This window comes from Microbacterium sp. W4I4 (genome assembly GCF_030816235.1).
Classification (GTDB): Bacteria; Actinomycetota; Actinomycetes; order Actinomycetales; family Microbacteriaceae; genus Microbacterium.
Window position 1 is genome coordinate 2,503,048 of the sequence record NZ_JAUSXT010000001.1, and the last position, 110,961, is coordinate 2,614,008.

The 110,961-nt window shown below is 69.2% G+C and carries 120 protein-coding genes, 1 tRNA gene and 1 pseudogene (2 of these 122 cut by a window edge); 63 read left to right on the forward strand and 59 right to left on the reverse strand.

Features of this window, described 5'->3' with window-relative positions:
• The 8 genes and pseudogenes from QF046_RS11790 to QF046_RS11825 all read left to right on the forward strand — a co-directional run.
• A protein-coding gene (locus QF046_RS11790) for a glycoside hydrolase family 13 protein (protein ID WP_307369966.1) crosses the window boundary here: on the forward strand, nt 1-229 show its 3' end. 1,490 nt of this gene lie to the left of the window's left edge; 229 of the gene's 1,719 nt are visible here — the last part of the coding sequence; the start codon falls outside the window, past its left edge; it ends in the stop codon at nt 227-229.
• 67 nt (nt 230-296) lie between these two features.
• Nucleotides 297-1,559, forward strand: a complete 1,263-nt coding sequence (locus QF046_RS11795) for an ABC transporter substrate-binding protein (RefSeq protein WP_307369973.1) — start codon at nt 297-299, stop codon at nt 1,557-1,559.
• A gap of 8 nt (nt 1,560-1,567) precedes the next feature.
• Nucleotides 1,568-2,479: a carbohydrate ABC transporter permease gene (locus QF046_RS11800; protein WP_307369976.1), complete on the forward strand. Its 912-nt coding sequence runs from the start codon at nt 1,568-1,570 to the stop codon at nt 2,477-2,479.
• Nucleotides 2,476-3,297: a carbohydrate ABC transporter permease gene (locus tag QF046_RS11805; protein WP_307369981.1), complete on the forward strand. Its 822-nt coding sequence runs from the start codon at nt 2,476-2,478 to the stop codon at nt 3,295-3,297. Before QF046_RS11800 ends, QF046_RS11805 begins: the two co-directional genes overlap by 4 nt.
• Before the next feature lie 3 nt (nt 3,298-3,300).
• Nucleotides 3,301-4,620 carry a glycoside hydrolase family 13 protein gene (locus QF046_RS11810; protein WP_307369983.1) on the forward strand — a complete coding sequence of 440 codons (1,320 nt, stop codon included), beginning with the start codon at nt 3,301-3,303 and terminating at the stop codon, nt 4,618-4,620.
• Nucleotides 4,620-5,684 carry a LacI family DNA-binding transcriptional regulator gene (locus tag QF046_RS11815; protein ID WP_307369990.1) on the forward strand — a complete coding sequence of 355 codons (1,065 nt, stop codon included), beginning with the start codon at nt 4,620-4,622 and terminating at the stop codon, nt 5,682-5,684. The genes QF046_RS11810 and QF046_RS11815 overlap by 1 nt, the downstream gene beginning before the upstream one ends.
• Nucleotides 5,685-6,090: 406 nt before the next feature.
• Nucleotides 6,091-6,678 (forward strand): dihydrofolate reductase family protein, encoded by a 588-nt coding sequence (locus QF046_RS11820; protein ID WP_307369993.1) that lies wholly within the window; start codon nt 6,091-6,093, stop codon nt 6,676-6,678.
• Nucleotides 6,679-6,731: 53 nt separating this feature from the next.
• A pseudogene (locus QF046_RS11825) lies at nt 6,732-8,433 on the forward strand (long-chain-fatty-acid--CoA ligase).
• Between the two features lie 149 nt (nt 8,434-8,582).
• Here QF046_RS11825 and QF046_RS11830 read toward each other — a convergent pair.
• Nucleotides 8,583-9,338, reverse strand: a complete 756-nt coding sequence (locus QF046_RS11830; protein WP_307369995.1) for an SDR family oxidoreductase — start codon at nt 9,336-9,338, stop codon at nt 8,583-8,585.
• A gap of 38 nt (nt 9,339-9,376) precedes the next feature.
• Entirely contained in the window at nt 9,377-10,177 is an 801-nt protein-coding gene (locus tag QF046_RS11835; protein WP_307369999.1) for an SDR family oxidoreductase, read from the reverse strand.
• Nucleotides 10,178-10,377: 200 nt separating this feature from the next.
• Between QF046_RS11835 and QF046_RS11840 the strand changes: the two genes are divergently transcribed.
• From QF046_RS11840 to QF046_RS11850, 3 genes are read left to right on the forward strand one after another with little or no spacing between them, the layout of a single operon-like run.
• Nucleotides 10,378-11,067, forward strand: coding sequence for a sigma-70 family RNA polymerase sigma factor (locus QF046_RS11840; protein ID WP_307370002.1), 690 nt, complete (start codon nt 10,378-10,380; stop codon nt 11,065-11,067).
• Entirely contained in the window at nt 11,030-11,284 is a 255-nt protein-coding gene (locus QF046_RS11845; protein ID WP_307370005.1) for a hypothetical protein, read from the forward strand. The genes QF046_RS11840 and QF046_RS11845 overlap by 38 nt, the downstream gene beginning before the upstream one ends.
• Nucleotides 11,281-11,685 (forward strand): hypothetical protein, encoded by a 405-nt coding sequence (locus tag QF046_RS11850; RefSeq protein WP_307370007.1) that lies wholly within the window; start codon nt 11,281-11,283, stop codon nt 11,683-11,685. Before QF046_RS11845 ends, QF046_RS11850 begins: the two co-directional genes overlap by 4 nt.
• 21 nt (nt 11,686-11,706) lie before the next feature.
• On the opposite strand, the gene QF046_RS11855 is transcribed toward QF046_RS11850, so the two are convergent.
• From QF046_RS11855 to QF046_RS11875, 5 genes are read right to left on the reverse strand one after another with little or no spacing between them, the layout of a single operon-like run.
• Nucleotides 11,707-11,934 (reverse strand): RNA-binding S4 domain-containing protein, encoded by a 228-nt coding sequence (locus QF046_RS11855; protein WP_307370010.1) that lies wholly within the window; start codon nt 11,932-11,934, stop codon nt 11,707-11,709.
• Nucleotides 11,935-11,975: 41 nt separating this feature from the next.
• Nucleotides 11,976-12,758, reverse strand: coding sequence for an alpha/beta fold hydrolase (locus tag QF046_RS11860; protein ID WP_307370012.1), 783 nt, complete (start codon nt 12,756-12,758; stop codon nt 11,976-11,978).
• Between the two features lie 44 nt (nt 12,759-12,802).
• On the reverse strand, nt 12,803-13,186 hold the full coding sequence (locus QF046_RS11865) for a cupredoxin domain-containing protein (RefSeq protein WP_307370014.1): 384 nt from the start codon (nt 13,184-13,186) through the stop codon (nt 12,803-12,805).
• A 23-nt stretch (nt 13,187-13,209) separates the two neighbouring features.
• On the reverse strand, nt 13,210-13,440 hold the full coding sequence (locus QF046_RS11870) for a histidine phosphatase family protein (RefSeq protein ID WP_307370015.1): 231 nt from the start codon (nt 13,438-13,440) through the stop codon (nt 13,210-13,212).
• A complete protein-coding gene (locus QF046_RS11875; protein WP_307370016.1) occupies nt 13,434-13,868 on the reverse strand; it encodes a histidine phosphatase family protein in 435 nt (144 codons plus the stop codon). Before QF046_RS11875 ends, QF046_RS11870 begins: the two co-directional genes overlap by 7 nt.
• A 473-nt stretch (nt 13,869-14,341) precedes the next feature.
• On the opposite strand from QF046_RS11875, the gene QF046_RS11880 reads away from it, so the two are divergent.
• A complete protein-coding gene (locus QF046_RS11880; RefSeq protein ID WP_307372827.1) occupies nt 14,342-15,211 on the forward strand; it encodes a VOC family protein in 870 nt (289 codons plus the stop codon).
• Nucleotides 15,208-15,858: an alpha/beta hydrolase gene (locus QF046_RS11885; RefSeq protein WP_307370019.1), complete on the forward strand. Its 651-nt coding sequence runs from the start codon at nt 15,208-15,210 to the stop codon at nt 15,856-15,858. Before QF046_RS11880 ends, QF046_RS11885 begins: the two co-directional genes overlap by 4 nt.
• Before the next feature lie 12 nt (nt 15,859-15,870).
• Here the strand turns inward: QF046_RS11885 and QF046_RS11890 are convergent, their stop codons facing one another.
• Nucleotides 15,871-16,779 carry a DnaJ domain-containing protein gene (locus QF046_RS11890; RefSeq protein WP_307370021.1) on the reverse strand — a complete coding sequence of 303 codons (909 nt, stop codon included), beginning with the start codon at nt 16,777-16,779 and terminating at the stop codon, nt 15,871-15,873.
• Between the two features lie 43 nt (nt 16,780-16,822).
• Between QF046_RS11890 and QF046_RS11895 the strand changes: the two genes are divergently transcribed.
• Nucleotides 16,823-17,002 carry a hypothetical protein gene (locus tag QF046_RS11895; RefSeq protein ID WP_307370023.1) on the forward strand — a complete coding sequence of 60 codons (180 nt, stop codon included), beginning with the start codon at nt 16,823-16,825 and terminating at the stop codon, nt 17,000-17,002.
• A gap of 6 nt (nt 17,003-17,008) precedes the next feature.
• Here the strand turns inward: QF046_RS11895 and QF046_RS11900 are convergent, their stop codons facing one another.
• The 10 genes from QF046_RS11900 to QF046_RS11945 all read right to left on the reverse strand — a co-directional run bounded on the left by QF046_RS11900 (nt 17,009) and on the right by QF046_RS11945 (nt 27,660).
• Nucleotides 17,009-17,809: an alpha/beta fold hydrolase gene (locus QF046_RS11900; protein WP_307370025.1), complete on the reverse strand. Its 801-nt coding sequence runs from the start codon at nt 17,807-17,809 to the stop codon at nt 17,009-17,011.
• A 24-nt stretch (nt 17,810-17,833) separates the two neighbouring features.
• Nucleotides 17,834-19,849 carry a hypothetical protein gene (locus QF046_RS11905; RefSeq protein ID WP_307370028.1) on the reverse strand — a complete coding sequence of 672 codons (2,016 nt, stop codon included), beginning with the start codon at nt 19,847-19,849 and terminating at the stop codon, nt 17,834-17,836.
• 13 nt (nt 19,850-19,862) lie between these two features.
• Nucleotides 19,863-20,837, reverse strand: coding sequence for a glycoside hydrolase family 130 protein (locus tag QF046_RS11910; RefSeq protein WP_307370030.1), 975 nt, complete (start codon nt 20,835-20,837; stop codon nt 19,863-19,865).
• A 33-nt stretch (nt 20,838-20,870) separates the two neighbouring features.
• Entirely contained in the window at nt 20,871-21,713 is an 843-nt protein-coding gene (locus QF046_RS11915; protein ID WP_307370033.1) for a carbohydrate ABC transporter permease, read from the reverse strand.
• The gene (locus QF046_RS11920) at nt 21,710-22,609 is read right to left on the reverse strand and encodes a carbohydrate ABC transporter permease (protein ID WP_307370035.1); all 900 of its coding nucleotides are present in this window, start codon (nt 22,607-22,609) and stop codon (nt 21,710-21,712) included. Before QF046_RS11920 ends, QF046_RS11915 begins: the two co-directional genes overlap by 4 nt.
• Before the next feature lie 4 nt (nt 22,610-22,613).
• Nucleotides 22,614-23,885 carry a sugar ABC transporter substrate-binding protein gene (locus QF046_RS11925; RefSeq protein ID WP_307370037.1) on the reverse strand — a complete coding sequence of 424 codons (1,272 nt, stop codon included), beginning with the start codon at nt 23,883-23,885 and terminating at the stop codon, nt 22,614-22,616.
• An 18-nt stretch (nt 23,886-23,903) separates the two neighbouring features.
• A complete protein-coding gene (locus QF046_RS11930) occupies nt 23,904-24,914 on the reverse strand; it encodes a LacI family DNA-binding transcriptional regulator (RefSeq protein ID WP_307370040.1) in 1,011 nt (336 codons plus the stop codon).
• 133 nt (nt 24,915-25,047) lie between these two features.
• Nucleotides 25,048-26,349: a Vms1/Ankzf1 family peptidyl-tRNA hydrolase gene (locus tag QF046_RS11935; RefSeq protein WP_307370042.1), complete on the reverse strand. Its 1,302-nt coding sequence runs from the start codon at nt 26,347-26,349 to the stop codon at nt 25,048-25,050.
• Entirely contained in the window at nt 26,336-26,569 is a 234-nt protein-coding gene (locus QF046_RS11940; protein WP_307370044.1) for a hypothetical protein, read from the reverse strand. Before QF046_RS11940 ends, QF046_RS11935 begins: the two co-directional genes overlap by 14 nt.
• Before the next feature lie 113 nt (nt 26,570-26,682).
• Complete coding sequence (locus QF046_RS11945) at nt 26,683-27,660, reverse strand: DNA topoisomerase IB (protein ID WP_307370046.1); 978 nt, start codon at nt 27,658-27,660, stop codon at nt 26,683-26,685.
• Nucleotides 27,661-27,782: 122 nt separating this feature from the next.
• Between QF046_RS11945 and QF046_RS11950 the strand changes: the two genes are divergently transcribed.
• From QF046_RS11950 to QF046_RS11965, 4 genes are all read left to right on the forward strand, one after another.
• Nucleotides 27,783-28,070 carry a DUF2188 domain-containing protein gene (locus tag QF046_RS11950; RefSeq protein WP_307370048.1) on the forward strand — a complete coding sequence of 96 codons (288 nt, stop codon included), beginning with the start codon at nt 27,783-27,785 and terminating at the stop codon, nt 28,068-28,070.
• Nucleotides 28,071-28,214: 144 nt separating this feature from the next.
• Nucleotides 28,215-29,705 carry an MATE family efflux transporter gene (locus tag QF046_RS11955; RefSeq protein ID WP_307370050.1) on the forward strand — a complete coding sequence of 497 codons (1,491 nt, stop codon included), beginning with the start codon at nt 28,215-28,217 and terminating at the stop codon, nt 29,703-29,705.
• Nucleotides 29,706-29,994: 289 nt separating this feature from the next.
• Nucleotides 29,995-30,411 carry a hypothetical protein gene (locus QF046_RS11960; RefSeq protein ID WP_307370052.1) on the forward strand — a complete coding sequence of 139 codons (417 nt, stop codon included), beginning with the start codon at nt 29,995-29,997 and terminating at the stop codon, nt 30,409-30,411.
• A 35-nt stretch (nt 30,412-30,446) separates the two neighbouring features.
• Nucleotides 30,447-30,986 (forward strand): GNAT family N-acetyltransferase, encoded by a 540-nt coding sequence (locus QF046_RS11965; protein ID WP_307370054.1) that lies wholly within the window; start codon nt 30,447-30,449, stop codon nt 30,984-30,986.
• Between the two features lie 70 nt (nt 30,987-31,056).
• On the opposite strand, the gene QF046_RS11970 is transcribed toward QF046_RS11965, so the two are convergent.
• The 8 genes from QF046_RS11970 to QF046_RS12005 form a co-directional block, all read right to left on the reverse strand.
• Nucleotides 31,057-31,422, reverse strand: a complete 366-nt coding sequence (locus QF046_RS11970; protein ID WP_307370056.1) for a DoxX family protein — start codon at nt 31,420-31,422, stop codon at nt 31,057-31,059.
• A 67-nt stretch (nt 31,423-31,489) separates the two neighbouring features.
• The gene (locus QF046_RS11975) at nt 31,490-32,539 is read right to left on the reverse strand and encodes an NAD(P)-dependent alcohol dehydrogenase (RefSeq protein WP_307370058.1); all 1,050 of its coding nucleotides are present in this window, start codon (nt 32,537-32,539) and stop codon (nt 31,490-31,492) included.
• 146 nt (nt 32,540-32,685) lie between these two features.
• Nucleotides 32,686-34,413 (reverse strand): AMP-binding protein, encoded by a 1,728-nt coding sequence (locus QF046_RS11980; protein ID WP_307370061.1) that lies wholly within the window; start codon nt 34,411-34,413, stop codon nt 32,686-32,688.
• Between the two features lie 24 nt (nt 34,414-34,437).
• Nucleotides 34,438-35,148 (reverse strand): DMT family transporter, encoded by a 711-nt coding sequence (locus QF046_RS11985; RefSeq protein ID WP_307370062.1) that lies wholly within the window; start codon nt 35,146-35,148, stop codon nt 34,438-34,440.
• A complete protein-coding gene (locus QF046_RS11990) occupies nt 35,109-35,348 on the reverse strand; it encodes an EamA family transporter (protein ID WP_307370065.1) in 240 nt (79 codons plus the stop codon). The genes QF046_RS11985 and QF046_RS11990 overlap by 40 nt, the downstream gene beginning before the upstream one ends.
• A 143-nt stretch (nt 35,349-35,491) precedes the next feature.
• Complete coding sequence (locus QF046_RS11995) at nt 35,492-36,406, reverse strand: hypothetical protein (RefSeq protein ID WP_307370067.1); 915 nt, start codon at nt 36,404-36,406, stop codon at nt 35,492-35,494.
• Between the two features lie 214 nt (nt 36,407-36,620).
• The gene (locus QF046_RS12000) at nt 36,621-37,583 is read right to left on the reverse strand and encodes an HAAS domain-containing protein (RefSeq protein ID WP_307370068.1); all 963 of its coding nucleotides are present in this window, start codon (nt 37,581-37,583) and stop codon (nt 36,621-36,623) included.
• A complete protein-coding gene (locus QF046_RS12005) occupies nt 37,580-37,918 on the reverse strand; it encodes a PadR family transcriptional regulator (protein ID WP_307370070.1) in 339 nt (112 codons plus the stop codon). Before QF046_RS12005 ends, QF046_RS12000 begins: the two co-directional genes overlap by 4 nt.
• Before the next feature lie 148 nt (nt 37,919-38,066).
• On the opposite strand from QF046_RS12005, the gene QF046_RS12010 reads away from it, so the two are divergent.
• Nucleotides 38,067-38,711 (forward strand): DUF308 domain-containing protein, encoded by a 645-nt coding sequence (locus QF046_RS12010; RefSeq protein WP_307370072.1) that lies wholly within the window; start codon nt 38,067-38,069, stop codon nt 38,709-38,711.
• Nucleotides 38,708-39,112: a hypothetical protein gene (locus QF046_RS12015; protein WP_307370074.1), complete on the forward strand. Its 405-nt coding sequence runs from the start codon at nt 38,708-38,710 to the stop codon at nt 39,110-39,112. The genes QF046_RS12010 and QF046_RS12015 overlap by 4 nt, the downstream gene beginning before the upstream one ends.
• Nucleotides 39,113-39,263: 151 nt before the next feature.
• On the opposite strand, the gene QF046_RS12020 is transcribed toward QF046_RS12015, so the two are convergent.
• Complete coding sequence (locus QF046_RS12020) at nt 39,264-40,319, reverse strand: sorbosone dehydrogenase family protein (protein ID WP_307370076.1); 1,056 nt, start codon at nt 40,317-40,319, stop codon at nt 39,264-39,266.
• A gap of 161 nt (nt 40,320-40,480) precedes the next feature.
• Here QF046_RS12020 and QF046_RS12025 point away from each other — a divergent pair, with 161 nt between their 5' ends.
• Complete coding sequence (locus QF046_RS12025) at nt 40,481-41,899, forward strand: MFS transporter (RefSeq protein ID WP_307370078.1); 1,419 nt, start codon at nt 40,481-40,483, stop codon at nt 41,897-41,899.
• Nucleotides 41,900-42,087: 188 nt separating this feature from the next.
• On the opposite strand, the gene purB is transcribed toward QF046_RS12025, so the two are convergent.
• Both purB and QF046_RS12035 read right to left on the reverse strand, forming a co-directional pair.
• Nucleotides 42,088-43,461 (reverse strand): adenylosuccinate lyase, encoded by a 1,374-nt coding sequence (gene purB, locus QF046_RS12030; RefSeq protein ID WP_307372828.1) that lies wholly within the window; start codon nt 43,459-43,461, stop codon nt 42,088-42,090.
• A 5-nt stretch (nt 43,462-43,466) separates the two neighbouring features.
• Nucleotides 43,467-44,021: a low molecular weight protein-tyrosine-phosphatase gene (locus QF046_RS12035; protein WP_307370080.1), complete on the reverse strand. Its 555-nt coding sequence runs from the start codon at nt 44,019-44,021 to the stop codon at nt 43,467-43,469.
• 105 nt (nt 44,022-44,126) lie between these two features.
• On the opposite strand from QF046_RS12035, the gene QF046_RS12040 reads away from it, so the two are divergent.
• Nucleotides 44,127-44,396, forward strand: coding sequence for a hypothetical protein (locus QF046_RS12040; RefSeq protein ID WP_307370083.1), 270 nt, complete (start codon nt 44,127-44,129; stop codon nt 44,394-44,396).
• Nucleotides 44,393-45,757, forward strand: a complete 1,365-nt coding sequence (locus QF046_RS12045) for a hypothetical protein (protein ID WP_307370084.1) — start codon at nt 44,393-44,395, stop codon at nt 45,755-45,757. Before QF046_RS12040 ends, QF046_RS12045 begins: the two co-directional genes overlap by 4 nt.
• A 12-nt stretch (nt 45,758-45,769) precedes the next feature.
• Here QF046_RS12045 and QF046_RS12050 read toward each other — a convergent pair whose 3' ends face one another.
• From QF046_RS12050 to QF046_RS12060, 3 genes are all read right to left on the reverse strand, one after another.
• On the reverse strand, nt 45,770-46,171 hold the full coding sequence (locus QF046_RS12050; protein ID WP_307370085.1) for a phage holin family protein: 402 nt from the start codon (nt 46,169-46,171) through the stop codon (nt 45,770-45,772).
• A gap of 61 nt (nt 46,172-46,232) precedes the next feature.
• A complete protein-coding gene (locus QF046_RS12055; RefSeq protein ID WP_307370088.1) occupies nt 46,233-46,604 on the reverse strand; it encodes a type II toxin-antitoxin system death-on-curing family toxin in 372 nt (123 codons plus the stop codon).
• Nucleotides 46,604-46,810 carry a ribbon-helix-helix protein, CopG family gene (locus QF046_RS12060; protein WP_307370090.1) on the reverse strand — a complete coding sequence of 69 codons (207 nt, stop codon included), beginning with the start codon at nt 46,808-46,810 and terminating at the stop codon, nt 46,604-46,606. Before QF046_RS12060 ends, QF046_RS12055 begins: the two co-directional genes overlap by 1 nt.
• A gap of 49 nt (nt 46,811-46,859) precedes the next feature.
• Between QF046_RS12060 and QF046_RS12065 the strand changes: the two genes are divergently transcribed.
• From QF046_RS12065 to QF046_RS12085, 5 genes are all read left to right on the forward strand, one after another.
• Nucleotides 46,860-47,930, forward strand: coding sequence for a histidinol-phosphate transaminase (locus QF046_RS12065; protein WP_307370092.1), 1,071 nt, complete (start codon nt 46,860-46,862; stop codon nt 47,928-47,930).
• Nucleotides 47,927-49,108, forward strand: coding sequence for a MalY/PatB family protein (locus tag QF046_RS12070; protein ID WP_307370094.1), 1,182 nt, complete (start codon nt 47,927-47,929; stop codon nt 49,106-49,108). The genes QF046_RS12065 and QF046_RS12070 overlap by 4 nt, the downstream gene beginning before the upstream one ends.
• Before the next feature lie 88 nt (nt 49,109-49,196).
• On the forward strand, nt 49,197-50,324 hold the full coding sequence (locus tag QF046_RS12075; protein WP_307370096.1) for a thiamine pyrophosphate-dependent dehydrogenase E1 component subunit alpha: 1,128 nt from the start codon (nt 49,197-49,199) through the stop codon (nt 50,322-50,324).
• Nucleotides 50,321-51,301, forward strand: coding sequence for an alpha-ketoacid dehydrogenase subunit beta (locus QF046_RS12080; protein ID WP_307370098.1), 981 nt, complete (start codon nt 50,321-50,323; stop codon nt 51,299-51,301). The genes QF046_RS12075 and QF046_RS12080 overlap by 4 nt, the downstream gene beginning before the upstream one ends.
• A gap of 13 nt (nt 51,302-51,314) precedes the next feature.
• Nucleotides 51,315-52,670 carry a dihydrolipoamide acetyltransferase family protein gene (locus tag QF046_RS12085; protein WP_307370100.1) on the forward strand — a complete coding sequence of 452 codons (1,356 nt, stop codon included), beginning with the start codon at nt 51,315-51,317 and terminating at the stop codon, nt 52,668-52,670.
• A 173-nt stretch (nt 52,671-52,843) separates the two neighbouring features.
• On the opposite strand, the gene QF046_RS12090 is transcribed toward QF046_RS12085, so the two are convergent.
• The 8 genes from QF046_RS12090 to mshB all read right to left on the reverse strand — a co-directional run bounded on the left by QF046_RS12090 (nt 52,844) and on the right by mshB (nt 64,321).
• Entirely contained in the window at nt 52,844-55,636 is a 2,793-nt protein-coding gene (locus QF046_RS12090) for a PIG-L family deacetylase (protein ID WP_307370102.1), read from the reverse strand.
• A 176-nt stretch (nt 55,637-55,812) separates the two neighbouring features.
• Nucleotides 55,813-56,688, reverse strand: coding sequence for an ROK family protein (locus QF046_RS12095; RefSeq protein ID WP_307370104.1), 876 nt, complete (start codon nt 56,686-56,688; stop codon nt 55,813-55,815).
• A 20-nt stretch (nt 56,689-56,708) separates the two neighbouring features.
• Nucleotides 56,709-58,211: an argininosuccinate lyase gene (argH, locus tag QF046_RS12100; protein ID WP_307370105.1), complete on the reverse strand. Its 1,503-nt coding sequence runs from the start codon at nt 58,209-58,211 to the stop codon at nt 56,709-56,711.
• A gap of 73 nt (nt 58,212-58,284) precedes the next feature.
• A complete protein-coding gene (locus QF046_RS12105; RefSeq protein ID WP_307370107.1) occupies nt 58,285-60,027 on the reverse strand; it encodes an iron ABC transporter permease in 1,743 nt (580 codons plus the stop codon).
• Nucleotides 60,027-61,112 carry an ABC transporter ATP-binding protein gene (locus QF046_RS12110; protein ID WP_307370108.1) on the reverse strand — a complete coding sequence of 362 codons (1,086 nt, stop codon included), beginning with the start codon at nt 61,110-61,112 and terminating at the stop codon, nt 60,027-60,029. The genes QF046_RS12105 and QF046_RS12110 overlap by 1 nt, the downstream gene beginning before the upstream one ends.
• Before the next feature lie 8 nt (nt 61,113-61,120).
• On the reverse strand, nt 61,121-62,221 hold the full coding sequence (locus QF046_RS12115; RefSeq protein WP_307370110.1) for an extracellular solute-binding protein: 1,101 nt from the start codon (nt 62,219-62,221) through the stop codon (nt 61,121-61,123).
• A 79-nt stretch (nt 62,222-62,300) separates the two neighbouring features.
• Nucleotides 62,301-63,419: an ROK family transcriptional regulator gene (locus tag QF046_RS12120; protein ID WP_307370113.1), complete on the reverse strand. Its 1,119-nt coding sequence runs from the start codon at nt 63,417-63,419 to the stop codon at nt 62,301-62,303.
• Complete coding sequence (gene mshB / locus QF046_RS12125) at nt 63,419-64,321, reverse strand: N-acetyl-1-D-myo-inositol-2-amino-2-deoxy-alpha-D-glucopyranoside deacetylase (protein ID WP_307370114.1); 903 nt, start codon at nt 64,319-64,321, stop codon at nt 63,419-63,421. The genes QF046_RS12120 and mshB overlap by 1 nt, the downstream gene beginning before the upstream one ends.
• A 178-nt stretch (nt 64,322-64,499) precedes the next feature.
• Between mshB and QF046_RS12130 the strand changes: the two genes are divergently transcribed.
• From QF046_RS12130 to QF046_RS12170, 9 genes are all read left to right on the forward strand, one after another.
• Complete coding sequence (locus tag QF046_RS12130) at nt 64,500-65,498, forward strand: metal ABC transporter solute-binding protein, Zn/Mn family (protein ID WP_307370115.1); 999 nt, start codon at nt 64,500-64,502, stop codon at nt 65,496-65,498.
• Between the two features lie 11 nt (nt 65,499-65,509).
• Nucleotides 65,510-66,379, forward strand: a complete 870-nt coding sequence (locus QF046_RS12135) for a metal ABC transporter ATP-binding protein (RefSeq protein WP_307370116.1) — start codon at nt 65,510-65,512, stop codon at nt 66,377-66,379.
• Entirely contained in the window at nt 66,376-67,230 is an 855-nt protein-coding gene (locus tag QF046_RS12140; RefSeq protein ID WP_307370118.1) for a metal ABC transporter permease, read from the forward strand. Before QF046_RS12135 ends, QF046_RS12140 begins: the two co-directional genes overlap by 4 nt.
• 97 nt (nt 67,231-67,327) lie before the next feature.
• Nucleotides 67,328-68,713, forward strand: a complete 1,386-nt coding sequence (locus tag QF046_RS12145) for a DivIVA domain-containing protein (protein WP_307370119.1) — start codon at nt 67,328-67,330, stop codon at nt 68,711-68,713.
• A gap of 111 nt (nt 68,714-68,824) precedes the next feature.
• Nucleotides 68,825-69,238 (forward strand): Fur family transcriptional regulator, encoded by a 414-nt coding sequence (locus QF046_RS12150; protein WP_307370120.1) that lies wholly within the window; start codon nt 68,825-68,827, stop codon nt 69,236-69,238.
• A 68-nt stretch (nt 69,239-69,306) separates the two neighbouring features.
• A complete protein-coding gene (locus QF046_RS12155; RefSeq protein ID WP_307372830.1) occupies nt 69,307-70,284 on the forward strand; it encodes a permease in 978 nt (325 codons plus the stop codon).
• Nucleotides 70,277-71,053 (forward strand): TIGR03943 family protein, encoded by a 777-nt coding sequence (locus QF046_RS12160; RefSeq protein ID WP_307370122.1) that lies wholly within the window; start codon nt 70,277-70,279, stop codon nt 71,051-71,053. Before QF046_RS12155 ends, QF046_RS12160 begins: the two co-directional genes overlap by 8 nt.
• The gene (locus QF046_RS12165) at nt 71,043-72,701 is read left to right on the forward strand and encodes a hypothetical protein (protein ID WP_307370123.1); all 1,659 of its coding nucleotides are present in this window, start codon (nt 71,043-71,045) and stop codon (nt 72,699-72,701) included. The genes QF046_RS12160 and QF046_RS12165 overlap by 11 nt, the downstream gene beginning before the upstream one ends.
• Complete coding sequence (locus QF046_RS12170; protein WP_307370124.1) at nt 72,698-73,381, forward strand: DNA-3-methyladenine glycosylase; 684 nt, start codon at nt 72,698-72,700, stop codon at nt 73,379-73,381. Before QF046_RS12165 ends, QF046_RS12170 begins: the two co-directional genes overlap by 4 nt.
• Before the next feature lie 6 nt (nt 73,382-73,387).
• Here QF046_RS12170 and QF046_RS12175 read toward each other — a convergent pair whose 3' ends face one another.
• Both QF046_RS12175 and QF046_RS12180 read right to left on the reverse strand, forming a co-directional pair.
• The gene (locus QF046_RS12175; RefSeq protein WP_307370125.1) at nt 73,388-74,389 is read right to left on the reverse strand and encodes a LacI family DNA-binding transcriptional regulator; all 1,002 of its coding nucleotides are present in this window, start codon (nt 74,387-74,389) and stop codon (nt 73,388-73,390) included.
• On the reverse strand, nt 74,379-75,587 hold the full coding sequence (locus QF046_RS12180) for a Gfo/Idh/MocA family protein (protein WP_307370127.1): 1,209 nt from the start codon (nt 75,585-75,587) through the stop codon (nt 74,379-74,381). Before QF046_RS12180 ends, QF046_RS12175 begins: the two co-directional genes overlap by 11 nt.
• A gap of 189 nt (nt 75,588-75,776) precedes the next feature.
• Here QF046_RS12180 and QF046_RS12185 point away from each other — a divergent pair, with 189 nt between their 5' ends.
• The 10 genes from QF046_RS12185 (at nt 75,777) to QF046_RS12230 (ending at nt 83,514) form a co-directional block, all read left to right on the forward strand.
• Nucleotides 75,777-77,036 (forward strand): ABC transporter substrate-binding protein, encoded by a 1,260-nt coding sequence (locus tag QF046_RS12185; RefSeq protein ID WP_307370130.1) that lies wholly within the window; start codon nt 75,777-75,779, stop codon nt 77,034-77,036.
• Nucleotides 77,033-77,929, forward strand: coding sequence for a carbohydrate ABC transporter permease (locus QF046_RS12190; RefSeq protein WP_307370132.1), 897 nt, complete (start codon nt 77,033-77,035; stop codon nt 77,927-77,929). Before QF046_RS12185 ends, QF046_RS12190 begins: the two co-directional genes overlap by 4 nt.
• A complete protein-coding gene (locus QF046_RS12195) occupies nt 77,926-78,777 on the forward strand; it encodes a carbohydrate ABC transporter permease (RefSeq protein ID WP_307370134.1) in 852 nt (283 codons plus the stop codon). The genes QF046_RS12190 and QF046_RS12195 overlap by 4 nt, the downstream gene beginning before the upstream one ends.
• A 158-nt stretch (nt 78,778-78,935) precedes the next feature.
• Nucleotides 78,936-79,172: a 50S ribosomal protein L28 gene (rpmB, locus tag QF046_RS12200; RefSeq protein ID WP_307370136.1), complete on the forward strand. Its 237-nt coding sequence runs from the start codon at nt 78,936-78,938 to the stop codon at nt 79,170-79,172.
• The gene (rpmG, locus tag QF046_RS12205) at nt 79,172-79,342 is read left to right on the forward strand and encodes a 50S ribosomal protein L33 (protein ID WP_307370139.1); all 171 of its coding nucleotides are present in this window, start codon (nt 79,172-79,174) and stop codon (nt 79,340-79,342) included. The genes rpmB and rpmG overlap by 1 nt, the downstream gene beginning before the upstream one ends.
• Nucleotides 79,343-79,345: 3 nt before the next feature.
• Nucleotides 79,346-79,651 (forward strand): 30S ribosomal protein S14, encoded by a 306-nt coding sequence (gene rpsN / locus QF046_RS12210; RefSeq protein WP_307370142.1) that lies wholly within the window; start codon nt 79,346-79,348, stop codon nt 79,649-79,651.
• Nucleotides 79,652-79,916: 265 nt separating this feature from the next.
• Nucleotides 79,917-80,741: a DUF559 domain-containing protein gene (locus QF046_RS12215; RefSeq protein ID WP_307370146.1), complete on the forward strand. Its 825-nt coding sequence runs from the start codon at nt 79,917-79,919 to the stop codon at nt 80,739-80,741.
• Nucleotides 80,742-81,043: 302 nt separating this feature from the next.
• Complete coding sequence (locus QF046_RS12220) at nt 81,044-81,331, forward strand: HU family DNA-binding protein (RefSeq protein ID WP_087129650.1); 288 nt, start codon at nt 81,044-81,046, stop codon at nt 81,329-81,331.
• A 105-nt stretch (nt 81,332-81,436) separates the two neighbouring features.
• A complete protein-coding gene (locus tag QF046_RS12225) occupies nt 81,437-82,537 on the forward strand; it encodes a copper resistance D family protein (protein WP_307370152.1) in 1,101 nt (366 codons plus the stop codon).
• Nucleotides 82,513-83,514, forward strand: coding sequence for a cytochrome c oxidase assembly protein (locus QF046_RS12230; protein WP_307370154.1), 1,002 nt, complete (start codon nt 82,513-82,515; stop codon nt 83,512-83,514). Before QF046_RS12225 ends, QF046_RS12230 begins: the two co-directional genes overlap by 25 nt.
• 10 nt (nt 83,515-83,524) lie before the next feature.
• Here the strand turns inward: QF046_RS12230 and QF046_RS12235 are convergent, their stop codons facing one another.
• Nucleotides 83,525-84,628: a hypothetical protein gene (locus QF046_RS12235; protein ID WP_307370156.1), complete on the reverse strand. Its 1,104-nt coding sequence runs from the start codon at nt 84,626-84,628 to the stop codon at nt 83,525-83,527.
• Nucleotides 84,629-84,730: 102 nt separating this feature from the next.
• Between QF046_RS12235 and QF046_RS12240 the strand changes: the two genes are divergently transcribed.
• From QF046_RS12240 to QF046_RS12260, 5 genes are all read left to right on the forward strand, one after another.
• On the forward strand, nt 84,731-86,122 hold the full coding sequence (locus tag QF046_RS12240; RefSeq protein ID WP_373425730.1) for an ATP-dependent RecD-like DNA helicase: 1,392 nt from the start codon (nt 84,731-84,733) through the stop codon (nt 86,120-86,122).
• A gap of 78 nt (nt 86,123-86,200) precedes the next feature.
• Nucleotides 86,201-87,487 (forward strand): serine hydrolase, encoded by a 1,287-nt coding sequence (locus tag QF046_RS12245; protein WP_307370160.1) that lies wholly within the window; start codon nt 86,201-86,203, stop codon nt 87,485-87,487.
• A 12-nt stretch (nt 87,488-87,499) separates the two neighbouring features.
• Entirely contained in the window at nt 87,500-88,105 is a 606-nt protein-coding gene (locus QF046_RS12250) for a hypothetical protein (RefSeq protein WP_307370161.1), read from the forward strand.
• A 96-nt stretch (nt 88,106-88,201) separates the two neighbouring features.
• A complete protein-coding gene (locus QF046_RS12255) occupies nt 88,202-88,783 on the forward strand; it encodes a copper resistance CopC family protein (protein ID WP_307370163.1) in 582 nt (193 codons plus the stop codon).
• A 127-nt stretch (nt 88,784-88,910) separates the two neighbouring features.
• A complete protein-coding gene (locus QF046_RS12260) occupies nt 88,911-89,312 on the forward strand; it encodes a DUF1003 domain-containing protein (protein WP_307370165.1) in 402 nt (133 codons plus the stop codon).
• A 22-nt stretch (nt 89,313-89,334) separates the two neighbouring features.
• Here the strand turns inward: QF046_RS12260 and QF046_RS12265 are convergent, their stop codons facing one another.
• Nucleotides 89,335-90,402 (reverse strand): YeiH family protein, encoded by a 1,068-nt coding sequence (locus tag QF046_RS12265; RefSeq protein ID WP_307370168.1) that lies wholly within the window; start codon nt 90,400-90,402, stop codon nt 89,335-89,337.
• Nucleotides 90,403-90,472: 70 nt separating this feature from the next.
• Here QF046_RS12265 and QF046_RS12270 point away from each other — a divergent pair, with 70 nt between their 5' ends.
• Together QF046_RS12270 and QF046_RS12275 are read left to right on the forward strand one after the other, a co-directional pair.
• Complete coding sequence (locus tag QF046_RS12270) at nt 90,473-91,411, forward strand: LysR family transcriptional regulator (protein WP_307370170.1); 939 nt, start codon at nt 90,473-90,475, stop codon at nt 91,409-91,411.
• 76 nt (nt 91,412-91,487) lie between these two features.
• On the forward strand, nt 91,488-93,500 hold the full coding sequence (locus QF046_RS12275; protein WP_307370172.1) for an ATP-dependent helicase: 2,013 nt from the start codon (nt 91,488-91,490) through the stop codon (nt 93,498-93,500).
• 58 nt (nt 93,501-93,558) lie between these two features.
• Here QF046_RS12275 and QF046_RS12280 read toward each other — a convergent pair whose 3' ends face one another.
• Nucleotides 93,559-94,032 carry an ASCH domain-containing protein gene (locus QF046_RS12280; protein ID WP_307370175.1) on the reverse strand — a complete coding sequence of 158 codons (474 nt, stop codon included), beginning with the start codon at nt 94,030-94,032 and terminating at the stop codon, nt 93,559-93,561.
• 28 nt (nt 94,033-94,060) lie between these two features.
• Between QF046_RS12280 and QF046_RS12285 the strand changes: the two genes are divergently transcribed.
• Nucleotides 94,061-94,843, forward strand: a complete 783-nt coding sequence (locus QF046_RS12285) for an aspartate dehydrogenase domain-containing protein (RefSeq protein WP_307370176.1) — start codon at nt 94,061-94,063, stop codon at nt 94,841-94,843.
• A 72-nt stretch (nt 94,844-94,915) separates the two neighbouring features.
• Here the strand turns inward: QF046_RS12285 and QF046_RS12290 are convergent, their stop codons facing one another.
• On the reverse strand, nt 94,916-95,491 hold the full coding sequence (locus QF046_RS12290; RefSeq protein WP_307370178.1) for an NADPH-dependent F420 reductase: 576 nt from the start codon (nt 95,489-95,491) through the stop codon (nt 94,916-94,918).
• An 85-nt stretch (nt 95,492-95,576) separates the two neighbouring features.
• On the opposite strand from QF046_RS12290, the gene QF046_RS12295 reads away from it, so the two are divergent.
• Together QF046_RS12295 and QF046_RS12300 are read left to right on the forward strand one after the other, a co-directional pair.
• Nucleotides 95,577-96,056: a MarR family winged helix-turn-helix transcriptional regulator gene (locus QF046_RS12295; protein ID WP_307370181.1), complete on the forward strand. Its 480-nt coding sequence runs from the start codon at nt 95,577-95,579 to the stop codon at nt 96,054-96,056.
• 169 nt (nt 96,057-96,225) lie between these two features.
• Nucleotides 96,226-96,657 (forward strand): hypothetical protein, encoded by a 432-nt coding sequence (locus QF046_RS12300; RefSeq protein WP_307370183.1) that lies wholly within the window; start codon nt 96,226-96,228, stop codon nt 96,655-96,657.
• Between the two features lie 105 nt (nt 96,658-96,762).
• Here the strand turns inward: QF046_RS12300 and QF046_RS12305 are convergent, their stop codons facing one another.
• The 3 genes from QF046_RS12305 to QF046_RS12315 are packed head-to-tail and all read right to left on the reverse strand — an operon-like array spanning nt 96,763 to nt 99,064.
• Complete coding sequence (locus QF046_RS12305) at nt 96,763-97,428, reverse strand: FMN-dependent NADH-azoreductase (protein WP_307370186.1); 666 nt, start codon at nt 97,426-97,428, stop codon at nt 96,763-96,765.
• 54 nt (nt 97,429-97,482) lie between these two features.
• Nucleotides 97,483-98,103: an NADPH-dependent F420 reductase gene (locus QF046_RS12310; RefSeq protein ID WP_307370189.1), complete on the reverse strand. Its 621-nt coding sequence runs from the start codon at nt 98,101-98,103 to the stop codon at nt 97,483-97,485.
• Nucleotides 98,104-98,128: 25 nt separating this feature from the next.
• Entirely contained in the window at nt 98,129-99,064 is a 936-nt protein-coding gene (locus QF046_RS12315; protein ID WP_307370191.1) for an SDR family oxidoreductase, read from the reverse strand.
• Nucleotides 99,065-99,115: 51 nt separating this feature from the next.
• Here QF046_RS12315 and QF046_RS12320 point away from each other — a divergent pair, with 51 nt between their 5' ends.
• Nucleotides 99,116-99,736, forward strand: a complete 621-nt coding sequence (locus tag QF046_RS12320) for a TetR/AcrR family transcriptional regulator (RefSeq protein ID WP_307370193.1) — start codon at nt 99,116-99,118, stop codon at nt 99,734-99,736.
• A 9-nt stretch (nt 99,737-99,745) separates the two neighbouring features.
• On the opposite strand, the gene QF046_RS12325 is transcribed toward QF046_RS12320, so the two are convergent.
• The gene (locus QF046_RS12325) at nt 99,746-100,102 is read right to left on the reverse strand and encodes a metalloregulator ArsR/SmtB family transcription factor (protein ID WP_307370194.1); all 357 of its coding nucleotides are present in this window, start codon (nt 100,100-100,102) and stop codon (nt 99,746-99,748) included.
• A gap of 87 nt (nt 100,103-100,189) precedes the next feature.
• Between QF046_RS12325 and QF046_RS12330 the strand changes: the two genes are divergently transcribed.
• The gene (locus QF046_RS12330; RefSeq protein ID WP_307370196.1) at nt 100,190-101,491 is read left to right on the forward strand and encodes an FAD-dependent oxidoreductase; all 1,302 of its coding nucleotides are present in this window, start codon (nt 100,190-100,192) and stop codon (nt 101,489-101,491) included.
• A 19-nt stretch (nt 101,492-101,510) separates the two neighbouring features.
• Here the strand turns inward: QF046_RS12330 and QF046_RS12335 are convergent, their stop codons facing one another.
• The 8 genes from QF046_RS12335 to QF046_RS12370 all read right to left on the reverse strand — a co-directional run bounded on the left by QF046_RS12335 (nt 101,511) and on the right by QF046_RS12370 (nt 107,160).
• Nucleotides 101,511-102,386 carry an SMP-30/gluconolactonase/LRE family protein gene (locus QF046_RS12335; protein ID WP_307370199.1) on the reverse strand — a complete coding sequence of 292 codons (876 nt, stop codon included), beginning with the start codon at nt 102,384-102,386 and terminating at the stop codon, nt 101,511-101,513.
• A gap of 43 nt (nt 102,387-102,429) precedes the next feature.
• Nucleotides 102,430-103,359 carry a DMT family transporter gene (locus QF046_RS12340; RefSeq protein WP_307370202.1) on the reverse strand — a complete coding sequence of 310 codons (930 nt, stop codon included), beginning with the start codon at nt 103,357-103,359 and terminating at the stop codon, nt 102,430-102,432.
• Entirely contained in the window at nt 103,352-103,822 is a 471-nt protein-coding gene (locus QF046_RS12345; RefSeq protein WP_307370205.1) for a phage tail protein, read from the reverse strand. Before QF046_RS12345 ends, QF046_RS12340 begins: the two co-directional genes overlap by 8 nt.
• Before the next feature lie 371 nt (nt 103,823-104,193).
• Nucleotides 104,194-104,916, reverse strand: coding sequence for a hypothetical protein (locus tag QF046_RS12350; protein ID WP_307370208.1), 723 nt, complete (start codon nt 104,914-104,916; stop codon nt 104,194-104,196).
• Complete coding sequence (locus tag QF046_RS12355) at nt 104,913-105,149, reverse strand: hypothetical protein (RefSeq protein ID WP_307370211.1); 237 nt, start codon at nt 105,147-105,149, stop codon at nt 104,913-104,915. The genes QF046_RS12350 and QF046_RS12355 overlap by 4 nt, the downstream gene beginning before the upstream one ends.
• 107 nt (nt 105,150-105,256) lie before the next feature.
• Nucleotides 105,257-105,766, reverse strand: coding sequence for a transposase family protein (locus QF046_RS12360; RefSeq protein WP_307370213.1), 510 nt, complete (start codon nt 105,764-105,766; stop codon nt 105,257-105,259).
• Nucleotides 105,763-106,062 (reverse strand): hypothetical protein, encoded by a 300-nt coding sequence (locus QF046_RS12365; protein WP_307370215.1) that lies wholly within the window; start codon nt 106,060-106,062, stop codon nt 105,763-105,765. Before QF046_RS12365 ends, QF046_RS12360 begins: the two co-directional genes overlap by 4 nt.
• Nucleotides 106,063-106,935: 873 nt before the next feature.
• Nucleotides 106,936-107,160, reverse strand: coding sequence for a helix-turn-helix domain-containing protein (locus tag QF046_RS12370; protein WP_307370216.1), 225 nt, complete (start codon nt 107,158-107,160; stop codon nt 106,936-106,938).
• A gap of 291 nt (nt 107,161-107,451) precedes the next feature.
• Between QF046_RS12370 and QF046_RS12375 the strand changes: the two genes are divergently transcribed.
• On the forward strand, nt 107,452-108,570 hold the full coding sequence (locus QF046_RS12375; RefSeq protein ID WP_307370218.1) for a tyrosine-type recombinase/integrase: 1,119 nt from the start codon (nt 107,452-107,454) through the stop codon (nt 108,568-108,570).
• Between the two features lie 16 nt (nt 108,571-108,586).
• On the opposite strand, the gene QF046_RS12380 is transcribed toward QF046_RS12375, so the two are convergent.
• A tRNA-Gly gene (locus QF046_RS12380) sits at nt 108,587-108,660 on the reverse strand.
• 132 nt (nt 108,661-108,792) lie between these two features.
• On the opposite strand from QF046_RS12380, the gene QF046_RS12385 reads away from it, so the two are divergent.
• The 3 genes from QF046_RS12385 to QF046_RS12395 form a co-directional block, all read left to right on the forward strand.
• Entirely contained in the window at nt 108,793-109,737 is a 945-nt protein-coding gene (locus QF046_RS12385) for an ABC transporter ATP-binding protein (RefSeq protein ID WP_307370220.1), read from the forward strand.
• Nucleotides 109,734-110,543, forward strand: a complete 810-nt coding sequence (locus QF046_RS12390) for an ABC transporter permease (protein WP_307370222.1) — start codon at nt 109,734-109,736, stop codon at nt 110,541-110,543. The genes QF046_RS12385 and QF046_RS12390 overlap by 4 nt, the downstream gene beginning before the upstream one ends.
• Before the next feature lie 63 nt (nt 110,544-110,606).
• Nucleotides 110,607-110,961, forward strand: partial view of a sensor histidine kinase gene (locus tag QF046_RS12395; protein ID WP_307370224.1) — the beginning only. The gene runs 917 nt beyond the window's last position; 355 of the gene's 1,272 nt are visible here — the first part of the coding sequence; the start codon lies at nt 110,607-110,609; its stop codon lies beyond the right edge, outside the window.

Genomic DNA, 110,961 nt, shown 5'->3' on the forward strand with positions numbered 1-110,961 from the left:
CCGGGCTCTGTTCGCCCCCGACGCCCCCGTGGAATGGCTCGATGCCGGAAGCGACGCGATCGCCTTCCGACGCGGTGACGCCACCTGCGTCGTCAATGTCAGCGACCGCGCGCTCGCGGTGCCCGCTGATTGGGGGATCGGTGCTCTCGTCCTCGCGACCGACGCGTCGACCGAGCCCGACCGGCTGGCACCCGACAGTGCAGCCTGGTTCCGCATCTCCGCACACTGAGCCGACGACTTCGACCCGAATAACTCTTGACGCCGTACCCCGACACAACAAACTCGAAGGAGCAATGATGCACCGCAAGATCCTCACCCTCAGCGCCGCCGGCGTCGCCGGTCTCCTGGCGCTGTCCGGATGCTCGGCATCCGCAGCCCCGGCCGGCACGACGGAAGTCACCGTGTGGCACTACTGGGACGGTACGAACGCCGATGCCTTCGATGCATTCGTCAAGGAATACAACGCCTCGCATGATGACGTGAAGATCACGCCGTCGAACGTGCCGAACGCGGACTTCCTCACCAAGCTGCGCGCCTCGGCGACCTCTCGCACCCTGCCGGACATGGCGATCGGCGACCTGGTCTGGGTCCCGCAGATCGCCCAGCTGGGCACTCTCGCAGATCTCAAGGGCCGCCTCCCCGCGGACATCCTGTCCGACATCAATCCGGCCCTGACCGCGTTCGGCTCCATCGACGGCAAGCAGGTCTCGGTGCCCGTCTCTGCCAACAACCTCGGCTATATGTACAACAAGACGCTGTTCACCGAGGCAGGTCTCGATCCGGAGACCCCGCCGACCACATGGGAGGAGCTTCTCGACCAGGCGAAGACCATCACCGCGAAGACCGGCAAGCCCGGATACGACCTCTTCACCCAGGCCGGCGACAACGGCGAGGGCCTGACCTGGAACTTCCAAGTGAACCTCTGGCAGGCGGGCGGCGAGTTCCTCACGGCCGACAACTCGGCCGCAGCTTTCAACTCGCCCGAAGGGCGGAAGGCGCTGCAGTTCTGGGTGGACCTGATCGACTCGGGCACCAGCCCCTACGCGAAGTGGGGAGAATTCGAGAAGGGCCAGGGCGGATCCGCGCAAGAGGGCTCCTGGATGGTCGGAATCTGGGCCGCCGACTCGCCCTTCGAGTTCGGTGCAGCTCCCGCGCCCTACCCCGCGGACGGCAAGCCCGCCACGAACCTCGGTGGCGAGCAGGCGATGGTGTTCGACAACTCGGATGCTGAGGCGAAGGCGGCATCGGACTTCCTGGCCTGGTTCCTCGAGCCCGCTCAGGTGACGAAGTGGAGCGAGGAGACCGGCATGCTGCCCGTCCTCAACTCCGTAGCCACCGGGAAGGACTACCTCGACTGGGTCGACTCCACCGAGCCTCGCCTGCTGCCGTTCGTGCAGCAGATGAAGGACGCGCACGCCCGACCCAACACTCCGCTGTACCCCAAGATCTCCATGGCCTTCGCGCAGGAGATCGAGAGGGCCCTGGCTGGCGAAGCGAGCGTCTCCGATGCGCTCGACGCCGCGGAGAAGGCCGTGAACGACGTGATCGAAAAGGGCTGACCCGCGCAATGACCGCCACCCCCGTCGTGACCGGGCGTCGACCGCGTCGCTGGGAACGAGAGCAGATCCTTACGGCTGCCCTCTTCCTGGCGCCGGCGCTGATCGTCCTCGGCGTCTTCGTCCTGTACCCGATCGGCAACGCCGCGTATCTCAGCCTCACGTCGTGGAACGGCTTCGCTCCGGTGAAGGAGTTCGTGGGGTTCGACAACTACGTCCGGCTGGCGCAGGATCCGGAGTTCTGGAACAGTCTCCTGGTCACGGTCGTGTACGCGGCCGGGATATGCGTGTTCTCGGTCGCTTCGGGGCTGGCCGTGGCGCTGCTTTTGGACGCGCCGCTGCGCGGACGCGGGTTCTATCGGGGGATCTACTTCCTGCCGGCAGTGACGTCATCGGTGGCGGCCGCGATCGTGTGGAAGTACATGCTCGATCCGGCGGGGTTCGTCAACTCCGTGCTCGCGCAGGTGGGGATCACCGGTCCTGACTGGCTTCAGGACCGGTGGTTCGCCCTCGCCTCACTGACGATGCTGACGGTCTGGAAGAACATCGGCCTCAACGCGGTGCTCTATCTGACGGCTCTGCAGGCGCTCCCCCAGGGCGTATATGAAGCCGCGCAGCTCGACGGAGCATCCTTCTGGCAGCGCCTGCGGTTCATGACGATCCCGTTGCTCGCCCCGATGACGTTCTTCGTCGTCGTGCAGGCGCTGATCACAAGCTTCCAGGCGTTCGACCTCGTCTATGTGCTGACCGGCGGCGGCCCGCGCGGCGGCACAGATGTGCTCGGCATGTTCATGTACCGCACGGCATTCCGGCTCGGCGAGTTCGGCTACGGGACAGCGATCGCCTTCGTCACTCTGCTGCTGGTGCTGGGCGTCACCCTCGTCCAATGGAGGGCCAGCGGCTCAGGAAAGGCCGATCGATGAGACAGTCGCCAATGATGCGGCTCGGCCGTCACGCCATCCTGCTGGTCGGCTCGCTCGCTGTCGTACTGCCATTCCTCTGGATGTTCACGACATCGCTGCAGTCGCGTGCGGAGACGTACACGAACACGTCGATCATCCCGACCTCTTGGCATTGGGAGAACTACGTGCACGCCTGGGAGGCGGCGCCGTTCGGCCAGTACTACATCAGCAGTGTGATCATGGCGGTCGGGATCGTCTCCGGCCATCTTGTGCTCGACGCGTTGGCCGCCTACGCCTTCGCCAGACTGGACTTCCCGGGACGCAACACGATCTTCATGATCCTGCTCGCCGCGCTGATGGTCCCGACGTTCGTCACCATCATCCCCGCGTACACGATCGTCGCCGACCTCGGCTGGATCGACAGCTTTGCGGGCTTGATCGTGCCGCGACTGGCAGATGTATTCGGCATCATCCTGCTGCGTCAGTACTTCGCCTCGATCCCCCAGGAGATCGAGGATGCAGCCCGCATCGACGGATGCAGCCGCGTCGGCACCTTCTTCCGGATCATCGTTCCGCTGTCGACGCCCGCATTCGCGACGCTCGCGATCTTCAGCTTCCTCTTCGCCTGGAACGACTTCCTCTGGCCGCTGCTGGTGACCAATACCGACGAGGTGCGCACCATCCAGATCGGTCTGGCATCGTTCGTCGGCCGCTACGGCACGAGCTGGAACTATCTGATGGCTGGAACTCTGACAGCCACAGTGCCCAGCATCATCGTCTTCCTCTTCTTCCAGCGCGCCCTCGTGCGCGGAATCGCCACCACCGGACTGAAGGACTGACCCATGGGTGCGCCCGACTGGCTCGCAGATGCCGTCTTTTACCAGATCTTCCCTGAGCGCTTCGCGAACGGAGACCCGTCGCTGAATCCGCCCGATGTCGTACCGTGGGACTCCGAGCCGACGCGAGACAACTTCCTAGGCGGTGACCTGCAGGGCATCATCGACCACCTGGATCACATCGTGGAGGTCGGGGCCAATGCCCTCTACCTGACGCCGATCTTCGAGGCGCGCACGAATCATCGTTACGACGCCAGTGACTACTTCCGCGTCGACCACCGCCTGGGGGACCTGGACACCTTCCGACGCCTGGTCGAGGAGTGCCACTCACGCGGTGTTCGCATCGTGCTCGACGCGGTGCTCAATCACTGCGGCGACGGGCATTGGGCGTTCGAGGATGTCGTGAAGAACGAGGCGGACTCGAAGTACGTGAACTGGTTCTCGTTCGAGCAGTTCCCGGTCTCTCCGCATCCCGTTCCCAACTACCGCACCTGCTCGGGCTGCTACTACCTCCCGAAGTGGAACGCGTACAACCCCGAGGTGCGCGCGCATCATTTCGACGTCGCCCGCCACTGGATCGAACAGGGCATCGATGGGTGGCGACTGGATGTGCCCTACTTCATCAATGACAACTTCTGGCGTCAGTTCCGCGACGTGGTCAAGCCCATGGGGGAGGACCTCTACATCGTGGCCGAGGAATGGCGCGAGCCCGAGCAGTGGCTGCAGGGTGATCTTGCGGACGGCACCATGAACTACACGTTGCGCGACCTGGTGCTGGGCTTCACCGCCGACGGCACCATCGACGCCAAAGCGTTCGCCACAGGCATGAACATCCTGAGCGCGCGCATCCCCGACGGCTACCACCACGGCATGCTCAACCTGCTCGGCAGTCACGACACGGAGCGTCTGCTCACCCGTCACCATGGCGACCAGGCGCGCGCGCTGCTCGCCTACACGTTGATGTACTCGGCGCAGGGCGCGCCGATGGTCTACTACGGCGACGAGATCGGCATGACCGGCGAGAACGATCCCGGATGCCGTGCGGGAATGGTCTGGGATGAGCGGCGCTGGACTCGTTCACTGCTCGACGGCGTGCGCGAACTCGGTGCCCTGCGCAGGCGGAATCCGAGTCTGCGTCGAGGGGATCAGAAGGTCGTCGCGCTCGACGCCGATACAGTGCTGATCATGAGAACCTTCGAGGGCGACATGACCAGTGTGATCGTCCATCGAGGTTCGGGCGTTAGCCTCGGGCCCGATGCCCATCCGATCATCACCGAGCCCATCCGCGTGGCCGCGAACAGCCACGTGGTCGTCGGAGCGAGCTGATGGCGGTGCGGCGCGCGACGATGAAGGACGTCGCTGAACGCGCGAATGTCTCGAAATCAGCGGTCTCTCTCGCCTTCAACGACTCCAAGAAGCTGTCCGAGTCGACCCTGCAGAAGATCATGCAGGCAGCGGATGACCTTGGTTTCGCACAGGACCCAGCGGCGCGCATGCTGCGTACCCGCCGCACCAACAGCCTCGGCCTCCTGCTGCCCCAGCAGATCGACAAGGTGTTGGAGAATCCCTACTACTCGCAATTCCTGCAGGGGGTGGGGCAGACCTGTCAGCAGGAGGGCTTCACGCTTCTGCTGGCGCCTCCGCTTCGTGGCTCGATGCTGAAGACCATTCCGTATGCCGCGGTGGATGGCTTCATCGTGAACGGACTCGAATACGACCGCGGCGAAGTGACCGCGCTGCGTCAGCGGGGCATCCCGTTCGTGCTCGTCGACAGCGAGTGGCACGAAGGCGTCCCCAGCGTCGAGATCGATGACAGCGAGGGCATCGCCGAGATCGTCGAGCATCTCGGCAGCCTGGGGCATCGCAGGTTCGCCTTCGTGGCGTTCGAGACCGGCATCGAGGGCGGCCATGAGAATTGGCGCGGACCCGTTCTGCGACGGATGGAGGGCGCGATCCGAGGGTTGGCGACCATCGGGCTCACACCCGAGAGCGAAGGAATCAGCATTCTCGAAGTGCCCTGCACTCGTGTGGGCGGCACGCTCGCTTTCAAGGAGCTGTGGGAGCAGGACGTTCACCCGACGGCGATCGTCACGTTCAGTGATGTCATCGCCTACGGCGTTCTGGATGCTGCGCGTGAGGCAGGGGTGCGCGTTCCCGAGGATGTCTCCGTCTCGGGTTTCGATGACCTGGTTGACTCATCCTGGACGACGCCGACGCTCACGACCATCCGGCAGCCCATCACGACCAAGGGCAGACTTGCAGCCCAATACCTGGTCGAGTCGATCGCGGGCGGTACACACGCCGGGCCGCACCGGCAGAGGCTGAGTACGGCGCTGCTCTTGAGGGACTCGACTGCGGCGGCACCCACCGGCCAGCAGGCGTCCGCCTAACTCAACGCGGCGGACCGGTCGCGCTGAAGCATCAGGCAGCTCGTCAGCCGCACCCGCGCGCACCTCGCATCGGCCCGTCACGTTCCGGCGGGCCCGGGCACCAGCGCCCACTGCTGGAGGCCTTCCTCGCGGCGGCTCGTAGCGGTGACGCACGTCAGGGCTGTTCGCGGAGGACATCGCCAGCTGCACATGATGCTCGACGCCTATCGGGCCGAGCGTGCACATCCGCTGCCCGACCCTCCCATGACCGACGAGCAGCTCTACGACGCCATGGTGCAGCTCAACTCGACGGACCAGGCGCGCTGACCCTGGGGAGGGTTCCGCAGCGCCCCCATGCGGCGTAGCATCGTCTCCGACTCCGACTCCGGCCCGGGACGTCCGCGCCGCGTCGAGGAGGGGATATCGGATGCGGAGACTGACGATCGATTTCATCATCTCGCTCGACGGGTATGGCGCGGCCGAGGGCTGGCCCGGCTGGTGGGGGATGGAGGGCCCGGAGTACCTAGGGTGGCTGGACGGCTTGCCCGAGAAGGACGACCCGATCCTCATGGGCGCGACGACGTATCGGCTGATGTCGGCGTTCTCCGCAGATCAGGCCGAGGGGGTGGATGCGCTCGACAGCGTGCCGAAATACGTGTTCTCGTCGACCCTCGAGGAGCCGCTGAGCTGGTCGAACACGACGCTCGTCCGCGATGATGCCGTGGAGTTCGTGCGGGAGCTGAAGGAGACGTCGGATCATGATCTGCGCACGCTGGGGAGCGTCTCCCTGTGCCGCGCGCTGCTGACCTCCGGACTGGCCGACCGCTACCGGGTCGTCATCTTCCCCGTGATCACCGGCGCCACCGGGCAGGAGCGGATCTTCGATGCGTATCCCGACGTGCGCCTCGACCTCATCGAATCGCGCACCTTCGACGGTCGCAGCCAGCTGCTCGAATACGTGCCCACCGTGCTGGAAACGCCACCGTCCGCGAGAGCAGGTAGCGAGTCCCCGTGACACCGTCCCGCCTCGCCGATGACACGCGACACCGATCGAGGCAGGATGGATGCATGACCGCTGACGCGCTCGATTCCCGGCCCTGGCTCAGTTCCTACGCGGAGGGAGTCCCGGCGGATATCGGCACGCCGACGCAGACGCTGACGGAGATGATGGCGGCGAGCGTGAAGACGTTCGGGCGGCGCCCGGCGCTCGAATTCTTCGGCGCCGTCACGACCTACCGGGAACTCGGCAGGCAGATCGAGCGAGCGGCCGAGGGGCTGCGGCGGCTCGGCGTCCGCAAGGGCGATCGCGTCGCCCTGGTGCTCCCGAACTGCCCGCAGCATGTGGTGGCGTTCTACGCGGCGCTCCGCCTGGGCGCGATCGTGGTCGAACACAATCCGCTCTACACGGCGCGTGAGCTCAGGCATCAGTTCGAGGATCACGGTGCGCGCATCGCCGTCGTGTGGGACAAGGCCGCCGACACGATCGCCGATTTCCCTCCGGACATCAAGGTCGAGCGCATCGTCAGCGTCGACATCACGGCGGCGATGCCGTTCTCGAAGCGCATGCTGCTTCGCCTGCCGCTGCCGAAGGCGCGCGCGTCGCGGGCGAAGCTGACCGGCACTCCGAGAGCACGCCGACTCGTCGCGTGGAAGAAGCTGATCGATCACCCGCGGGTCTCAAGACACGTCGAGGGGCCGACGCTGAGCGACACCGCGCTGCTGCAGTACACGAGCGGCACGACGGGAGATCCGAAGGGTGCGATCCTCACGCATGCGAACCTGCGCGCCAACGCGATGCAGGGGCGCGCGTGGGTGCCGGGTCTCGTCGACGGCGAGGAGACCTTCTACGCGGTGCTGCCGCTGTTCCATGCCTACGGCATGACCCTCTGCCTGACCTTCGCGATGAGCATCGGCGCGAAGCTGGTCCTGTTCCCGGCATTCGATCTGGGACTGGTCACGCAGGCCGCCCGCTCGAGCCCGCCCACCTTCCTGCCGGCCGTGCCGCCCATCTACGATCAGCTCGCCCGCGCCGCGGGTCGCGGCACGATCGACCTCTCGACGGTCAGGTTCGCCATCTCCGGGGCGATGAGCCTTCCGGTCGCGACGGTGAAGCGCTGGGAGGAGGCGACCGGCGGCCTGCTCGTGGAGGGCTACGGGATGACCGAGAGCTCGCCTGTCGCGCTCGGCAATCCCATGGGGAGCACGCGCCGACCCGGCACCGTCGGTGTGCCCTTCCCGAGCACCGAGATCCGTGTCGTCGACCCGGCAGACACCACCGCCGACGTACCCGGCCGGCGAGCGAGGAGAGCTCCTGATCCGCGGCCCGCAGGTGTTCCAAGGGTATTGGGGCCGTCCCGGCGACACCGCCGACGTGCTGCTGCCGGACGGCTGGCTTCGCACCGGCGACATCGCCGAGGTCTCGCCGGACGGGTTCGTGACGATCGTCGATCGACTTAAGGAGCTCATCATCACCGGCGGGTTCAACGTGTCGCCCAGCGAGGTGGAGGACGCGCTCGAGGCGCATCCGGACGTCATCGCCGCGGCCGTCGTCGGCCTGCCACGAACCAGCGGAGGCGAGGAGGTCGCCACCGCCGTCGTGCTGCGCGAGGGCGCGTCGCTCGACGCGGGGGCGCTGCGGGACTTCTGCCGCACCCGGCTCACGCCGTACAAGGTGCCCAGACGCATCACCGCCGTGAAGGATCTGCCCCGCTCGCTGATCGGCAAGGTGCTGCGTCGTCAGGTCCGATCGCAGCTGCTCGCCGATCGGTGAGGCGGGATCCTCCTGCGCGCCGCTCGGCGGACGCGATCGATTGCGTGACCGGGTGCTCAGGGTCTCCGTGCGATCACGCGGGCGAAAGCCGGCGCGGGGCGCACCTCGTGGAGCGGACCCCGCGCCGACGTTCATTCGGCCGGATGCTGCTACTTGCGCGGCGGGTTGAGCGGCAGCCACTCCTCGAGCGTGGTCTCGAAGATCTGCGCACCCTCGATCGGGATGAGCGTGCGCTCCTCGATCTGCGCGCCGTAGTACGTGGCGCTGTCGTCTCGGACGACTGTGCGCGGGTCGCCGCGGAAGGCGAGTGCGCGGCGCGCGAACTCGTCCATGCCGAAGGCCTCGGGGCCGGCGATCTCGATGTCGCCCTGAGGTGCACCCGCGGCGGCGCGTGCCACGGCCGTGGCCACGTCCTCTGCCGCGATCGGCTGGATGAGCGCCCCGGGCAGGCGGACGGTGTCGCCCTCGGTAGAGATGTCGGCGATGCTGCCGACGAACTCGAAGAACTGGGTCGCGTGCACCAGCGAGTACCCCATGCCGGACTCGCGGATCAGCTTCTCCTGCGCGACCTTCGCCGCGAAGTAGTCGATGTTCTGCGGGCGGTTCGTGCCGACGATCGTCAGCGCGACATGGTGGGTGACGCCTGCGGCAGTCTCGGCCTCGAGCAGGTTGCGGGTCGAGGTCGTGAAGAACTCGAGCACCGCCTTGGCCTCGAACGACGGCGAGTTCGACACGTCGACGACCGTGTTCGCGCCGGTCAGCACCTCGGCCAGCCCTTCGCCGGTCAGCGTGTTCACACCCGTCTGGGGCGACGCCGCGATCGCCTCGTGTCCGTGCTCGGTGAGCTTCGCGACGACCTTGGAGCCGATCAGGCCCGTACCTCCGATGACGACGATCTTTGCCATTGTCCAGCCTTCCTTGTCAGTGACGTCGGTGACGGCGTCTACAGCGATGACCGGTCAGCATCCACGGATGTGACAGCGGGGTGCCCGCCGGGGTTCTGCACGCGCCAGTCGTGATAGCGCGTGGCGGCGAGCGTGGCGGTGGCCTCGGGCAGCAGATCGCGATGTGTCAGCCGCGCGCCGAAGTAGGTGCCCAGCGGGTCGGCGACGACCTCGCGCTCGTCCTGTCGCGCACGCAGGTCCATGGACGCGATGTCATTCAGGCTGAACACCTCGGGCCCGCCCCACTCGACCATGCCCGATCGCGGGTCCGCGACAGCCGCCTGCGCGACCGCGCGGGCGACGTCATCCGCGGCCATCGGCTGCACCAGCACGTCGGCGACGCGCACCGCGCCGCTGCGCAGTGCATGATCGGTGATGTTGCGGATGAACTCGAAGAACTGCGTCGCGTGCACGAGGGTGTACGGGCGACCGGATGCCGTGATCAGGCGCTCCTGCTGCTGCTTGGCCACGAAGTAGCCGCCCTGGGCGCGCGCCAGACGATCGGTGCCGACGACGGAGAGTGCGACGTGATGCCCCACTCCTGCGTCCGCACCGTAGCTGAGCAGGTTCATGGTGGAGGCGAAGAAGAACTCCTGGGCCGCGGCCTCGTCGGTGTACGAGGAGTTCGAGACGTCGACGACCACATCCGCGCCGGCCAGCGCGTCGGCCAGACCCTCGCCGGTGTGCGAGTTCACTCCCGTGGCGCGTGACGCGGCGACGACCTCGTGTTCGTTGTCGCGCAGCATCCGCACCAGCCTGGTGCCGATCAGTCCGGTGCCGCCGATGACCGTGATTCTCATGTCGCTCCCTTTCGCCGATGGATGCCGCGGGTTCCCGCGCCTACCCGAATGACCGGACGGCCGCCCGTGTTGTGACAGGGCGCAGAAATCTTCCGCATCGCTGTCACAACGGCGGTCCGTGTCCGGTCAGGGTTTGCAGGAGAAGCCCCCGGCTTCGGGTGACGCTTGCGGGGACGGCTGTGCAGATGGAAGGTGGATGCGTGACCGCGACGGACGAGCAGGGGCCGACAGCCGAGGAGCTGGATGCCGTGATGGAGCTCTTCGCGACGCAGCGACGACGCCTGTTCGGCATCGCGTACCGGATGCTGGGCACGGTGGCCGACGCGGAGGACATCGTCCAGGAGACCTGGATCCGATGGCAGGGCGCCGATCGCGCGCGGGTGCAGGAGCCGGCCGCGTTCCTCGCGACGATCGCCACGAGGCTCTCGATCAACGTCCTGCAGTCGGCGCACGCCAAGCGCGAGACGTACATCGGCCCGTGGCTGCCCGAGCCGGTGAACACCGACGACGACCCCGCGCTGGGCGCCGAGCGCGCCGAGGCCCTGCAGTTCGCGATCCTGCTCACGCTCGAGAAGCTGACGCCGACGGAACGGGCGGCGTACATCCTGCGCGAGGCGTTCGACTATCCGTACCCGCGGATCGCCGAGATCATCTCCGCGAGTGCGGTCAGCACCAGGCAGCTCGTCAGCCGCGCCCGGGCGCACCTCGCATCGGCCCGTCACGTTCCGGCCGGGGCCGGGCACCAGCGTCGACTGCTGGAGGCCTTCCTCGTGGCCCGCTCGCAGTGGGGACGCACGTCAGCTCGAGAGTCTCTTCACCGAGGATGTCATCAGCTACACCGACGGCAACGGCGTGAAGCTCGCCGCACGCATCCCGGTGGCCGGCCGTGAACGCGTCGCCAAGTTCGTGGCGGCCTTCGCGCACCATTTCTGGACGGGGAAGTCGATCGGCTGGGTCGAGGTGAACGGACAGCCCGCCGCCACCCTGACCGAGCAGGGGAAGATCACGACCATCGTCACCCTGACGACCTCCGGTGACAGCATCGGGCAGCTGCTGTGGGTGATGAGTCCGCAGAAGCTCGGACACGTGGCGCCGGTCGCCGCATGACGGGCAGGCGCCTTCCCGCCTGGGCGCGCCGTCGCCGTCGCGATGTCCTCGATCCGAACATCCTGGAGGCGCTGTCGGCGGCGATGACCGCGGGCGAGGACGAAGCCCTCCGGGCGGTGCTGCATCCCGACGCGGAACTCGTGATCGACAGCGGGGGCGTTCGCCCGGAGCCCGCAGCGGCTCAGGGCCCGGACGGTCGCGAGGCTGCGGTCTCCGGACTGCGCGCGCTCGCCGCATCCGACATCACGATCCTGACGGCATCCGTCAACGGCCTGCCCGGACTCCTCCTGTTCAGGGGGGACGCGGTCGTCGGGGTCGTGACCGCCGATGTGCGCGACCGTCTGCTGGCGAATGTCTGGGTGGTGTGCAATCCCGACAAGCTCCGGCACTGGAACAGGTGAGAACGCGCACCTCGTCCGGAATCACATCCGAACGCGAACCGTCCGCCCCTCGAAGCTGACGAGGTCGCCGTCGTGGAGCTGCCGCCCGCGGCGCTCCTCCACCTCGCCGTTGACGCTCACGTCACCGTCGAGGATGGCCTCCTTCGCGCTGCCGCCGGAGTCGAGAAGCCCCGCGAACTTGAGGAACTGTCCGAGGCGGATGACCTCGCCGACGATCGCGACATCACGGATGTCATCACTGCTGCTCATCCCTGAAGGCTAACCGCTCGCTCCTCGCGACGCTCGCCCGTTCAGAGTTCGGGCAGCCGCTCCGCGATCACGCGTGCCGTGGCGGCGGGGTCGGGGCGGTGCATCACCGACTCCGGCACGACGACCAGCTCCGCGCCGTCCATGACCGAGGCGAGCCGGTCGGATGCCGCGAGCAGGAACGGGAAGGTCTGCGCGCCGCGCAGCACCGTGACGGATGCCGAGACGTCGAGAAGTGTCGGGTCGACCTGCTTCAGCCGAAGCGTCAGCCGGGTGTCGTAGACCGTCGACTGCGCCAGTGGGGCCAGCGCCGCGAGCTGTCCGCTCGCGCGTCCTGCCTCCACCATCTCGGCGGGCAGCCCGATGGCCTCCCGTTGGAAGGAGGCCACCGCCTCTTCGGGTCTGCCGGCATCCACGAACGCCTGCAGCCTCTCCGGCATCTCGTCACCGAAACCGCTTCCGTCGAAGTCGATCGGCGGCTCGGAGAGGAAGAGCGCGCCCGTGGGCACGCCGCGCATCGCCGCGTACAGCGCGAGCACCGCTCCCGAGGAGTGCCCGAGCACGGCATCCGCCCCTCCCGCTGCGTCGATGACGGCGGCGAGATCATCGGCCTCGTCCTTCGGCGTCGAATCCGGGTGGTCGCCGCTGGCGCCGCGCGCCCGGCGATCCCACACGACCGCGCGGAAGCCCGCATCCGTCAGCGCATCCGAGAGCGGCCCGGCGTCCGCGGCGGTCGACAGTGCGCCGTTCACGATCACGACCGTGCGCCCCTCGCCCGTCGCGGTGAAGGAGATGGTGGTCCCGTCAGCAGAGGTCGTGGTGGACATGGCCCCATGCAACCACGGTCCGGCGCGGGATGCCAGAGGTGGGGCTAGCCGACCGCCTTCACCGTGACGACCATGCCCAGGGCACGGTGATTGCTCACCGAGCACCAGCCGTCCAGGTCGGCGGAGATCACGCCCACCTTGATCACCACGGACTCGCCGGGGGATATCTGGCCGGAGTCGGCGTCGTTCGCGAACACCAGATCGTGCACGACGTCGCCGGTGTTCTCCAGGGTGACGACGAGGTCGTTCCCCTTCGGCACCTCGATCACGTCGGGGACGAACCGCATCCCCTGGACCTTCACCATGACCTCGGTCTTCCTCCCGGTTCCGGTCGCGGCGGGTGCGGGGGAGCATCCGACCAGGGTCAGCAGCCCCGTGCCGGCGACGAGGGCGCTCGACGTCAATAGGGCGCGACGGGTGATGGGCATGGTCTCTCCGCGGTTGAGGGGGGTCACGACTCGGACGGCTCCATCGGCAGGTGCGCCCCGTGGTTCCACGCGAGGATCGCCGGCTGCTCGCGCGAGAACCCGAGAACGGATGTCGAACCGGCATCCAGCGAGATGGATGCCGCGAACCGCGGAGCCTGCCGCAGGAACACGGCGGTGAGGATGCGCAGGTAATGGCCGTGGGCGACGAGGGCGACGTCCCCCTCGCCCATCGCCGGCAGCACGCGGGTCAGCACCCGCGAGGCGCGCGGGCGGCGACCTCCTCGACGGTCTCGCCGGGCGTCTCGCCACGGATCACACCGTGCTCGAACGCGGTCCAGTTGTAGCCGAGCTCTGCGCGGATGTCCTTGGTCGTGCGTCCCTCGTATCCGCCGTAGTCCCACTCCACGAGCAGCGGATCGATATCGGCGTGCAGGCCGGCGAGCTCGGCGGTGCGGCGGGCGCGCTCGAGCGGTGAGCTGAGAACGAGCCGGAAGTCGTAGCCGCGCACGAGCTCACCGGCGGCGCTCGCGAGCGCCTCGCCGTGCGGGGTCAGGGGGATGTCGGTGCGGCCGGTGTGCCTGCCGGTGCGCGACCAGTCCGTCTCGCCGTGGCGAAGCAGCACGAGCTTGCCCTGCGGGTTGTCGGGTGCAGGGCGATCGGGGAGCGGGTCGGTCTCGGTCACACGGCAACCGTACTCCGCGGGAGTGATCGCTGTGCGGGTCGACCGATCGGGCGAAGAGCTGGTCGAAGGCTTGCGATCCGGCAGGCGCCTGGCGGATCTGCGGTGATCAGCGTCATCGACACCTCGGTGCTCATCGACCACAGTCGGGGTGTGGCTGCCGCGCGGGAGAGCTGGGACGCCGGTGGCTGCCGGCCTTCACCGGTATCGATGCGGCTGAGTTCATCATCGCGGCGACCACCGAGCTCCTCGAAGCGCGACTGCTCACCCGAGACGTCAAGCACTTCCCGATGATCGAGGGGCTCGTCGCGCCCTACTGACCGCTGCACGCGGGACGCATATCCATTCAATGGAATAGATATGCGTATGCCGCCGTTGTACGGGGAGTCAGCCCAACCCGCCTGGAGGCACCCGTGACCGTCAACGAGATCCGCCCCGCTTCGGCACCCGACGTCGTTCTCAGCGCAGACACCGACATGGATGCCGTGACGCTGCGCGTCGGCGACCTCGAGGCGATGACCTCCTACTATGCCAACGCCCTCGCGCTCGACCCGATCGAAGAGCGCTCCCGCGGCGCGGAGGTGCACCGGGTGCTGGGCCGCGGCACCACTCCGATGGTGCGCCTGATCGGCACGCCGAACCTCCCCGGCGTCGACCCGCGCCAGGCCGGCCTCTTCCACACCGCATTCCTCTTCGACGACGCTCCCGCGCTCGCCGCCACCGTGCTGCGGGCTGCGCAGGACGATCGCGGACACTTCACCGGTTCCAGCGACCACCTCGTCAGCGAGGCGTTCTACTTCACCGATCCCGAGGGCAACGGCATCGAGCTCTACATCGACCGCGACCGCTCCGAGTGGCGGTACGAGAACGGCGCCCTGCAGATGTCGACGCTGTACCTCGACCCCAACGCGTACCTGCAGCGTCATCTCGACGAGAACGTCCTGGCGAGCGTCGCCCGCGCCGCCGGCAAGGTCGGTCACGTGCACCTGCAGGTCGGCGACATCCCGACCGCCCGTGCCTTCTACATCGATGCGCTCGGCTTCGAGACCACCGTCGACACCTACCCGGGCGCGCTGTTCGCCTCGGCGGGCGGCTACCACCACCACGTCGCGATGAACACCTGGAACAGCGCCGGCGCCGGCCCGCGCGCCGCGAGCCTCGGACTCGGCGACGTCGCGATCACCGTCCCCGCCCGCGACGATCTCGACGCGCTCGCCGCCCGGCTCACGCACCGCAAACTGCAGTTCGCCGACGATGGCAACTCGATCTCGGTCGACGACCCGTGGGGAACGCGCGTCACCGTCGCGATTCCCGGTGCGGATGCCGAGGAGCTGCTGGCCCGATGACCACGATGCTGCACGCGATCTCCTCCTCTGAGCAGATCGACCCGACGGCATCCGTCGTGGCGGTGTTCCTGCACGGCTTCGGATCGAACGAGCGCGACCTCGCCGGGCTGGCATACGCTCTCCCGGCCGGCCTCCCCTGGGTGTCGCTGCAGGCTCCGATCGCCGTCGGAACGGGCGCCTACGCCTGGTTCCCGATCGGCGAGCCGGGCAACCCCGACCCGGCGCAGGTCGCGGCCGCGGTCGACGCCATCTGGGCGTGGGCGGACGCCGCGCTGCCCGCAGGCGCCCGCATCGCACCGATCGGCTTCTCGCAGGGTGGGCTGATGGCGTCGCAGCTGCTGCGCACCGCACCGGAGCGTGTGATCGCCCCGGTCATCCTGGGCGGATTCGTGCAGGCCGGCGAGCAGCCGGGCGATGCCGTACTGCGCGAGACGCGCCCCGCGGTGTTCTCCGGCCGTGGCGAAGCCGACCGTGTGATCGCCGAACCCGCCGTGACCCGCACCGACGCCTGGCTGCCCGAGCACACCACCGCCACCGCCCGAAGCTACTCCGGCCTGGCGCACGGCATCGACGCCCGCGAGCTCGAGGACATGCGCGCATTCCTCACCGCGCAGCTGACGCCCGTGAGCGCGGAGACGCAGCCGTAGGACGCACGCCGGTCAGGGTGTGCGCACCCTCACGGCCCGCCTCAGGCGTGCCCGCACGTCGAACGCCTCGGTCATCCCGAGCGGCCGTCCGCCGGGAACGCCGGTGCGCAGCAGCGGGCGCAGGGCGCTGCGCCGTACCACGGCGACCGGCACACCGCGCACGCTGCCCAGCGTGGTGATCGGATGCTCGAGGTCCTCGTCGGGGAGGATCAGGACCGCCCCGCCGAAGCGCACTCTCGCCGTGCGGGCGATCCAGCGCATCCGGCTCAGCAGGTCCGCGACCGGTGTCACCTCGCGTTCGGGGCCGGCGATCACCTCGCCCTGGCGGAATCGGACCGGATCGCCGAAGTCCTCCGAGACCAGGCCGTACAGTCCGCTCGGTGCCAGAACGACATGGTCGAGCACGGCATCCTGCTCGCACTCGACCCCGTGCCAGGCGGTGAAGCCGATGCCCAAGCCGTCGATCGCGGCCGCCGTGCTCTCCTCGGCGAGTGCGTCGGCAAGCAGGCGCCGCACCTCCCACGGAGCCGAGCGCACGACTGCGGGGTCGTACGCCTCACGGGCCGCCAGCGGGTGACCGAGGTGCTCGGCGAGCAGCTCCAGGTAGCGTTGCCGCCGCCATCCGCCCGCCTGCCCGTACGACATCGTGCGGGGCCGGGTTCCGGCGCGGGAGGCGGATGCCGAGGGCGCACCCCAGGTCACAGCATCCCGGCCCCGGTCGTACGCCGTCCGGCCGTCGGGCGTGCCGACGTGCTCCCAGGCCCGCTGCACGCGGATGAACAGCGCGGCATCGCCGCCCGTGTCGGGGTGCGTCTGCCGCAGGCGCAGCCGGTAGGCGCGGCGCAGCTCGTCGTCGTCGACCGTCGCTGAGACGCCGAGCACCTCATAGGCGGATGCTGCCAGCGGCCCTTCGAACGTCACCCTCACACGATAAGCGGTCGCTGACCCCGGCTACGCTGAAGACATGACCAAGAGCACCGTCTGGACCGTCCTCGGCGTGATCGTCGCCGTCGTCATCGCCTGGTGGGTGGTGAGCGCGCTGTTCTCGCTGCTGTGGTTCATCGCCAAGCTCGCCCTGGTCGCCGTCGTCGCCGTCGCGGTCTACGCCGGACTGCGCTCCCTGCTCAGCAGGCAGGACCGCTGAGCACTCTCATTCCTCCTGCAGGAACTGCAGCGCCGCGAGTCGGAAGTCCTTCGAACCCGGCGCGTTGAAGTGGTGCCGACCGGGGATCTCGAAGAACGAGCTCTTCGGTGCGGCATCGGCCAGACGCCGGGAGCCGCCGATCACGGCATCCGCCGACCCGGTCGCGAACAGCACCGGCTGCTGCGGTGCGTGCGCAGGGTCGGGGTCGATCGAACGAGAGTCGCGCATGCCCTCGGCCAGCGCGAGCAGCGCGTAGAGGTCGTTGCCCGATACCCGCTCGGCCAGGGCGATGTAGTTCTGGGTGACCGGATCGGTGACGGGCGTGCCGTCGGCGGCGTAACGACGCACCTGATCGATGTCGAGGCGGTCGAGCGGGATGCCGTCGGGCACGCCGCCCAGCACGGCGCGGGGGATGCGGTCGCCGAGATCCTGCAGCACCTGCCAGCCCACACGGGCGCCGAGCGAATAGCCGACGTAGAACGTCTCGTCGACGAGGAACGTGTCGAGCACGGCCTCGATGTCGCGGGCGAGGGCGCGCACCGCGTAGCCGTCGGCATCGTGCGGCTTCTGGCTGGCGCCGTGCCCGCGCTGGTCGATGCCGAGGATGCGGTAGCCCTCGCGCTCCAGCATCCGCACCCACCCGGTGTGCAGCCAGGTGTCGGCCGTGCTCGAGGCGAATCCGTGCACGAGCACCACGGTCGGGGCATCCAGGTCGCCCCACGAGTACGTCGCGAGGGCGACCCCGTCGCCCACTTCGATGAACTGCGGGTGCGGCATCCGAGTCAGATCTGCAAGTAGGTCGGCCACACCTCCATCATGCTCCTGCCCGTGCTACCCGAGGCTGATCGTGAACCCGCCGCCGCGTAGGCGCACCTCGCCGCTGCGTGTGGCCTGGCCGTGCTGGACGCCGTCACGGTCGAAGGCGCGCCCGTCACCCGGCGCGAGGGAGGCGGTTCGTCGATCCTCCGCCGTGCCGTTCGCGTAGAGCACGGCGGCTCCGCCGTCCGTCTCGTAGACCGCCGTCGCGACGAGCGGCTGGATGACCAGGGCGTCCAGCCGCAGGTCGCCCCGGCTCGTGCAGCGCACCACCGCGTGCGCGCCCGCCTCGCCCAGCCGCTGGGGAACCAGCATCCCGTCGGCCTCGCTGAGGCCGCGGTCACCCGTGCCTCCTGCCGGGGTCGTCTTCGACCACGTGCTCCCGCTCGCGCGCACCTCCCAGACGGCATCGCCCGACGGTGGAGCCTGCCTCCACACCAGCGCGTGCAGCACGGCGGGCTCCGCGACCCCGAACTCGACCCACTCGCCCTCCGGCACGTGCACGTACGCACCTCCGGAGAGGTTCCCCTCGCCGGTCCACGCGCCGCTCCCGGGGCGGATCACGGTGCACCCCGGCGACCTGCGCGCCGACTCCGCGTCGATCGCGCGCAGCCCGGTGTGCGCGCGCAGTCCCGAGATCGACACGGCGATCGCGGCGACATCCGGATGCGCATCCAGCAGCAGCATCGTCAGCTGGCCGTGGATCGTGGATTCGGCGCCCGAGTTGTGATTGACCCGCCCGTCGGTCTCGACCCCGTCGAAGGTGACGCCGGTCGCCGGGTCGTACACGGCCACGCCCGCAGGATTGGCTCCGAAGAACCAGCCGGCGGCGAGCCCGGCCAGCACGCGGTGACCGTCGCCTCCGGCCTGCACGGCACCGGCGACCCGGCCGTGCGCTCCGTAGGCGATCTGCGCCTCGGCCGGAAGCGGTGCCCAGGCGTTCGACGGACCCCCGCAGGCCAGCACGAGAGGCGTGAAGCCGCCGGCATCCGCCCGGGATGCCGTGAGCCAGTCGGCCCGGCCCAGCAGAGCACCGGCGGCGCCGAGAGCCTCCGGTGCCGCGCCGCCCCACGCGTGCCAGAAGCCCGGCGATCCCGTCCAGGGCAGCACGGCACCGAACGGCCAGCCGGCCGAGGGGTCGGATGCCAGGGCCGCGACGCGCTCGCCGTAGACGGTCAGCGCCCGCCGGAGGCGCGCGTCACCGGGGCGAGCACGCAGTGCGGCGGTCAGGCCGAGCATCGCCTCGGCCGTGGCATCCGCTCCTCCCGTGATCAGCCATGCGGGAAGGTCGATCCCGTCGCTCGTGACGAAGGCGCCCGCCCTCGACAGCGACTCGCGCTCCAGCGCATCCAGGCACAGGTGCAGGCGGTCGAGCAGGAAGCCGGCGAAGTCTGCATCCTCCTCCCGGAACGCGGCATAGCCTTCACCGAGCGCCCACACGGTGCGCGCGAGCCAGTACGACTCCGCGGAGTCGGAGGGATCGGGCAGCTCGACGGGGATGGCGCTCGGGTTGAGGGTGCCGTCCTCCTGCTGCCACAGCACGACGCAGCCCGCGCTCGGTCCGTCGACGGTCTGCAGGAACGCCAATGCCCGCAGCAGCCCGCGCGCCCCGTCGCGGCTGCGGCCGTCGTCCGAGACGCTCCAGTCGCGCAGGAAGACCACGGCGGCGCGTGCGATGTCGTCGGCGTTGAACGCGCCCTGGCTCCAGTACCCCGTCGTCGCATCCCTCGTGCCTCCACCCACTCGGCGGAAGCCGCCAGCGCCGTCCGCGTCGGCGTAGGTCCAGGGCGCGAGCACCGAGGGATCCTCGTCGATCCCGTAGGTCGTGTGCGCCGCGCTCGCCGTCACCGGAACCTCGGCCAGCAGGAACCGCAGGTGGCTGAGATTCGTCAGCCGCGCGCCTTCCGCAGCCGCGAGGGGCCGGGCGGCGGCATCGGGCCCAGGGGCGCCGAAGGCCGTCCGAGCCGGGAGCAGTGTCAGGGCGGACGCCGCCCCGATCACCGTCAGGAATCCGCGTCGAGTGGTGTCCATGTCATCGTGTCCTTCATCCTTCCCGCAGGGACGTTCCCCACGGTCGATCGGGGTCGTGGATCGCGACGGCCAGCGTCGTGTCCGACTGCCCGTAGTAGGCGAGCCACCGGCCACGGAACCTCACCAGCCCCTCCACGAACGTGACGTTCGAGACGAGGCCGTGCATGTCCTCGAAGCTCTGAGGTCGCAGCCACGGCTCCTGCATCCGCCCGATCACCTTCGTCGGCTCGCCCGGGTCGATGGCGATCTGCCCGCAGCGGTAGTCGACGTCGACAGAGCCGTCGTCGTGCACGGTTCGCGTCGCGCCGTTGGTCAGCATGACCAGCAGGCCGTTGTCGGTCAGCACCGGGGAGGTGCCGATCTCGACGAGCGCCTCATCCCAGGTTCCGGGGGTGGGTGAGTACATCGGCTCGGTATCGGGAGTGCCGGGCGTCCAGTGGATGAGGTCGTCGCTGGTCGCCCAGTAGATGGCTCCCTCGCCGAAGTACATCCACCACCTGCCCTGCATCCTCACCGGCACGATGACGCCCGCCTTCGACCAGTCGAATCCGCGCGGGTCGACTGTCTTGAACGTGTCGAAGTCTGCGAAGAGGGGCCCGTGCCTGGTCCAGGTGCGCAGGTCGGTCGAGGTGGCCAGGCAGAGCTGGGCGCTGTGGCGATCCCACCCCGTGTAGGTGAGGTAGTAGGTGCCGTCGATGTGCGCGATGCGGGGATCCTCGCATCCGTAGCGCTCGTAGTCCTCCACGGGAGACAGGATCGGCTCGTCCTCCCGTGTGAAGTTCAGTCCGTCGCGCGAGCGGGCGAGCCCGATGTGCGAGACGATGTCGTCGGCGTGCGCGCGATACAGCAGCAGAACCTCATCGCCGTCGACCAGGGCGGCCGGGTTGTAGAGGTTCGCCGACTCCCAGCTGTCGCCGCGCGGGCGGAGGATCGGGTTGCCCTCGTACGGGGTGAACGGACCGAGGGGGAAGGATGCTCCGGTGAACATGGATGCCCTTTCTGGACTCGCGACGGCGGGGGATCAGCCCTTGATGGCTGCGCCGAGGTCGGTGGCGGTGAAGAAGCGCTGGAAGACGCAGAACAGCACGACCACCGGCAGCGCGAGTGCGGTGGCTCCGGCGAGGATGGCGCCGTTGGGGTTGGCGGTGGACTGCGCCACGGTGGAGATGTAGTTCGCCAGCGAGACGGCAAGCGGCTGCAACGAGGAGTCCTTGGTGATCAGGAAGGGCCAGAGGAACTCGTTCCACGGACCGATGAATGTGATCAGCACCACGGTCACGAGCACCGGCCTGATCAGCGGGACGGCCACCGAGGTGAGCAGACGCAGCTCTCCGGCGCCGTCGATGCGCGCCGCCTCGAAGATCTCGGCGGGGAGCGACTTGAAGAACTGGGTGAAGATGAACACCGCCGTGGTGTTGATCGCGAACGGCAGGATCATGCCCAGATACGAGTCGCCCAGTCCGTAGCTGCGCGTGATCTGCACGTAGAGCGGGATCATGAGCAGTTGGAAGGGCACCATCTGCACGAGCAGCATCAGCACCCAGATCACGCCGCGCCCGCGGAAGTCGAGTCGGGCCAGCGCATAGCCGGCGAGAAGACCGAACACGAGAGTGCCCAGGAGCACACCCGCGGTGAAGACCAGCGAGTTCAGCAGGGAGCCGGTCAGGTCGATGCGGCTGTCGATGCTCGCGAAATTCTGCAGCGTCCATCCCTGCGTCGGCAGCAGCTCGTCGGGGGCGTTGGTCGGGTTCTCCTGGAACGCCCCGACGATCATGAAGTAGAACGGGAACGCGAACACCAGCGCCGCGGCGGTCAGCAGGATCACGCTGAGCACACGGGGAATTCGTCGCAGCCTGTGCATCATCGCTCCTGGGTGGCTCGGTTGGCGATCAGCGACAGCGCGCCGACGAGAACGACGAGGATCATGCCGATCGCTGCGGCCATGTCGGGATTCTGCTGCTGGATGCCCTGCTGGTAGATGAGCAGCACGGGTGTGACGGACGCGCCGTCGGGTCCGCCGCCGCTGGTGAGCAGGTACGGTTCGGTGAAGAGGTTGGCGCCCGTGATGATCGACAGGATCAGCACCAGGGTCGTGGCGTTGCGCACGCCGGGCACCGTGACGTTCGCGAAGCGCGCGAAGCCGCCCGCCCCATCGGTCTCGGCGGACTCGTACAGCTCGCGGGGCACGTTCTGCAGCGCGGCGAGGTACAGCAGGATGTAGAAGCCGAGCTGCTTCCAGGTGACGTACAGGGCGATCATCGGCATCGCGAGTGCGCTGTTGACGAGCCAGGACGGGTTCGGGGCCAGGTCGCCCAGCAGCGCGTTGATCAGGCCGTTGCTGGAGAACAACAGCATCCAGACGCCCACGAGCGAGACGCTCGCGGTGAGGTAGGGCACGTAGAACGCCACCCGGTAGGCGGCCACCCATCGGATGCCGCTGTTCAGGGCTGTCGCGAGCACCATCGACAGCACGACAGTGAGCGGCACGTTGATCACGAGGAAGACGAGGGTGTTGCGGAAGGCGTCGAGCACCTTCGGGTCGGTGAGCGTGGCGGCGAAGTTGTCGAATCCGACGAAGGGCCGATCCGGCTCGACGCCCGGTGCCGTGAAGTAGTAGTCGTGGAAGGCGATGTAGATGGCGAAGACCAGCGGGTAGGCGAAGATCGCGAGCACGAACACGAGGTACGGCAGTGCGAAGAGGCCCCCCAGCGGCTGCGCACCGAGGATCCTGGTGCGCAGCCGCGTTCTCCGGTCGGTCATGACCTCACTCCGCGACGATGTCGTCGATCTTCTCGGCGGCCTTCTTCAGGAAGTCCGCCGTCGACTCCTTGCCGAAGATCACCGCTGCCGAGTACTCGTCGCGGAACGCCTGCCAGGCCTCGACGGAGTTCGGGATGCTGGGCACATCGACCGTGTTCTCCGCCTGGTCGGCGAAGGCCACGTAGTTCGGGTTCGCCGAGAAGTAGTCGGGGTACGTGTCCTTCAAGCCGGTGCGCATCGGCATCTGCCCCGTCTTCTCGAGGAGCACGCCGTCGTTGTCCTCGCTGGTGGCGAACTGCATGAACTCCCACGCCGTGCCCTGGTTCTTGCACGAGGTGAACATCGACACGCTCTTCGAGTCGGCGAAAGTCTTCGGATCCGCACGGCCGTCCGTGGTGGGCACCGGCATGAAGCCGACGTCGACGGTCTCGGCGTAGGACGGGATGGCCCAGGGTCCGGCCAGCTGCATCGCGGTCGTCCCCGACGACATGGCGTCGTCGGTGGACTTCTCGTTCGGGGCGAGCTTGTCCGCGTACATCGTCGCCCAGAAGTCGGCGACCTTCTTTCCGGCATCCGAGTCGAAGGTGGACTTGCCGTCCTCGACGAGCATCGTGCCGTCGGTCTCGGCGAGGTAGAACGGATAGAAATCGAACCACGGCTGGTAGAACTCGCTCGTCGGCGCCGGCCAGATGGCGCTCTGCACGCCCGAGTCGACGATGGCCTGCGCGCCCTGGAGGAAGGCGTCGTAGGTGTTCATCTTCGGGTCGTCGGCGTTCAGGCCCGCCTTCGTGAACAGCTCCTTGTTGTACATCACCATCACCGGGTTGGACTTCCACGGCAGCTGGTAGAACTTGCCGTCGGTCTGGTAGCCGGAGACCTCTCCGCCGCGCTCGGTGATGTAGTCGTCGGCACCCTTGATCGAGCTGAGGTCGACGAGTCCGCCCTGCTTGACCCAGCCGGACACCGCTGCCGGTGCGATGTTGAACACCAGGCAGGGAGCGGTGCCCGCGGTGATCGCGGCCGTGATCGCCTCCTCCGACGACGACGCGGCGGGGATCTCCTGCGAGGCGACCTTCTCGTCGGGATGCGCGTCGTTCCACGCCTTCACGACCTCCTTGCCCCAGGCGAGCTCCTGCTCGTTGTTCGAGAGCCAGATCTTGATGTCTCCCGTGGCGGTGGCCGCATCTCCGCCGCCTCCTCCTCCACCACCGGACGAGCATCCCGTCACGACGAGTGCGACGGCACCGATCAGTGCTGCGGAGCGGATCTTCTTCATGGTGTCCTCCTCGAAACGTCAGGGGCCCGCGGATGCCGGTCCCGAGGTGCTTTCCCGAAAGTGCACGATGTTGCAGTCGATGAGCTCGGTGCGCGGCTCCGCCCCGAGGATCGCCGCGCGGAGCAGGCGCGCGGCCGCCCGTCCCCTGGCGGCGGGATCCGAGGACACGCTGGTCAGCGACGGGGACAGGTGCGCCGAGAGGTGGTCGTCGTCGAAGCCGGCGACGGCGAGGTCGTCAGGGACGACCAGGCCCTGGGAACGGGCGTAGGAGAGCCCGGCGATCGCGGTGGTGTCGTTGGAGTACAGGATCGCGGTGGGCCGTGGCGAGAGAGCGAGGAGTTCCGCGGTCCGGTCGCGCCCGCTGCCGGCGGTGAAGTCGCTCTCGCGCAGCAGTGCGGCGTCGCCGATCGCCTCGACGTACGCGTCGGCCCTGGCGCGCGAGTGCACGTAATCCAGCGGTCCGGACACGTGCGCGATGCGCCGGTGCCCGTCCGCGCGCAGCTTCGCGATCAGCTCCCGGATGGGCTCGCCGTCGTCCGTGCGCACGACCGAGAAGTCGTGCTCCTGGTCGTAGGCGCCCACGATCACCGTCGGCACGCCGAGATCGTCCAGCAGCGACACGCGCCAGTCGTCCACATGCAGGTCGAGCAGGATCGCACCGTCGGCGCGTCCGCGCGACATCGACCGATAGGCGCGCTCCTCGCCCGCCCGATCCGGCACCACCTGCAGCAGCAGGGCGGTCTCGGTCTCGACCAGCACGGACTCGACGCCGGCGATGAATGCCGGGAAGAAGGAGTCGTTGGCGATCACGTCGGGATCCCGGGCGAGCACGACACCCACGGCGTTCGCCCGCCGCGTCGCCAGCGATCGTGCGCTCTGGCTGGGGATCCAGTCCAGTCGCTCGGCCGCGGCGAGCACCCGCGCCCTCGTCTCCTCCGAGATGGGCCGGTTGCCGCTGAGCGCATGCGAGACCGTGGCCTTCGTCACTCCCGCTTCGCGGGCGACGTCGGCGATCGTCGTGCGATTCATGCCACCTCCGTGTGGCCGAGCCCTGCAGCATCGCGGGGCTAACCGGTTTGATGACCAGGAGTAAAACCGGTTTGACGATCGCTGTCAATGGGGTTGACGCAGGCCCGCTCATCTGAATGCGACGGGTGCCGCGCTACTTCGCGCCGCCGGGATCCTCGCCCTCCGCCTGCGACGGATGCCCTTCGGCCGCGGGGTCGGGCCGCACGGCCGGCTCGTCCGGATCCTCGCCCTCGGCCTGGCTGCGGTGCCCCTCGCCCGCGGGGTCGGGTGCTTCGGGGTCGGGCGCTTCGCCGAGATCGTGCGCCGCGCCGGTGACGGGTGCCGCCGGCCAGCGCAGCGCCGCGACAGGCTCCTCCGCATCGTGATCCGGACGCGTCTCGTCTTCGAGGAACAGCACGTCGGCGTCGGTGAGCACCGCCGCGCGTGCGAGTGCTTCGGCGACCGGCACGGGCGTGCCGGGACCGGCGTCGAACGTGTCCGCCGCGCCGATCGCCACCCAGGGGGCGTCGGGCAGCGCGAGCAGAGTGCCATCGCCGTCCGCGAGGCGTGCGTCGAGCAGCAGCGTGTCGACCTGCGCCTGCTGCAGTGCGCCGACGACCGCGGGGATGCCGAAGGCTCCGCTCTCGGCATCCCGCTCGGCGGCCCGATCGCGGACGGCGGCGATGCGGTCGTCGTCCGCGAGGCCCACCGTCCGCTCGATCTCCTCGACCAGCGCGGTGTCGTCCGCGCCGTCCGCCCTGGTGTCGACATCGACCTCCACCACGAGCGCCAGGGCGTCCGCGGCGATGCTCTCCAGCAGCAGACCGCGTGCGTGTGCGTCTCCGGTAAAGAAGATGTGCTCCGGCCGGTGCTCTCGCACGATCCGGTCGACCTCCTCGGCGACCTCGTCCTGATTGCGCTGCCAGACCTCCTCGACGCTGCGCTGGAATCGCGCCTGCGACCAGCCGCCTGGACTCACCTTCGTGATCGGGTCGTCCTCGCCCTCGATGTGCTGCACCTGCACGACCGATCGGCCCAGGTGCTGCAGCGACACGTCCGCGCCGTCGCGACCGGTCTCCACGACGAGGATCAGCCGCTCGCCGCTGCGATGACGCAGCAGCGGCACGATCTCCGGGAACGGCCCGTGCGCGATGCGCTCGGAGCCGAGCCGGGCGGCGGTGAATCCCTCATCGGCAGCCACCTGTCCGTCGCGGGCGATCAGCCAGCGTGCGGACGGCGCGGCCAGTCCGCGGTCGTCGGACAGGGCCGTGAGCACGGCATCCGCATCCTCCTCGGGCAGACCCTCCTGCAGCATCCGATCCTTCAGCGACCGCATCCGGCTCTCGACGGCGCCAGGAGGTTCTCCCTGCGCGCCGTCGGTGTACACGGTGCTCCAGGCGCCGGGTTCGGTGAGCGTCGCGCGCAGGTCGATGCCCCGGACGTCAACGGAACTCATCGTCATCCGCCTCCTCGTCCTCGTCGGCGACCTCCGGACCACTCCACTCGAAGGCCTCCTGCACCTCCTCGGAGTCGGTGTCATCGGGAAGGGGCTCCGTCTCGCGGAACGGCTCCGCGTGCGGAGCGCCGTGGCCCTGCACCATCCCGCGGGATTCCTGCTCGAGCTGATCGTCGAGGTTCGGTCCGTGAGTCGTGCTGCCGCGCTGTGCGTCGCTCATGTCTCCTCCTTCGTCAGGGGCGTCCGAGCGACGTTAGGCGGCGCGGGAGGTGCACGACAGCGGGTTGACATACGGTTCGCGACCGTTCAACGGGGGGTGCGCGTGCCACGCGCTCAACGATCCTCGCCGAGAAGCTCGATCAGCTGTCCCTCCACCCGCCGGGTCGGGTCGACCGTGGTGCCCTCGTCGTACAGGTCGATCACGCGCGGATCGACGTAACTCGCTCGAGCCACCGCGGGGGTGTTCCCGAGCACGGCGGCGGCCTCGCGGATCGCGGCGGCGGCCGCCCGTCTGCGTGCGGTCACCGAACCCCGCGGGCCGGTCCTGGCGAGCGCCACCGCCGCGGCTATGGTGCCGTGCAGGGTGCGGAAGTCCTTGGCGGTGAAGTCGCCGCCGGTCCTGACGCGCACGTCGTCGTTGATGTCGGCGGCGCGCAGCGGATGCCAGCGGTCGGCCTCGTCGTCCTGCCAGCTGAGCAGAAGGCTGCGCCCGCCGCGTCGCTTCAGGCCGGCGACCAGTTCGGCGAGCTCCGCATCGTCGACATCCGACTCCCACGGCTGTCCGCTCTTGCCGGGGAACCGCAGCTCCACCACCCGTCCGCCGCGCACGCGGGCATGGGACCCGCGCAGGGTGGCCAGGCCGATGCTGCCGTGCTGACGGGCGTACTGCTCCGACCCGACCCGCAGCAGCGCGCTGTCCAGCATCCGGAACGCCCCGGCGAGCACACGGGTGCGGCCGAATCCCTCCAGCCGCAGGTCGCGCGTGACTCCGCTGCGGACGGCGGGCATGACGGCAGCCAGTTCCAGCATCCGCTCGAACTTCTCGTTCGCCATCCGCTCCTGCCAGGCCGGGTGGTAGATGTACTGCCGGCGGTCCGCGGCATCCGTACCGGTCGCCAGGATGTGCCCGTTCTCGTGCGGACTGATCCAGACGTCGGTCCACGCGGGCGGGATCGCGAGCGCGCGCAGCGATTCGACGACGGCCTGATCATCGATGCGCGCGCCGTCGGGTGCGCGGTACTCGAACCCGCGCCCCCGGCGCACGCGCCTGATCCCGGGTGCGTGCGGGTCGCTGCGACGGAGACGGGTCATGCTCTCGTGAGTACAGTGCGGTTCGGGCCGGATGCAACCCCCTCGGTGTCCTGTCGCTCGCGGCGTTATCCTTCCCGTTCCGTCGCGGAAGGCGCGACCGGGGACCGAACGGAGGATGCGCAATGACACGCGGAGATGTGGAGACACTCTCGAAGCACGGGCAGTGGGTCAATCGCGTCGAGGGTGAGGAGGAGCTCTCGCAGGGGTACGCCTCGAAGGAGGAGGCGATCGAGGAGGGCCGCAGGCTGGCCGAGGCCACCGGCTCTATGCACACCGTGCGGGATGCGCAGCCGACGGGCGTGGTCACCGATGAACAGGATCCGGAGCGGATGGCGCGTGAGCGCCGGTCGGGCTCTGACGGGGACGCGGACGGGGCGGATGACGTGATCGCGGTGGAGGATCTTCCCTGACGGGAGCTTTTCCGAGAGGATCCTCTGACGGTGTGAGCTTCCCTTTCACCGAATCGATTCGATACAATCGGACGATGGCGCCGTGACCGATCACGGTGCCTTTCCTGTTCCCGGCCGTTCGGCATCCCTCACCCCTGGCTCCTCATGGCAACCAACCTCATCACCGGACGCCCGTGGCGCGTCATCCTGGCCTTCTCCGTGCCGCTGCTCATCGGCAACGTCGTGCAGCAGCTGTACCAGTTCGTCGACGCCGTCGTCGTCGGGCGACAGCTGGGCGTGAACTCGCTCGCGGCGGTCGGTGCGACCGGCAGCCTGATCTTCCTCGTGATCGGGTTCGCCTGGGGCCTCGCGAGCGGCTTCGCGATTCCGACGGCTCAGGCCTTCGGGGCATCGGATGCCCGTGGAGTGCGCCGCTCGGTCGCGACGGGGACTCTGCTGACCGCCGCCACCAGCCTGGTCCTCACGATCCTCGGCCCGCTGATCGCGGCGCCCTTCCTCGAACTGCTGCAGACGCCGCCCGAGCTGATGGCCGAGGCCACCGTGTTCACGCAGGTGACCTTCATCGGCGGCAGCACGATCATGTTCTTCAACTACCTCGCGGCGATCATCCGCGCGATCGGCGACTCGACGACGCCCCTGGTGTTCCTGACGATCTCGTGCGCGCTGAACGTCGGGCTCGTCATCCTCATGGTCGGGCCGCTGCAGTGGGGCGTCGCGGGCGCCGCGTGGGCGACGGTCGTGGCGCAGGCGGTCTCGGTGGTGCTGTGCCTGCTGTACGTCTGGCGGCGGGTGCCGGTGCTGCACGTGCACCGCGCCGACTGGAGGGTCTCGCGCGCCGACATCGCCGACCACCTGCGTCTGGGTCTGCCGATGGGCTTCCAGGCCTCGATCATCGCGATCGGCGCACTGATTGTGCAGGTCGCTCTGAACACGCTCGGGTCCGAGGCGGTCGCGGCGTACACCGCCGCATCCCGCGTGGACAGCTTGGCCAGCGCGTTCCTCGCCTCGCTGGGACTGGCGGCTTCGATGTATGCGGCGCAGAACCTCGGCGCCCGACGGCCTGACCGCATCCGCAAGGGCACGATCCAGGCGATCTGGATGGCGCTCATCGCCGCGGTGGCTCTGGGCATCATCATGATCACGCTCGGCGCGCCGGCTGTGCGGCTGTTCGTCGGCGACGGTGCGGAAGAGGTCGTGCGCCTCGCCCACCTGATGCTCATCATCAACGGCTGCACGTACGCGCTGCTCGGGGTGCTGTTCGTGCTGCGCGGCGTGCTGCAGGGGATCGGCCGCGTGCTCGTGCCCACCGTCACGGGTGTGATCGAGCTGGTGATGCGCGTGGTCGCCGCGGTCGTGCTGGGTTCATGGCTGCAGTTCGAGGGCGTGGCGATGAGCAACCCGCTCGCGTGGATCGGCGCGGTGGCGCTGCTTGCACCGGCCTACGTGCGTGCGCACCGGGCGCTCGCGCAGATGCCGGTCTCGCCGGTGGAGACCACGCTGACCACCCCGATCGCCGTGATCGGACCGACCGACGGATCGATGGTGGTGGATGCCGTGTTCACCGCGCCCGTGCCGATCGTGCCGCCCCGCCTCACTCGCCTGCGCCTGCCCCGCCGCATCCGCCGCCCGCGCTGAGCGCGTCGCCGCCGGCGCATCCGTCGCCGACCTCCGCGCCAGCCTCCACGTCGACATCCGTCGCCGACCCACCAAGCAACTCCCGACCCACCAGGCAATCGACGCGATATTCCCTGGTGGTTGGACGCTTGCCTGGTGGCTGGCGAGCGGGCGGCGCGGAGGGTACGGCGGCGTCACCGGGTGTTCACGCATCATCCTCCAGGATGATGCCGAATCGTTCTCCGGCGGGAGGGACTTCCGCGATCAACCCGCGTAACCTTGGGCAGAGATGAGACCGGGGGGTCGTCGAATGTCCACACTCGCACTGACGAACACGCTGGCAGCGATCTTCGTTCCGATCGGGATCGCCGGAGCCGCAATCGCACTGATCTGTGCGCTGATCATGGCCTTCGCGCTCGCGCGCCGAGCTGCAGGACTCGCCGGCGGAGCGGCAGGTGTCTGGATCGTCGGTGCGCTGCTGAGCTGGGCGTCATCGTTCTCCGACGTCTGGATCCCGCTGCTTGTCTCTCTCGGTGCGCTCGGCGCAGCCCTGGTGGTCGGTGCGCTGCTGCGTGTGCTCGTCGGCGGCGTCCGACGGCAGGAAATCGTCGAACCGAGCGCTCGGACCGCGACGATCCAGGAGCCGCGGACTCAGCCCGCCCGCGTCGCGCCGACGCAGGTGCGCCCGTCCTCGCCGGTCACCGACGGCATCCGCGTCGCCGCCTAAAGCGTCGGATACGACCGCCGCGATACGGTTTCAGGATGCCGATCGAGGTCATCCTGAATGACGGATTCCTGCTCCGCTCCTTGATGGCGGAGGATGCGGCGATGCTCGCGCGGGCGTACCGCACCAATCGTGATCATCTCGAGCCCTGGGATCCGGCCCGTGCTGAGCGGTTCTTCACCGCTGCCGGCCAACGGGCCGAGATCGACAGAATCCTCGCCGACGGCGAGGCGGGCGCGGCTCTGCCACTGGTGCTGACGGACGGCACGCAGATCGTCGGCCGCGTAAACGTCTCCGGGATCATCCGGGAAGCGTTCCAGAGCGCGAACCTCGGCTACTGGATCGACGCGCGCTGCGCGGGTCGAGGACTGATGACCGCTGCTGTCGGCGCCGTCGCTCGGATCGCGAAGGACGAGCTGCAGCTGCACCGGATTCAGGCGGGCACCTTGCTCCACAACGCGGCGTCGCAGTCTGTGCTGAAGAAGTGCGGCTTCGTCGAGTTCGGCGTGGCCCCCGAATATCTCCTCATCGCGGGACGATGGCAGGACCATCGGCTCTTCCAGCGCATTCTCGCGTGACGGTCACCACGCTCCGGCGGCTTCATGCGCCCGCTCGGCAGCGGATGACCCGTCGGGCGGGACGCGGCGGTCAGCGGATGACGAGGAAGCCGAGCACAGCGACGACGACCGAGAGGATCCCGAGCACGAGCGACGGGGTGCAGCTCTCCTTGCGACGCGCGTGAGTCACAACGGCGCCGACCATGAGCGCGGCGAGGGCGATCGCGGCGATCGGGCTGAGGATGGGAGCGACGTCGAGCGCGACGGGAAGGATCAGTCCGATACCGCCGATCACCTCGGCCGCGCCGATGAGCTTGATGGATCCTGGGTTGCAGTCCTCGACCCACGTCATCCCCGAGGTCGCGAGGGCTTCCTTGGGACGGGCGGCCTTCATCGAGCCGGCGAGCACGAATGCGAGCGCCAGCAGTCCTGCGACGATCCAGTAGGCGATCAGCATCGGATCCTCCCTGAGAGCGGTAGTGGGTGTTCTCTGAGCAGCCGAGGTCGTCGGCGACGCTGAGCGCTCAGCTCTGCAGCGTCTCGATGTCGATCACGAACCGGTAGCGGACGTCGGATGCCAGCACGCGCGCCCACGCCTCGTTCACCTGGTCGGCGGAGGTGATCTCCACCTCGGGTGCGATGCCGTGCTCGGCGCAGAAGTCGAGCATCTCCTGGGTCTGGGCGATGCCGCCGATGTTCGACCCGGCGAACGAGCGGCGCCCGCCGATCAGCGTGCCGGCCCGCACGGCCATCGGCTCGGCCGGAGCGCCCACGTTCACGAGCGTGCCGTTCAGCGCGAGCAGCTTCAGGTGCGCGTCGATGTCGATCGCCGCGGACACCGAGTTGATGATGAGGTCGAACGTGTTCCGCAGCGTGCGGAAGGTCTCGGGGTCCTCGGTCGCGAAGTAGTGGTCGGCGCCGAGCTTCAGCGCGTCGTCCTTCTTCGACAGCGAGCGCGACAGCACGGTGACCTCGGCGCCCATGGCGTGCGCGATCTTCACGGCCATGTGGCCGAGCCCGCCGAGTCCGATCACGGCGACCTTCTTGCCGGGGCCGGCATTCCAATGCCGCAGCGGCGAGTACGTGGTGATGCCGGCGCACAGCAGCGGGGCGGCCTTCTCGTACGGGATCGCCTCGGGCACCCGCAGCACGAAGTCCTGCGTGACGACGACAGAGGTGGCGTAGCCGCCCTGCGTGATCGTGCCGTCGACGTCCTTCGCGGCGTACGTGCCGATCGCGCCCTTCTGGCAGTACTGCTCCTCGCCGGCGAGGCAGTTCGCGCATTCGCCGCACGAATTCACCAGGCATCCGACGCCCACGCGGTCGCCGACGGCGAACCTCGTCACGTCCGAACCCACCTCGGCGACAGTGCCGACGATCTCGTGGCCCACGGTCAGGGGATACTGCTGCGCGCCCCAGTCGCCCTGCACGGTGTGGATGTCGGAGTGGCAGATTCCGGCCCAGCGGATGTCGATGCGCACATCGGCGGGTCCGACGTCGCGGCGCTCGATGGTGCCGGTGAAGAGCGGATCGGTGGCGGACGGCGCGACGATGGCGGGGATCACAGTGGGCATGATTCGAGCGTAGACGCGTCGGAGTGGATCAGGGTCCGCTCGAGGTCCGACACTTGGCGGTCGAAACGACGGATGTCGGTCGAAATCGCCGCAATCCGCCGACATCCGTCGTCTGAGCCGACATCCGTCGACGGAGCCCGGGGTCGTCAGCGGTGGTCGCGGTCGAACTGCTGCCCGGTGTCGTCTCCGGATGCCACGCGCTCGGCCTCCCGCGCCCGCAGCTCCACCCGGCGGATCTTGCCCGAGATCGTCTTGGGCAGCTCCGGCACGAACTCGATCACCCGCACCCACAGGTGCGACGACAGACGTTCCCGCGCGAACGCGAAGATCTGCGCCGCGGCCTCGCGTTCGGCATCCGCCCCGGCACCCGCATCCGCTCGCAGGCAGACGTACGCCTTCGGCACCGCGAGCCGCGTCGGGTCGGGGCTCGGCACGACCGCCGCCTCGACGACGAGATCGTGCTCGAGCAGCACGGACTCCAGCTCGAACGGCGAGATCTTGTAATCGGATGCCTTGAACACGTCATCCGCACGACCCACGTACGTGAGGTAGCCGTCCTCATCGCGGGAGGCGATGTCGCCGGTGTGGTGGTAGCCGCCGGCGCGGGACTCGGCGGTCTTGGCGTCGTCCTCGAAGTACCCCGCCATAAGACCCAGCGGCGCGGGGGACAGGTCGAGCGCGATCTCGCCCTCCCGATCGGCCAGGGCGCCCGTGATCGGATCCAACAGCACCACCGGATAACCGGGCAGCGGCCGCCCCATCGACCCGTCCTTGACGACCTGACCGGGGGAGTTGCCCACGCACGCGGTCATCTCGGTCTGTCCGAAGCCGTCGCGGATGGTGCCGCCCCACGCCTCGCGCACTCGGTTGATGACCTCGGGGTTCAGCGGCTCACCGGCTCCCACCAGCTCGCGCGGCGGGGTCGACAGCCTGCTCAGGTCTGCCTGGATCAGCATCCGCCACACCGTCGGGGGAGCGCAGAACGTCGACACGTGGAAGGTGTCCATCACCTGCATCAGCGTGTTCGCGTCGAAGCGCGCGTAGTTGTAGACGAACACGGTCGCCTCGGCGAGGAAGGGCGAGTAGAAGCTCGACCAGGCGTGCTTCGCCCAACCGGGCGACGAGATGTTCAGATGCACGTCATCCGGACGCACGCCCAGCCACCACATGGTCGAGAGGTGCCCGACGGGGTACGACACATGCGTGTGCTGCACGAGCTTGGGTCGGCTGGTGGTGCCGCTGGTGAAGTACAGCAGCGCGGTGTCGGATGCCGGCGTCGGACCGTCCGGTTCGAACGCCGGGTCGGCGTCGACGGATGCCGCGAAGTCGTGCCATCCGTCGACGGCTCCGCCGACCGCGATGCGCAGGACATCGGTATCCGTCATCCCCACGGCATCCGTCACCCGCTCGGCGAGACCGGCCAGCGTGATCACCGCGCGTGCGCGCCCGTGCATCATCCGGTAGGAGAGATCGGATGCCGACAGCAGAGTGGACGTGGGGATCGCGATCGCACCGACCTTGGTGATCGCGAGCATGATCTCCCACAGCTCGATCGTGTTGTCGAGCATCACGATCAGGTGGTCACCGCGGTGGATGCCGAGATCGCGCAGCCACGACGCGACCTGATCCGAGCGGGCGGAGAGCTGCCCGTACGTCCAGGTGCGCGCGGACAGGTCGGCGGAGACGATCTGCACGGCGGGCCGGTCGGGGTTCTCCCCGGCGACGACGTCGAACCATTCCAGCGCGAAGTTGAACGTGTCGACCTGAGGCCAGGCGAACCCGGCGCGGGCGCCGTCGTAGTCCTCGCCGTGGGCGAAGAGGAAGTCGCGCATCTCGCGGACGGCGGTCGTTGCGGCGGTGGCGGGACGGGTCATCGGTGGCTCCCTTGCTCGGCGGACTCATCCATCTTCGCCCCGCGGGCCTCGGATGCGGTCGCGTCGGCGCACGATTCGCAGTTCGCTGGCGAGGATGCCGAGCACCACCAGCAGTCCTCCCACCAGGGCGGCGGCAGGCAGCCGCTCTCCGGCGATGCGGCCGATGGCGGCGGCCCACACCGGCTCACCGGCGTAGATGATGGTGGCGCGGGTGGGCGAGACGGACTTCTGCGCCCAGTTCATCGTCAGCTGGATCACGCAGCTCGCTACGCCCAGCCCGACGCCCGCGATGACCCATGCCCAGGAGAACTCCGGCACGCTCTCACCGGTGAGCGGCATGGTCGCCAGGCCCAGCAGCCCCGCGACGAGCAGCTGCACGACGGTGATGCGGCCGAGATCGATGCGGTTCGCGAACACGCTGATCAGGATGATCTCGCCGACGATCGGGATCGTGCTGATCAGCGTGACCGTCTCGCCGACGCCCAGCGACAGCGAGAACGCGCTCGGGCCGGCGATCAGCAGCAGGCCGACGAACGCCAGTCCGGCACCGAGGAATGCCAGCGCGGGCGGACGACGACGGAAGAACAGCCACTGCGCGAACGGAACCATCGGCACGTAGAGCGCGGTGAGGAAGGCGGAGGTGCTGCTCTCGATCGTCTGCAGCCCGAGGGTCTGCAAGCCGTAGCCGCCGTAGATCATGACGCCGATCGCGGCCCCCGCGCCGTGTCTGCCCACGTCATCCCGCGCAGCGAGCGCCAGAAGATCAGGACGGCGACCAGCGCCGCCACCAGAAAGCGCAGCCCCACGAAGAACCACGGGTCGGAATGCTCCATCGCCCAGTGCACGAGCAGGAACGTGCTGCCCCATATCGCGGTGATCGCGACGAGGGCGAGCTCCTGCGGGCGCAGGCGCATCCAGCGGAATCGAGTGGGCACAGCCGATTCTCCCGCACTTCGGGCGGGTGCTGCGGCCACGGATGTCGGTCGAAACGACGGATGTCGGACCAGATCACCTGATTTCGCCGACATCCGTCGTCTGAGCCGACATTCGTCGGGGCCGGGGCGCGCGCGCGGGCGGGTCAGTCCGCGCGTTCGCCGTACCCCCACCGCATCGACAGCGCGCCGGGTCCGAAGCCCCGCCGGATCGTGTGCAGTGATGTCGCCCCGTCGAGCGTGCGGGGTGTGACGACCACTCCGGAGGGCGTCTCCTCGACCTCTTCGATCCAGTCCGGCACCGCAGCCGGGTCGAATCGGGTCCACAGCAGCAGCTCGCGCGACTGGAAGGCGATGCCGTGGCCGGTGCCGTCTCCCTGCGGGAACTCCGGCGGATACACCACCGCCCACTCGATGAGCGTGGCGGCCGGCGCGGTGATCGGCTGCTCCGGCTCGAACATGAAGCCGTGCACCTCGCGACTCTCGTGCGTGTGACGGACGGAGATGCGGCCGCCGCCGATGGCCACGAAGTCCGGCGGAGGGGTGGGTGTGCCCGACGTCAGCTCGACGAACGGGATGGCCGAGACGACACCGGAGGTGGCCTGCACCAGCAGCCGGGTCGTACGTCGGAGCACGCGGCCCTCGGGCCCGACCTCGGTGACCGCATGGATCGTCAGCTCCCGCGTCGGATCGGGGTACACCCCGCCCATCGCCAGGAACGTCTCGCGCACCCGCTGCTCGAGGAGGTCCTCGTCGAAGGGGAAGGCGGTCGAGCCGAGTGGGCCGGTGCGCATCGTGGGGCCGAGCCGGTCGAGCAGCACGCCGTCGTCGAGACCGAGCAGCTCTTCGAGGTCAGCGATCGCAGCCCGGGACTGTGCGCCTTCGGGATGCCGTGCGCCAGAGCGCCAATAGCTGAGCGTCGCCATCGACACCGGATTGCCGCGGGCGGTGAGGCGCGCGTGCAGGCGGGAGAGAGTGAGCCCGCGCTCGCGAATGGCGGCGCTGAACGTCTCCGCGAACGAGTTCGCCTGCTCTTCGTCAGAAGTCGTGCCACTCGTCACAGCTACCCCCTCGGTATGTGAACACCCCAGGCATAGATTGGCACAGGATTCGTTGAGCGTCACCGCTGGGGAGTGGGGCGCATCGGGTCCGAGAGGGACGTGCAGGCCACCGGTCGACGCGCACACTCATTCCTGTTCGCCTTGCCCCCGTCGGCGAGCAGGTGGCCGGCGGCTTCTGGGGAGGCCGCCGGCCGATATCCCTCTTCGCCCTGCGTCAGGGACGACGGGATGCCGTGACCGCGTGCGCGAGCCCGATCGTCAGCCAGAGGCCCCCGAGCCAGATCACCAGCAGGGCGAACAGTTCGCCCGACACGAGCGCCCAGGCCAGCATCAACAGGCCGAGCGCGGCGAGCAGCCACCCGGCGGAGCGGTATCCGATCGCGATGAGCACGGCGAGCACGAGGATGGCGGCGAAGAACGGCCACGCCCACGCGCTGAGCTGGAAGTCGGAACCGGCAGCACCGTCCGCATAGCGGCCAGGCATCCCTCCGAACACCGGCAGCAGGAACCCCAGCACCGGCAGTGCCGCCAGAACCCCGCCGACGATGCGCCAGGTGAGGCCGAACCCCGAACCCCGCAGCCGCACCCACACGATCAGCGCCGCCCAACTGAGCATCACCGTCGGCAGGAAGAATCCCCCGAGGCTGAACCCGCCCACGAGCGCCATCAGGGTGAGCACGGCGGCGGCGACGGATGCCGTGGCCGTGCGTGCTCGCCGCGGCACGACCATCGGCACGAGGGCGACCAGTGCGGGCACGAGCGCGATCAGGGCGACCCAGAGTCCGTTCACCTCGACGAGCGTCTGTGTCGTGTCGACCTGCGTTCTCGTCCCGTCCGACGACACCGTGTCGACGAAGCCGGTGTAGGACGGCATCATGAACGCCACCACCACTCCGATCACGACGGCCACCACGACGGCCGCGCCCTGCAGCACGCGCCAGGCCGACTCCGCCCTGCCATCGCCGGCCACCGCATCCGCTCCGAACTCCTCCACGGCCCGGTCGGCGATCTCCTGCGGCGTCCCGAGGCCGCGGACGATCTCGTCGACCGGTCGGCCGGCGTCCTCGGCATCCGCGAAGTGTCCGCGCAGGTCGTCGAGCACGGCGGTGCGGTGCTCGGGGGCGATGCCGCGCAGCATCCGCTCCACCGATCGCAGGTAGTCGTCTTCCGTGGTCATGGTGCCCCCTCGATGATGGTGTCGACCTCGGCGCCCACAGCGCGCCAGACAGTGGCGAACGTGTCCAGCTGCTCGCGGCCCGCGGCGGTGATCGTGTAGTACCGGCGCGGTCGACCTCCGCCGACGGCCTCGGTGCGGGTGTCGACCAGGCCGCCCTCGCGCATGCGGGCGAGCAGCGGATAGAGGCTGCCCTCGCTCGCGATGAGCCCGCGGCTCTGCAGATCGGATGCCAGATCCAGCCCGTACCGCTCGCTCGCGGCCAGCAGGCCGAGCACGCAGAACTCCAGCACCCCCTTGCGGAGGTTGGTGGCGATGCGCTCGGCACTCTCGGTCATGTCGACCACAGTAACCATGCATAGCAAGTATTGCAATACAAGGTTTGATTCTCCGAGCGTCATGTCCGGGCGAGCGCACCCAGCTGACCAAAGGGTTCCGGGGCCCGTCGCGGCATAGACTGGGACGGTCACCGATCCGAGGATTGTCATGCCCGCCGCCCCCCTCACGTTCACTGCGCGTCACGTGCAGCTGACTCGCGCCGTCCTGGCGGCCGTCGCGGCCCTCATGATCACGTTCTCGCCCGATCACTCGGCCGCTGTCGGCCTGTCGGTGTTCGGCGGATTCGCGATCGCCACGGGTCTCGTGCACCTCCTGGCTGCGGTGCTCGTGCTCCGCAGCGGACACCGCTGGCCCGCGGTGATCATGGCCGGCTTCTCGTTCGTGCTCGGCATGGCCGCCAGCATCCAGCCGCTGCGGTCGGACACCCTCTTCTTCGTGGTCATCATCTCCTGGGCGGCGGTGACCGGTCTCGTCGAGCTGATCTCCGGCATCCGCTCCAAGGGGACGGACGGCGCGCGCGACGCGGTCATCACCGGAAGCCTGGGGTTGCTGCTGGCACTGCTGCTGCTGGTCATCCCCGTCGGATTCGTTCACGAGTACATGACGCCGCAGGGCGAGAAGATGGCGCTGACCGGCATCATCCTCGGCGTCGGCGTCTTCGGCGGCTACGCCGCGATCATCGCCGTGCTCCAGGGCATCGCCGGGCTCACCCCGAATGCGAAGAAGGCCGTGCAGGCGCATGCCGACACGGATGCCGGCGTCGACCGCCTGGCAGAGGGAGGACACGCATGACCGACCACAAGCCCACCCGAGGCGAGATCCTGCGGCCGCTGCACCTCGTGGGCATCGCCCTGGCCTGCGGCGTCTTCGCCGCCGTGGTCACGATGGTCTCCACCGGCGCCTTCACCTCCCGCGTGCAGACCGCCCTCGCCCGCGGCACGTACACCGACCTGCCTCCGATCAGCCTGGGCCTGATCGTCGGCGGCATCGCCTTCATCGTGACGCTGCTGGGCCTGGCGATGCTGATGCTCGCCGTCAACCCCGCCGACGTCACCAAGACCATCGATCGGCCCGTCCTCTACGACGCCGACGACAAGAAGGGCGCCAAGGTTCCGTCGGCTGCCGCGGAATCGGCCCAGAGCGACGCCTCCGACTCGGACGCCCCCGACGCCGACGAACCCGCCGGGCGCTGAGTTCGCACCAGGCCCGCCGGGCGCTGAGTTCGCACCAAGCCCGCCGGGCCACCAAGCAATCGCCGAGCCTCCAAGCTGGATCGTGTCGGTTGCGTGGTGGCTCGCGGGTCGCCTGGTGGCTCGGCGGATGGAACCCCGCCCACTGTCGAGCTCAGCCCTCCGGGAAGGCGGGCTGGATCAGCTTGTCGTCGCCCTCGCGGGGCTGACCGCGTCCGTCGGTGTTGTTCGTCAGCACCCAGAACGTGCCGTCGGGGCCGGGGATGACATCGCGCAGCCGGCCGAACTTCTCGTCGAAGAACGCCCAGGGCTCGGCATCCGGATGCGACGGATCGAACAGCCAGAGCCACTGGCCGCGAAGCCCGGCGATGTACACGACGTCGTCGATCACCGCGATGCCACTGGGGCTGGCATCCTCCGGCTTCCACACCGCCACCGGGTCGATGGCGTCCGCCGCTCCCGCCTTGCCCTCATAGTCCGGCCAGCCGTAGTCGCCGCCGAGCACGATGCGGTTCAGCTCGTCCCAGGTGTCCTGCCCGAACTCGCTCGCCCACATCGTGCCCGAGCTGTCCCACGCGACACCCTGCACGTTGCGGTGACCGAGCGAGTAGACCGCGGTGCCGAAGGGGTTGCCCGGAGCGGGATCGCCTGTCGGCGTCACCCGCAGGATCTTCCCGCCCAGATACTCCGGGTCGCGGGCGCGCTCGCGCTGTCCGGCATCGCCGGTGCCGATGTACAGCATCCCGTCGGGGCCGAAGGCGATGCGCCCGCCGTTGTGCGTGGACGCGTGCGGGATGCCGTCGATCACCGTCTCGGCGTGATCGAGGTCGAGTCGGAGTGATCCGGAGGAGCCGGTGAGCGGCATTCGCACCACCCGGTTGTCGTCGGCGGTCGCGTGATAGGCGTACAGCCAGCGGATGCCGTCGATCTCGCGCACCGCGAGCCCGTTCAGCCCGGCCTCGCCGCCGGAGACGACGCCGGGGACGACCCCGGCTTCGCGCAGTTCTCCGGATGCCGTCAGCTCGAGCACCTTGCCGTCGTCTCGCTGCGAGATCACCGCGCTGCCGTCGTCGAGCCGCACCACCGACCAGGGAGCGTCGAGTCCGGTCGCCAGTGTGACGGTCGGCTCCTGAAGGGTGTCCGGCGGGGGAGCGCAGGCCGCGAGGGGCAGGGCAAGCGCGACTACCGCGCCCGCGAGCATCCGCCTCATGCCGCACCTCCTCGCTCCAGCATCCCCTGTGCCGACCCACCATGCAATCGTCGACCCACCATGCAACATCGCGTCGATTCCCTGGTGGCTCGCGGATTGCATGGTGGGCCGGCGAGGGCAGGACCGGGAATAGACGGAACGTCCGTGCGCTTGAGGATGTCATGGCCAGTTCCGTCGCGCGTGCATCCGTCGGATTGCGGTCGGAGCGAGGCCCCGTCCTGGGGGCGCTGATGCTCGCCACCGGGCTGATCGCGATCGACGCGACCATCCTCGCCACCGCCGTCCCGAGCATCGTGCGCGACCTCGGCGGCTACCAGCAGTTCCCGTGGCTGTTCTCGGTGTACCTGCTGGCGCAGGCGGTCAGCGTCCCGATCTACTCGCGCTTCGCCGATGCGGTCGGACGCAAACCGATCATCATGATCGGCATCGCGCTGTTCCTGCTCGGTTCGGTGCTCTGCGGCTTCGCCGGCAGCATGATGTGGCTGATCCTGTTCCGCATCGTGCAGGGGCTCGGTGCCGGAGCCGTGGCGCCGATGTCGATGACCATCGTCGGCGACATCTACACGGTCGCGGAGCGCGCGCGGGTGCAGGGCTACATCGCGAGCGTCTGGGCGGTCTCGTCCGTCGTCGGGCCGGCGCTGGGCGGCATCTTCGCCCAGCTGGATGCCTGGCGCTGGATCTTCTTCGTCAACGCGCCCCTCTGCGCGCTCGCCGCCTGGATGCTGCTGACGCACTATCACGAGGAGAAGCAGACCCGAAGGCACCGAATCGACTTCGCCGGGGCCGCGCTGCTCACCGTCGGCCTCACCGGCATCATCCTCGGGCTGCTGGAGGGCGACAGCGCCTGGGCGTGGTTCTCCGTGCCGAGCGCGATCTGCTTCGGCGGTGGAGCGCTCGCGCTCGTCGCGTTCGCGCTCGTGGAGCGGCGCACCGCGGAGCCCATCATCGACTTCGCGCTCGTCTCGCGGCGGCTGATACTGACGACGACGATCGTCTCGTTCGGCATCGGCGCCCTGCTGATCGGCGTCACGAGCTTCGCGCCCGCCTACCTGGAGGGCTCGCTCGGCATCGTCCCGCTGCTGTCGGGGCTCGCGGTCGCCGCCCTGACGTTGGGCTGGCCGATCGCATCCGCCCTGTCCGGACGCCTGTACCTGCGCATCGGGTTCCGGCGCACTGCGCTGATCGGGATGGGCCTCGCCACGCTCGCGGCCATCGGACTGGCCGTCACCGGACCGTGGCCGAGCCCGTTCACCGTGGCGGCCATCGCGTTCCTCCTCGGCGCCGGGCTGGGGCTGTCATCCGCCCCGAGCCTCATCGCCGCTCAGGCGTCGGTCGGCTGGGGTCAGCGTGGTGTGGTGACCGGCATGAACGCCTTCGCCCGTTCGGCCGGAAGTGCGGTGGGTGTGGCGATCCTCGGAGCCATCTCGAACGCGGTGATCGCCCAGGGCGGCGGCCCGCAGGATCCGGCGACGATCGTCTCGGCATCCACCTGGGTGTTCGTCGGAGCGGCCATCGCCGCCGCGCTGACCCTGATCGTCGTCCTGTTCATGCCCCGTGACGGCGCGGTCGCCGACGCCTGACGCCGGGAGGGGCGTGCCGGCGGGGCCGTGGCCTGAGCGGCCGCAGAGATGGAGAACGTCGGTCCGGGGTGAGTCCCACCGACGTTTTCCATCTCAGCGCCGAGCCGGCGGATGGAAACCGTCGGCTCACGGGCGCTCAGACCCGCACTTTCCATCTCTGCGAGAGCGGGCGCAGCAGCGCCCGGACCTCAGCGCGCGAGCTGCTCGGCGATGCCGGTGTAGGTGGCCGGGGTCAGGGCCAGCAGGCGCTGCTTCGCGGCATCCCCGATCTCCAGACCCTCGACGAAGGTCGCCAGCTCCGCCGCACCGACGCGGTGCCCGCGGGTGAGGTCCTTCAGCAGCGCGTACGGGTCGGTGATCGTGGAGCGGCCGGCGACGACCTCGGCGCGGATGACGGTCTGGATGGCCTCGGCGAGGACCTCCCAGTTGTGGTCCAGGTCGTCCAGCAGCACGTCGCGCGACAGCGAGATGGCATCCAGCCCGCGGCGCAGGTTGTCGAGCGCGAGCAGCGAGTGCCCGAACGCGACGCCGATGTTGCGCTGCGTGGTCGAGTCGGTCAGGTCGCGCTGCATGCGCGAGGTGACCAGGGTCTGCGACAGCGAGTTCAGCAGGGCGCCGGACAGCTCGAGGTTCGCTTCGGCGTTCTCGAAGCGGATCGGGTTGATCTTGTGCGGCATGGTGGACGAGCCGGTCGCCCCCGCCACGGGGATCTGCGCGAAGTAGCCCAGCGAGATGTACGTCCAGATGTCGGTCGCGAGATTGTGCAGGATGCCGCCGGCGTGACGGACATGGTCGTACAGCTCGACCTGCCAGTCGTGCGACTCGATCTGCGTGGTGAGCAGGTTGAAGTCGATGCCGAGACCCTCGATGTACTCGCGGGAGATCTGCGGCCAGTCCGCGTCCGGCTCGGCCGACAGATGCGCCGACCAGGTGCCGGTCGCGCCGGAGAACTTCGCCAGGTAGTCGGATGCCGCGATGCGTCCGCGCACGCGCTCCAGGCGCCACGCGAAGACCGCGATCTCCTTGCCCATCGTCGACGGGGTGGCCGGCTGCCCGTGCGTGCGGGACAGCATCGCGGCATCCGCGTGCTCCACGGCCAGATCGCGCAGCTTGGCGATGACGCCGTCCAGCGCCGGCAGCCACACGCCCTCGACGGCGCGCTTGACGGTCAGGGCGTACGAGGCGGAGTTGATGTCCTCGCTCGTGCATGCGAAGTGCGTCAGCTCGGCGATGGCGTCCAGGCCGAGGCTCGCCAGACGGTCGCGCACCAGGTACTCGACGGCCTTCACATCGTGACGGGTGACCGCCTCCTTGTCGGCGAGCCAGTCGATCTCGGCCTGACCGAAGTCGCGGTACAGGGCGCGCAGACGCTCCTTGTCGGCATCCGACAGCGGCGATGTCTCGAACAGCGACCGGTCGGTGAGGGCGATCAGCCATTCCACCTCGACCTCGACGCGGGCGCGGTTGAGCCCTGCCTCGGAGAGGAAGTCGGCGAGGCCCGAGACGGAGGCGCGGTAGCGGCCGTCGAGGGGGCTGAGCGGCTGGACCGGAAGGGAAGGCAGAGTAGTCAGGGGAGATCCTCCTGCTCGGGGCGCCGCATCGCGCGGAGCGTGGGACGGGGGGCGCGCACGGCGGGCTCGAGCTGCGAGAACAGGCCGCGCGTCGCGGTCTCAATCATAGTCAGCACCGAATCGAACATCGCCGGGCCCGCATAGTACGGGTCGGGCACGTCCATGCTCGAGGCGTGCGGATCGAACGCCCGCAGCAGCGTGACCTTGCCCTCGTCGTCCTCGGTGCGGGCCCAGGCGCGCAGGATGCGCTCGTGCGTGCGATCCAGGGCGACGATCAGGTCGTTGTCGGCGAAGGTGGCCGCGCTGAACTGCTTCGCCCTGTGCTGCGACCCGTCGTAGCCGTGACGCTCCAGCGACTCCAGGGTGCGATCGTCGGCGCGCTCGCCGAGGTGCCAGTCACCGGTTCCCGCGCTGCGGGATACGACCCGTGCGCCCAGACCGTGCTCCTCCGCGAGCGCGCGAAGCACGACTTCGGCCATGGGAGAGCGGCAGATGTTGCCGGTGCAGACGAAGACGACGCGGAAGGGATCCGGGCGGGTCACAGAACCCATTGTGCCGGTATCCACTTCCGTCCCCAATCGTCTTTCGAGATCAGTTGTCCACAATGACCGGTATTCAGGCCGGAGCGGATGCCGAGCGCGGCGCACGCTGGAGGCATGTACACGATCACCGCGGCCGAGTCCTCGACATCCGGCCAGATCTGGTCGGCCCTCCTGGCGATGCGTCAGCTCGATGCGGCCGAGGACGCCCTCATGGGCGCCGCCGCGCTGGCTGGTGCATTGAGTGCTGAATCGCAGTGGCGCAACGAGGGGGTCAGTGCGCGGACGCTGCGCGAAGCGCTGGACGAGCTGCACGCGGCGATCGCGCACGAGCTGTCCGAGGTGAGAGGGGCGCATGCCGAGGTCGAGCGGGGGATCAGTGCATGAGCGATGACATCACCATCACCTCGGGCGGTGCGATCGCGGTGGACTCGTCGTCGCTGCGCGATATCGCCGTGAAGCTGGGCGACGCCTCAAGGCGTCTCGGTGACGCGAGGGATCACCTGGCGCGCGCCCGGAGCGAGCTGGCTGGAGCGCCGGAGGTGCAGCAGGGGGTGGGGGATGCCGGAATCTCGGCGTGCATCGGGCGTCTGGACCAACTGGGCCATCGGCTCGACAAGGCGTCGGAGGGCGTCGTGCTGATGGCCGACACGTTCGAGGTGGTCGAGCTGCGTGCAGAGCAGGAGGCCCGAGGGATCGACAGCGCCGATGCCGCGGCTCTGCAGTCTCGGATCGATGAGCTCCTGTCGATGCCGGGGGTGGCGGAGTCGGTGGTGTCGACGGAGTCCCGGTGGGCGAGGGAGCGCGCCGACCGCCCCGTGGACCAGCCGCTGGATGCCAGGCTGGGCGCGGCGGGCGGACTGCTGGGAGCCCTGAGCGCGGTGTTCGTGCCGCCCGCTCTCCGAGGTGCGGGGACGGCCGTCGGCGGGCTGCTCGTCGCGAAGCCGATCGAGACGGCGATGAGCATCGGGACGGCCGAGGCCGCTCGGCGCGGCTACGGCCTCCTCCCGTTCAGTACGACATTGCAGGGCACAGCGCCGCGGGTGACCGTGCAGCAGATCTCGAGGGTCCGGACGGCGGCGCCCGTGAATCTGACCGAGACGCTCAGCCGCGTTCCCTATCTCGGCGTGGGCCAGGTGGCGATCGAGAAGTTCACGATGAAGGACGGCAGCACCCGATTCCTCGCCTACATGGACGGCACCCGCACCATGAAGGCGGGCACCTCGGAGCCCTGGGACATGGGGTCGAACATCGACATGTATCTGGAACGCGAGCGGGCGGCGTCGCAGCAGGCCGTGCTGCAGGCTCTGGAGAGCGCAGGGGCCCTGCCCGGCGATCAGGTGGACCTCGTGGGCTACTCGCAGGGAGCCGAGATCGCATCGTTCGTCGCGATGGACAGTCCCTACGAGACCCGCACGGTGATCGTCGCGGGCGATCCGGTCCAGCCGTCGCTCTCGGCCGATCAGACCCTGGTCGACATCCGGCACGTCGGCGACCCGGTCTCGAATCTGGCCACGGGTGGTGCGGAGGGCGGCACGGGGTCGCCGGAGAGCTTCGAGGTGATCAGGGAACCGGACCGGGATGACAATCCGTTCGATCCGCACGACTTCGAGGCGTATGTGAAGACCATCGACCTGGCGGGCCGATCCGGCGATCCGCGTGTCATCGCCTTCAACCGCGACTTCTACGGCGAGCTCGTGCAGGCAGCGAAGGTCGAGCGGATGGAGTTCGTCGCCACGCGGGAGTGAGCACGCTCCGGATCAGCGCCGCTTCTTCTTCTCCTGCGGGCGCAGGATCGCGCCGAGCACGGCGTTGATGATCGAGATGACGATCGCGGCGACCACGCCCCACCAGAACGATTCGACGCTCAGACCCCAGCCGAAGCCGCTGGTGATCCAGGCGGTCAGCCACAGCAGGAAGCCGTTGATGATGAAGGAGATGAGTCCCAGCGTGAGGATGTAGAGCGGGAACGCGACGATCTTGATGATCGTGCCGATGATCGAATTCACCACGGCGAAGATGGCGGCGACCACCAGCAGGGTCAGCACCAGTTGCAGGGTCTCACCGGGCGCGAACGGCCGGACGGCGACCCCGAGCACGGGAATCAGCGTGACGACCCAGATGGCGAAGGCGTTGATGACGACGCGGATGATGAAGCGCATAGTCCCGACAGTCTCGCACGGGCCCCGGGAGGTTGTCGCAGAAAATGCGACAGTTCCGCAGTCAGTTCGCCGGGTGGATGCCCGCCGCGATCACCGCGGCGAGCTCATCGACGGTCCTCATGCTCTGCGCTGCGGTAAGCACCAACTCGAAGGCGTCGTCGTCGGTGAACGTCAACTCGAAGCCGTTCAGCTCCAGGAAGATGAACGTGAGCAGAAGGGATAGGCGCTTGTTGCCATCGAACAGCGCGTGGTTCTGCGACAGCGAGCTCAGCAGCGCTGCCGCCTTCTGCTCGATGCTCGGATACGCGTCCGCGCCGAACATTCCCGCTGACGGCCGAGCCAGAGCCGAGAGCAGCAGCCCTTGATCGCGCACATGGAACCCAAGTCTTGCGACCACTGCCATCGCTTGCTCGGCTTCGAGGTATTCGACCATCAGGCGTCTTCGAGACGCTTCAACACGTCCGCATAGCGCTCGACGATGCCATCGGCGATCGTCAGCACCTTGGCGGTCTTCGACTCACTGCTGGCGAACCGCTCCGCGGCCTCGATGATCACCGCATGCTTGGAGGTGTGGCGGGCGCGGGCGATCTCCTCGAGCTTCGCGTCGAGGTCCGCAGGAATCCGCACCGTCATAGCCATACCAGAATGGTACCAGTCCGCGGTCCTGCACGACTCATAGACTGAATCCGTGACCGAGCCAACGCTGCCCCGCATCCGCCCCGAGATCGCTGCTCTGCCGCCGTACCGGCAGGGAAAGCAGGCCGGTGCGGACGCCTTCAAGCTCTCCAGCAACGAGAACCCCTTCGAGCCGCTTCCCTCGGTACTCGAGGCGCTGACGCACACGGCTCCGATCAACCGCTATCCGGATGCCACGGCCGGCGCGCTGCGCGCCCGCCTGGGCGAGCGCTACGACGTCGACGCGGATGCCGTGCACGTCGCCTCCGGCAGCGTCTCGATCCTGCACCAGCTGGTGCTCGGCACCTCGACCGTGGGCGATGAGGTCATCTACGCCTGGCGTTCGTTCGAGGCGTACCCCAGCCTCCCGCTGGTCGCCGGCGCCACCGGCATCCAGGTGCCCCTCGCGCCCGGCGCGCGGCACGACCTCGACGCGATGGCGGATGCCGTCACCGACCGCACCCGCGTGATCATCGTCTGCACGCCCAACAACCCGACCGGCCCGATCGTCACGAGCGCCGAGTTCGCGGCCTTCGTCGCCCGCGTGCCGCAGGACGTGCTGATCATCCTCGACGAGGCGTACGCCGAGTTCGTCACCGCGCCGGACGCCGTCGACGGACTGTCGGAGCGCATCTTCGAGCAGCATCCGAACGTGGTCGTGCTGCGCACCTTCTCCAAGGCCTACGGCCTCGCCGGACTCCGCGTCGGCTACGCGATCGGGCACCCGAGTGTGCTCGACGCCGCCCGCACCACCGGCATCCCGCTGTCGGTCACCAGCGCCGCGGAGCGCGCCGCGATCGCGAGCCTGGATGCCGAGGACGAACTGCTCGCCCGCGTCGCCGTCATCGTCGAGCGCCGCACGAGCCTGGTCGAGGGACTGCGCGCACAGGGCTGGGACGTGCCCGACGCGCAGGCCAACTTCATCTGGCTGCCCACCGGTGAGCGCACGGATGCCGCAGCAGCGGCCTTCGTGTCCGCCGACCTGATCGTACGACCGTTCTCCGGCGACGGCATCCGCATCTCCGTGGGTGAAGAGGAATCGATCGACCGGGTCCTCGCCGTCGCGAAGGAGATCGGCGCATGACCGCGTACGACTTCGAGACCACCGTCGACCGCACCGGCACGGGCGCGGCCAAGTGGGAGCACATGCGCACCGCGAACCCCGAGGTGCCGGCCGGCATCTCGCCGTTCTCGGTAGCCGACCTCGACCTCAAGCTCGCCCCCGAGATCATCGACGGCCTGCACGAGCACCTGCAGGACGCGGTGCTCGGCTACACCATGGCCACGGATGACTACTGGGATGCCGTGACCGGATGGTTCCAGACCAGACACGGCTGGACCGTCGACCGCGAGCACATCCTGCTGGCACCCGGCGTGGTGCCGGCGTTCAACACCGCCGTCCGTGCCGTCACCGCACCCGGCGACGGTGTGATCGTGCAGACGCCGGCGTACTACCCGTTCTTCGGGGCCATCGAGGGCAACGACCGGGTGGTCGTGCGCAACCCGCTCGTCCTGCGCGACGGACGCTGGCTGATAGACCTCGACGACCTCGCCGAGAAGGCCGCCGACCCGCGCACCACCGCGCTGCTGTTCTGCAGCCCCCACAACCCCACCGGCCGGGTCTGGGACCGCGACGAGCTCGAGGCGATCTGGCGCATCGCGCGCGACAACGACCTCACGGTGATCAGCGACGAGATCCACTTCGATCTGCTGATGCCCGGCATCCAGCACACCGTGTTCTCGACCCTGAACGAGGACGCCGCCGCACGCACCATCGTCTGCACCGCGCCCAGCAAGACGTTCAACCTCGCCGGCATGGCGACGAGCAACATCGTCATCAGCGACGAGGGTCTGCGCGAGAAGTACGCGGCGGAGCAGGCCCGCACCGGCTTCTTCACGCTGAACGCGCTGGGCTTCCAGGCCTGCCGCCTGGCGTACACGAAGGCCGGCGGCTGGCTCGACGGGCTCATCGACCTGGTGCACGGCAACCACGAACTGGTGCGCTCGTTTCTCGCCGAGCGGATGCCGGAGGTCGTCGTCCACGACCTGGAGGGCACCTACCTGCAGTGGATGGACTTCCGCGCGCTGGGCCTGTCGCACGAGGAACTGGAGCGCCTGCATCAGCAGGAAGCCCTGGTGTTCTTCGACGAGGGCGCCATGTTCGGGCCCGAGGGCGAGGGCTTCGAGCGGATGAACCTCGCAGCCCCGCGCCGTGCCGTTGAAGACGCCCTGGAGCGCCTCGCGCAGGCCCACGGCCGCTGAGCCCAGCCCGGAAGTCCGCATTCCGAGCAGGTACTAGGGCCCCCGAACTATGCGTGACGTGGCATGCGGGCGTGGGTAGCGTGGAGCCGTGACTTCGACCGAGACACCCCTCGTCCGCATCCTGGAAGCAGATGGATCATTTGCTCCCTCGGCGGCAGCCGAGCAGTATCTGCCCCTGATCGACGCGCTCGCAGACAGCGAGCTGGAGGAGTTCCACCGCGACATGGTGGTCATCCGCGCGATCGACACGCAGGCCACCAACCTGCAGCGCCAGGGCCAACTGGCGCTGTGGCCGCCGAGCCGCGGCCAGGAGGCCGCGCAGGTCGGCTCGGCCCGCGCCGCCCGCACCCAGGACACGCTGTTCCCCTCCTACCGCGAGCACGCTGTCACCCGCATCCGCGGCGTCGACCCGCTCGACATCATCAAGGTCATGCGCGGCACCTCGCACGGCGGCTGGGACCCCACCGACCCGAAGAACGGCAACACCCGCATCTACACGCTGGTGCTGGCCTCGCAGACCCTGCACGCCGCCGGATACGCCATGGGACTCGCCTTCGACGGCAGGACCGGCTCGGGTGACGTCGACCGCGACGAGGCCGTGGTCGTCTACTACGGCGACGGCGCCTCCAGTCAGGGCGACGTGCACGAGGCGATGGTCTTCGCCGCCAGCTACAACGCCCCCGTCGTCTTCTTCCTGCAGAACAACCACTGGGCCATCTCGGTGCCGGTTGCGACCCAGTCGAAGGTGCCGCTGGTCGGCCGCGGCGCCGGCTACGGCATCCCGAGCGTCCGCGTCGACGGCAACGACGTGCTCGCCAGCTACGCCGTCTCGCGCACCCTGCTCGACGAGGCGCGCGGCGGTGCCGGACCCCGCGCGATCGAGGCGGTCACGTACCGGATGGGTGCGCACACCACGAGCGACGACCCGACCAAGTACCGCGGCTCCGACGAGGAGCAGTCCTGGGCGCTGCGCGACCCGATCGCGCGCATGGAGGCGTACCTGCGCGGCAGGGGAGCATCCGACGCCCTCTTCGCCGACATCCAGGCCGAGGCGGTGGATGCTGCCGAAGACTTGCGCGCGCGCACCGTGGAGCTCACCGCCCCGCCCCGGAACCTGATGTTCGACCACGTGTACAGCGAGCAGCATCCGCTCGTCGACGAACAGCGAGCCTGGCTCGACGACTACGAGGCCTCGTTCGAAGGAGACCGCGCATGACTCTCGAGACGATGCCGCTGTCGAAGGCGCTCAACGCAGGGCTCCGCAAGGCCATGCAGGATGACCCCCGCGTGCTGATGATGGGCGAGGACATCGGACAGCTCGGCGGTGTGTTCCGCGTCACCGAGGGCCTGCAGGCCGAGTTCGGAGACAAGCGCGTGCTGGACACCCCGCTCGCCGAGTCAGGCATCGTCGGCACCGCGATCGGCCTGGCCATGGCGGGTTTCCGGCCGGTGTGCGAGATCCAGTTCGACGGGTTCGTCTTCCCGGCCTTCGACCAGATCACCTCGCAGCTTGCGAAGATGACGAACCGCCACGAGGGTGCGCTGTCGATGCCGATCGTCATCCGCATCCCCTACGGCGGCCACATCGGCGCCGTCGAGCACCACCAGGAGAGCCCCGAGGCGTACTTCGCGCACACCCCGGGCCTGCGGGTGGTGTCGCCATCGACGCCGAACGACGCCTACTGGATGATCCAGGAGGCCATCGCGTCGAACGATCCCGTGATCTTCCTCGAGCCCAAGAGCCGGTACTGGCCCAAGGGCGAGGTCGAGCTCGAGGCATCCGCCGCCCCGCTGCACGCCTCGCGCGTCGTCCGCCGCGGCACCGACGTGACCCTCGTCGGCCACGGCGCCATGGTCACGACCCTGCTGCAGGCCGCCGCGCTCGCCGAGGCCGAGGGCACCAGCTGCGAGGTCGTCGACGTGCGCTCGCTGTCGCCGGTGGACTACGGACCCATCCTCGACTCGGTGCGCTCCACCGGGCGGATGGTCTACGCGCAGGAGGCCCCCGGCAACACCAGCGTGGGCGGCGAGATCGCCGCCACCGTCATGGAGCGCGCCTTCTACGCGCTCGAGGCCCCCGTGCTGCGCGTCTCGGGCTTCGACGTGCCCTTCCCTCCCGCCAAGCTCGAAGGCGCCTACCTTCCGGATGCGGACCGCATCCTGGAAGCCGTCGACCGCTCGCTCGCATACTGAATCGGACATCGCCATGACCACTCAGACCTTCACCCTTCCCGACGTCGGCGAGGGCCTCACCGAGGCCGAGATCGTCACCTGGAAGGTCGCGCCGGGCGACACCGTCGCGATCAACGACGTCATCTGCGAGATCGAGACGGCCAAGTCGCTCGTCGAGCTGCCCTCGCCGCACGCCGGCATCGTCGGCGAGATCCTCGTCGCCGAGGGCGTCACGGTCGAGGTCGGGGCACCGATCATCACGATTCTGAGTGCGGATGCTGCGCCTGCGGCCTCCGCCCCGGCGGCACCCGCCGCGGAAGAGGGCGGCGGCTCGGTGCTGGTCGGCTACGGAACAGGCGGTGGCGCCACTTCGCGCCGCAAGCGTCCGGCCGAGCGTCAGGTGCGCTCCTCGGTGGGCGTGATCGCCAAGCCGCCGATCCGCAAGCTGGCCCGCGACCTGGGCGTGGAGTTGACCGAGGTCACGGCGACCGGCGCCGACGGCGAGGTCACCCGCGATGACGTGGTCGCGCACGCCGAGCAGGCCAGCGTATTCCGCAACATCGAGACGCCGGAGTGGGGCGCCGTGCGCGACGAGACTCTCCCGGTTCCTGAGCGAGCGCAGCGAGACGAAGGGCCGGCATCCGCTCCGAGCGGCCTGTCCCGCGGCAGCCAGCCGGTCTCAAACCCTGAGCGCACGGAGTCCATCCCGGTCAAGGGCGTCCGCAAGGCGACCAGTTCGGCGATGGTGCGCAGCGCCTACTCCGCCCCGCACGTGACCGTGTGGAAGGAGATCGACGCCACCCGCACGATGGAACTCGTCAAGCGACTCAAGGCCTCGCCCGACTTCGCCGACATCCGCGTCTCACCGCTGCTGATCATGGCGCGCGCCGTGATCTGGGCGGCCCGACGCACGCCGATGGTGAACGCCGCCTGGGTCGACACCGAGAACGGCGCCGAGATCGCCGTGCGCCACTATGTGAACCTCGGGATCGCCGCGGCGACGCCGCGCGGCCTGCTGGTGCCGAACATCAAGGACGCGCAGGACCTCGGGATGAAGGACCTGGCCCGCGCGCTGAACCGCCTGACCGTCACTGCCCGCGAGGGGAAGACCAGCCCCGCCGACCAGCAGGGCGGCACGATCACGATCACCAACATCGGCGTGTTCGGGATGGACGCCGGCACCCCGATCATCAACCCCGGCGAGGCCGGGATCATCGCCATGGGCACGATCGCGCAGAAGCCCTGGGTCGTCGACGGCGAGGTGCGCCCGCGCTGGGTGACCACGGTCGCCGGCTCGTTCGACCACCGCGTCGTGGACGGCGACGGCATGAGCCGCTTCGTCGCGGATGTCGCGTCGATCCTGGAGGAGCCCGCGCTGCTGGTCGATTGACCGTCGACGTCACCCCCGCCGATACGTTCTGGGGGCCGACACGCCAGATGTCGGACCGATTCGCGGAGAACGGCCCGCATCTGGCGTGTCGGCCCCCGAAGTGGAAGACCCCGCCCCGCGACACAAGACGCCGCCTCCCGCAGGGGAGACGGCGCCTTCTGTCACGGAGAGGGTCAGACCGAACGACCACCCAGCGGAGCCTTCGCCGCGTACACACCGCCATCCGACTCGAAGGACACCGCGATCACGGGCGATGCCTTCGTGCCGGTGAGACTGGTGCCGCCTCCGGTCGCGGCCGTCCGTGCCGAGAACCGCACGTCGGATGCTCCGGCCGGCAGGGTGACCTCGGCGCTGCCGACGGCCTGTGCGCCGTCCCACAGGTAGACCCGTGCGACTCCGGCCTGCGGCGTCTGCAGCTTCAGGGTGACGAAGCCCGCCGAGATCGACGACTTCAGCACCTTCAGCGGGTGGCTGGTCGGGGAGAACCCGCCCAGCGGCACCTGGTCACCGGCCGACTGCAGGATCGACTGCGGCGAGGTCACGGATCGTGCCGCGGTGTCGGGCAGGGTCGGCTTCTTCGGGCTGGAACCGGCATCCTGGATGCCGTCCAGCGTGATGATGCCCCAGCGCCAGGGATCGGCCCGCATGCCCGGGAACGTCGACCAGCCCACTCGCTGCTGCGCGGCCTTGTTCTGCGTGTCGGAGTCGTTGACCACCACGTTGAAGCCGACGTGCTGGGGGTCGAGGTTGTCCGGCAGCACCGCGAACGGGATCTTCACCTCCATGTCGTAACCGGCGTACTCGGCCGCAGTCGAGGCCATCTTCACCTTCACCTGCATGCCGGGGGCCGTCACCGCCGCTTCGCCCTGCCAGTTGTCGCGGTCGCGGCCCACGCCGGGATCGCCCGTCATGGAGTCCATCGACGGCATGATGCCGGCGATGAACGTCTGCGCCGTGTTCCCGGCCGTTCCACGCGGGTCGATGTAGATCTCCACCGCGTCGGTGCGCCGCTGACGCTTGTTATCGGATGCCGGCAGGATCGTGCCCCGGATGTCGTCGACGACCGACAGGAACAGGTAGAAGTTCGCGTCGTCGTGCGTGATCCACGTCTTCGCGCTGATCGACGGGTTCGTGCCGCCCATCGGGCTGCCGTCCCAGATCGTGTCGACCGGGATCGGGTCGCCGGGGTACTCGTCATCACGTCGGATGCCGTCGATGGTCGGCGCTGATGCGGTCCGCTGCACGGCGAAGGTCGGCAGGAGGTTCATCGTCACGGCGCGCTCAGCGCTGCCCGCCTCGCTCGTCGCGATGACCGTGACGGGCCAGCTGCCCTTGTTCGGTGCGCGGTTGGCGGTGGGGATCGAGGTGTCGACGTTCGTCACCTCGAAGCTGACGGTCGTGGTCTCACCCGCGGCGAGGCCGGAGTAGGACTTCTGCGCCGGGGTGGCGGTGAAGCCCGCGGGAAGCGTCAGCGACACCGAGCCGGAGCGGCTCTGCGCCGAGAAGTTCTCGACCACGATCTCGAGCGTGCGGGTGCGTCCCTGCCCGATGGCGAAGAGCTCCGGAACCAGCACGTCGAGGTGCTTGACGTCGAGCTTCGCCGTCCACGCGCGGAACGCCTGGATCTCCTCGAGCGGACGGATGGTGGCCTCGACCGCTCCTGCCACGCGCAGTTGCGCGAATGTGGTGCCGGTGGCGGAGCCTGCTGCGAGAGTGGCCTCCACGCGCACCTGGGATCCTGTTGCGGCATCCGCGGCTGCAGTGACCTGGAAGGTCTCGGTGCGCGAACGGCCCGCGTTCAGAGCGGGGATCGACACCGCACCACCCGACGACCAACCGGAGGGGACCGAGAGGGTCAGGTTTCCGGCGGGAAGCTTCGCCCCCGAGGGTGCCGTCACGGTCACCTCGACGGCGACGCTCTCGCCCGCGACGACCTCGAAACGGCCGGGCCGCACGTCGATGAGCGTGCCGAAGGGGAGGCCGCCTTCGATCGGCAGTGCAGCGCCGCGCAGGGCGGCGTCGCCGCCGGAGCGGGGGTCGACGATCGGCGTGCGCGAGTGGATGACCGTGAACCAGGAGTTGGAGATCCGCGCGGGGTCCTTGGTTCCCGGGGCGAACTCCGCCCATCCCTGGGTGACGTACGCCCAGCGGGCGCGGTCGAGCATCTCCGACCAGCGCACGCCGTGACGGCCGCTCACGGTGCCGTTCCAGCATCCGAACACCACATCGGATGCCACAGTCGGGGTGTAACCGGCGGCAACGCCCTGCTCGCCCGCGGCGCCCGTGCCGTTGCCGCCCGATCGGAGGATCCGGCGCGGCTGCCAGGTCTGGAAACCCTCCGCGAAGTGCTCCGGGTAGCGCTGCGGGTCGCCGGCGGCGAGGTATGCCTCGACCGCGAACATCGCCGCCTGCTGGTGGTTGCCGTGATTGCCCTCGACGGCGGACGGGTTCATCGTGACGATGACATCCGGCCGGGTGGCGCGAACGACTCGGACGATCCGGCCGAGCACGGCGTCGCCGTCCCACACCTGGTGCGACAGCGGAGCGCTCGCCGTGTAGTAGAAGTCCAGTCCGTCGAGGTTGAAGACGTTCTCGATGCCGGCGTATCCGACCGCGGTGCGCTCCTCGGCCTCGCGCATCATGCCCAGCGGCGGGCCCTCCTCGAGACCGACCGCGTTGCCGCCGCCCTCCCCGCGGGTGACGGTGATGACGCCGGCCTTCATGCCGAGGAACTCGTTCCACTGGCCGAAGACGCCGAGGTTCCCGGCCTCGTCATCCGGGTGCGCGCCGATGAAGAGCACGTTGAGCTTCACGGCACCGCCGGGTGCCGCGAGTGCCTGTTCGGCTGCCGTCAGTCCCATCGCCGGTGCACCCACCACGGCGGCCGCGACGCCGAAGGCGCCACCCGCCTTGAACAGGTTCCGTCGGGTCAGGGAGAGTTCGGAGAGGGTTCGTCGATCGTCCATCGTGGACCAGCCTTTCGCGCGGAGAGCACAGCGGTGTCGCCCTCCGTGCCGTCGATGAGAGGGGAGGAGAAGCACTTAGTTTCCGGTCAGAATTAAGTGGTGTCCCCATTCCATCGGCCGAGGCGCCGGCCGTCAACGACGGAAATTAAGTCCCGATCGGCCGGCTGCCACGCCGCTCAGCGCGCGGTGCGCGCCAGGATCACCGCTCCGCGGAGCGAGGCATCAGGACCGAACTCCGAGAGCACCAGCTCCGGCGGATAGGGCAGAGCCTCCGCGAGTCGCGCGCGCAGCGGCTGCAGCAGCGCGTCCCCGGCGCGGATCATCCCGCCGCCGATGGCGATGCGGGCGGGATCGATCGTCAGGATCGCGGTCGCGAGGTGCCGCGCGATCTCGTCCACCGCCTCCAACCACATCCGGCTGGCGGGTTCGGAGTGCCCGGCCTCGGAGACGAGCCCGGCAGCATCCGTCGCCGAGATGCCGTCGTCGGCGGCGACCCGTCTGCTCAGACCGCGCCCGCCCGCGAACTCCTCCAGGGTCGGCGAGGACGCGCTCCAGTCGGAAACCGGTCCGACGATGCCGTAGCCGACCTCGCCGGCAGCGCCGTGGGCGCCGTGGAGCACCTCGCCGTCGATGATGGGCGCGATGGCGATGCCGGTGCCGAGATTGACGTAGAGGGCCACCGACGAGCCGCGGAGGGCGCCCTCCCGGCACTCCGCGAGGGCGGCGGCCTTGACGTCGTTCGAGATCGCCAGGGCGCTCACCCCGAACTCCGAGCGCAGTCGTGCGCCGAGATCTAGCTCCGACCATCCGATCACGTTCGGTGCGAGATCCACCCTGTCGTCGAGGACCACGCCCGGAGTGGATATGCCCACGGCATCCAGGACCCCGACGCTGTCGACCAGCCTTCGAGCAGCGTCGAAGGCGCGCGAGAGCACGCTCGTCGCGGATTCGTCGGCGCCGATGCGCAGCCGCTCCTCGAGGGCGGAGCCGCCTGCGGCCTCGGCGCGGAGAGCGACCTTCGTGCCGCCGAAGTCGATTCCGAGGACGTTCACCGCAGCATCCTCCGGCGACGTCACGCGAGCGCGGCGGTCGCCGCGACCAGGTCGTCCGCGACGGTGTCCAGGTGAGCGCGCGCGTCGTCCCGCCAGGTGCGAAACTCCTCCACGACCGCTACCCGGGCGGATGCCATCCGCGCCACCTCCGCGGGGGCCGCGCCGCCCGTCGACGTGCGCACCGCGACGAAGTTGTCCGCATCCAGGGCGCGCGCGAAGTCGGCCGGGGTCAGCGAGACGTCGCGGCCAGCGACCTCCGTCGTGATCTCGTGCACGCGCTCGGGGTCGATGGTGCGCACGTCGACGATGCCCGCGGCATCCGCTTCGCGCACCACGCGCGACACGACCGTGTGCGCCTGCGTGAACGTGAGCCCGCCGTCGCGGACGAGTGTGTCGGCCAGCTCGGTCGCGTTCGCGAAGGATGCCAGGGCGCGCTCGCGCATCACGTCGGTGTTCACCTGGAGGGTGCCGAGCACTCCCGTGAGCAGGTGCAGCACGTCGGTCAGGGTGTCGACGGCGCGCCACGCGTACGGCTGCAGATCGTCCTCGGTGTCGACGATGTCCCCGAAGGGGGTGTTGTGCATCATCGTGAGCACCGTCGCCGCACTCGCCGAGGCGGCGGAAAGCAGCGAGCGGGAGTGCTCGAGGGAGACGGGGTTGCGCTTCTGGGGCATGATCGACGAGATCTGCACGTAGGGGGCCGCCACGCGGTACAGGCCGAACTCGGCCGTGCACCAGGTGAGGAAGTCGACGCAGCTGCGACCGGTGTCGATCGCCATGAGCTGCAGGGCGATCGCGGAGTGCGCGATGTAGTCGGTCGCGGCGACCGCGTCATAGGAGTTCTCCACCAGCCCGCGGAAGCCCAGCAGCCTGGCCATGTGGTCGCGGTCGATCGCGAAGCCGGTGCCCGTCAGGGCTGCGCCGCCCATGGGCGAGTAGTCGAGGCTCTCGTACGCCTGCTGCACGCGGCGGATGTCGCGGCCCAGCACGTCCGCGATCGCGAGGAAGCGGTGCCCGAGCGTCGACGGCTGAGCGGGTTGGGTGTGCGTGTGCTCGAGCGACAGGGTGTCGGCGTGCTCGGCGCCCAGACGGACCAGGGTCTCGTACAGTTCGCCCGCGGCATCCAGCACCCGCAGCAGCTGGCGGCGCATCACCATCCGGTACAGGGCCATGCCCATGTCGTTGCGGCTGCGCGCGGTGTGCAGGCTTCCCGTCACCTCGCCGCCGATGCGCATCATCTCGTGCTCGACCGTGAAGAAGAGGTCCTCGAACTGGCCGGTGTACTCGCTCGCCGCGAGCGCGTCGAGGTCGAGTCCGTCGATGGAGCGCGCGATGGCGGCGGCATCCGTGTCGCTGAGGATCCCCGCATCGTGCAGCATCACCAGATGCGCGCGGTGGATCTGGATCATCGACGGCAGCAGCATCCGCTTCGCCTGGTCGTAGGCAGGACGCAGCACGGCGGTGGTGTAGCTCTCGCCGGGGAAAGACTCTCCGTCACGCTGGATGATCTCGTCGCGGTTCATTTCTTCTTCTCTTTCAGGGGTATGGCAGGGTGTTGCCCGCCGGGCGGGCGCGGAAGTCTGCGGGGAGTGCGGTTCAGAGCGTGACTGCGGTGCCTTGCTTCGCCTCCATCCGGCGGGTGATGATCAGCACGCCGAGCACCAGGAGCACCTGGATCATGCCGTAGACCGAACCCGTGCCGATGTTGCCCTGATAGTTCTCGTTGTTGATGGCGATCGACAGCGGAACCCAGGCGGGGGTGTAGATCAGGATGCTGGCGACGAACTCGCCCACGCCGTCGACGAAGGCCAGCAGTGCGCCGGCCATGATGCCGCGGGAGACGAGCGGGAGCACCACCTTGCGGAACGCGTACCACCAGCTCGCGCCGAGGCTGCGCGCGGCATCCTCGAGATTCGGATCCAGCTGAGAGAACGACGCGAACGTCGAACGGAAGATGAGCGGGTTGAATCGCACGAAGTACGCCAGCGGCAGGATCGCGAAGGTGCCGACGAGCACCTGGCCGAAGGCGAACGGCGAGGGGCTGGAGAACGCGGTGATCAGGTTGATCGCCACGACCGTGCCCGGCAGCGCCCAGGGAAGCATGATCGCGATGTCGAGGACGAGCTTGCCGCGGAAGTGCATGCGGCTCATCACGTACGCCGCACCGGCGCCGAGGATCATGGCGCCTCCGACCGCGATCAGGCTCATCAGCAGCGAGTTGGTCACCGGACGCCAGAAGTCCGCACCCTCGAACAGCTGCGCCCACCATTCCAGGGTGTAGCCGGTGGGCAGCACGCTGCGCAGCCATCCGCCCTTCGCGGTGAACGACAGCACCGCGATCATCACGATGGGCAGCACCAGGAAGAGGGTCGTCGGCACGGCGATGATGACCAGCAGCACCTTCAGCGGTGTCGAGGTGACGGTGGAGCGCTTGCGGCCACCGCCCTTGGACTGGGTGCGGTACACCTTGCGCTGCTCGTACGAGCGGATGATCGCGAGGAACACGATCGAGATGATCGCGAGGGTGGTGGAGATGATGGAGGCCAGCCGCATGTCGCCATTGGTCTTGGCGATCACGATCTGCTGCGTCATCACATCCGTGTACTGGAACAGCAGCGGCGCCGTGTACGAGGACATCGCCGACATGAAGGTGATGAGCGAGCCGGCGACGAGAGCGGGGGTCAGCATCGGGAGCACGACCTTGCGCCAGACGCGCCCCGTGCTCGCACCCATCGACTCGGCCGCCTCCTCCAGGGAGGAGTCGGCGTTGGCCAGCGCGGCCGATACCGTGAGGAAGAAGTAGGGGTACATCGTCATGGCGTGCACGATCAGCACGCCGGCCAGGCCCTGCAGCCAGAATGTCTGCTGGTCGAAGCCGAACCACTCCTGCATCGCGAACGGGATGCGCCCGCCGACGCCGAACAGCAGCTTGAACGACCACACGCCCATCAGCGGCGGCAGGGCGATCGGCAGCAGGGCGAGCACCTGGCAGATCCGACGGCCGGGGAAGTCCCAGCGCGTGAGCAGGATGGCGACGGCGGTGCCGAGCAGCCCGGCCACCAGCACCGAGAGCAGCGACAGCACGATCGAGCCGCCGATGGCGGAGGTCTGGGTCGGATTGGCGAAGAAGTCGCTCCACGCCTTGAACGAGAACCCGAGCACTGCCGCCTTGTCCTGGGAGATGCTGCGGCGCGCGGTCGCGATCATGGGACCGATCACGTAGCCGAGCAGCACCACGCCCAGCAGGACGAGGGTGAGGACGGTGGACCAGCGGCGGCGGATCCACGGTGGGCGCTTGGACGGGCCGGTGACCCGCTGCGCGTTGGTCAGCGTGGTCATCACTGCTCCGCCGGGACGCAGTAGGCGGACTCCTCCGGCAGGACCACGCGCAGGGGGTCGCCCCGTTCGGGCCGGGCGTGCGTGCCCGTCAGATCGACCTTGATGCGGCCGATCGAGGTGTCCAGTTCGCAGGAGAGCGAGTAGCCGATGAAATCGACGTCGACCACGATTCCCGAGACGACGTTCGCCACCTCGCCGTCCGTCGCCGGGCGGACGTTCTCCGCGCGGACGGTCGCGACCAGCGCGGATCCGGATGCGAAGGAGACATCGGGTGCGGCGTTCTCGGTGCGCACGTGCAGCGTGCTGCCGTCTGCGAGGTCGAGCACCGCGCGCCCGCCGTCCACCCGGCGCACGGTGGCGTCGAGCAGGTTGTTGCGGCCGAGGAACCCCGCGACGAACGCGGTGCGCGGGTGGCTGTACACCTCATCGGGCGTGCCCACCTGGTGCACCACCGCGGTGTTCATGACGGCGATGCGAGTGGACATCGCCAGAGCCTCGGCCTGGTCGTGCGTGACGTAGACCGAGGTGATGCCTGTCTCGGCGTGCAGATCGCGCAGCGCGCCGCGCATCTCCAGACGCAGCTTCGCGTCGAGGTTCGACATCGGTTCGTCCAGCAGGAGCAGCTGGGGGCGGAAGACGAGCGCTCGGGCGAGCGCGACACGCTGCTGCTGCCCGCCCGAGAGCTCGTCGACGCGGGCGCCCGCCTGAGCGGCGAGTCCCACCTGTGCCAGCACGTCGCGGATGCGACGCTCGGCCTCGGCCTTCTGCACCTTGCGCACGTCGAGTCCGAATCCGACGTTGCGCGTGACGGACATGTGCGGGAACAGCGCGTAGTTCTGGAAGACCAGACCCACGTCGCGCTTGCTCGCCGGCGCGTACGTCACGTCGCGATCGTCGAAGTGGATCGTGCCGCTGTCGGGCTCCTCGAAGCCGGCGATTATGCGCAGCGTCGTCGACTTGCCGCAACCCGACGGACCGAGCAGAGTGAAGAACTCCCCGTCGGCGACCGTCAGATCGATGCCGTCCACGACGGTGCCCGAACGCGCGAACGACTTGCGCAGCTGGTGCAGTGCGACCGAGACCATGTGTCAGATCAGCCCTTGTCCTTGATGTTGTCGGCCCAGTACGTCATCCACTCGTCCTGGTGCTCGGCGAAGACGGCCCAGTCGATCTTCATCTCGTTGAGGTCGAAGTCCTTCATCCAGTCGGGCTGGTCGCCCTCGGGGATGTCCATCGCCGGGATCTGGTAGTAGTCCGAGGCGAGCTTGGCCTGCATCTTCGGCTCCATCAGGAAGTCCATGAACGCCTGACCTGCGGCCTGCTGCTTCTCGTTCTTGATGACGGCGACGCCGTCGACGAGCACGGGAGCGCCCGACTTCGGCATGATGTAGCCCCACGGACGGTTGTTCTTCAGCGGCTGGATCAGCGCGTCCTGCATGTTCCACACGGTCACCTGACCGGTGCCCTGGTCGAGCTGCGTGTACATGTCATCAGGCGTCGCCGCGTACGAGACGGTGTTCGCGTCGATCTTCTTCAGCAGGTCGTAGCCGGCATCCGGCTTGCCGTCCGCATCGAAGGCCGAGTAGACCATCGAGGCGTAGATCGTGCGCATGGTGCCCGAGGGCATGACATCGCGGATGACGATCTTGTCCTTCCACTCGGGCTTGGCGAGGTCCGCCCAGTCCTGCGGAGCGCTCTTCTCGTCGAGCAGATCGGAGTTGTAGATGATGACCTCGGGAAGCAGCATCTCCGCGATCCACTGGTTGTCGGGATCCTTGTACTTGTCGTCGACGTCTCCGCCGCTCTTCGGCTCGTACGCGGAGAGCAGGCCCTCGTCGGCGGCCTGTTCGAACTGCTGCTGCGTGCCGCCCCACAGGAAACCGGCCTGCGGGTTGCCCGCCTCCGCGCGCATGCGGTCGAGGTTGTCCTGCGCGCCGGCGATGACCGTGGTCACCTTGCCCGCGTAATCGGGGTTGGCCTTCTCGAACTCGGAGACGACCCAGGCGACCTCGTCCTTGTCGCGACCGGTGTAGATGGTCAGACTCTCGCTGGGCTTCACCTCCGAGTTGTCGTCGGCGGGTGCGGTGGTCTTGGCGGGTGCGACGTCGCCGGCGCATCCGGAGAGCAGCAGGGCGCCTGCTGCGGCGAAGCCGGCGAACGCGGTCAGTCGGCGGGTGGTGGTGTGTGCCTTCATGTTCTTCCTCGTCGAGTCGATGCGGCGGATGCCGCGGGATGGATTGCGGATGGGTGGTGGGAAGGGTTCGGGATGCCGGTCATAGGCCTCCGGCCAGAAGCTGCTGCCAGCAGCGGTTCAGGGCGGAGTCGAGAACGGCATCCGGTTTGGGTCGGGCAGAGCGGATGTCGGGCAGGAAGGGGAGCTCTCCGCGCAGCGCCTCGAGCATCGCGCTGCGCTCCGATTCGCGGAACGACCTGGCGTGACCGCCGAGCAGGATCACGTGCGGGTCGAGAAGTGTGGTGATCACGGCGATCGCATGCGAGAAGGCGGCGAGCACATCGGCGCGGATGCGCAGGGCTGCGGCATCTCCGTCATCCGCGAGCGCCAGCAGGCGATCGACCGCAGGCGCGTCGACGGTGTGCCCCGCGGCCTCCAGTCGCGATGCGATCGCAAGAGTGGAGGTGGTGTCCTCGAAGTCGGTCCGGTCGGTCGCGCTCAGCGGGGACAGGCCGATCTCGCCCGCGGCGCCGTGGTCGCCCTCGATCAGGCGCCCGCCGGCGATGATGCCCGCACCGATGCCCCGGGTGCCGAGATAGAGGTAGACCGCGTTGCGGCTCGCCCGCTCGTCCAGAGTGCGGCGTTCGGATGCCATCATCAGGTTCACGTCGTTGTCGATCGTGACGACCACGCCGAACCTCTCGCGCAGCATCGAGCGCAGCGGGACCTCCTCGGTCCAGCCGATATCGGGTGCGGCGCTCACGTCGCCGGTCTCCGCATCGACGACGCCGGGCACCGCCACGCCGATGCCGAGCACGCGGGGCGTGCGCTCGATCAGCGCCGCGATGGCGTCGCCGATCGACTCAGGACTGATCACCCCGTCGATCGCCTCGGCGCGCGTCTCGGCGATGATCCCGCCGTGCAGGTTCACGCAGCGCGCGCGCAGTCCCTCGGAGGTGCACGAGACGGCGAGGAGAGCACCGTGATCGCGCACGACCTCGAGGCGGACGGGAGGCCGTCCGATCGCCTGGGCCTGGGTGCCGAGTTCGCGCAGGATGCCGTCGTCGATGAGACTGCGCACCAGTCGGGTGATCAGAGACGAGCTGACGCCGAACTGCTCGACGAGATCGGTGCGGCTCTTGCGCTGCTCGTGCAGGGCGCCGACCACGCGGGCGCGCTGCGTGCGCCGGTCATCGAGGGCGAGCGTCGGGCGCGACATCAGCGGTCCTCGTCGGAGGGGCGTGAGGCCTCGGGCAGCAGTGAGGTCTCGTAGTCGGCCGCGGTGCGGTGGCCGCCCTTGACGCGGATGAACCACTCCCGGTCCTGGATGCGCATGCCGCGACCGGATGCGAGCACCCAGTACGCGCCCTTGACGGTGAGCTGCGTGCGATGGCACGCGAGCGCCGCGGTCTTCGCGGCGAGGTGGTCCGACACGTCGAACTCGACGTCGATCGCCGCGTCGTCGTGCACCCCGTCCGGATACTCCCGCGGGTCGGGGTCGACCCAGAGCCCGAGCTCGTCGGCATGTCGGGCCAGTTCGGTCAGCTCCGCGACGATGAGCTCTCGGGGCACCGCTGTCCAGTAGACGAGTGGCACGTCCCAGACCGACGCGTCGAGCGCGACCGTCGGGTCGGCCGCGAGCTCGACGCCGCGCATGGCGACACGGTGGGTCTGGATGTGGTCCGGGTGGCCGTAGCCGCCGTTCGGGTCATAGGTGATCACGGCCTGAGGGCGGACCTCACGGATGATCTCGGCCATCTGCAGGCCCGCCTCGTCGAGGTCGGCCTGCCAGAAGGCGTCCGGGCGATCGTTCGCCGGGATGCCCATCCGGCCGGAGTCGCGGTAGCGACCGGCGCCGCCGAGATAGCGGTGGTCCGTGACGCCGAGCGCGGAGACGGCGCCAGCGAGCTCTTGGGCACGTTCCGGCCCGAGCTGATCGTCCTCGTCGGCGTGCAGATGCTGCAGCTCGGGAACGGCGATCCGGCCCTGTTCGCCCTGAGTCGAGGTGACGACGGTGACGCCATGACCCTCCGCGACGAGCCGTGCGATCGTCCCTCCCGTGGCGCAGCTCTCGTCATCGGGATGAGCATGCGCGAGAAGCACGTGCGAGCTGGCCGCCATGGCGATCTCCTCTGGGCGTCGGGGGCTGTCCTTGTGAAGTGACCTTGTGAAGTGACTTTGATTCTGCCAGCAAGAATCAAAGCCTGACAGACCGGAAAATAAGTCGGGTGGAGCGCGATTCTCATTCTCGGCATGACCCTTGTTGAGAATGGTTCTCATTTGCATTAGTGTCCAACGCATGCACAAACGCCTCGCCGCCCTCGCGCTCGCCGCAGCCTCCGTCGCCGTCCTCTCCGGATGCTCCACTACCGCACCGGCGAGCAGTGCGGACGGCACCGTCCAGGTGATCGCGTCGACCAACGTCTACGGGTCCCTCGCCGCCGCGATCGGCGGAGACCGCGTCACGGTCACGAGCCTGATCGACTCGGCCGCGAAGGATCCGCACTCCTACGAGGCCACCGCGCGCGACCGCCTCGCCGTGCAGGGCGCCGACCTCGTGATCGAGAACGGCGGCGGCTACGACTCGTTCATGGAGCAGCTGCGTGACGGCTCGGATGCCAAGGTCATCACCGCCGCCGAGTCGGCCCACGACTTCCCGGGCGCAGCGGACGAGCACGCCGACGAGCATGCGGATGAGCACGCCGACGAGCACGCGGGTGAAACCGCCGAGGAGCACGCCGAGCACGCCGACGAGCACGACCACGCCCACATCGAGGGCTTCAACGAGCACGTCTGGTTCGATCCGCACACCATCTCCCACGTCGCCGAGCAGATCACGACCGATCTGACCGAGCTCGACCCGGCGGGCAAGGCCGACTTCGCCGCCAACGCGAAGAAGCTGACCGACGACCTGGAGGCGATCGAGGGCGAGCTCGAGACGCTGCACGGCAAGCTCGAGGGCACCCCGGTGTTCATCACCGAGCCTCTTCCCGGCCGCCTCGCTGCAGCGGTCGGGCTCGACGATGTCACCCCCGACGGCTTCGCCTCCGCGGTCGAGGAGGGCAACGATGTCGCGCCCGCCACTCTGCTCGAGGCGCTCGAGCTCATCAAGGCCGACAAGGTCAGCGCGGTTCTCGCCAACGCCCAAACCGGAGGCAGCGAGACGAGCCGCGTGGAGGATGCCGCGAAGCAGGCCGGTATCCCCGTGCTGACCTTCAGCGAGCTTCTCGAGCCCGATCAGTCGTACGCTGAGTGGATGCGCGCCGCGATCTCGGACCTCGCCGCCCTCCACAAGTGAGCGGCGGTGAAGTGAGTGGCGGTCCCCAGCTGAAGGACGCCGCACCCCAGCCGGTCCTGGCGATCGAGGGTGCGGCCCTTCATCGCGACGGCAGCGAACTCTGGTCCCGTCTCGACCTGGAGCTGCAGCCGGGGGAGTTCGTCGCCGTGCTCGGCCCGTCCGGTTCCGGCAAGACCACTCTGCTGCGCAGCATCCTGGGCCTTCAGCCGCTCTCCGCAGGCAGCATCCGCGTCGCCGGCACCCCCGTGCAGCGCGGTGACGCGCGCATCGGCTACATCCCCCAGCAGCGACCACTGCCGCCGGAGACCAGTCTGCGCGCCCGCGACCTCGTCGCCCTGGGCGTGAACGGCACCCGATTCGGGCTGCCGATCCCGCGCCGCGGCGACCGGGCGCGCGTGGACGCGCTGCTCGAAGGCGTCGGCGCCTCGCACTACGGCGATCGCCCCGTCGGACTCCTCTCCGGCGGTGAGCAGCAGCGGCTGCGCGTCGGTCAGGCCCTCGCCGATCGTCCTGCCCTGCTGCTGTGCGACGAGCCGCTGTCGAACCTCGATCTCGCGAATCAGCGCGGCGTGACCGACATCATCGACCGTGAGCGGCGCGAGAACGGCACCGCCGTGCTGTTCGTCACCCACGACATCAACCCGATCCTCGATCGCGTCGACCGCATCCTCTACATCGCCGGCGGACGCTTCCTGCTCGGCACGCCCGAAGAGGTGCTGCAGACACACGTGCTCAGCCGGCTCTACGGCACCCCGGTGTTCGTGTTCCGGGCGGGTGGCCGGCTGGTCGTCGTCGGAGTGCCGGATGCCGAGACGCATCACGAACACGACGGCGAGGAGCCGATCACGACGAGCACCATCACCCCCGGCGGCCACGCGTGAACCCGCTGGTCGACTGGGGCGACGTCTTCTCCTTCCAGGACTACGGGCAGCTGCTCGCCCTGCTGTCGAACTCGCTGATCGCCGGTGCGGTGCTGGGCCTGGTGGGCGGGCTGATCAGCACGTTCATCATGCAGCGCGACCTGGCCTTCGCCGTGCACGGCGTGAGCGAGCTGTCCTTCGCGGGCGCGGCTGCCGCCCTGCTGTTCGGCGGCAGCGTGGTGGTCGGGTCGATCGGCGGAGCTCTGATCGCGGCGATCCTGATCGGCGTGCTCGGGGCGCGCGCCCGCGACCGCAATTCGATCGTCGGCGTGCTGATGCCGTTCGGACTGGGCCTCGGCATCCTGTTCCTCTCCCTCTACGAGGGCCGCAGCGCCAACCGTTTCGGCCTGCTCACCGGGCAGATCGTCTCGGTCTCAAGCCCCGACCTCGGCTGGCTGATCGGCATCAGCGTGGTCGTGCTGGTGGGGCTCCTGCTGATGTGGAACCCACTGCGCTTCGACTCCCTGGACCCCGAGTCCGCGGCCGCGCGCGGCGTGCCCACTCGGGCCGTGAGCCTGGCGTTCATGGTGCTGCTCGGCCTGATCGTCGCGGTGAGCGTGCACATCATCGGCGCCCTGCTCGTGATGGCGCTGCTGGTGACCCCGGCTGCCGCGGCCACCCGATTGTCGGCGGGGCCGGTCGCCGTTCCGGTGCTGGCGGCGCTGTTCGGATTCGTGTCCGCGGTCGGCGGCATCCTGCTGGCCCTGGCGGGCACCCTTCCGGTCAGCCCGTACATCACGACGATCTCGTTCCTCATCTACGGCGGATGCTGGATCGCGCAGCGCATCCGCACCCGCATCCGCCGCGTCTGAGGGTCGCACCGAAAGGGCGGCATCTCGTCCCCATGCCGGGGCTCGGGGTGACATCATTGTCAGTCGGGGGCAGGCTTCTTTCAGAAAGGTGGCGTTCGTGAGCGACTCGCACGAGCCGGACAACGCACAGAACGGTGATTTCTTCGATCAGCTGCTGACCGCAGCGCCGAAGGATCACGCGTCATTCACGCAGGCGTTCCGCGGGTACGACAAGGCGGAGGTGGATGCTGCGCTCGCGACGATGCGCGACCAGCTGGCGCGTCTGAGCACCGACCGCGAGGGCACGGATTCGCGCCACCGCGAGTCGCTGGACGCGCTGCGCGCCGAGAACGAGCGCGCGCTCGCCGATGCGATGGCCCAGCACGACGCCCGCGTCGCCCGTCTGGAAGATGAGCTGGCCGCCGCCCGCGCGCAGGCCGATGACGCCGCCTCGCAGGTGAGCACGCTCGCCTCGGAGCTGAGCGATGCCCCGCGGGGTGAGGACGCCCCGCAGAGTCGCCAGCAGTTCGAGGCGGTGCTGCGCGTGGCCGAGGAGCAGGCGAGCGTGCTGATCCAGAACGCCGCCACGCAGGCCGAGCGGCTGCTCGACGCCGCCCGCGAGGAGGCCGACAACAAGCGGTCCGAGCTCGCCGCCGACGTCGCCCGCATCACTGCTCAGGCTCAGCACGATGCCGACCAGGTGCGCCTGAAGATCGACACCGAGCTCACCGCGCACGAGGCGCGCCTGGAGCGCGAGTCGTCGCACGCCGCCGAGAGGGTCACCCAGGCCGAGCAGGAGGCCGCGACCGTCCGCACCGAGGCCGAGAAGGGCGCGGCGGCGCTGCGTTCCATGGTCACCCGTGAGACGACCGACCTGCGCTCGGACGCCGAGCGCGAGGTGCGGGAGATGAACGCCCGCGTGCTGGAGTTCGAGGAGACCCTCACCCGTCGACAGGATGACGCGCAGCAGGAGTTCCTGGTGCTGCACAACCAGGCCGTCGCGCACGCCGAGCGCATCACGACGGATGCCAACGAGCAGGTGTCCGCATCACTGGAGCACGCGCAGCGCATCTCGTCGAAGGCCGATGACTACGAGCGTCTGATGCGCTCGCAGGCGCAGGCCATCGAGGCCGAGGCGCAGGTGAAATCCCGCGAGACGCTCGAGCGGGCGCGCGCCAAGGCGCAGAAGATCATCGAGTCGGTCACCGGCCACGCCACCGGCGCCCTCCGCGACGCCGAGGACCGCACGCGTCAGTTGCGCTGGCAGCAGCAGCAGCTGAACAGCTTCATGGCGGAGGTGCGCGAGCTGATCCGCCCTGAGGGCGTGCTCGCCGCTCCGGCGTCGGAGGCCTCGGCCGCGGCATCCGATGAGGAAGACGTCGATGCCGAGCTGGATGCCCTCCTCGACGAGCCCGAGATCGCCGACGAGGACGACGACGAGCCCGAGCTCGCCGCCGAGGACGACGGCGACGCTGAAGACGAAGACGAGGACGCGGAGGCGTAGTCCCTGATTCGACGACTTCCCGGGCTCGCTGCGTGCGCGCCCGGGAAGTCGCGCCTTCGGGCCCCGCAGACGGGCGGAGCCTCTCACAGGCTCCCGGCCTAGACTCGGAGCATGGCTCAGCGGAACACCTGGCAGCGTGAACGCGTGCGCGACGCGCTCACGGACGCGCCAGGGTTCGTGAGTGCGCAGACCCTGCACGCCGACCTGCGACAGGCGAACACCGGCATCGGACTCGCCACCGTGTACCGAGCCCTGGCCGGTCTCGCGGCGACCGGCGAGGCAGACTCGCTGCAGAGCCCGGAAGGCGAGGCGCTGTACCGCGCCTGCGCCACGCAGGGCCACCACCACCACCTGATCTGCCGCTCCTGCGGGAAGGCCGTCGAGATCGAGGCGAAGGACGTCGAGCAGTGGGCGCAGCGCGTCGCCGCCCAGCACGGCTTCCGCGACCCCGAGCACGTGGTCGACATCTTCGGCCTGTGCGCGGAGTGCGCCGACCGCCGCGACCGCGCAGGAGCGGACGAGTGACCTCAGCCCCGGTCCGTGCGGCGCCGCCCTCCGGTGCGCCGCATGCGCATCGGCATCCGCCGCGTCGAGTGCCGATCGGCACCGCGCTGGCCGTCGGCATCGGCATCGTCGCCGTCCTCGTGCTCATCGACGTCCTGGCCCCGAGCCTGTTCCCGAAGGCGCTGCCGGATCGCGCGCAGGACGGACTGACCCTCTCACTGAGCGTGCTCATCGAGGCCCTGCCCTGGGTGATCCTCGGGGTCGTGCTGTCGATCGTGGTGCAGGTGTGGCTGCCGTCGGATGCCGTGCAGCGCTGGCTGCCGCGCAACGCCTGGCTGCGTCGCGCGGTGCTGTCGCTGCTGGGCATGTTCATCCCCGTGTGCGAGTGCGGCAACGTGCCCTTCGCGCGCGGACTGATGATGCGCGGGCTCGCACCCGCCGAGGCGATGACCTTCCTCGTCGCCGCCCCCATCGTCAACCCGATCGTCATCCTCACCACGCACGCCGCGTTCGGCTGGGACGGCGGCATCCTCGTCGCGCGTCTGGTCGGCGGCTACCTGATCGCGAACCTCATCGGCTGGATCTACAGCCGCCACTCCGACCCGCAGTCGCTGCTGACCGCGCGCTTCGTAGAGACCTGCGAGCAGGCCGCCCACGAGCCCGGGTCGCCGGTGCGGCGCAGCCTGGTCCACTTCCTCGTCGAACTGCGTGCCGTGATGCCCGCCCTCGTGATCGGCTCGGCACTGGCCGGCGCCGTGCAGGTGCTCGTCCCGCGCGATGTGCTGCTGGCGATCGGATCGAACCCGGTGCTCTCCATCCTGGCGATGGTGGCCCTGGCGATGACGGTCGCGATCTGCTCCAACGTCGACGCGTTCTTCGCGCTGTCGTTCGCCTCCACCTTCTCCTCCGGTGCGATCATCGCGTTCCTGCTGGTCGGCCCGCTGGTCGACGTGAAGATGCTCGCGTTGCTGCGCACCACCTTCACCGGGCGGGTGCTCGCCGGCCTCGTCGCCATCGTGGTGCTCGCCGCGAGCGCCATCGGGATCGGGGTGAACGTCCTTGGCTGATCCCCACGCGCCCAGTCGTGCTCACACCCTCGCCGCCCGCTGGCTGGGCGTGGGACTGGCGACCGTGATCTCGGTCGTGACGCTCGGCCTGGGCGTCACCGGACGGCTCACCCTGTACATCAGCCCCGACACGGTCTGGTTCGCCTGCGTCGCCGCTGCGGTCACGCTGGTCATCGCGGTGTGGTCGTGCATGCTTCCGCTCGGCACGGAGGGCGATCACGACCATGATCACGGCGCCGCCGCGACCGGGCCGCATGCCGTGCGGCATCGGATGCTGCAGACCGCCGCCGTCGTGAGCGGCGGCGTCATCGCATCCGTCGTGGTCCTCGCCGCGCTCGTGCTGCCCCCGGCATCCCTCTCCGCCCAGCTGGCCATGTCGCGGGCCGGCGAGGTGCCGGTGCTGTTCGCCGGGGCCGACGACGTCACGCTCGGCGTCGCCGACACCACCACCTTCGGCGTCGGCGACTGGGCGAGCGCCTTCGCCACCGCCACCCGCCCCGAGAACTACGACGGCGCGTCGGTCACGCTGACCGGCTTCGTCACCCCCGGCAAGGGGGATGCCGTCGGCCTCACCCGCATGACCATCACGCACTGCGTGATCGACGCGCAGCCCGCGACCGTGCCGCTCGGCGGGGTCACCGAGAAGTACTCCACCGGCCAGTGGGTCGAGGTGACCGGCACCGTGCGCGCCGAAGGCGACGGCACGCTGCGCGTCGAGCCGACCTCGGTGAAGAAGATCGCCGAGCCGAAGGATCCGTATGAGTACTGACGGATCGGGTGACGGCACGCCCCTCACCCGCGCTCAGCTGCGCGCGCTCCGCGCGGCCGAAGAGGCCGCCGAGGCACCGGAGGCACCCGCGCAGCATCCGGTCGCCCAGGAACCTCAGCATCCGGTTCCGCCGGTGCCGCTGCCCACGACCCCGGTCCAGGTCCCCGCGGCCCCGACCGACCCTGCTCCGCGCGCTGCTGTGCCCGCACCGGAAGCCCCCGCCCGCCCAGCCCCCGATTCGCACTCCGCAGAGGATCCGGCACGCCCACCCCGCCGCCTGCGGGACCGCCGCTTCACCCTCACGCTGCTGTCGGTGCTCGGCGTGCTCGCCCTGGTCGTCGCCGTGCTCGGAGTCGTGAGCCTCACTCAGGGTCCGCGCATCGCGCAGGTGCAGGTCAACGCGCAGCAGGCGATCGAGACCTCCGGCAGCCGGCTGATCCTCAGCGCGAATCAGCGGCTGGAGCCGGTGGATGCCGAGCAGGTCACCGTCACGCCTGCCGTGCCGTTCACCGTGGACGCGGCGGGGCGCAGCATCGGCATCCGCTTCACCGTTCCCCTGAACGACGAGACGAAGTACACCGTCTCGGTCAAGGACGCGGCAGCCACCGGAGGCGGTCCGACCGCCGATCTGACGACGAGCTTCACCACCCCGGCCTCGCACATCCTGCTGCTGCAGCGCTCCGCCGACGGTGACGACAAGATCTTCACCACCGACCTCGCCGGAAAGCGTGCGAGGCCCGTCTTCGCGCATCCGAAGATCGACGACTACCGCGCCACCTCGACCCTGCTGGTCGTCGTCGTCGAAGAGGACGACGGCTCGCACCTGCTGGTGATGAACCGCGACGGGTCGGGCGAGCACGAGCTGAAGCTCCCCGGCGAGGGATACGTCTCGTCGGTGCAGGTGTCGGACCGTGGCAACCTCGTCGGCTACAGCTACTCCGACCGCGAGCTCACCGAGACCTCCGGCCGCGCCAGCGTCCTGGTCACCCAGTCGCTCAGCGGCACGGGCAAGCCGAGCATCGTGCAGGTCGACGGCAAGGAGGCCAGCGTCGCGGAATGGCAGTTCGTCCCCGACTCGTCCTCGCTGCTGTTCATCGACTTCAACGGCGCTCTGGGCGTGGAGGATCGCAGCACGGATGCCGGAGTGAAGCCCATGGGCATCGCCGCCAGCATCCTCGGCGTCAGCCGCGGCACCTACACGGCGATCGTCGAACGCTCCGACGGAAGCATCGTGCAGCTGGACCTCACCAGCGGCGAGGAGTCGGCGCTGCCGGCATCCGACCCCGACTACGGCGACGCCGACACCATCGTCCCGTTCCCCGGAGGCACGCTGCGGCACATCGTCCAGCGCGACGCCGACGGCATGCCGACCGGGCAGGCGGTCGTGCGGGTGGGCGACAAGGGCGCGGCGAACCTGGTCACCGAGGTCAGCGGCGCGGATGCCATCCTGCAGACCTGCGTGTCGCCGAGCGGTCAGTACGCGGCGATCGTGGTCGCACCCGACCTGCCCGACAACCCCTACGACACGCTGCAGCTGCCGCTGCCCACCACGCTGCACACCCAGCTGATCGAGCTCGACGGCGACCGTGAGCTGCCCGTCCTCAGCGGATTCGACATCTCCTGGTGCGGGCAGGCGCCGCAGCCGTGACCGGCCTGCGTCCCGTGCAGCGCGCAGACCTGATGGGTCTGCCGCTGCAGGTCGCGCCGCGTCTGCTCGGCGCCACCCTGTCGACCTCGGTCGACGGCGTCGAGACGCACCTGCGCATCACCGAGGTCGAGGCGTATCACGGCAAGGGCACCGGCGACGTGCCCGACCCCGGCTCGCACGCACGGATGGGACCCACCGCCCGCAACGCCACGATGTGGGGCGAGCCCGGGCATCTCTACGTGTACCTGAGCCACGGCATCCACTCGTGCGTCAACGTCGTGTGCGGACCCGAGGGCGAGGCAGGAGGAATCCTGCTGCGCGCCGGCGAAGTGGTTCGCGGGGTGGATGCCGCCGCCGAGCGCCGTGGCGTCGCGCTGCCTCTCGGACGCACCGCGCTGCGCGACCTGGCCCGCGGGCCGGGGAGGCTCGGTCAGGCGGTCGGCCTGCGGCACGCGCTGCACGACGGCATCGACATCGCCTCGGGTGCGGAGATGAACGGCGCCGTCGCGCGCCTGCTGCTGGACGACCAGGTCCAGGACGTCTCAGCCGGTCCGCGCGTGGGCGTGGCAGGGCTCGCCGGCACCATGGCGTTCCCGTGGCGGTTCTGGATCACGGGTGATCCGACCGTCTCGCCGTTCCGGTGGGGACGCGGCGCCGCCGAGGCCGCACTCGGACTCTGAGCCGGCTCAGGCCGCCGGCCGGCACCCGCACGACTCGCGGATGCGCAGCGTGCTCGTGTACGAGCGATGGCGCGGAGCCGCATCCTGATCCAGCAGCCCCTGCACCGCCATCTCGGCCATCTGCTCGAGGGGCTGCACCGCGGTGGTCAGACGCGGCCACACGTAGTCGGCGGTGACGGTGCCGTCGAAGGAGATGATCGCGATGTCGTCGGGCACCCGGATGCCGCGTTCGCCGAACGCCGACAGCATCCCGATCGCGATCTGATCGGATGCCGCCAGCACGGCGCGCGGCAGGACGGCGGATGACGCCAGCTGCACGCCCGCGTCGTACCCGCCCTGATAGCTGAACTGGGTGTGCACGAGCGAGCCCAGAGGCAGGTCGGCGGCGGCGAGCGCCTCGCGCCAGCCGCGCTCGCGCTCGTCGTAGCGGGCCGCGCTGCCGGTGAAGGCGATGTCACGATAGCCGTGCCCGATCAGATGCTCGGTGGCCAGGCGGGCGCCGCTCGCGAAATCGACTCCGACGCTGTGCAGACCTTCCGTCTCGCCGAACTGGCCGATGACGACGGTGGGGATGCCCAGCATCTCGACCAGCGACTGCTCACCCGCCGTGAGCACGTCCGCGATCACCAGTCCGGAGATCTGCCGGGAGGCAAGATCGCGGATCTGCTCCGAGGTCGACACCTGCGAGCGGTCGGAGTTGACGATCAACAGCGATCGTCCGGCATCCGCCGTGGCCTGGTCGAGTGCGTGGCACAGCTCGGCGAAGAACGGGTTGCGGTTGTCGTGCACGAGCAGGCCGAACATGTCGGCCGCGCCCATCGACAGCGCCCGCGCGGCGGCATTCGGACGGTAGCCGAGCACCCGCACGGCGTCGAGCACGCGCTCGCGCGTGAGCGGGGCGACGTTCTTGGGGCCGGCGTTGAGCACATAGCTGACGACGGCCGTGCTGACCCCGGCATATCGGGCGACATCGGCGCGCGTCACCGAGCGCGCACGCTCAATGACCATCGGGATCACCCATGTCGGGGATCGCGAGGCGCTCTCCGCCCCGGCGGGCGGAGTCGTGCGCGATCACTCCGGGCAGGGTGAACCGTGCGGCCTGCCACGCGTTCACGGGGGGCAGGGTGCGATCGTTCACCGCACGCACGAAGTCATCCACGAGGAAATGGTGACTGCCTTCATGCCCGTTGTGCAAGGGCAGAAGCTCCGCGGGGATGCGGGCGCGGTCGGCCGCGTGGATCTCGGCGTACCCCGAGACGAACGCGTCGCGCAGCGCGGGGGCGACGTGGGCCAGCGAGGGGTCGTCGTGCGCGACCGAGGGGTGCGTGTCGATGAGGTGCGAGATGTCCTCGACGCCCTCCCTGGTCTGCCACACGGTGGTCTGCGCGAGCTGCTCGAAGGAGCCATCGGTGCCGAACCAGCGGAATCGCGATTCGCGCAGGTGCGAGGGGTAGCCCACCCGGCGGAACTCGTTGATGCGCATCGAGCCGCCCGCGGCCAGCTCGAACAGGGCGGTGGCGTTGGAGAAGTCGTTGTCGAACTGGCTCACCGAGCGGTCGAACACCCCGTCGCCGCGCTGATCGACCACGCCGATCGCCGACACCGCGGTGGCGTGGGTCGCCCAGGCGCCGAGGACCCCGCCGATCGAATGGGTCGGGTAGAGCAGGGGAGGGTAGCTCGCCGTCGCCCTCCAGTTCTCGCCGCCCGAGTACTGGTACGCCTCGTAGAAGCCCAGGTCCATGTCGTGCACATAGTCGCCCTCGCCGTAGAACAGCCGGCCGAACGCGCCCTCCGCGACCTTCTGCCTGGCGAACACCGTCGCGGGGTTGTAGTAACTGGTCTCGCCCATCATGTAGGTCAGACCGGTCTCGCGGACCGCGTCGATGATGGCCGCGATCTCGTCGACGGTGATCGCCATCGGCACCGCCGAGTACACGTGCTTGCCGGCCCGCAGCGCCTGCACGACCAGCGGACCGTGGGTCCAGCGCTGCGTGAAGATCGCGACCGCGTCGATCGCCGGTGAGGCGATCATGTCCTCGAACGAGTCGAAGGTGCCTGCCAGTTCCGCGTCGCGCACGAGATCGTCGGCTCGGGAGCCGACCACGTCGGTGACATGGACTGCGGTTACGCCGGGATGATGGTGGAAGAGCGTCGCGAACTGGCCGGCGAACTGACCTGCTCCGACGATCCCCAAGGTGAACGCCATGGCTCGAAGTCTTCCATCGCCGGTCTACGGGTGTCAACATGGAGGAGGGCCCCGGAACCGTGCCCCTCAGTACGGTTCCGAGACCCCCTGTTCCCCAGTGATCTACGCGGGTAACGTATCACGAACGGGGAGATTTCGCACCAGCCGTCCGTCATCGTCAGTGACGCCGAGAGACAGCGAGGACCAGACATGAAGAATTCCACGACCGCCAAGCATGCAGCGGCCGCGATCGCGATCGTCGCGACCGCCGCGATCGCCCTCACCGGATGCTCCGGAGACACCGGTGGTGGCGGCGGCGAGGTGAAGATCGAGATGCAGACCAACTTCGGCTCGACCGATCCGTCGCTCAAGGTGCTGCAGAAGATCACCGACGCGTACGAGAAGGACAACGCGGGCGTGAAGATCGATCTGGTGCCCTCGACCGACACCTACGAGGACGACATCAAGGTGCGACTGTCCTCGAACGACATCCCCGACATCTGGGCGACGCACGGCTGGTCGCTGCTGCGCTACAGCCAGTTCCTCGAGCCCCTGAACGAGCAGCCGTGGGCGAAGGACTTCAACACGGCGCTCGCCCCGGCGATGGAGAACGCCGACGGCCAGTTCTTCGCGCTGCCGATCGACACCGACGTCGCCGGCATCGTCTACAACCGCACCGTCCTGAAGGACGCCGGCATCGACCCCGCCCAGCTCACGGATTGGGATCAGTTCGAAGCGGCCCTGAAGACGCTGAAGGATGCCGGGATCACGCCGATCTCCTCCTCAGGCAAGGACAGCTGGTTCGCCGGGAACATCGCCGACTTCCTCGGCTCCGGTGACTTCACGGATGCCGAGCTGGAGGGTTTCAAGGACGGCACCTTCGACGAGAAGGGCTACACCCGCATCCTCGACCACGTCGCGTCGTGGCAGAAGATGGGCTGGTTCAACCCCGATTACTCCTCGGCGACGACGGATGATCTGGGGCGTTCGCTGGCCGAGGGCAAGACGGCGTTCGTGTTCGTGCAGAACTACCTGGTCGCCACGGCCCTGGGCTTCAACCCGGATGCCGACCTCGGCTACATGCCCATCCCGTCCGAGACCGGGAAGCCGTTCCTCGTCGGCGGAGAAGGGCGCGCCTACGGCGTCTCGAAGACTTCGCCGAACAAGAAGCAGGCACTGGACTACCTGGCCTACCTCGCGGAGCCGGACAACCTCTCCGAACTGGCAGGGTCCATCGGCGGCATCCCGGGGCTGACGAACGCCACCAGCGATCTCGGCGTCCTCACCGCCAGCTACGACGCCTTCGTCAAGCCCGGCGACGTGCCGCTCAAGCCCTACTTCGACCGGGTGTACCTGCCCAACGGCATCTGGGACACCATGGTCACCACGACCGATGGCGTCATCACCGGGCAGATGACCCCGGCGGATGCCGTGACGCAGATGAAGTCGAGCTACGACTCGCTGCGATGACGACGAGTCGGTCGAGCATCCCGCGCTTCGCGGGACGCGGACTCAACCTGCTCTACCTCCCCGCGCTCGCCGTGCTCGGCGTCTTCACCCTGTGGCCGCTCGTGAACGGCGTGATGCTGTCGCTGTCGAACTGGGACGGCTACTCTCCCGAGCGCTCGTTCGTCGGCCTGGAGAACTATCTGCGGCTGTTCGACGACCCCAACTTCCGCACGGCCCTGGGAAACACGTTCATCTACGGCGTCGGGTCGACGATCCTGCAGCAGGTCATCGGACTGGGGCTCGCCCTCGCGCTGGACAGATCCGTGCGCGGTCGCAACGTCGCCCGGGCGATCATCTACCTCCCGGTGCTCGTCTCGCCCGTCGTGATGGGCACGATGTACTACCTGTTCCTCTCCTACAACAGCGGCGGTCTCAACGATCTCGTCATCGCCCTGGGTGGGGAGCGCACCGCGTGGCTCAGCGACTCGGGCGCGGCGATCGCCTTGATCGTCGTCGTGAACTCGCTGCAGTTCATGGGCATCTCGATGGTGATCTACCTCGCCGGGCTGCAGTCCATCCCCACCGTGTACTACGAGGCCGCCCGACTCGACGGAGCGAACGCCGCGCAGTCGTTCCGGCACATCACCGTGCCGATGCTGCAGCCCGCCTTCGCGACCAGCATCGTGCTCAACCTGATCGGCGGCATGAAGCTGTTCGACGTCATCCAGGTGCTCACCGCGGGCGGACCGGGCTATTCCACGCACTCGGTGTCCACCCTCATCGCCAAGATGTACTTCGGCAGCCAGCGCGCCGGCTACGCCTCGGCGATGGGCGTCGTGCTGTTCCTCATCATCGCGGTGTTCACCCTCCTGCTGAACACGATGCTCAACCGGCGACGGCTGGAGCAGCTGTGAGTGCGGCATCCGTCCGCCCCGCCGTCCGCGCCCCGTGGCCCGGGCGCCTGGCGATCGGCGCCGGCGTGCTGGTCGCGGTGCTGCTGCAGCTGCTGCCGTTCTACATCACCGTCACCTCCGCGATGAAGGCGCGCAGCGACCTGTCCTCGCAATGGCTGCCGCGGCTCACCGGCATCCACTGGCAGAACTTCGCCACTGCGATCGAGCAGGGCGGCATCCTGCGCGCGATCGGCAACAGCGCCATCGTCACCCTCGGCGCCACGGTGCTGGTGTGCGTGCTCGGCGCGCTCGCCGCCTACCCGCTCGCCCGCCGGTCCACCCTGTCGAACAGGCTCGTGCTTGCCGGTGTGGTCGGGCTCATCATGATCCCGCCGCTGTCGATCCTGGTGCCGCTGTACTCGATGATGAGTCAGTGGCATGCGATCAACACCTACTGGGGCATGATCCTGGTCATGACGGCCACCCAGCTGCCGTTGGCCATCTTCCTGTACACCGCGTTCATGCGGGCGCTGCCGGTCTCCATCGAGGAGGCGGCGTCGGTCGACGGCGCCAGCGCCGTGCAGGTGCTGTTCCGTGTGGTGGTGCCGATGCTCACGCCGGTGACCGCCACGGTGGTGATCCTGACCAGCGTGAACGTGTGGAACGACTACGCGCTGAGCGTCTACCTGATGCGCAGTCCCGAGATGCGCACGATCGCGCCGGCCACGGCGACCTTCTTCTCGACGACCTCCAGTGACGTGGGGGCCGCGGCTGCGGCATCCCTGCTCTCGGTGCTGCCCGTGCTGGTGGTCTATCTCGTGCTGCAGAGATACTTCATCAAGGGGATGGTGGCCGGGTCCGAGAAGTGATTCCCCGCATGCTAAACTGACTCCTTGTCTGCGCGCCCTCCTGTGCGCAGTTCGCATCCCACTCTCTTCGATACGGTCTCTGGCCGTGCGCGGAGGCGGGGTGCAGACAAGGGATCTTGGGTGAGGCCGTCCGGCCTCACGGTATAGAAGGAGTAATCATGGCAGCAGTGTGCCAGGTGACAGGAGCCGTTCCCGGCTTCGGTCACAACATCTCGCACTCGCACCGCCGGACGAAGCGCCGCTTCGACCCGAACGTGCAGAAGAAGACCTATTTCGTGCCCTCGCTCGGTCGCAAGATCACGCTGAACGTGTCCGCCAAGGGCATCAAGGTGATCGACGTGCGCGGCATCGAGAAGGTTGTCGCGGACCTCCAGGCGAAGGGTGTGAAGCTCTAATGGCCAAGAAGGCTCAGGACATCCGTCCGATCATCAAGATGCGTTCGACGGCAGGAACCGGTTACACCTACGTGACCAAGAAGAACCGTCGCAACACCCCCGACCGCCTCGTGCTGAAGAAGTACGACCCGGTCATCCGCAAGCACGTCGAATTCCGAGAGGAGCGTTAAGACATGGCCAAGAAGAGCAAGATCGCCAAGAACGAGCAGCGCAAGGTCATCGTCGCCCGCTACGCGGAGCGTCGTCTCGAGCTGAAGAAGACCCTGGTCGACCCGACCGCCACCGACGAGGCCCGTGAGGCCGCACGCCTCGGCCTGCAGAAGCTGCCGCGCAACGCGTCGCCGGTTCGCGTCCGTTCGCGTGACGCCATCGACGGCCGCCCCCGTGGTGTCCTCACGAAGTTCGGCATCTCGCGTGTCCGCTTCCGTGACATGGCGCACCGCGGCGAGCTGCCCGGCATCACCAAGTCGAGCTGGTAAGCATCCGCTTGTAGAGGGGCGAGGATCTTCGGATCCTCGCCCCTTTCGCGTATCCGGGGTGCGGTCTCGTCCTTGCCCGCACCCGCTCGGGAGGAGAACTCCCTGTGGGGAGGAGGATCCTCGCGCAGCGCTCCTCCCGAGTGCGAGTTCTCCTCCCGGACGGGGGAGCACGTGTCGTCCTGCACAATCGCGAGCGCAGCGGATCTGTCCACAGAACGTGTGATCCGGGACTTCGGATGCTGTCGCATGGGGCCACGATCGACCCATGGATGTCTTGGACGCGCTCGCGCAGTTCGACGGAGTGGCCCGCGTGGAGGCGCTGCGCCGGCTGGGCGTCACCCCTCACGCGCTGAGGCGAGCTCGCGAACGCGGCTGGATCTTCTCGGTCCGTCGCGGATGGGTGGCCAGTGCCGGGGCCGATCGGATGCTGGTGACCGCAGCCAGGCGTGGGGTGGTGCTCAGCTGCGTCACGCTGGCTGCACGACGCGACCTGTGGGTGCTCGACTCCTCGACGCCGCACCTCGCCGCACCGCCGCATGCCGGGCACGCCACGGTGAAGCGGGGCGTGATGCACTGGAGCGTGCCGCTCTTCCCTCGGCATCCGGACTCCTGTGAGGATTCGTTGGAGAACGCGCTCGTACTGGTGGCCCGCTGCCAGGCGCACGAGTCGGCCCTGGCGATATGGGAGTCGGCGCTCAACAAGGGCCTCATCGATCCCGGCGTGCTGGAACGTGCCCCGCTGCCTCCGGATGCACGACGGATGCTGCAGGAGGCGACGCCCTTCGCGGATGCCGGCACCGAGACCATCTTCCGCACCAGGCTGCGATGGCTCCGCCTGCCGATCACGCCGCAGGTCTGGCTGCTGGGGCATCGTGTGGACTTCCTGATCGGTGATCGCCTCGTCGTCCAGATCGATGGAGGACATCACGTCGGTGCGCAGCGCACCAGTGACATCGCCCACGATGCTCTGCTCAAGCTGCACGGCTACCACGTCATCCGCATCAGCTACTCGCAGCTCATGGATCGCTGGCACGAGGTGCAGGCCTCGATCATGGCCGCGATCGCGCAGCGCCTGCACCTCGCCGCCTGAACCCCTCTTGCTCGGGAGGAGAACTCCTTGTGAGGAGGAGGAGAACTCGCGCTGGACTCCTCCCGAGCGGGAGTTCTCCTCCCGAGCAGGGGAGGCGCGGAGGACCGCCGCGATGCCCCGTCGGCCCCGAAAATGTGACTGAAGTGGCTCCTGTGGCGTGACACACCGAGAAAACAGGCCGAAACCCGCGAAATGACGCGGTTTTACCGTCTCAGGTTGATACATTCAAGGCGGTCGATCGACCGACGGGGGTTTCCCCGAAATCAACACGATGCGACGGACCGTCGTCGCTGGAGGATGACATGGCTGACAAGTCCATCACCAAGACCGAGCTCGTCGCGAGCATTGCTTCTGCAACCGGCGAGAGCCAGGCGACCGTTTCGCGCGTCCTCGACTCGCTCTTCGGCACCGTCTCCGATGCTGTCGCCAAGGGCAGCAAGGTCTCGATCCCGGGCTGGATCTCCTTCGAGCAGGTCGACACTGCGGCCCGCACCGGCCGCAACCCGCAGACCGGCGCCGAGATCAAGATCCCCGCTGGCAAGCGCGTCAAGGTGACCGCCGGCTCCAAGCTGAAGGCTGCCGTCAAGTAAGACTGCTGCTGAGAGAGAGGCCGTCCCTTCGGGGGCGGCCTTTCTCGTGCCCCAGGCGCCCGTCTCTCCCGCGTCGCGCACAGGCATCAGCCGTAGGCTGGAGGGGTGAAGTCTTACCGTCTCGCCGGCCTCGTGATCCTCATCGCCGGCGCGACCGCGGGGGTCATCGCGGCCCTCGTCGTCGGGGGCGCCGCCGTGCCCCCGAAACTCCTCGATCCGGGTCCCGTCGTGATGTGGGGCCTGCCGATCGTCAAGATGATCGCGAACCTCGCCGGCGCCGCGATGCTGGGCTCTCTGGTGCTCGCCCTGTTCGGCCTGCGCAGCGGCACCCGCCCGTTCGATGTGGCGCTCGACACGGCATCCATCGCCGCCGCACTGTTCACCGTGACCTCCGCGGTCGCAGCGGTCATGACGCTGCTGGCGGCCTTCAACCCCAAGCTCACGGCCGACAGCTCATTCGGTGACCAGCTGGGCATGTTCCTGCTCACCCTCCCGCTCGGGCAGGCGTGGCTGATCACCGTGCTGATGGGCGCGGTCATCACCCTGCTCGCCTTCGGATGGCGCGGCTGGACCGGCACGCTGATGACGGCGGTGCTCGCCGCGGCCGCCTTCCTGCCGCTCGCGACCCAGGGCCACGCCGGTGATCTCGCCGGGCACAACGTCGCCGTCAACGCCATCCTGCTGCACACCGTCGGCGCGGCCGTCTGGATCGGCGGCCTGATGCTGCTGGTGGTGCTGCGCGGTTTCGGCAGCAAGACCACGAAGACCAAGACCAAGCAGACCAAGACCAAGAACGCGAAGTCGGATGCCGTGGACATGCCGCTCCTGGTCAGCCGGTACTCCTCGCTCGCGCTCGCGGCATTCGTGGTCGTCGCGATCTCGGGCATCGCCCGCACCATCGTCGCCGTCGGCTCGTGGGAGGAGCTGCTCTCTCCGTACGGCCTGATCGTGATCGGCAAGGCGATCCTGCTGATCGCCCTCGGCCTGTTCGGCGCCTGGTACCGTCGCCGGCTCATCCCGCACTTCGCCGGTGCGAACTCCGCTGCGAACTCCGGATCGAAGGAGAAGCGCTCGTTCTGGATTCTGGTCCTCGGCGAGCTCGCACTGATGGGCCTGGCATCCGGCGCGCCGCTGCCGCGCTGGCCCGTACGCCTCCGCCCCAGGGCGACACGGCCCCGGCCGTGCAGACGGCGGCTGAGCGCCTGACCAGCACGCCGCTGCCGCCCGAGCTCACCCTCGGTCGCTGGTTCACCTCGGTCGACATCGACATCCTGTGGTTCGTGGCGATCGGCTTCGGCGTCTTCCTCTACATCGTGGGCGTCCTGCGCCTGCACGCGCGCGGCGACCGCTGGCCGGTGCAGCGCACGATCTTCTGGATGGCAGGGCTCCTGCTGCTGCTCTGGGTCACCTCCGGGCCGATCAACCTGTACCAGGAGTACCTGTTCAGCATCCACATGCTCGGCCACATGGTGCTGAGCATGGCCATCCCGCTGCTGCTGGTGAGCGGCGCACCCATCACGCTGGCCCTGCGCGCCATCCACAAACGCGACGACGGCACCCGCGGGGCGCGCGAATGGATCCTGTGGGCGGTGCACTCGCCCTTCTCGCGGGTCGTCACCCACCCGTTCGTGGCCGCCGCGATCTTCATCGTGTCGCTGTGGGCGTTCTACTTCACCGACCTGGTGCGCTGGTCGATGTACGACCACCTCGGCCACGAGTGGATGGTCGTGCACTTCCTCATCTCGGGCTACCTGTTCGTGATGACGCTGGTCGGCGTGGATCCCATCCCGTACCGGCTGCCGCACGCCGGCCGCATCATCACCCTGATCGCCGTGATGGCGATGCACGCCTTCTTCGGCATGGCGATCATGATGCAGTCGGGTCTGATGGTCGCCGAGTGGTTCGGATCCATGGGACGCACCTGGGGTCCGACGCCGATGGAGGATCAGTACATCGGCGGCGGCATCGCCTGGTCGGTGGGCGAGATCCCGACGCTGATCCTGGCGATCACGGTGGCGATCCAGTGGTCGCGGTCGGATGACAAGCTGCAGCGTCGCCGCGACCGGTTCACCGACCGCGCCGGCGACGCCGAGCTCGACGAGTACAACGAGAAGCTCGCGAGGCTGGCCGCGCGGGATCAGCGCGTCGCCGAGCGCGCGCAGGGCACCACGGTGGACCGATAGCCGACGATCCCTACTCGGTGTCGGTATCGCTGTCGGTTTCGGTATCGGTGTCGGCGTCGGGGGAGCCGACCCGGATCTGCGCCGAACCGTCGGGCAGGATACTGATGGTGCCGTCGACCTGGAAGGGCACGTCCTCCGACACGTCGTGCACCGACCCGTCGAAGACCGACTTGATCTTCACGTCGATGTGGGCGACTGCTTCGGTCGTCGGGATCCGCCATTGCGCACCGTCGGGCTCGACCGCCACGTGCGGCTGCTGAGCGATCGACCACTTCGGCAGCGTCCCATCGGCGATGCGGTTCTGCACCTCGAGTCCGAACGGGCAGGCGGTTGGAAGCAGCACCTCCTGGGTCGCGCAGTTCGCGAGGAACTCCTCGACCTTCTGCTGCACGATGCCGATGAACTTCTCGGTCGGCTGCGCCTGGACCTCCACGGGTGTGCTGGCCAGCGCCGTATCGGCGAGCACGCGGACCCCGGGGGTCGCGGAGATCGCCGTGTCGACGGTCACGGAGTAGACGCCGGGGGTGAACACCAGCAGGTGCAGGGGATCCAGTGGCTTCGCGTCGGCGCCGTGGGCGGACACCTGACGGCGGTCCAGCTCGAATCCGTTGACCGCGAAGACGTCGGCTCCGCGCACGGTGAGCTCGATCTCGGCGAGCGGGCTGCGCTCGAAGCGCCAGTTCGGCACCACGCCGATCCAGCCGTCCTGCACCACCGAGTAGGTGGACGTTCCGTGCGCGCCGCCGGCCAGATACGAGGCGGTCACCTTGTGGACGCCGTCCTTCTGCTTCTCTGCGGTGATCCCGTAGTCGGTCAGCGAGCCCAGCGCGGAGGTGCGCAGCAGCGCCTCGGATGCTGCTGCATCGATCTCGGCATCGCCATTCAGAGCCAGGTCGACTGAGACTCCCGGCACCCGCAGTGCGTCCGCGGCGCGCCCGGTGGCGAGCAGATCGAGGTAGCGCTGCACGAAGGCCGACGGGCTGTAGATCTGCTGGTAGAGCGAGAGGCCGCCGGCGCCGAGGGCGGCGATGAGCAGAACTCCGATGACGGCGAGGATGCCGAGGTCGATTCGGAGCACGGCTCGCCGCCGTGACACCGTCCGCCCCTGCATCATGGCGCAAGTCTAGGGATCTGGCCTGGGACGAAGCCGTGATGCGCACGCCCGTCGACATTCGCGGACTCACGCGGACCGCGCGGGGGACTTAACATGGGGTGCGTGCCCGTGACCCTCTCCGACGAACAGCAGGCGCTGTTCCGACTCATCGAGGACACCGACGAGCATGTCTTCATCACGGGCCGGGCAGGCACCGGAAAGTCGACGCTGCTGCAGCATTTCGCGTGGAACACCGAGAAGCAGATCGCGATCTGCGCGCCGACCGGTGTGGCGGCACTGAACGTCGAGGGGCAGACGATCCACTCGCTGTTCCGGTTGCCGATCGGGCTGATCGCCGAGAGCGAGATCGACCAGTCGGATGCCACGCGCCGCATCCTCAATGCCATCCAGACCCTCGTCATCGACGAGATCTCGATGGTCAACGCCGATCTGATGGATGCCATCGACCGGTCGCTGCGTCAGGCCAGGGGCAAGCGCGGCCTGCCGTTCGGAGGCGTGCAGGTGGTGATGTTCGGCGACCCGTATCAGCTGGCGCCGGTGCCGCCGCGCGGCGACGAGCTGCGTTACATCCAGGACCACTACCGCTCGTTCTGGTTCTTCGACGCGAAGGTGTGGACCGGTGGCATCGCCCCTTCGACAGGCTCAGGGACCCAACAACTGCTGGACATCGGCGAGCACGGCGCGAAGCTGCAAGTGCACGAGCTGGTGCAGATCCACCGGCAGGCCGACGACGGCTTCAAGGCCATGCTGAACGCGGTGCGCTACGGCCGGGTGACCGCCGAGATCGCCGAGACGCTGAACACGCAGGGCGCCCGCACGCCCCCGGAGCCCGAGCCGGGCGAGGTGCCGATCATCACGCTCGCCACCCGCAACGACATCGTCAACAGCATCAACAGTCGTCACCTCGCCGCGCTCGCCGGCCGTGAGCAGACCGCCCACGCCGAGGTCTCGGGCGATTTCGGGCGCGGCGAGGCCAACTATCCCGCCGACTCCGAACTCAAGCTCAAGGTCGGCGCGCAGGTGATGTTCCTCCGCAACGACGTGGCCATGCAGGGCGAGCCGCCCCGCTGGGTGAACGGGTCGATCGGCACCGTCACCCGCATCCTCGGAGGATCGGTGCGGGTGGACATCGACGGCGAGGAGTTCGATGTGGAGCCCGCCGTCTGGGAGCGGTTCCGCTACGCGTACAACCCCGGCACGAAGACGCTCTCCCGCGAGGTCGTCGCGGAGTTCACGCAGTTCCCGCTGCGGTTGGCGTGGGCGGTGACGATCCACAAGTCGCAGGGCAAGACCTACGATCGGGCGATCATCGACCTGGGATCCGGCGCGTTCGCCCCCGGGCAGACCTACGTGGCCCTGTCCCGGCTCACCGCACTCGACGGGCTCTATCTCTCGCGCCCGCTGCGCCCCCGCGACATCCGCGTGGACGAGGATGTGCGCCGCTTCATGCGCGAGGCGTGGGAGGCGCGGCAGGCTGAGAAGGTGGAGAGCTGAAGAGCGGATGCCATGACAGGCGGGCTTTCAGACTTCGCGTTCTAGACTCGGAGGATCCAACTCGGAGAGAGTCGATCTATGCACCTTCGTTCGTCGCGCCGTCTGCGCGCTGCCGTCGGCGGCGCCGTCGCCCTCGTTCTCGCACTCACCGGGTGCTCTGCATCCGAACCTGAGTTCTCGTACACGCCGCCGAAGCAGGTGGATGCGAAGCTCCCCGACGACGTCGCGACGCAGCTGCAGACCGCCGTCGAGAACGCCATGGTCGCGACCGGCTCATCCGGCGCCATCGTCGGCGTGTGGGTGCCGTGGAGCGGCGAGTGGGTGACCGGACTCGGCACGCAGGCCGCGGGCGATGACACCAAGGTCACCACCGACATGTCCTTCCGTGTGGGCGCCGTCACCCGCATGATGACCTGCGACGTGCTGTACGGTATGGCGGATGACGGCAAGGTCAAGCTCGACGCGCCCGTTCCGAAGTACGTCTCCGGCGTAGCGGACCTCAGCGACATCACCCTGCTCGACCTGTGCAACGGCACCAGCGGCGTCGGCTCCTCCGAATCCGCGGCGAAGCCGTACTGGCTGAACACGCCTGATCGCGAATGGGCGCCCCTGCAGCTGGCCAGCTTCGGTCTGGGCGTGCAGCGCGGAGCCGCGCACACGACCTACCGCGATTCGGATGCCGGCTACCTCATGCTCGGTCTCGCGCTGGAGCGCATCTCGGGTGAGAGCGCAGCCCAGCTGATCTCGAAGTACGTCACCACCCCGCTGGAGCTGAATTCCACCTCGCTCCCCTCGCCCGCGGCTGCGGTCCCGAAGCCCGCACCGGCTCTGAAGGGCGCCTTCCTGCCCGCGGTCGAGGGCGGATACGACTGCACAGCCCCGGTCGATGTCACCAAGAGCTCCTCGAGCATCGGATTCACCAACTCGGGTGCGGTCTCGACCATCACCGACCTCGGCCGCTATGTGCAGGCCGAGGCGCGTCAGGCGCTGCGCAAGAAGAACGCCACCCCGGCGCGCTACGGCGCCCCGCTGCCGTCGGGCCCCAAGGCTGCGAGCTGGTACCAGGCGACCGGAGGGGCGTATCTGGTCGGGTCGATGATCGGCCAGCACGGCTGGGTACCCGGGTACGCGACGGCCGCGTACTCCGACCCCGAGACCGGCTTCACGGTGGCGGTCACGCTGAACAACTCGTCCACCGGCGGCGGCACCGCCGCCTACCTCGCTTGGGAGCTCGCCGCGATCGCATCGAAGGCTCCGGCGGCGAAGGGTCAGACGGCGCCCGAGTTCGGACTGCCGTTCACGGCCGAGCAGTACGGTCAGACCATCGCCGACGGGGCGATCTGCAAGGCTCCCGCCGCGAAGTGAGAGGATGGAGGGGTGCGCCCCTCCCGCAGAATCCCGCTCCTCCGCGGGCTCGTCGGCGCCTCGTTCGCGACGTTCATCGCGCTGGCATCGCATGTGTGGGTCGGCGGTGGGATGCCCGGGATGCTGGGAATCGCCGTGCCGTGGCTGCTGTCGCTGACCGTCTGCACTCTGCTGGCGGGCGTGCTGGCAGGCCGGCGCCTGTCGATCGCCCGACTGAGCCTGTCGGTGCTCGCCTCGCAGCTGCTGTTCCACGCCCTGTTCGTGCTCGGCAGCATCACGCCGACCGGCGCACTCGCGCCGCATGTGCACGGCGCCCTGCCCTTGGCGTTCTCCGGTGAGCCCGTGCTGGTGCCCGAGGATGCGGGCATGTGGATCGCGCACGGCGTCGCCGCCGTGCTGACGATCGTCGCGCTGCACCGCGGAGAGCTGATCGTCAGGGCGCTGCTCGCCGTGGCATCCGATCTCGCCACCTGGCTGCGCCGGATGGTGCCCACCGGGATCCTTGTCGCCCTCGACTTGCCCGCGCTGCGGCACTGGATCGCGACTCCCGCGCCCGTGCGGCGTGAGCCGTTCCGCGCGGAGATCCACCGCCGGGGCCCTCCTCTCCGTCTCATCTGATCCTTCGCGCAGCTTCCCGCTGCGCCCGCGGTCGTGCACGCGCACGCCGTCCACAGATGCAGACGCCGCGCAGCGGCATCCGAGAGAGGCTTTTCCATGTTCCGTATCCGCACCGCACTGGCGGGGGCCGCCGTGGCCGTCGTCGCCATGCTCGCCGTCGCCGCCCCGGCATCCGCCCACGACGAGCTCGTGTCGAGCTCACCGGCCTTCGACGCGCAGCTCACCGCCGCACCCGAGCAGGTCGTGCTCACCTTCTCGGGCGACCTGCTCGCGCTGGCGGACGACAACAACGGCACCGCGATGACCGTCGTCGACGAGTCCGGCACCGACTGGGTGGCAGGCGACCCCGTGATCAATGCGGACACCCTGACCGTGCCGCTGAAGAGCGGCATGCCGAACGGGTCCTTCACGGTCACCTGGCAGGTCGTGTCCAGCGACGGGCACCCCACGTCGGGCGACTATGCGTTCTCGCTCGCCGGGGCGGCGCCGAGCCCGACCGCGACGACGCCCGCGGAGACCACGCAGCCCTCGTCGACGCCTGCCGCGCAGGCTCCGACCGAGACGGAGGCGGCGCCCTGGCCGCTGCTGATCGGACTGGGAGTCGTGCTGCTGGTCGCGATCGTGCTCGTCATCGTGATCTCCGCGCGCAAGAACTCCGCGCGCAAGCGCCGGAGCTGACCGCACCGGCTCGGGAGGAGAACTCACGCTCGGGAGGAGGATTCTGCGGGATTCTTCCTCCCCAGGTGGAGTTCTCCTCCTGAGCGTGCGACGGCTCCGGGACGGCGCTGTCGCATACTCTTCGTCTATGACGCGCCCCACGCAGAACTGGCATGAACACCACACTGAGACTCTGACCACCGGCCAGCGGGCAGCCGACCGTCTGCGGAACGGGATGGGCTCCTGGATGTTCATCGGGATCTTCCTGGCTCTGATGGTCGCCTGGTCGATCATCAACACGACCGCAGTGGCCTGGGATCCGTACCCGTACATTCTGCTCAATCTCTTCCTGAGTATGCTGGCCGGTCTTCAGGGTGCGATCCTCCTGATCGCCGCTCGGCGTCAGGATGCGCTTGCAGCGGCGCTGGCGCAGCATGACTTCGAGACGAACGTCTCCGCGAAGTTGGAGATCGAGGAGTTGATGGCGATCAACCGTGAACAGCTCGCACTGCTCAGAGAGCTCCGCGCGCAAGACACCCGTCCGCAGTGAAGGACGCCATCCGCCAGGTCGGTCAGCCGCGCAGGGCGGCCGTCGCGGCGATCGTCGCCAGCGCGGTGACCGTGACGAGGATCCACAGCATTCCGCCGAGAGCCAGTGGCCGCCAGCCCGCGCGACGCAGGGCGGGGATGTCGGTGGACAGTCCGATGCCGGCGAGAGCCATGGCGATCAGGAACACGCTGGCGTGCACGAGCACTTCGCGCGGACCATCCGGGATCACCCCGGTGGAGTTCACGATCGCGACGATCACGAAGCCGATCAGGAACCACGGCACGAGCTTCGCGATGCGCCGGCCGGTGAGCGGCTGCCCGTCGGCGCTGCGTCGCGCCTCCATGACCGACAGTCCGATGCTGATCGGGATGATCATCAGCGTGCGCACGAGCTTGACGACAACGGCGAAGCCGAGGGCAGCGGTGCTGAAGACCCCGGCTGCGGCGACCACCGAGCTGGTGTCGTTCACGGCGGTGCCGGCGAACAGCCCGAAGGTGTGCGGGTCGAGGTTCAGCGCGTGTCCGATGAGCGGGAAGAGCACCACGGCGAGGATGTTGAACAGGAAGATCGTCGACACGGCGTAGGCGATCTCGGCGCCGGCCGCGCCGATCACCGGCGAGACGGCGGCGATGGCCGATGCCCCGCAGATGCCGGTGCCCACGCCGATCAGGGTGGTCAGGCGGCGCTCGGTGCGCAGCATCCGTCCCAATCCCCAGGCGCCCAGCAGACAGACCACGAGTGTGGTCAGCATGATCGGCAGCGACTCGAGGCCGACCTTCGCGATCGCGCCGATCGAGAGCTGCACGCCCAGCAGCACGACGGCCAGCTGCAGCAGGAACTTGCCGGAGTAGGCGATGCCGGGCTGCACCCGGGCATCTGCCTGCTCATGTCCGACCATCGCCCGGGGGCGCAGCAGCGACAGCAGCACCCCGATCACGATCGCCGGAACCGCTGAGCCGAGCACGGGCCAGATCGCTCCGATGCCCGTCGCGACCAGGGCGATCGCCGCGGTGACCAGCACGCCCGGGAGTACGTCGATGCCGCGGTGGCCGAGGCGGGTGGGGAGGGTCTGCACGGGGGACAGCTGCATCCGTCCAGCATCTCGGATCATGTGATCGGCCGGTAGGGGCCGCACGCCGATAGGGGTACAGTTCTGAACTGTGGGAGACCTGGTGGCCGATGCGATGAGTGGTGTTCCCGACCTGCGGGCGCTGGAGCTGCTGACCGCGGCGGTGCGGCACGGCTCGATCTCCGCCGCCGCCCGGGAATGCGGGATCGCACAGCAGTCGGCATCCGCGCGGCTGCGCAGCGTCGAGCGGATGCTGGGACTGGAGCTGCTGCAGCGCACCACCCGCGGCGTCGAGGCGACGCCTGCCGGCGAGACGGTCGCAGCCTGGGCGGAGGAGGTGCTCGCGGCCGCCGAGAGGTTCCGCATCGGCGTCGGCACGCTGCGCGGTGAGCGCCGCCGCGAGCTGACGGTCGCCGCCAGCCAGACCGTCGCAGCCCACATGCTGCCCGGCTGGCTGGTCGCCCTGCGCGACCGGCAGGTGCGCGACGGCGTGGAGCCGACCACAGTGCGGCTGATCGCCGGGAACAGCGTCGAGGTGGCCGCGCTCGTGCGCGACGGATCCGCCGACCTCGGGTTCATCGAATCGCCGGTGCTGCCCGACGGGCTGTCGCGCACGGTGGTCGGGGCGGATGCGCTCGCGCTGGTCGTGGCGCCAGGGCATTCGTGGGCCGTCGTCGCGTCGATCTCGATGGCGGATGCCGCGGCAGCGCCGCTCGTGGCGCGCGAGGAGGGCAGCGGCACGAGACGGACCTGGGAGGACGCCGTCCGTGCCCGGCTCGGCCGGGAACCGGATGCCCCGATCGCCGTGCTCCCGACCTCGGCCGCCGTGCGCTCCGCCGTGGCGAACGGACTGGCGCCGGCGATGCTGTCGCGGCTGGTGGTGGCAGACGACGTGCATCTGGGCCGGCTCGTCGAGGTGACGATCGACAGCGACCCGGTCACCCGTCCCATCACGGCGCTCTGGCGCGGCGGCATCCGGGATCTCGACCCCACCCGGCGCGATCTCATCGAGGTCGCGACCGCGGTCTGACCCGATCGCCGGTGGACTGACCCGATCGCCGGTGGGCACCGCCGGGGATGTCCGAGGCCGGCGCTACCGTCGCGGTATGACGGAAAGTGATGCGCTCGCGGGGCTCGACGAGGCCCAGCTGCAGGCCGTCGAGCACGGTGACGGCCCGCTCGTGATCGCCGCTGGAGCGGGCACGGGAAAGACGCACGTGCTCACGTCGCGGGTCGCGCGCCTGCTGGAGGCTGGCGTCGCGCCCGAGCGCATCCTGCTGCTGACCTTCACCCGCCGTGCCGCCGCATCGATGATCTCCCGTGCCGCCGCGCTCTGCGGCGACGCGCAGGCCGCGCAGCGCATCGCCGGTGGCACGTTCCACGCCGTCGCGCATCGGCTCGTCGCCGAGCATGCGCAGCATCTCGGACTGGCGGATGTCACGGTGCTCGACCCCGACGACGTGATCGATCTGCTCGATCTGCTGCGCTCGGAGCACGGCCTCGACGGGACGGGGACCCGTCTGCCGACCACGCGCACCATCGCCGATATCGGCTCGCGGGCGATCAACACCGGCACGCCCGCGCGGAAGGTGATCGACGAGCAGTTCCCGTGGGCGCTGGAGCACGCGGATGCCATCATCGGGCTGCTTCGGCATTACAGCGTCCGCAAACGCGAGCGCGGGCTTCTCGATCTGGATGACCTGCTGATCGCCTGGCGGGCGCTCGTCGCCGACCCCGACGTGGGCGCGCGCCTGCGGGCGCGATGGGACTGGGTTCTGGTCGACGAGTACCAGGACGTCAATCAGCTGCAGGTCGACATCGTGCGCGGGCTCGCTCCCGACGGGCGCGGTCTCACCGTGGTCGGCGACGACGCGCAGGCGATCTACGGCTTCCGCGGTGCGGGCGCCGGGCACCTCCTCGATCTCATGGACGCCCATCCGGATGCGACCCTGGTGCGGCTGGAGCGCAACTTCCGCTCCACGCAGCCGATCCTCGACCTGGCGAACGTGGTGCGCCCGGGCGAGCTGCCGCTGCGGCTCGTCGCCGACCGGGCCGACCGTGGTGTCCGACCCGCGCTGGTCGTCTGCCGCAACGCCGACGATGAGGCGCGCACGATCGCCGATCGCATCCTCGCCGCGCACGTCGACGGGATGCCGCTGCGCGAGCAGGCCGTGCTCATGCGCACCGGTTCGCACAGCGCGCTGCTGGAGATCGAGCTGAAGGTGCGCGACATCCCGTTCCACAAGTTCGGCGGCATCGGGTACCTCGAGACCGCGCATGTGCGCGACCTGCTGGCGAGTTTCCGCGTCGTGCTCAATCCGGCTGACGAGGTGTCGTGGTACCGGCTGCTCACCCGGCACCGGGCGATCGGCAAGGCGACGGCTCGAGGGCTCGCGGGGATGCTCGCCGACGGCGGAATCGATCGGGCGGCGGATGCTGTCGCCGCGGCCCCGGCCAAGGCCCGCACCGGGCTCGCTTCGACCCTGTCGCTGCTCGGGGCGGTGGATGCCACCACGTCCGTCGTCGATGTCGTCGAGGCCTGCCGGGGCGCGGTCGACCCGCTGCTGCGCGCGCACTACCCGGACTGGCAGCGCCGCGTCACCGACGTCGACGGGATCTCGCAGGCCGCCGCACGGCAGCCCGACCTGCGCACCTTCGTCAGCGAGCAGGCGATCGACCCGGTGAATGTGGCCGGCGACTGGGCGAAGAAGCCGCACCTCGACGAGGACTGGGTGACGCTCTCCACGATCCACTCGGCCAAGGGGCTGGAGTGGGACGCCGTGCACGTGCTGCGGGCCTGCGACGGGTCGATGCCCTCCGACATGGCGCTGTCGTCTTCGGCCGGACTCGACGAGGAGCAGCGGCTGTTCTACGTGGCCCTGACCCGGGCTCGCGACACCCTCGACGTGTACGCACCGTCTCGGCTGCCCACGCATCCGACCTCGTTCCTGGCCAAGCACGTGATCGCCAAACCGAGCAGGTTCCTGACGGCTGATGCGCGTGAGGTGATGGATGCCGTGGACACGTCGGCATCCGAACCCACCCAGGCCGTGGAGGCGGTTCCCACGCCCGCCGCGCCGCGCATCCGCCTGGACGCTTTCGACGACCTGTTCGCTTGAGCGCCGCGTGCAACGGAATGACGCCCGCGAACCTCACGAGGCCGGTCGGAGCGGCGCGTCAGCGCACCGGATGCACCAGCTCGAACCGCTCGCAGAGCACGGGCATGCCGGGCGTCCAGCCGCGCGAGTCCTCGGAGTGGGTGCGCCAGAAGCGCTCATGGATCTCACGCCAGGCACGCAGCGTGCGGTCACCCTCGCCTTCTGCGTGCGCGTGCTCTTCGCCGACCTCATCGAACGGCACCGTCTGCAGGGACGTGGTGCGGATCACGGCGCGGGGCGTCCCGCTGCCGTCGAGGATCACGCTCAGCTCGCCCACCTCGGGCATCGGATCGCCGGAGGCCTCGTAGTCCCACACGGATGACGCGGTGCCGGTCTTCACACCGGACATGACGAGCTCGAGCAGACCGTCGGCGTGCTCGGGGGTGGCGCCGAACGCCCAGGCTTCGGGCGCCTCAGCCGGCAGCTCGGGGACGACGGTGCGCACCTCGCGCCAGTACTCGGCGAGGGCGTCGGGATCTGCGGTGATGCTCATGCTTCGACCCTAGGCCTAGGGTCGAAGCATGACGGATCTGCGGGTCGCGTTCCTCGGCGACGGGCACATCAACGGGGCGCTGCTCCGTGCGGTGCAGGATTCGCGTCCCTATCGGGTCCTCGGCACTTACGGCCGGGACGACGCACTGCCGGCATCCGGCGCGATCGACGTGGTCATCGAGGCGGCGACCCAGCAGGCCGTGCGGGAGCGGGTGCCCGCGCTGCTGGACGGCGGCGTCGACGTCATCCTGCTGTCGGTCGGTGCGCTGGCCGACCCGGCCGTCCGTTCGGACCTGCTGACGCCCAGGCCGGGCCGCGGCCGGCTCCTCCCCTGCACCGGCGCGATCGGCGGGCTGGACCAGGTGCGCGCGTTGCGCGCCGCAGGACCCTTGCGCATCGTCTCGCTGGAGAGCCGCAAGCTGCCGACCACCCTCATCCAGCCGTGGATGCCGGAGCAATTGCAGCTCGCTCTGCGCGCAGGCGACACGGAGATCGTGCTCGCGGACGGACCGGCCGGCGAAGTGGCGCAGCGGTTCCCGGCATCCGCCAACGTCGCGGCTGCGCTCGCGCTCGCAGCAGACGGCTGGGACATCGCCACCGCGCGCATCGTCGCCGATCCCGCGGCCGTGCAGACTCGGCACGAGATCCGAGCGGTCGGCGATCTCGGCGAAGTGCGCACGATCGTCACCAACGCGCCCTCGCCCGAGCGGCCGCGATCCAGCGCCGTGGTGGCGTGGGCGGCCCTGCGAGCGCTGGACGATTATGCGCGGTTGCGTGGATTCCCGGATGCCGGCGGCGTGACGTTCCTCTGAACGACCGAGCCGCAGATCGAGAGCGCCCCTCGCCGCGAAGGGATGCGGTGAGGGGCGCTCGGAGCGGTCGGGTCAGTTGTTGACGCCGAATCCGCCGGTCCAGGTGATCTTCTCGGACGCGGCGAGCGTGAGCTGCAGGAAGCCGAGGGCCTCGAGCTCGTGGGCGCGGGCGAGGCTGCCGGCGTCGATCGCGCCGAGTCCGGCGGCGGTGATGAGCCCGGCCAGCTGGGTCTTCGCGTCGGTGTCGTCACCGGCGATCAGCACGGTCGTGGTGGTCGCGCCGCCGACCTTTCCGGTGGCGAGGGTGGCGGCGAAGGTCGTGTTGAACGCCTTCAGCACGCGCGCGCCCGGGACCTGGGCGGCGAACTCGGCGGCGGCGCTGCTGCCGACGGGCACGACCAGGCGGTCGAAGGTCTCGAAGTCCAGCGGGTTGGTGATGTCGACGACGGTGCGGCCGTTCAGCTGGTCGGCGTAGTCGGCGGCGATCTGGGCGAGTGCGCCGTAGGGGACTGCCAGCACGACGATGTCACCGGTGATGGTCTCGGTGGAGTTCTGGCCGATGTGCTGGATGTCGGCGCCGCCGCGTGCGAGCACGCCCGCGATCGCCTGTCCCATGTTGCCGTTGCCGAAGATCGTGACTGAGGTCATTGTGTGCTCCTGATGTAGGGGTGGGTGGTTGCCTACTGACTTCAATGTTCAAGTCACTGAGGATATTCCCGGATACTCTTGCGACATGCCGTCGTACCCGCACACCTCGCCTCTGAGTCCCGATCGCCGGGCATTCGAATCGCTGGTGGTGCTGTCGCACCTGCTGGAGGCGACGCTGGATCGCCGCACCCAGGCGGATGCGGGGATGGCGCATGCACACTATGCGGTTCTCGCCCTGGTCTACGGCGCGCCCGGCCATCGGATGCGGCTGAAGACGCTCTCGGAGGAGTTGCGCTTCTCGCCGAGCAGGCTCAGTCATGCGATGACGCGTCTGGAGAGGCTCGGACTGATCGAGAGGGTGGACAGCGAGGCCCGCGGCAAGTCGTGGGACGCCGTGCTCACCCCCGCGGGCATCGCGACGGTGCGCCGGGTCGCGCCGTTGCAGATGCGCGCCGTCCGCCAACCGCTGCTCGCCGTGCTCGACGATGACGAGGTGGCGCAGCTCGGTGACATCGCCACCAAGCTCATCGCCCGGCTGGAGGCGGCGGACGACCCGATCGGATGACGATGGAGGAGACTGCGCAACGGCTGCTGCGGGGATCGTTCCCGTCGTCTCCCGGCAGGACGACGATCAGCTGATCGTCACGAGCACGATGCCGCTGGGTATCATCGTTCGGGATGCGGCTCCCGGGGCCGTCTGCGAGTCCTTCCGAACCGCGTGAGGAGCACCACTGATGCAGTACCGACCGACCGGCGGGTGGATCGCAGGCAATGTGCTCGGGGGCGCGGTCGCCGGCATCGTCGGGATCATCGGCATGCTGAAGACCTGGGGCGACGGCCCGCTCTGCATCTTCGTGCCGGCAGCGGTGGTCACCGTGCTCGCCGTGGTCATGCTGATCCGGATGCCGTGGGTGGGCATGCGCACTGACGACCGCAGGCTCGTCGTGCACGGGGTGCTCTGGTCTCGCAGCATCCTTCGCGATCAGCTCGACAGCGTACCCACGGAGCCCGCGTTCGCGTGGGTCGGATGGCACACCCGGAACGGGGTTCGGATGCGGACGCCGCTGACGTTCATGTGGCCGAACCGCAGCGGGCGGCTGCCGTCCGAGCAGTGGGAATGGAATCGTGATTGCCTGCGTGCGCTGACGGCGTGGATGGTCGGCTGATCGGCGCGAGCGCGATGGTGCTGGATGTCGTCGTTCCGCTCCGACCGGACATCACGAAGAGGCGGGCGACCAGAAGGGTCGGCCGCCTCTTCGCTTCGGCTCGCGTCAGGCTGCGGCGGCGTCCGTGTAGATGGCCGCGACGCGCTTGCCGTGCTCGGCCGCTGCCTCGTGCGCCCGAGCGCGGTGCTCCTTTGCGAGATCCACCAGGTGGGCCATCGCCGGAGTGTGCTCCGCCAGGGTCAGTTCGGTCTCGATGATCTCGGTCTCATAGCCGAAGACATCGCGGAAGATCCGCACCAGCCAGGGGGTGCCGTGGTCCCAGCCGTAGCGCGGAGTTCCCTCCGAGTAGCCGCCGCCGCGCGAGGCGACGAGCAGCGCGGTCTTGCCCGCACCCGGCTGCGTGCCGGGGGCGAAGCGAGAGTCGGTGATGAGGATGTCCAACCATGCCTTGGTGTGCTGCGAGACGCCGAAGTTGTAGAACGGCGCGCCGATGATCAGCACGTCCGCGGCGGCTGCCTCATCCGCCAGAGTCCGCGCGTAGGCGACGGCGTCGACCTGCTCGGCCGTGCGCTGCTCCTCGGGCACGAACCCGGCGTTCGCGGCGAGGCTCCATGCGGTCGGGGGCACCGGATCCGCGGCGAGGTCGCGGCGGGTGACCGAGGCCACGTCGCCGAGCTCGGAGGTGAGGGTCTCGAGCAGGGTGTCCGACAGTGCGCGGCTGACCGAGGCCTCGCCGCGGATGGAGGCGTCGAGGCGGAAGATGCGGGTCATGGTGGGTTCGCTTTCTCTTGTTCTGGGTGGGGATCTGAAGGTGTCTTCGGCGGCTCAGCCGGCGTCGACGTTGAGCGCGAAGTCGAAGTTGCCGAGGCCGTTCTGCGCCAGGCCGATCAGCAGCGAGCCGGTCGCTTCGAGATTGCGTGCCATCGCCAGTCCGCCGACGTCGAGGGGACGCAGGCCGAGGGTCGCGATGAACTCCGAGACGCGCTGCTTGGCGGCGGCATCGTCAGAGGCCACGAACGTGTCACGGCTTCCGCCCCGGGCCAGCACCTGGCCGACCACGGTGTTGAACGCCTTCACGACGGTCGTCCCGGCAGGCAGCAGCCTGCTGAGCTCCTGAGCGCCGGAGCTCCCGTCGGGGGTGACCAGAACCCCGGGCTCGGGGGAGTACGGGTTGGTGATGTCGATGATCACCTTTCCGGCGAGTGCGTCGCCGTACGCGTCGACGACCGGTGCGGCGACGGAGTACGGTACGGCCAGGACGACGAGATCTCCGGTCGGCACGGTGCCGTGCGCGCCGATGGTCGCGTTGATCCCTAACTGGTCCGCGAACGCCTCGGCGCTTGCGGTGCTGCGGCTGAGGACCTGGATGGTGTGCCCGGCCGCGGAGGCGCGTCCGGCGATCGCGGCGGCCATGCCGCCGGTTCCGATGATAGTGATGCTGCTCATGCCGATCTCCTTCTGGGTGGGGTGTTCAACGTGCGGGGAAGTAGTTGCCGTTGTCGAGGCCGTCGAACAGGCCTGGCTCAAGCGGCTCCCAGCCGAGGTCGCGACGGGTGATGAGGTTGGATGCCGGATAGCTGTTCGTGACGATGTTGGCGAGGAACCCGAAGTAGCCGGGCACCATCAGCTCGTCGAGCGGAATGCTCAGCGCGGGGACGCCGGTGCGCTCGCCGATGGCCTCGGCCAGTGAGCGCAGCGGAACCTCACCATCGGCGACCGCGTGCCAGTACCTGCCCGCTTCGCCCTTCTCGAGCGCCAGTCGGTAGATGCGGGCGACGTCGCGGATGTGGATCGCGTTCCAGAGGTTCGAGCCGTCTCCGGGATAGCCTGCGAAGCCCTTCTCCTTCGCGAGCGCGATCAACGTCGGCAGGAAGCCGTGCTGATCGACGGTGCTGTGCGCGATGTTCGCCATCCGCACGACCGAGGAGCGCACGCCCTGCTCGGCGAAGCCGATCACGGTGGACTCCACGGTGTTGCGCATCCGCAGCGTTCCGCTGTGCTCGTCGTCGGCGGGCAGTGCCGCGTCGGCCTCCGTCGCCGCGCGCCCCAGGTGCCCGGGGGAGCCGATGCTGCCGGCCGCGACCAAGGGCTTGCCGGTGCCTGCGAGGGCATCGCGGTAGGCGTTCATGACCTCGATCTCCGCGGCGGCCACGGCATCCATCCCGCCTACGGGCAGCAGGTCCTGGCGGTGGGCGACGTGGATGACGCCATCGGACTCGGATGCGGCCTGCCGGAGATCGTCGAGGTCGCGAAGGTCGCCACGGCGGGCCGTGGCGCCGAGCGCGGTGACAGCCGCTGCGCCCTCGTCGGATCGGACGAGGCCGGTGACCTGGTGGCCGGCGGAGAGGAGTTCGGGGATGATGTGCGAACCGGAATGGCCGGTGCCGCCAGTGACGAGTACATGCATACCGGACTAAACGGACTATCCCCCGTTTATTATTCCGCCTACTCTGAATCCGTGAGCATCTCCCTTCTGCCGCCCGGCGGCTCCCGCCCCAAACGGGCGGATGCGGTGCGCAATCACCAGCGGCTGATCGCCGCCGCGCAGGAGGTGCTCGCCGAGCACGGGCCGGCCGGGATCACGATGGACGGGCTCGCCGAGCGCACCGGACTCGGCAAGGGCACGGTCGTGCGCGCCTTCGGCTCCCGGGCAGGGATCTTCCGCGACCTGCTCGGCACTGACGAGCTCGCATTCCAGGAGCGCGTCATGCGGGGGGAGCCTCCATTGGGTCCGGGTACGGGTCCGGTTGAACGCCTGATCGCATACGGTCGTGCGCGCTACGCGCACCTGGTCGATCACCTGCAGGTCATGCGCGAGACGCTCGAGCCGGGCAGCGAGGTGCCCGCCTCGGGGGTGCAGTTCACTCAGATCCACATCCGGATGCTGCTCGCACAAGCGCATATCGGCGTCGAGGATCTCGACAACCTGGCGGTTCAGCTCACGCTGGCGCTGGAGGGTCCGCTGCTCCTCGCGCTGCACGCTCCGCCGCCGGCGACGGCGCGCAACGTCGGCTTGTTCGAGGACAGCTGGCAGACGCTCATCGAGCGGGTCTGCACGCGTCCTGCATCCGAGAGCTGAGCGCGGCGATCAGATCGACAGCACTCCCGCGACCGAGGTCAGCGCGCCCGGCAGCAGTCGGTAGTACGCCCAGGTGCCGCGCTTGGAGCGCGACAGGAACCCGGCTTCGGTGAGCACCTTCAGGTGATGCGAGACCGTGGGCTGCGAGAGTCCGACGGGTTCGATCAGGTCGCACACGCAGGCCTCCTGCCCCTCCGACGACGCGACGATGGACAGCAGTCGAAGTCGTGCGGGATCGGCGAGGGCCTTCAGGGTGATCGAGAGCTGTTCGGCATCCGCCTGCGTGAGCGGCTCCTTCGCCAGTGGAGCGCAGCACGCCTCACCGCTCGGAGCGGTGACGTCGGTGACCTCGAGCATCGTGACCATGCATCGATGATAGTCGATATTGACAAGCATCGATATATGTGTCGATACTGAATATCGACGTTCATCGATATGTGCCGGGAGGCCAGTATGACTCTGCTCGATCTGACGCCCCGTTCGGTCCTGACCGATCGCCTCGCGACGCTGCCCGTGGTGATCATCGGCGCCGGTCCCATCGGACTTGCCGCGGCGGCGAACCTGGCCGAGCGGGGCATCGACTTCGTGGTGCTGGAAGCCGGCGACCGGCCGGCATCCTCGGTGCGCCTGTGGGGGCACACCCGACTGTTCTCGCCCTGGCGGCACCTGATCGATCCCGCATCCAGACGTCTTCTGGACGCGGCCGGGTGGGTTCCACCGCTCGATGAGGGCCGCGCGCCGAGCGGCCAGGAGCTGGTCGACGAATACCTGCAGCCGCTCGCCGAGCTCGACGCGATCCGCACCCGCATCCGATACGGCACTCGTGTGACGGCGGTGGCCCGCCAGGGCATGGATCGCACCCGCACCGCAGGCCGGGAGGCGACGCCGTTCCTGCTGCGCGTCACGACGGATGCCGGAGAAGTGAAGGAGATGACCGGTCGGGCGGTGATCGACGCCTCCGGTACCTACACGACCCCCAATCCGTTGGCCTCGTCCGGGCTGGCGCCGATCGGTGACGCCGTCGATCGCATCCTGCACGCGCTGCCCGACGTTATGGGCGCCGACCGTGCGAAGTTCTCGGGCCGCCACACCACCGTCGTGGGTGCCGGGCACTCCGCGGCGAACACCTTGATCGCGCTGGCAGAGCTGGCGAGGACCGAGCCGGGTACCCGCGTGACCTGGTTGATCCGCAACGCATCCGCCGTGCGCGTGTCCTCCTCGGCCGACGACGAGCTGGCCGACCGTGCGCGTCTCGGCTCGCGCGTCGATCAGCTCGTGGAAGCCGGTGTCATCGAGAAGGTCGACTCCTTCGAGATCGTCGCCGTCGAGCGCCGGGATGGCGGCATCCGACTCCGCGGCACGCGGCGAGGCGAGCCGGCCGCCCACGACACGGATCTGGTCGTGGGGGCGACGGGCTTCCGGCCGGATGTGGACATGCTCCGAGAGATCCGGGTGCAGCTGGACGACATCGTCGAGGCGCCGGTCCGGCTGGCCCCGCTGATCGATCCGAACGTGCACTCCTGCGGAACCGTCGCCCCGCACGGATTCGACGAACTGCGGCATCCCGAGTCCGGGTTCTTCCTGGTGGGGATGAAGTCCTACGGTCGTGCGCCGACGTTCCTGCTCGCCACCGGATACGAGCAGGTCCGGTCGGTGGTCGCCTGGCTGGACGGCGACATGCGCGCCGCGACGGAGGTTCGGCTCACGCTCCCGGCGACCGGAGTGTGCTCCACGGACTCCGGCGGATGCTGCTGAGGATGCCTGCCCGCGCCGCTCACAGGAAGCGGGCCTCGCGGGTCGTCGTGCGGATCCGGTAGAGGCTCGCCGTCGCCGCGATGAAGAGCTCGTCACCGTCGTCTCCGCCGAAGCACAGGTTGGCGACGACTTCGGGAACCGGGATGAAGAGCAGCTCTTCGCCGCTGGAGGAGTAGACGTGCACGCCGTCGCCCGCGGACGACCACACGCGGCCATCGACGTCGACGGCGATGCCGTCGGAGAGGCCGACCTCGATGGAGGCGAAGTGGCGTCCGCCGCTCGCGGTGGCGCCGTGCACGTCGTAGGCGCGGATCCAGTGCCCGGGTCCGTCGTCGAGAGCCGCTGCGGTGTCGGAGACGTACACCGTCGTCCCGTCCGGGGAGAAGGCGATGCCGTTGGGGCGGACGATGTCGTCGATGACGGAGGTGAGGCCGTCTGCCTCGGACCATCGGAACACCCGGCAGTCGCCGTATTCGCGCTCGCCGGGATGGCCCTCCCGGGGCTGCCGGATGCCGTAGTCGGGGTCGGTGAACCAGAACGAGCCGTCGGGCGCGAGGGCCACGTCGTTCGGGGAGTTGAGGCGATGCTCGCCCCAGTGCGCGACGAGCTCGGTGAGCTCGCCCTCGGCCGACTCCCGCTCGAGGCGTCGGCGGCCGTGCGAGCACTGCACGACGCTGCCGTCGCGGTCCCGCATCCGCCCGTTCGTGAACTCGACCTCGGAGCGGTGCACGGATGTCTCGCCGGTCGCCGCATCCCACCGCATGATCCGGTTGCCGGGGATGTCGCTCCAGCGCACGACCCGTTCCTCCGGAATCCACAGCGGACCCTCGTTCCACGTGCCGCCGGTCGCCAACTGCTCCAGCGTCGACCCCTCGGCGATCAATCCGTGTTCCATTCGCCCGAGCCTGGCGGCTGTCGCGGAGGGAGTCAAGCCGGGGTCACCCCTCGACTCGGGCCACCGGCGTGGCGCGCGGCGCGCGCAGCTCGAGACGCTGACCCCACATGGTGCCGATGAGGACGAGCACCACGCCGACGATCCCCGCCGGGCCGAGGTGATCGCCGGCGATGGTCACGCCGATCAGCGCGGCCCACACGGGCTCGGTGCCCAGCAGCAGGCTGACGCGAGTAGGAGAAGTGCGGCGCACCGCCCACATCTGGATGAAGAACGGGAACACCGTGCAGACGATCACGAGATAGGCCATCCACACCGTCAGGCCCGGACCCAGTGCCAGCGCGTAGGTCCAGCTCGGCACGCCCCACACGCTGGACAGCGCGAGGAAGACGATCGCGCAGGTGAGCATCTGGACGAAGGTGAGCGAGAGAGAGTCGATCCCGCGCCCGCTGGACAGCCGGTGCATGGCGGTCACGTGCACGGCGCGCGCGAACGCGGCTACCAGGATGAGGAGGTCGCCCACCCCGAAGCCGGTGAAGCCACCGCCCGTCGCCAGGAAGTACACGCCGGCGACCGCGAGCAGGCCTGCGAAGTAGAAGAGCGCTCCGAGTCGCCGCCGGATCACGGCGGATTCGAGCGCTGGCGTGATGATGATCGTCAGGCTGATGATCACGCCCGCGTTGGTGGCGCTGGTCATCGCGATGCCGAAAGTCTCGAAGATGAACACCGTCGACAGCAGGATGCCGAGGATCGCACCCACACGCAGTGCCGTGCGGCTGAGTCGGGTGCGCAGGATCAACAGCAGCGCGCCGAGCACGAGTGCGGTGGCGGACATGCGCACCGCGAGCATCGCGAGCACCGTGTCGTCGGACACCAGCACCTTCGCGACCAGGTACGTCGAGCCCCACGCGACCGCGACGGCGAGCAGCAGGACGTCTGCGATCCACGGCCGTGCCGGCTTCGTCGGCTCAGTCAACGGGTTGATACGCACCCTTGATCACGAAGTAGGAACCGCGGATGGTGCCGGCGAGCTTCGACTTCTGCCGGGCGAACTTGAAGGCGCCGAGCTCCTCCGGGATCTCCATGCCGTCGGACAGCTTGAAGCCCACGGCGCGCTTGCCGCCCTCGGCCAGCTCGTAGAGCACGTTGATCGCCAGGCCGGATTCGTAGAACACGTATGCCCAGCGGATGCCGGGAACCGGCGGCTCCGCGACTTCGAGGGCGGGGGAGGAGACGACGATGCCGCGCTCGTCGGCCAGGATCTTCGTGACCCAGGCCAGCGTGTCCGTGCCCTCGGCGGGCTCGGTCGTGAACTCGATCTCGTACTTGTTGTGGAAGTAACGCGCCTCGTTGGCGCGGAGCCCGGCGAGCGCTTCGACGACAGGTGAGGACTCGAGCCCGACGGTGGACACGTTCTTGAAATCGACGACATACGGCATGAGGAAAAGCTATACCGTCGGAGGTTCTGAATCGGAGGGACTGACGGGAATCGAACCCGCGCTATCTGCTTGGGAAGCAGGTAGCGGCCGCTCTGGGGCCCGCGGAATCACGGGTCACTCCCCGGTGCCTCTACCGCGGCTTACCCCCGGTTAGTGGCACGTACCGCCCCCTAATGGCACGAATCTGGCACGACCAGAGCCCGCTGACAGGCCCCGGAGGTCCTGCCCTCGCGGGGGTGACGGGTGTGGATAGCGCGCACGCTGGAGCGTTCCGATATGGGGTTGCGCATGGTTCGCTGGCGAGCACGATGAAGGGGCGGCCCCGCCCACCGAACTGTGAACCGCGGGACCGCCCCAGTCTGTGGGGTGGACTACGCCTCGGAGAGCGCCAGGTCCTCCAGTAGGAGCGGGATGCCGCCCTGGGAGCCGGGCACGTCGATGTGCACCCGGTCCCCATCCATGAGAAGCCGGTAGGCGTCCGGGTCCGCACGGTGCAGGAGCGACAGTGCCTCCTGGCTGGCCTCCCCGTGCTCCGCGAGGTCCGAGAGAACCGCACGCCATGCCGCGGGCTCAGCGGCCGTGCGCTCCTCCTCAGCGATGGCGAGGGCCGCCGGGTCCACCTGGGTGAGGCGGTCCCAGATCAGGCCCTCATAGGCGGCGAGGAGCCGGTCCCGGTCATCGTGCACCAGCAGGTGCGGCATGACCTCCAGGTCGTCCAGGATCGCGGCCAGGCGGGTGCGGTCCGCGCGGGCGATCACGTCCTGAAGGCGCATGCCCGGCTCACGCTCGAAGCCCTGAGAGGGGTCCTGACCGGCGTAGACGAGTGCGCGGACCTTCTCCCGCTCCCGGGCAAGCGTGGCGTGATCGTCCGCCGTCTTCGGGCGGAGCGTGTCCAGCACGGGCCCGCGGTCCGGCGTCGTCGGCTCCGCGGGGATCGCGGCGCGCACGGTCGCGCGGATGCGGTCAACGTCCGCGCGCTGGCGGACCCGAGTGCCCTCCGGCGTCAGGTGCGGGTCGCGGAGGGTAGCGGCCGCGGCGAGGGCGCGGCGGCCCTCGACGTACACGGTGATGCGGTCGGTGGCGGTCATGGTCATGCTCCGTTCTTCTGGTGGTTCCCGCGGGTGCGGGCGTTGAGTTCCGCCTGGAGGCGGACGGTTTCGGTGCGGCGGGCGGCGGCCTCCGCGTGCACCGCGGCGACGTACTCGCGCACGGCGGCCGCGTGCTGGGGCGGGATGGCGTCGAGCGCGGCGCGGAAGGCGGTCATCCCGTCGCGCTGGCGGTCCCGCGCGGTGCTCAGGGTCGTGGGGCGGGGTGCGGCGTAGACCACGGCTCAGCGCCCCTCTCCAGCCTCGGGCGTCCGGTGGTGGCCGGACGGCGTGCTGAGGCGCTGACGGGCCGCTGATGGCCGCCGAGCGGCACGTGCGCTCGCCGCGGTCACGGCTGGCCGTCCATCCCGAGCACCAGCCGGTCGAGGAGCGCCCCGACCTGCTCGAATCCGCCCGGCTTCGCGCCGTCCAGGCCGAGGTAGCGGGCGCGGCGTTCCATGATCTTCAGCACACGGTCCACCGCGTAGCCGTCCCCGGCGAGCGCCAGGCGCATCTGCGGCACCAGGATCGCGTCCAGGCGTGCCAGTTCGAGGGCGCGGATGGCCTCCGCCTCCTCCTCGGGGATGCGCTGGACCTCCTCCCGAATCCACCGCTGGACCGTCTTGGGGTGCACGTCCATCCGCTGGGCGATGGTGGCCATGTCCACCCCGGTGCGGTGCAGGATGAACGCCTCAGCGCGGCGGGTCAGCCGGTCCAGGCGCTTCGCACGGCGGCGCGGCCGCGGGGAGTCCCCGAGGGCGTACTCCTCCAGGTCCACGTCGGCGGGCAGGGCGGGCACCGGGGCGACGGGCAGAGCCGCGACCTCCTCGTGCGGGATGGTGCTGTAGGCGGCGCTCATGCCGTCTCCTCTCGGTAGGTGGCCCACGGGCCGGAGTGATCGCCGGTCCACACGTGGCCGTGCGCGGCGAGGAGGTTGTGCAGTCGGTCGTCTTCCACGAGGTCATCGCCGCCGGGCTGGTCGGCACGGGAGCGGAGCCCGGCCCAGGTGGTGATGCGCTTTCGGCGGGCGTCGGCGGGGAGGGTGTCCAGGTAGGCCAGTTCGGCGGGCAGGTGCGCCAGCACGTCTACGGAGTCACAGCGGCCAGCGATGACCTCCAGGGCATCCGTCACGTTCTGCCGTTGGGCATCCGTCATGGGGGATGCGCCGCGCGCCAGCGTGGTGTTACACGTCAGTGAATTGGTAGTGGTTGGTAGTGGCACCCCGGTCAGACCGGGGTGCATTACGTCCGAAACCGGGGTGCATTCCGCCCCAGACCGGGGTGCATTCCTGACCCCATCCGCGGAGTTATCCACAGCGCCAGCGGTGAATGGACCTCGGTCAGACCGGGGTGCATTGCTCTGGAGTACGGCCAGCGCATACTCCGCGCTTCGGCCCCGATGCGGCTTCGCCACCAGGCGGATGAGCCCCCGGCGGGACAGGCCCGCGATCACCCTGTCAGTGGCGCTCTGAGCGGCCTTCGTGCCTGGGACCTTGCCAAGGGCGCGCGCAAGCCTCTCGTGCCCCCACGTGTAGACCGGCGCGTCGTCCTGGACTGCCACCGCCATGTCGAGGAGCACGATGCGTTCCAGTGGGGACACGGCCACGTCGAGGAGCACGTCCTTCATGCGATCCAAGGTCACGAATCCCATCGGGTCCCTCGGCTCTGGGCGTGGTTTCGCTCGCGCACGCATCCCTTGCAGGTCCCGCGGGTATCCACGCCCCAGGCGGCCCGAGCGTGCCCTCGGGGACACCGGGTCCAGTTGCCGCCGTGGTCGTGCTGGGAGTTGTGCCGCGAGCACGTCGCGGAGTAGTCGTCCAGGTGGATGCTGAAGCGCACCTTCTTGCCGTGGGAGTTCACGCCGATGTGCGTGGGGTGGCCGATGAGGGCCCAGCCGGTGGCAGGACGGTCACACTCGGGGTGCGCGCACTTCCGGCCCCGGGCCCGGCCGCGGGCGCGGTTCAGCGCCTTGTGCACGCCGTCATACGTGCGAGCCCGTGTCGTGTGCTCGTCCCCGTGGAGCGGCATCTCAGGCCTCGCCGTCGATGAATGCAAGGAACGCGGCCGTGCTGATGCGGATGGCCTTGCCGAACCGCTGAACGGGGAGCGCGCCGTTGGCCACCATCTTGTAGACGTTGCTGGGGTGGCACTCCAGGAGGGTCGCCACGTCCGGGACCTTCAGGAACGCGGGCGGGTTCTCGCGGATGCGTGCCAGGGTGGCGGCGCTGGCGCTCGGTGCTGTGGTGGAAGTCATCAGGAGGTCCTTTCGGGTTAGCGGTGGCTAGCCCAGGTCCTTCCTGGATGGCGGTCGCGTCGTCGGTGGCGCTTCCCTGTGGGACATGACGGTAACACGGGGTATGCTGGCGTTGCAAACACAAAACCCCAGGCCAGACATCAAATTGGTGACAGTGTGTCACCACCTGGCCCGGACGGAGGAAACATGGCAGAGCGGCGGCAGAAGGCCAATCGACAGGCGTTCGGGAGCGTCCGGCAACTCCCCTCCGGCAGGTGGCAAGCCCGCTACCCAGACCCCGCCGGGCGGCCCATGAACGCGCCCACCACCTTCCCCACGAAGCGCGAAGCCCAGGACCACATCGCCGGAGTCCGCGCGGACCGCATGCGCGGCACCTACCGGGACCACCGCGCCGGGCTCCAGCCCTTCGGCCCCTACGCCACGGAGTGGGCGGCCAACGGCGGCACCCGCGGGCGGCTCGCCGCGAAGACCCAGGTGCTCTACGAGGACCTGCTCGCCGGGCCCCTCGCCGGGCTCCACGACCGCGCCCTGTCCGCCATCACCCCCGCGGACGTGCGCGCCTGGTACACCCGCACCCGGAAGACGCTCCAGAAGGCCGTGAAGAACCGCCCCGGTGCCACCGGAGAGGCCCGCCTCCGCCAGGCGTACAGCCTCCTCCGCACCATCCTCAACGCCGCCGTCAAGGACCGGCTCATCAGCGAGAATCCTTGCCAGATCGAGGGGGCCGGGCAGGTCAACGACCCCGAGCGCCCGTACCTCTCGCCGGAGCACCTGGCCACCATCGTGGAGGCCATGCCGGAGAAGTGGCACCTGCCCATCCGGGTGGCCTACGGCGCGCATCTCCGCGTCGGGGAGTTGGAAGCGCTCCAGCGGGGCGACTACGCGAACGGGGCCCTACGGGTGGAGCGCCAGCGCATCTACGTCCGCGGGCAGGGCACCATCACGCCCACGAAGACGGGGGAGGCGCGCACCGTGGTGCTCCCGCCCAGCATCGCCGCGGAGGTTGAGGCCTACCTGGCCAGCACGACAGGATTCCCCAAGTCGCCGCTGTTCCCCCGCCGGGACGGCCAGGCCATCACCAGCAACGCCCTCGGGCACGCCTGGCGGAAAGCGGCCCGCGGCGTCGGCCTGGGACAGTTCCACGTGCACGACCTCCGGCACGCCAGCCTCACCGCGGCCGCCCAGGCCGGTGGCACCACGCGGGAACTCATGGCCCGCGCCGGGCACCGCACCGCACGCGCGGCGCTCATCTACCAGCACGCCGCGGAGGAGCGGAGCGCGGTCCTCGCGGCGGCCATGGATGCCCTGCCTGGAGGGGCGATTTCGCGCACTACTGGCACGTCTATGGCACGGCCGGGCCTGGAGGCGGTCCTCCGGCTGGAACTTACGGCCGATGGAAACCCGCTGTGACCTGGGGATAATGCGGTGGAGGGACTGACGGGAATCGAACCCGCGCTATCTGCTTGGGAAGCAGAAGTTCTGCCATTGAACTACAGTCCCGCACGCCTCACGGCGCCTGGCCAGCATAACAAACCCGACACGGGGGTGTGGCACCACGGTGCCACTCCTCACGAGCACGTTCATCCTGCAGGCGGACGCGCCCCGTGCACCCGCGCCCGTAGCGTCGAAGACATGATCACAGCAGAAGGCCTCGGCAAGAGGTACGGAGACAAGCTCGCGGTGGATGACGTGTCGTTCACGGTGCGCCCGGGGAGCGTCACCGGCTTCCTCGGCCCCAACGGGGCAGGCAAGTCGACCACGATGCGCATGATCGTCGGGCTCGACCGCCCCACGACCGGTCGCGTCACCGTGAACGGCAGCGAGTACAGCAGGCTGGGCGCGCCGCTGAACGAGGTGGGGGTGCTGCTCGACGCGAAGGCCGTGCACACCGGCCGCAGCGCGCGCAACCACCTGCGCGCGATGGCCGCGACCCACGGCATCCCGACCTCCCGCGTCGATGAGGTCATCGACATCACCGGCATCGGATCGGTCGCCCGCAAGCGCGCCGGCGGATTCTCGCTCGGCATGGGGCAGCGGCTCGGCATCGCCGCGGCCCTGCTCGGCGACCCGCACACGCTCATCCTCGACGAGCCGGTCAACGGCCTCGACCCCGAGGGCGTCCGCTGGGTGCGCCAGTTCGTGCGCCACGTGGCATCCGAGGGCCGCACGGTGCTCCTCTCCAGCCACCTGATGAGCGAGATGGCGCAGACCGCCGACCATGTCATCGTCCTCGGACGCGGCAAGGTGCTCGCCGACGCCGCGCTGCCCGACCTCGTGCGCGCGTGGACCACCGAGCGCGTGCACGTGCGCAGCCCGCGCGCCGCAGAACTGGCATCCGCCGTCGCCGGGCGCGACGTCGAGGTCGTCACCAGCAGCCCCGAGACCCTCGACATCTCCGGCCTGCCTGCCTCCCGCATCGGCGACCTCGCCTTCGAGCGCGGCATCCCGATCCACGAGCTCACCCCCACCAGCGGGTCGCTCGAAGACGCCTACCTCGCCCTCACCGGCGAGTCCGTCGAATACCGCACCCGCGCCGTCCCCAACGACGGCGCCCAGCTCGAAGGAGCAGTCGCATGACCGCGATCCAGGCACGCGCCACCCACATCCCCGCGACGAGCTTGCGTCCGACGTTCGTCCGCCAGCTCCGCAGCGAGCTCATCAAGCTGATGACCGTCCGCGGCACATGGTGGTCGGTCGCCATCGTCGCGGCTCTGACCATCGGGATCGCGTTCATCGTGGCATCCGCGATCACCCCGCCGGTCGACAACATCGTCATGGCGGTCATCATGCCGGTGCAGTTCACGATGATGCTCGCCGGCATCCTCGGCGTGATCTCGGTCACCGGCGAATACTCCACCGGCATGATCCGTTCCACCTTCACCGCGAACCCCGTGCGCGGCCTGGTGGTCGCCGCGAAGGCGACCGTGCTGGCCGCGTTCATGTTCGTCGTCTCCCTCGTCATCTTCGTCATCGCCGCCGTGGGCATCTCGCCTCTGGCCGCGTCCAAGGACATGGCGCTGGACTGGGCCGACCCCCAGAGGGTGATCCTGCCGATCCTCGCCGCATCCGCCGCGATGGCGCTGTTCGCCCTCCTCGGCGTCGGCATCGGCTTCCTGCTGCGCTCCGGGGCAGGCGCGATCGCCGTCACCGTCGGCATCATCTTCGTTCTGCCTGTGATCGTCAGCCTGCTCGGCGCCCTCCTTCACGACGTCCAGTGGATCGCCGAGCTCGGCGACTACCTGCCCTCCGCGGCCGCGCAGTACGCGATCCTCCCGCAGGACGGTGCACCGGTCAGCACGCCGATCGCCTGGGTCACGCTCGCCGCCTGGCCCGCCGCCGCCCTGCTGGGCGCGTGGGCCGTGGTGCGCGGACGGGACGTGTGACCCTTCGACAAGCTCAGGGACCCACGCCGTAGCGTCATGGACCCACGCCGTAGAGTCGTCACCGTGTCCAGATCGCACAGCCGCAGCTCCGCCGTCCTCCGGGACGACGGGCTGCGGCTGCCGCGTCCGCCGGGCATCATCCGGCAGTTCTGGGCCCGGCATCCGCGCTTCGCCGACATCCTGGTCGCGCTGATCTGCCTGGCCCTGTCGGTCGGATCCAGCGCCGCGCCCTACTCGGATGCGGCGACGATCCCGCCGGCGGGAGCGATCGTGATCGCCGTCGCTCTCATCGCCTCCGCCGTGCTGCTGGTGTGGCGTCGGCGCTGGCCGGTCGCGGTCCTGGTCGCTGCGATCGTCGCCGACGTGCTGCTGCTGGTCATCACGCGATCCTCGGGCGGCCCCGCCTTCGCCCTCGCCC

Bases quoted from the DNA above. Each gene is read 5' to 3' on its own strand.
- QF046_RS12305 (WP_307370186.1), bottom strand. From the start codon at position 97,428: ATGACCCGCATCTTCCGCCTCGACGCCTCCATCCGCGGCGAGGCCTCG.
- QF046_RS12360 (WP_307370213.1), bottom strand. From the start codon at position 105,766: ATGAGCGCCGCCTACAGCACCATCCCGCACGAGGAGGTCGCGGCTCTG.
- QF046_RS12275 (WP_307370172.1), top strand. From the start codon at position 91,488: ATGACGGAAAGTGATGCGCTCGCGGGGCTCGACGAGGCCCAGCTGCAG.
- QF046_RS12245 (WP_307370160.1), top strand. From the start codon at position 86,201: ATGCACCTTCGTTCGTCGCGCCGTCTGCGCGCTGCCGTCGGCGGCGCC.
- QF046_RS12020 (WP_307370076.1), bottom strand. From the start codon at position 40,319: ATGAGGCGGATGCTCGCGGGCGCGGTAGTCGCGCTTGCCCTGCCCCTC.
- QF046_RS11960 (WP_307370052.1), top strand. From the start codon at position 29,995: ATGTCCACACTCGCACTGACGAACACGCTGGCAGCGATCTTCGTTCCG.
- QF046_RS11860 (WP_307370012.1), bottom strand. From the start codon at position 12,758: ATGTCCACCACGACCTCTGCTGACGGGACCACCATCTCCTTCACCGCG.
- QF046_RS12285 (WP_307370176.1), top strand. From the start codon at position 94,061: ATGACGGATCTGCGGGTCGCGTTCCTCGGCGACGGGCACATCAACGGG.
- QF046_RS12370 (WP_307370216.1), bottom strand. From the start codon at position 107,160: ATGACTTCCACCACAGCACCGAGCGCCAGCGCCGCCACCCTGGCACGC.
- QF046_RS11850 (WP_307370007.1), top strand. From the start codon at position 11,281: ATGACGGGCAGGCGCCTTCCCGCCTGGGCGCGCCGTCGCCGTCGCGAT.
- QF046_RS12035 (WP_307370080.1), bottom strand. From the start codon at position 44,021: ATGGGTTCTGTGACCCGCCCGGATCCCTTCCGCGTCGTCTTCGTCTGC.
- QF046_RS11975 (WP_307370058.1), bottom strand. From the start codon at position 32,539: ATGCCCACTGTGATCCCCGCCATCGTCGCGCCGTCCGCCACCGATCCG.
- QF046_RS11885 (WP_307370019.1), top strand. From the start codon at position 15,208: ATGACCACGATGCTGCACGCGATCTCCTCCTCTGAGCAGATCGACCCG.
- QF046_RS12150 (WP_307370120.1), top strand. From the start codon at position 68,825: ATGGCTCAGCGGAACACCTGGCAGCGTGAACGCGTGCGCGACGCGCTC.
- QF046_RS11835 (WP_307369999.1), bottom strand. From the start codon at position 10,177: ATGAGAATCACGGTCATCGGCGGCACCGGACTGATCGGCACCAGGCTG.
- QF046_RS12110 (WP_307370108.1), bottom strand. From the start codon at position 61,112: ATGGTCTCGGTCGCACTGCACCAGCTGCGCAAGTCGTTCGCGCGTTCG.
- QF046_RS12280 (WP_307370175.1), bottom strand. From the start codon at position 94,032: ATGAGCATCACCGCAGATCCCGACGCCCTCGCCGAGTACTGGCGCGAG.
- QF046_RS12260 (WP_307370165.1), top strand. From the start codon at position 88,911: ATGACGCGCCCCACGCAGAACTGGCATGAACACCACACTGAGACTCTG.
- QF046_RS12025 (WP_307370078.1), top strand. From the start codon at position 40,481: ATGGCCAGTTCCGTCGCGCGTGCATCCGTCGGATTGCGGTCGGAGCGA.
- QF046_RS12255 (WP_307370163.1), top strand. From the start codon at position 88,202: ATGTTCCGTATCCGCACCGCACTGGCGGGGGCCGCCGTGGCCGTCGTC.
- QF046_RS12300 (WP_307370183.1), top strand. From the start codon at position 96,226: ATGCAGTACCGACCGACCGGCGGGTGGATCGCAGGCAATGTGCTCGGG.
- QF046_RS12005 (WP_307370070.1), bottom strand. From the start codon at position 37,918: ATGACCGAGAGTGCCGAGCGCATCGCCACCAACCTCCGCAAGGGGGTG.
- QF046_RS12365 (WP_307370215.1), bottom strand. From the start codon at position 106,062: ATGACGGATGCCCAACGGCAGAACGTGACGGATGCCCTGGAGGTCATC.
- QF046_RS12350 (WP_307370208.1), bottom strand. From the start codon at position 104,916: ATGACCATGACCGCCACCGACCGCATCACCGTGTACGTCGAGGGCCGC.
- QF046_RS12215 (WP_307370146.1), top strand. From the start codon at position 79,917: ATGGATGTCTTGGACGCGCTCGCGCAGTTCGACGGAGTGGCCCGCGTG.
- QF046_RS12045 (WP_307370084.1), top strand. From the start codon at position 44,393: ATGAGCGATGACATCACCATCACCTCGGGCGGTGCGATCGCGGTGGAC.
- QF046_RS12180 (WP_307370127.1), bottom strand. From the start codon at position 75,587: ATGGCGTTCACCTTGGGGATCGTCGGAGCAGGTCAGTTCGCCGGCCAG.
- QF046_RS11820 (WP_307369993.1), top strand. From the start codon at position 6,091: ATGCGGAGACTGACGATCGATTTCATCATCTCGCTCGACGGGTATGGC.
- QF046_RS12040 (WP_307370083.1), top strand. From the start codon at position 44,127: ATGTACACGATCACCGCGGCCGAGTCCTCGACATCCGGCCAGATCTGG.
- QF046_RS12120 (WP_307370113.1), bottom strand. From the start codon at position 63,419: ATGTCGCGCCCGACGCTCGCCCTCGATGACCGGCGCACGCAGCGCGCC.
- QF046_RS12175 (WP_307370125.1), bottom strand. From the start codon at position 74,389: ATGGTCATTGAGCGTGCGCGCTCGGTGACGCGCGCCGATGTCGCCCGA.
- QF046_RS11910 (WP_307370030.1), bottom strand. From the start codon at position 20,837: ATGTTCACCGGAGCATCCTTCCCCCTCGGTCCGTTCACCCCGTACGAG.
- QF046_RS11915 (WP_307370033.1), bottom strand. From the start codon at position 21,713: ATGATGCACAGGCTGCGACGAATTCCCCGTGTGCTCAGCGTGATCCTG.
- QF046_RS11920 (WP_307370035.1), bottom strand. From the start codon at position 22,609: ATGACCGACCGGAGAACGCGGCTGCGCACCAGGATCCTCGGTGCGCAG.
- QF046_RS11855 (WP_307370010.1), bottom strand. From the start codon at position 11,934: ATGAGCAGCAGTGATGACATCCGTGATGTCGCGATCGTCGGCGAGGTC.
- QF046_RS12130 (WP_307370115.1), top strand. From the start codon at position 64,500: ATGCACAAACGCCTCGCCGCCCTCGCGCTCGCCGCAGCCTCCGTCGCC.
- QF046_RS12310 (WP_307370189.1), bottom strand. From the start codon at position 98,103: ATGAGCAGCATCACTATCATCGGAACCGGCGGCATGGCCGCCGCGATC.
- QF046_RS12375 (WP_307370218.1), top strand. From the start codon at position 107,452: ATGAACGCGCCCACCACCTTCCCCACGAAGCGCGAAGCCCAGGACCAC.
- QF046_RS12385 (WP_307370220.1), top strand. From the start codon at position 108,793: ATGATCACAGCAGAAGGCCTCGGCAAGAGGTACGGAGACAAGCTCGCG.
- QF046_RS11830 (WP_307369995.1), bottom strand. From the start codon at position 9,338: ATGGCAAAGATCGTCGTCATCGGAGGTACGGGCCTGATCGGCTCCAAG.
- QF046_RS12390 (WP_307370222.1), top strand. From the start codon at position 109,734: ATGACCGCGATCCAGGCACGCGCCACCCACATCCCCGCGACGAGCTTG.
- QF046_RS11925 (WP_307370037.1), bottom strand. From the start codon at position 23,885: ATGAAGAAGATCCGCTCCGCAGCACTGATCGGTGCCGTCGCACTCGTC.
- QF046_RS11950 (WP_307370048.1), top strand. From the start codon at position 27,783: ATGACACGCGGAGATGTGGAGACACTCTCGAAGCACGGGCAGTGGGTC.
- rpmG (WP_307370139.1), top strand. From the start codon at position 79,172: ATGGCCAAGAAGGCTCAGGACATCCGTCCGATCATCAAGATGCGTTCG.
- QF046_RS12265 (WP_307370168.1), bottom strand. From the start codon at position 90,402: ATGCAGCTGTCCCCCGTGCAGACCCTCCCCACCCGCCTCGGCCACCGC.
- QF046_RS11800 (WP_307369976.1), top strand. From the start codon at position 1,568: ATGACCGCCACCCCCGTCGTGACCGGGCGTCGACCGCGTCGCTGGGAA.
- QF046_RS11805 (WP_307369981.1), top strand. From the start codon at position 2,476: ATGAGACAGTCGCCAATGATGCGGCTCGGCCGTCACGCCATCCTGCTG.
- QF046_RS12010 (WP_307370072.1), top strand. From the start codon at position 38,067: ATGCCCGCCGCCCCCCTCACGTTCACTGCGCGTCACGTGCAGCTGACT.
- QF046_RS11905 (WP_307370028.1), bottom strand. From the start codon at position 19,849: ATGGACACCACTCGACGCGGATTCCTGACGGTGATCGGGGCGGCGTCC.
- argH (WP_307370105.1), bottom strand. From the start codon at position 58,211: ATGAACCGCGACGAGATCATCCAGCGTGACGGAGAGTCTTTCCCCGGC.
- QF046_RS11930 (WP_307370040.1), bottom strand. From the start codon at position 24,914: ATGAATCGCACGACGATCGCCGACGTCGCCCGCGAAGCGGGAGTGACG.
- QF046_RS11965 (WP_307370054.1), top strand. From the start codon at position 30,447: ATGCCGATCGAGGTCATCCTGAATGACGGATTCCTGCTCCGCTCCTTG.
- rpmB (WP_307370136.1), top strand. From the start codon at position 78,936: ATGGCAGCAGTGTGCCAGGTGACAGGAGCCGTTCCCGGCTTCGGTCAC.
- QF046_RS11945 (WP_307370046.1), bottom strand. From the start codon at position 27,660: ATGACCCGTCTCCGTCGCAGCGACCCGCACGCACCCGGGATCAGGCGC.
- mshB (WP_307370114.1), bottom strand. From the start codon at position 64,321: ATGGCGGCCAGCTCGCACGTGCTTCTCGCGCATGCTCATCCCGATGAC.
- QF046_RS11940 (WP_307370044.1), bottom strand. From the start codon at position 26,569: ATGAGCGACGCACAGCGCGGCAGCACGACTCACGGACCGAACCTCGAC.
- QF046_RS11880 (WP_307372827.1), top strand. From the start codon at position 14,342: ATGGATGCCGTGACGCTGCGCGTCGGCGACCTCGAGGCGATGACCTCC.
- QF046_RS12015 (WP_307370074.1), top strand. From the start codon at position 38,708: ATGACCGACCACAAGCCCACCCGAGGCGAGATCCTGCGGCCGCTGCAC.
- QF046_RS11815 (WP_307369990.1), top strand. From the start codon at position 4,620: ATGGCGGTGCGGCGCGCGACGATGAAGGACGTCGCTGAACGCGCGAAT.
- QF046_RS11865 (WP_307370014.1), bottom strand. From the start codon at position 13,186: ATGCCCATCACCCGTCGCGCCCTATTGACGTCGAGCGCCCTCGTCGCC.
- QF046_RS11935 (WP_307370042.1), bottom strand. From the start codon at position 26,349: ATGAGTTCCGTTGACGTCCGGGGCATCGACCTGCGCGCGACGCTCACC.
- rpsN (WP_307370142.1), top strand. From the start codon at position 79,346: ATGGCCAAGAAGAGCAAGATCGCCAAGAACGAGCAGCGCAAGGTCATC.
- QF046_RS12295 (WP_307370181.1), top strand. From the start codon at position 95,577: ATGCCGTCGTACCCGCACACCTCGCCTCTGAGTCCCGATCGCCGGGCA.
- QF046_RS12000 (WP_307370068.1), bottom strand. From the start codon at position 37,583: ATGACCACGGAAGACGACTACCTGCGATCGGTGGAGCGGATGCTGCGC.
- QF046_RS12290 (WP_307370178.1), bottom strand. From the start codon at position 95,491: ATGACCTCAGTCACGATCTTCGGCAACGGCAACATGGGACAGGCGATC.
- QF046_RS11895 (WP_307370023.1), top strand. From the start codon at position 16,823: ATGACCAAGAGCACCGTCTGGACCGTCCTCGGCGTGATCGTCGCCGTC.
- QF046_RS12190 (WP_307370132.1), top strand. From the start codon at position 77,033: ATGACGACGAGTCGGTCGAGCATCCCGCGCTTCGCGGGACGCGGACTC.
- QF046_RS12070 (WP_307370094.1), top strand. From the start codon at position 47,927: ATGACCGCGTACGACTTCGAGACCACCGTCGACCGCACCGGCACGGGC.
- QF046_RS11970 (WP_307370056.1), bottom strand. From the start codon at position 31,422: ATGCTGATCGCCTACTGGATCGTCGCAGGACTGCTGGCGCTCGCATTC.
- QF046_RS11980 (WP_307370061.1), bottom strand. From the start codon at position 34,413: ATGACCCGTCCCGCCACCGCCGCAACGACCGCCGTCCGCGAGATGCGC.
- QF046_RS12185 (WP_307370130.1), top strand. From the start codon at position 75,777: ATGAAGAATTCCACGACCGCCAAGCATGCAGCGGCCGCGATCGCGATC.
- QF046_RS12165 (WP_307370123.1), top strand. From the start codon at position 71,043: ATGAGTACTGACGGATCGGGTGACGGCACGCCCCTCACCCGCGCTCAG.
- QF046_RS12315 (WP_307370191.1), bottom strand. From the start codon at position 99,064: ATGCATGTACTCGTCACTGGCGGCACCGGCCATTCCGGTTCGCACATC.
- QF046_RS12330 (WP_307370196.1), top strand. From the start codon at position 100,190: ATGACTCTGCTCGATCTGACGCCCCGTTCGGTCCTGACCGATCGCCTC.
- QF046_RS12335 (WP_307370199.1), bottom strand. From the start codon at position 102,386: ATGGAACACGGATTGATCGCCGAGGGGTCGACGCTGGAGCAGTTGGCG.
- QF046_RS12325 (WP_307370194.1), bottom strand. From the start codon at position 100,102: ATGGTCACGATGCTCGAGGTCACCGACGTCACCGCTCCGAGCGGTGAG.
- QF046_RS12235 (WP_307370156.1), bottom strand. From the start codon at position 84,628: ATGATGCAGGGGCGGACGGTGTCACGGCGGCGAGCCGTGCTCCGAATC.
- QF046_RS12345 (WP_307370205.1), bottom strand. From the start codon at position 103,822: ATGCCGTATGTCGTCGATTTCAAGAACGTGTCCACCGTCGGGCTCGAG.
- QF046_RS12060 (WP_307370090.1), bottom strand. From the start codon at position 46,810: ATGGCTATGACGGTGCGGATTCCTGCGGACCTCGACGCGAAGCTCGAG.
- QF046_RS11955 (WP_307370050.1), top strand. From the start codon at position 28,215: ATGGCAACCAACCTCATCACCGGACGCCCGTGGCGCGTCATCCTGGCC.
- QF046_RS12105 (WP_307370107.1), bottom strand. From the start codon at position 60,027: ATGACCACGCTGACCAACGCGCAGCGGGTCACCGGCCCGTCCAAGCGC.
- QF046_RS12055 (WP_307370088.1), bottom strand. From the start codon at position 46,604: ATGGTCGAATACCTCGAAGCCGAGCAAGCGATGGCAGTGGTCGCAAGA.
- QF046_RS11810 (WP_307369983.1), top strand. From the start codon at position 3,301: ATGGGTGCGCCCGACTGGCTCGCAGATGCCGTCTTTTACCAGATCTTC.
- QF046_RS12115 (WP_307370110.1), bottom strand. From the start codon at position 62,221: ATGAAGGCACACACCACCACCCGCCGACTGACCGCGTTCGCCGGCTTC.
- QF046_RS12090 (WP_307370102.1), bottom strand. From the start codon at position 55,636: ATGGACGATCGACGAACCCTCTCCGAACTCTCCCTGACCCGACGGAAC.
- QF046_RS12220 (WP_087129650.1), top strand. From the start codon at position 81,044: ATGGCTGACAAGTCCATCACCAAGACCGAGCTCGTCGCGAGCATTGCT.
- QF046_RS11795 (WP_307369973.1), top strand. From the start codon at position 297: ATGCACCGCAAGATCCTCACCCTCAGCGCCGCCGGCGTCGCCGGTCTC.
- QF046_RS12050 (WP_307370085.1), bottom strand. From the start codon at position 46,171: ATGCGCTTCATCATCCGCGTCGTCATCAACGCCTTCGCCATCTGGGTC.
- QF046_RS12085 (WP_307370100.1), top strand. From the start codon at position 51,315: ATGACCACTCAGACCTTCACCCTTCCCGACGTCGGCGAGGGCCTCACC.
- QF046_RS12080 (WP_307370098.1), top strand. From the start codon at position 50,321: ATGACTCTCGAGACGATGCCGCTGTCGAAGGCGCTCAACGCAGGGCTC.